Below are 113160 nucleotides of genomic sequence, written 5' to 3'. Positions count from 1 at the left end.
TGGGTGCCGTACCGCTTCTGGGCCCAGTCCTGCGCGCGGCCGAGCGCCTCGACGACGCGCGCCCCGGCGACGATCGGGCTCTTGGCCTCCTGCGGCATGGCGCCATGGGCCATCACCCCGTCGAGGTCGAGCCGGAGGCGGATGCCGCCACGGGCGGAGGTGCACACCTCGTACCCCTCGGGCTCGCAGACGATGACTCCGTCCACCTCCCGTGCGAGTGGGGTGGCCGCGAACGCCTTCGCGCCGAGCATCAGCCCTTCCTCGTCGCACAGCACGCCGAGGACGACGCGGCCCGGGAAGGGGCCGGCGAGCTGTAGGGCCCGCACCGCGTAGATCATCGCGGCGACGCCCGACTTCATGTCGGCGGAGCCGCGGCCCCAGAGCTTGCCGTCGCGGATCTCGGCGCCGTAGGGATCGACGCTCCAGTCCCCCGGATCTCCCTCCGTGACGACGTCGATGTGCCCCTCGAACATCAGGGTCGGACCGTCACCTCCCCCGCCCTCGATGACGGCGACGGTGTTGGGCCGGCCGGGCGCGACCTCCACCACGTCGTACGTCCAGCCGAACTCGGTGAAGAGCCGGGCGACGAGTTCGGCCGCGGGCCGCTCGACCTCGGTGGCTCCGGCCGCGTTGACGGTACGCAGCCGGACCAGATCCTGGGTGAAGGCGACGACGGCGGCAGCGTCGGCGGCCGTGACCTCGACGGGCGCGCTTGAGCCGGTGCGCGGTGAGCCGGGGTGCCGTGGGCCGGGGTGCCGTGGGCCGGGGTGCCATGAGCTGGTGTGCCCTGAGCTGGTGTGCATGGAACCTCCAAGTCGGCCGACCGCGAGGCCAGTCGACTGGTCAGACCAGTTGAGTTCCCGTACTCTGCCTCCACGTTCACGGCCGGGTCAACCACCAGATCTTGGATTTCCCGCGCCGGTACCGCGTATCAGCTACGTACCGTGGAGGGGGCGGGGCCGATGGCCGCCGACGACGCCGACCTGTTCCGGCCGGTCACACCGGTCCGCGCCTATCAGCGGGTGGCGGAGCAGATCGAGGAGCGCATCCTCAGCGGTGATCTGCCGCCCGGCTCCCGGCTGCCCGCCGAGCGCGAGCTGGTCAACCGCTTCGGCGTGGGCCGCTCCACGGTCCGCGAGGCGCTGCGCGTCCTGCAGTCGGCGGGCCTGATCCGCTCCCGGCCGGGCGACCCGCTGGGCGCCGAGGTGCTCGGCGTGTCGCCCGACAACCTCAGTCAGGCCCTGGGCCGCCTCACCCGCTCCAGCGTGGCCACCCTGGGCGAACTGGTGCAGTTCCGGATGGTGTTGGACGCCGAGAGCAACCGCCTCGCGGCCCGCCTGCACGGCGAGGACGACCTCGCCCGGATGCGCGAGCAGATCACCCGCATGGAATCCCTCAGCGGCGGCGGCCCGGCGTCCCTGCACGCGTTCAGCGAGGCGGACGCGCTCTTCCACCGCGCGATCGCCGAGGCGAGCGGCAATTCTCTGCTCGGCCTGTGCGCACGCGCCGTGCACGAGGCCGTGGTCGAGGTCATCGAGAAGAAGATCGCTGGCGTCACGGACACCACGGCCTGGATGAAGCGCTCCATAGCCCACCACCGCGAGGTCCTGGCGGCAATCACCGCGGGCGACGGGCCGCTGGCCGCGCGCCTGGGGCGCACGGCGCTGCACGAGTACTACGCGGAGCATGTGGAGCCCGAGACGCGGGAGTTGCTCGCGGCGTCCGTCGAGGACCACTGACGGCGTCTCGGCTCAGCCCCGCGACCCCGAGCCCAGCCCCCGAACCCCGCCTCAGCCCCGGAACCCCGCCTCAGCCCCTGAATCCCGGCGAGAGCCCGAGCCGCCCCTCCAGCTGGCTGAGCAACTCACCCAGCAGACCGCTGAGTTGCCCCTGACCGTCCGCGTCGAGCCCCGCGAGGACCACGGTCTCGTAGGCCAGCTGGTCGGGCAGGAGCGAGTCGACCAGATCGCGACCCGTGCCGGTCAGGCTCACGTGCGAGACGCGGCGGTCCCGGGTGTCGGCGCGCCGGGCGACCAGGTCGCGCTCCTGGAGCTGCTTGAGGCGCTTGGTGACGGCGGCCCCCGAGGAGAAGGTCTCGCGCGCCAGTTCGCTGGGGGTCAGTTCATGGCCGGTGCGGCGCAGGGCACCCAAAAGGTCGAACTCCGGGCGGGTCAGGCCGACGCGGCGCAGCGGGGCGTCCTCGGCCTGTTGCAGGAGGGCCGCGCAGCGGTTGATGCGGCCGATGACCTCCATCGGGCCGGTGTCGATGTCCGGCCGCACCGCCTGCCACTGCCGCACGACGGCGGCGACGGTGTCGCGGGGCACGCCCTGAGCACTGCCCGGCGCACCCGCCGCGCCGGTGGCGGCACCACCCCCGGCACCACCCCCGGCCGTACGCGCGGCACCACTCGCGGCGCCGCCCACGGCGCCGTCTCCCGCACGGTCCACGGCGCCCGCCGCCGTGTCCCGTTCGTTCCCGTTCCTCATGCGCCCCTGTCCTCGCCCTTCCGCGTCGCCCGGCCGGTCACACCCGTACGCGCTCACCGTGCCGCATGCCGCGTACCGTCGCCGCGAGCGTACGGTGTCCGGCCTGCTCGGCTGCCATCACCCGCTGCTCGGGCAGGGCACGCTGCCACCATTCGCCCGCCGCCGCGTCATGGGCGGTGCGCAGCTCGACGAGGGCGGCGGTCAGGCCGCGACGCGCCGGGCGCAGGGCGGCTGGGGTGACGAGCGGGGCCGCCAGGGCCTGTTCGGCGTGTGCGCGGGCGCGGTCGGTGGCGTCGATGGCCAGTTCGATGTGGTCGGCGGCGCGACGGTTGGTGACGGCGATCGCCGCGACGATGCCGAGCAGGGCCCCCACGAACGTGTCCACGACCCGGTCGATGATCAGCGCTCCGGGCTGCTGGAACCGCGCGAACTCGGTGACCAGGAGCGCCATCGGCGTGACGCACACGCTGCCCATCCAGTAGTTGCGGCCGATCAGTGCCTCCGCCCCGAAGGCGAGCGCCAGGCAGCAGACGATCAGTGCGGCCTGGCTGAGGTGGGCCAGCGGGACGATCGCGGCGAAGGCGAGCACGCCGACGAGGTTGCCGACCACGCGCTGCACACCCCTGTTCCAGGTGAGCGTGACGTTGGCCTGGTAGAGCGAGGCCGCCGTGACCAGGGCCCAGTAGGGGCGGCCGACGCCGAGTGCCAGCGAGGCGTAGCCCGCGAGCGCGCAGCCGAGGGCCGTGCGCAGCGCGATGGGCAGCAGCGGTGACCCGGGGCCGAGGCGCCGCCACAGGGGGGCCTTCGCGGACCGGGATGCCAACTCGGCTTCCACGCCGAGCAGTTCGTCGTCCGCTTCGGGTCGTACGTCGCCGGGGCGGGGCACCGCGCCGGTGCCCCGCAGGCCTGCCGCCCAGGTGCGCAGTTGGGCGGGGTCGGCATCCGAGGGCGCCGCCAGGGCCTCCTCCGCGCGGATCACCAGGCGCTCCAGGGCGCGGCGCGCCGCCGTGCGGGCGCCGGTGGCGAGCAGGGACCGCCAGGCGGCGTGGACGGCCGCGGCCGCCGCGGTCCTGGCGCGCTCGCGGCCGGGGCCCGCGGCCTCGGCGTACGCCGCCGCCGCGTTCAGGGCCCGCGCGGTGGCCCGGCGCTCGGGGCCGTGCGGGCGCACCAGGGCGGGGGCCATGCCGACCAGCCAGGCGATGGCGCCCGCGCCGAGCGTCAGGGCGAGGTGGCCGGGGACCTGCCCGATGGCCTGCGGCGCGAACAGCGTGGCGGAGCTGATGAACGTGAAGATGAGGTGGCCGGGCGGGCCGATGCGGGTCGCGTCGCAGAGCGTCTTCTGCGCGGCGGCGAGCAGCGCCCCGACGGCCACGAGCACCGCCGCCGATGTGGTGAGCGAGGCGGCGACCATGGCGATGCCGACGCCGGCCAGCATGCCGACGACGACTCCGGCCAGGGCGCGGGCGCGCGCGGCGTAGGGGAGGTTGTGGGTGTAGAGGGCACAGAACGAACCGGCCATCGTGTACATGACGAGGTCGAGGCGGCCGAGCGCGAGGAGCGTCAGATTCGGTATCGCGGAGGCGACGACCACGCTCGACGCGGGCTTGAACCAGATGTCGGACGGCTTGCCCGGACGCAGCACACCGGCGAGCGGGAGTCGGCGGACACGGGAGGGGCCGGACGGGCGGGGCGAGGGGGGTGGTGCACTGCTCATACCAAGAAGCTTAGCAAGTGTTTTACTCGAAAACGATTTACTCGTCCGCTCCCTCCGCGCTCCCCGCGTACACCCGTGCGCTCGCATACGACGTCCTGTGCGAGGGCATCGACCCGACGACACCGTCGATCGGGGAGGTGTGCGGTGCACGGACCGGCGCAGGCCGGCTGGCTGCTCGTCGCGCTGTGCGCGGCGACCGGGTCCTACTGTCTGCTGCGGATGCGCAGCAGGATCGAGGAACAGCGCAGGGCGGCCGGCGGCGAGGCGCTCATGGGGTTCGGGATGGCGTTGATGGCCCTGCCCGCGGCCGTGCTCACCCCGCCGCGGTGGGCCTGGCTGGCGTACGCGGCCGTGTTCGGCGCGGCGGCGCTGCGCGCGCTCTGGGCGGCCGGACGCAGCCGCCACCACCTGCATCATCTGGTCGGCGCCTGCGCCATGGTCTACATGGCGGTGGCCATGGCCGCGGCCCCCACCGCGCACGCGGGCCACGGCGGCGGGGGCGCGCCGGCGCTCACCGGGGCCCTGCTGCTGTACTTCGCCGGCTACGTGCTCTGGTCGGGGGTGCGTCTGCTGCCCGTGCCGACGCTCGCGACGGCGGCGGAGGGCGGAGCCGGTGGCGGCGGGCCGATCACGGGGTGGGCCGACCGCACGGAACTGGCGATGGTGTGCCGCCTCTCCATGGGGATCGCCATGATCGCGATGCTCCTGACGCTGTAGAGCGCCCCAGGGCGAGCACGGGCGGAAGAACTCGGGGCCAGGAGTGCCAAGGCCGCCGAGCCCGCGAGGCCGTAAGGGGTGATATCCCGCGATCGGCCGTGTCGTGCGTCACTTGCGGCGATAGTCCATACCCTCCGGGAGCGCCACCCTCATAGTCTTGACACATGTTGCTCCCCGTTGCGCTGTTGCTGCTGGGCGCCCTCACCGCCGTCGTCGCCCCGCGCCTCCTGGCGCGCGCCGACTGGCCGGAGCGCGAACCGGTGGTCGCGCTGTGGGCGTGGCAGTGCGTCGTGGCGGGTGTGCTCATGTGCTGCGCCCTGTCGATGACCCTGAGCGCCGCCGCCGCGTGGCAGGCCGTGCGCGGCCATGTCTTCGCCCCCGCGCCGCACGACGTGGTCGAGGCGTACGCCCTCGGGGCGGGCGGCTCCTGGGCGCCCGCGACCGCCGTGGCGCTGGCCCTGGGCGGCGTGTGGACCGCCGCGATGCTGACCCGGGAGATCGTCCGGGCGCGGGCCAGGCGCCGCAAGCGGCGCATCGAACTCCTGCTGCGCGCGCCGCTGTTGCCCGGCGAGGAGCCCGGCGCCGACCGTCTCGTCGTCCTGGAGGGCGAGCGCCCCGACGCCTGGTGGCTGCCGGGCACGGCGCCCCAACTGGTCATCACCACCGCCGCGTTGCGCCGATTGAAGGGCCGCCAGCTCGACGCCGTGCTCGCCCACGAGCAGGGGCACGCACAGGCGCGGCACGACTGGCTCCTGCACTGCTCGGGCGCGCTGGCCACCGGCTTCCCGCAGGTTCCGGTCTTCGCCGCGTTCCGGGGCGAGATGCACCGCCTGGTCGAGTTGGCCGCCGACGACGTGGCATCGCGGCGCTTCGGGCGCCTGACGATCGCCCTCGCGCTGATCGAGCTCAACGAGGACCGCGGTGTGTTCGGCCCCTGCCCGACCCCGCAGGCGCACGTGCCGCAGCGGGTGCACCGGCTGCTGTCCGCACGGCCGCGGCTCACCGCGGCACGGCGGCTGCGGCTGACCGCCGCCGCGGCGCTGGTGCCGGTGGTCCCGCTCCTGGTCACGTTCGTGCCGGGGCTGCGCGCACTGGGATAGTGGCCCGCCGCCGTCGACGGAGGCCGCCGGGACTCACCCCACGGGAGCCCGCCCCGGGATGGCCCCCGGCACCGCCCGTCAGCGAGGATCTCCCCATGCACCCCGCCGCACCGCTCGACTCGCCGCCCCGTCCGCCCCGCCCGCACAAGTCCCGCGCGGCGCTCACCGCCGCGCTCCTGGGCGTCCTCTCGGTCCTGCTGATCCTCCTGGTCGAGCTGGAGTGGCGCCCGCTGCGCACCCTCGACGGCGACATCGCGCGCACCACGCACCGCTGGGCCGTCGCGCACGACGGCCTCACCCAGGCCAGCCGCATCCTGACCGACTGGGTGTGGGACCCGTGGACGATGCGCGCGCTGTGCGCCGCGACGGTGGTCTGGCTCGCCTTCCGCGGGGCGCGGTGGCTTGCGCTGTGGGTCGCGGCCGCCTCCCTGGTGGGCACGGCGGTGCAGCAAGGGCTCAAGGCGGCGGTCGACAAGCCGCGCCCGACATGGCCGGACCCGGTGGACTCCGCGCACTTCGCGGCCTTCCCCTCGGGCCACGCCATGACGGCGACGGTGTTCTGCGGGCTGCTCCTGTGGCTGTTGCGCCTCTACGGCGCCGGGCCCGCCGCGTGGCGCACGGCGGTGACGATCGCCGTGGTCTCCGTGGTCGGGGTCGGCGTGACCCGCGTCTGGAACGGCGTGCACTGGCCGACGGACGTGGTCGGCGGCTGGCTCCTCGGCGCGCTGATGGTGACGCTCGCGATCGCGACGTACGCCTACCGGCCGGGCGCCCGCGCGGCCGACACCGCGTAACACGCCCGCGGCCGAACGCACTTGACCGTCCGTCGGCCGGTCCCGGACGATCCCCGCCATGACGGTCAAGGGCGCGCTCTTCGACTTCTCCGGTCCTCGGCCTCGTCGACCGGACCTGAGCGTCAGGCGTCAGGCACCAGGGGGCGGGCCGGGTCAGGACCGGTAGCCCTCGACCTCGGCGGCCGGGCGCACCCGCGCCTCGTCGGGGTTCTCGCCGAACTCCGCCTTCGCGCGCCGCTGGCGCAGCAGGTCCCAGCACCGGTCCAGTTCCCGTTCGAGCACGCCGAGCCTCGCGCGCTCCGTCGCCTCGTCGATCGCTCCCGACGCCAGGGAGTCCCGCAGCGTCCGCTCGTCGTCGACCATCGACGCGATCCGGGACAGAATCTGCTCTTGATCCATCTCAGTAAGCCTCCTCGGCCCCCCGGCCCACTGTAAGGAGGGTTCGGCCGATCGGCACCTGTGAGCAGGCAACACTCCCCCGCGGTGTTGCCTGCTCCAGGCCACACCGGACCAGGAACGGCCCACTGGGGGCCTTGGTCCGAGACGTCCCGAGTATACTGGCTCGGAGCCAGTCAACGCAGGAGTTACAGGATGTCCCCGCGTAGCGCATCGGTCAATGAAGAGTTGCGAAGACGTTCCAGGGAACGGCTCCTGCAGGCCACGGTCGAGCTGGTGAGCGAGCGGGGCTACGAGGCGACGACACTCGGCGACATCGCCGACCGCGCGGGCTCGGCCCGCGGCCTGGTGTCGTACTACTTCCCCGGCAAGCGCCAGCTCCTGCAGTCGGCGGTGCACCGTCTGATGCACCGCACGCTGGAGGCCGCGCTCGACCGCGAGCCGCGGGCCACGGACGGGGACGAGCTCCTGGCGCGTGCCATCGACGCGATCCTGGGCCTGGCCCGGGACCAGCCCGTGCTCATGCGCACCCACATGGCCGGAATCCTCCAGGCGGACGGGTTCGTGCGCTGCCCCGAGCAGCAGCACCTGGCCGAACTGCTCCGCGACACCGTCGTACGCCATGGGTCGCCCGACGTGGACACCGACTATCCACTGCTGCGGGCGCTGCTGATGGGCGCGGTCTTCGCTGTGCTGCTTCCTGGGGCGCCGATGCCGGCGGGCGCCCTGCGGGCCGAGCTGTTCCAGCGGTACGGGCTCGCGTGGGAGCTCGGGGTCCCGCCGGGGGACGAGCCGCCCGGCGGGACACATGCGCGAGTCGCCGGGCGGGCCGCGCAGGAGACGCGGCCCGCCCGGCGGTCCACACGGTCGGAGCGGTCCGGTCAGTCGAAGTAGTCCGGCTGGGTCTGGACGTTGAGCTCACGGACACGCACCCGCTCGGCGGGATCCGTCCGCTTGTCGTCGATCTTCAGGACATCGAAGCCCTTGGCGATGTCGTTCGAGTAGACGTAACCGTTGTAGTAGTACGCCGACCAGGAGCCACCGGTCTGGATCGTGTCCGTGGAGAGGGGACCGCGCTCGAAGTAGCCGATCTCCTTCGGCTTCGAGGAGTTGGTGAAGTCCCAGACGGAGACGCCGCCCTGGTACCACGCCTGGACCATCAGGTCCTTGCCCTTGACCGGGATCAGCGAGCCGTTGTGGGCCACGCAGTTCTCGGTCGCGGCCTGGTGGCGCGGAATCTTGTAGTAGCTCTTGAAGACGAGCTTGCGGTGATCGCCCTTGCCGACGACGTCGTAGATGCCGTTGGCACCGCGCTCCGGGCCCGTGGCCTCGTCGCAGGTGGCGCCGCCACCGCCGCCCAACTCGTCGGTGAAGACGATCTTGTTGGCCTTCTGGTTGAAGGTCGCCGAGTGCCAGAACGCGAAGTTCTTGTTGTCCTGGACCTGGTCGATGACCTTCGGCTTCTCCGGGTCCTTGATGGAGAACAGGATGCCGTCGCCCATGCAGGCGCCCGCCGCGAGGTCCTTGGAGGGCAGCACGGTGATGTCGTGGCAGCCGGTGGTCTTGGAGACGCCGGGGTTGGTGGGCCCGCCCGGGTTGCCGCCGCCGTCGGGGCCCTCACCCGGGAACAGCACGGGGAAGTTGACGACCGCCGCCTTCTGCGGGGCCTTGCGCGGCACCTTGATGACGGAGATGCCGTCGTGCGGAGGCCGGCAGTCCGGGAACGTCGCGCTCGGGGAGTACGAGGAGACGTACACGTAGACGTTCCGCTTCTCCGGCACCAGGGTGTGCGTGTGCGAGCCGCAGGCGGTCTCGACGGCGGAGACGTACTTCGGGTTCGACTTGTCGCTGATGTCGAAGACCTTCATGCCCTCCCACGAGGACTTCTCGGTCGCGGGCTGCGAGGTGCTGTTGCAGGAGTTGTCGCTGCGCGAGGAGTCGGTGGAGAGGAAGAGCAGGTTCCCGGAGACCGAGATGTCGTTCTGCGAGCCGGGGCACAGGACCTGGGACACGGTCCGCGGCTTCTTCGGGTTGCTGATGTCGTAGATGCGGAAGCCGTCGTAGTTGCCCGCGAAGGCGTACTTGCCCTGGAAGGCGAGGTCGGTGTTGAAGCCCGGCAGCGCGTCCTTGGGGATGTTGGCCAGGTGCTTGATGTTCTTCGAGTGCACGATCTCGTCGGGCGCGGGTATCTCGCCGCTCTCGACGGCCGCCTTCGCGTCGGCGGCGTCACTCTTCGACACACTCTTGGGCGCGGCCGGCGAGTCGCCCGGGTCGGGCGTCGCTCCGGCGGGCGCCGCACTGAACAGCGCGGCTATCAGACCGAGCGCGGCCGCGCCGACGCCGAAGCGTCTGCGCCGTGTTCGGGGGTTGTTCAACAGGGTCACTGCGTCCTCCCTAGTCGCCGTTCGTAGTTGAACGGTTCACGGACACCCCGCAGTATCGTGCTCATCATGCTCAGATCAACAGATGGCAACGCACCTGTAATGAAAGTTTTTGATCTCCAGCGCACTTAAGCGTGCTAGGACGGTCCTCAACTCCCCCGCGCGCCACAGGAGGCAGCCGTGCACCACCGTCGTACGCCCGCCGTCGCCGTGTTCCTCACGGCCGCCGTTCTGGCGCTCGGCGCCTGCGATTCCGGAGGCTCCGACGCCGGTTCGGAGCCGGGCAAGAAGGCCGCGCCAGGCCCCTCGGTGATCGCTCCCGGCAAACCGGGCGAGACGGCCGCGACCATGTCCGCCGAGGACGCGGCCAAGAAGAGAACCGACGACGACTCCCCCAACTCGGCGGACTTCACCTACACCCAGATGATGATCACGCACCACGGCCAGGCCCTGGCGATGACCGAACTCGCCCCCAAGCGCGCCGAGTCCACGAAGGTCAAACGCCTGGCCGACCGCATCGCGGCCGCGCAGCGCCCGGAGATCGGCGCCATGAAGGGCTGGCTGAAGAAGCACGGCGGCGCGAAGAAACAGCAGGGGCACGACCACGGGACGATGCCGGGCATGGCCACGGAGGGCCAGCTGAAGCAGTTGCGCGCCGCGAAGGGCAAGACGTTCGACGAGCTCTTCCTGAAGCTGATGATCACTCACCACAACGGCGCGGTGACGATGGCCACCGATGCGCTCTCCGACGGCAACAACATCCAGGTCGAGGAGATGGCCAACGACGTGATCGCGCAGCAGACGGCGGAGATCAGCCGGATGCGCAAGATGTAGGGCGCCGAGTGCGTGGCTTCGAATGCGGGACTTCGAATGCATGGCTTCGGACGCGGGGCTTCGGACGCGGGGCTTCGGGTGCCGGGCGTCAGGTGTGGCTCGGCGCGGCGGCGTCCCGCTCGTCGTGCGGCGCGTGGTCGCGGCGCGGCAGCAGCAGCGGGGTGGCCAGGATGAGGATTCCGGCGATCCCGACCGCGGCGCGCGGGCCGGTGACGCCGGCCAGCAGGCCCCACAGGCCGGTCAGGGCCGCGATGCTGAGCTTGCTGGTGACCGACCACGCGGACAGGGTGCGCGCGACGCGGTCCGCCGGTGTGTGGTCGAGCCGGTAGGTGGCGAACACCGGGTTGAACACGCCCGAGCAGGTGATCAGGCCGAACTCGACGACGATGACGAGCACGAGCCCGGCGACGCCGGGGCCGATGAAGGAGAGGCCCAGCAGCCAGCACGCCCGCAGCGTCCCGGCGGTGCGCAGCACCCGGTGCCGTCCGAACCGCTCGACGAGCGGCCGGGCGAGCCGCGAGCCGATCAGGCCGCCGGCGCAGGGCGCGGCGAAGGCCAGGCCGTACTGCCAGGGCGCGAAGCCGAGCTCGCCGACCATCAGGACGACGAGCAGCGGCGACGTCGCCATGATCAGGCCGTTGTTCAGGACCGTGTTGAAGAACAGCGGGCGCAGCGCCGGGCCCGCCAGGATGTAGCGCCACCCGTCGAGCAGATCGCCCGCCCGGAACCGGGGCGGCGGGTCGGTGCGCACGGGGTGCGGCTCCTTGCCGCCGATCGCGCGGACCCCCAGGGCCGAGAGCAGATAGCTGACCGCGTCGGCCACCACGGTCATCACCGGGCCGAAGAGCCCGATCGCGGCCCCGCCCAGCGGCGGCCCGAGCACCAGGGCGGTCCAACTCGTGGACTCCAGGCGGCCGTTCGCGACGAGCAGGTCCTCCGGCCGTACGAGCGCCTTGAGGCACGCCCCACTGGCCGCGGTGAAGGCGATGTCGGCCGCGCCGACGACGACCGCCACGGCCAGGAGCTGGCCGAACCCGAGCAGGCCCAGGGCGTACGCGGCCGGGATGCTGAGCAGCGCCGCGCAGCGGACGAGGTCCATCGCGATCATCACCGCCCGCTTGCGGCGGAACTCCACCCACGGGCCCAGCGGCACCGCCACCACCGCGCCCACCGCGAAGCCCGCCGCCGCGAGGAGAGACACCTGCGTCGGGCCGGCGTCCAGGGCGAGGATCGCGATCAAGGGGAACGCGTCGAAGGCGAGCCGCGTGCCGAACGCGCTGACCGTGTAGGCGGCCCACAGCCATCCGAACGGTCGCCCGAGGGACCTCCTGGCTCCCATGCCGGTGCCACCCCTCCGCCCTCGCGCTCGAACAACCCCACCCTGACCTGCGGCATCCAAACCGGCGACGGGTCCGCAGGTCAAACAACCGTGTCGCACGGGCGGCCACAACCATCGGTTGTGCACCGGGCGGAGCTCCTAGGATGGCCGGCGTGGATCTTCATGCCGTGCGCACCTTCGTCGCCGTCGCGGACGCCGGTCAGTTCCAGGTGGCCGCGACCGCGCTCGCGATCACCCAGCAGGCCGTCTCCAAGCGGGTCGCCGCGCTGGAGAAGGACCTGGGGGTGCGGCTGTTCACCCGTACCGCGCGTGGGGCCCGGCTCACCGTCGACGGGCAGGCGTTCCTGCCCCACGCCCGTGAACTCCTGCGCGCGCAGGAGCGGGCTGCCGCCTCGGTGCGGCCCGGCCGCCGGGCGCTGCGTGTCGACGTGATCGGGCGGCGTCTCGCGCCCGCGGGGCTGCTGACCGGCTTCCGCCGGGCGCGTCCCGACATCGAGCTCGACGTCGTGACGCTCTTCGACGCCGACGCGGCCGTCGGTGCCATCCGGTCGGGCACCGTCGACGCGTCCTTCCGCGCCCTCGTCCAGCCTGCGCGGCAGCTGCCCGACGGCATCGAAGCGGCCCGCGTGTACGACGAGCCCGTCCAGCTCCTGACCGGGCCGAAGCACCCGTTCGCCGCCGCCCGCGCGGTGACGCCAGCACAGCTCGCGGGCCACCGGATCTGGATGCCCGGCATCGTCGCCGGGACGGAGTGGGCCGCCTACTACGAGGCGCTCGCCACCACGTTCGGGATCACCATCGAGGCGACCGGGCCCGACTTCGGCACCGAGCCGCTCCTGGACACGATCGCCGGCTCCGCGGTCCTCGCGACGTTCGTCGGCGAGCAGACCCGCCTGGTCTGGCCGGCCGACGACGATCTGCGGCGCGTCGCGGTGCACGACCCGACGCCGGTCTACCCGCACTCGCTGATCTGGCGCGGCGACAACCCGCACCCCGCGCTCACCGCCCTGCGCGACCACCTCGCCGCCCTGCGTCCCGGCCCCCGCGAAGCCGGTACGTGGACACCGCGAGGGGCGCGGTGATCAGCGCACCGGGCGCGCGCTAGCGGCGGTTGTGCCGCGGGGGCAGGGTCCCCGCGTCCCGTGCGGCGGCGATGAGCCTGAGGGACCTGCGGCGGCTGCGGCCGGTCGCCTGCATCACGGCGAGCACCGGATCGCGCCCCTCGGCCTGCGCCGTGCGGTACTCCCGCGCCACCATCAGCCGCCCCTCGCGCCCGCGCGGCCACGCCGGCCGGGCGCGGTGCACGGCGGGTGGCTCCTGCGGGTGCGCGTACGCCACCGGGTGGGCGTACGCCATGTCGTCGGGCGAGGCGGGGACGTCGTCGGCCGGATGGGGCGGCCGGGCGTGCAGCCCCTCCAGGGTGATCCGCCCTTCCGACACCACGGCCCGCGCGTCGATGGCGGCTCCGTCACCGAAGGTCAGCCGTACATGGAACGAGGGTGAGAACGAGGGCGATCCATCAGCATTCGGTCGATAGTGATCAGAAACGCCAAGAAAGGGGCTCTCAAGCACAATCAAAAGGTAGCCGTGCGATCGCATTAGGTCACGAACGGCACGCAGACCCGCGCGGCGACCGGCCCCGGAGCGGGGTGCCCGGATCAACGCGCCCCTCACCGCATCTCCCCCTGGAGGCACCGGGGTGCGATGCTGAAGCCATCCCCCGAGGCCGCCTCGCGGAAGGAGCACCGCCGTGCTGCAGGTCGCCGTCGTCGGATCGGGCCCGAGCGGGGTCTACACCGCGCAGTCCCTCGTCCAGCAGGACCGCGTGCCGGGGGTGCGCGTCGACATCATCGACCGGCTGCCCTGCCCCTACGGCCTCGTCCGTTACGGAGTCGCACCCGACCACGAGAAGATCAAGTCCCTCCAGAACAACCTGCGCGCGGCCCTCGAACACGACCAGGTCCGCTTCCTGGGCGGCATCGAGATCGGCCCCGGCGGCTTCCCCACCGCGCGGCTGCTCGACCTCTACCACGCGGTGGTCTACTGCGTGGGCGCGGCGGCCGACCGCAGGCTGGGCGTGCCGGGCGAGGACCTGCCGGGGAGCCACTCGGCCACGGAGTTCGTGTCCTGGTACAGCGCGCACCCGGACGCCACGGCCGACGGATTCATCGGGGGCGTGGAGTCCGCCGTGGTCATCGGCGTCGGGAACGTCGCGGTGGACGTCGCCCGGATGCTGGCGCGCGGGGTGGCCGAGCTGCGGCCCACCGACATGCCGCAGGCCGCGCTCGGCGTCCTTGCCCAGAGCCGGGTGCGCGAGGTCCACATGGTGGGGCGGCGCGGCCCGTCGCAGGCGCGCTTCACCACCAAGGAACTGCGCGAGCTCGGTTCGCTCCCGGACACCGAAGTGATAGTGGACCCCGCGGAGTTGGCGCTCGATCCCGCGTACGCCGACCCCTCCGGCCTGCCCGCGGCGGGCCGCCGCAACGTCGAGGTGATGCGCGGCTGGGCCGAGCGCCCGGCGCGGCACCTGCCGCGCAGCATCCGGCTCCGTTTCTTCCTGCGCCCGGTGGCCGTGACGGAGGCGGCGGGGCGGGTGGGCGGAGTGCGGTTCGAGCGGACGCTGCCGGACGGGCGGGGCGGGGTGACCGGTTCGGGGCGGTACGAGGACATCGCGGGGCAGCTGGTCCTGCGTTCGGTGGGCTACCGCGGGGTGCCCATCGACGGGCTGCCGTTCGACGCCGGGCTCGGCACGGTGCCGCATGCGGCGGGGCGGGTGCTGCGGGCGGGCGCCGCCTCGCCCGGCGAGTACGTGGCGGGCTGGATCAAGCGGGGCCCGACGGGCGTCATCGGGACCAACCGCCCGTGCGCCAAGGAGACGGTGCTCTCCCTGCTGGAGGACGCCCCCGCCCTCGTACGCAGAGGTGTGCCCGAGGACTCCCTGCCCGCGCTTCTCGACGCGGGGCTGCACCCCGTCGAGTGGCAGGGCTGGCTGGGGATCGAGCGGGCGGAGGCGGAGCTGGGGCGGTCGCTGGGACGTGGGCCGGTGAAGATCCCCGACTGGTCGGGGCTGCGGGCCGCTGCGCTTGACGTGAGCGGTGATTGATCCGCGGACCGGTGGGGGCTGATCGCGCCGTTCCCCGCGCCCCTTAACCCGCGCCCCTTAAGGGGCGCCCGTCCGCTTCACTTGCGCTGTTGCCGCCGCCAGGACGCTGTCGAGGAGCCCGGGAAAGAGCTCGTCCAGGTCCTCGCGGCGCAAGCCGTTCAGCTTGGCCGTGCCGCGGTAGATCTGCTGGATCACGCCGCTCTCGCGCAGCACCCGGAAGTGGTGGGTGCTCGTGGACTTCGTCACGGGCAGGTCGATCTGCGAACAGGAGAGACCCTCCAGCCCGGGCCGACACCCGGCCAGCTGCCGCACCACCCGCAGGCGCATCGGGTCCGACAGCGCGTGGAGCACGCCCTCCAACCGGATCTCCTCGCGCGCCGGATGGTCGAGCGCACGGGTGCTGATCGGTGCGGCGGTCGTCATGACGGCTCCACTTCGTCCGGGCTTCACGTCTTCTAGAAGGCTCGAAGGCCTCCATAGTACGAGAGTCATCGTAGTTTGACATCTGGCGTACTACGAGGGCTACCGTACGAGCCGTACCGAAGTCCGTGACGAGTGGAGTCCTCCGTGAGCGCCCTGTTCGAGCCCTACACCCTGCGATCGCTGACCATCCCCAACCGTGTGTGGATGGCGCCGATGTGCCAGTACTCCGCCGAGGTGTTCGGTCCGAACGCGGGTGTGGTCAACGACTGGCACTTCGCCCACTACGGGGCGCGCGCCGCCGGCGGCACCGGCCTGATCCTCGTCGAGGCGACGGCCGTCAGCCCCGAGGGCCGCATCAGCCCCGCGGACCTCGGGATATGGAACGACACGCAGGTCGAGGCGCTGCGCCGCATCACCGGCTTCCTGAAGACCCAGGGCGCCACCCCGGGCATCCAGATCGCCCACGCGGGCCGCAAGGCGTCCACCGACCGCCCCTGGAAGGGCGGCGGACCCCTGGGCCAGGACGAGCACGGCTGGCAGCCCCTCGCCCCCAGCGCGCTCCCCTTCGACGAGGGCCACCTCCTTCCGCACGAGCTCACCACGGACGAGATCCACGCCGTCGTCGGCCAGTTCGCCGCCGCGGCCCGGCGCGCCCTGGACGCCGGCTTCCAGGTGGTCGAGATCCACGGCGCCCACGGCTACCTCATCGGCGAGTTCCTGTCGCCGTTCTCCAACCACCGCACGGACGAGTACGGCGGCTCCTTCGAGAACCGCTCGCGGCTCGCCCTGGAAGTCGTCGACGCCGTCCGCGCCGTCTGGCCCGAGGACCTGCCCCTCTTCTTCCGCATCTCCGCGACCGACTGGCTCACGGAGAACCCCGAGGACGAGCGCGAGGGCTGGACCGCCGACGACACGGTCCGCCTGGCCAAGGAGCTGCACGCCCACGGCGTGGACCTCCTGGACGTCTCCAGCGGCGGCAACGCCCCGAAGGCACGCATCAAGACGGGCCCCGGCTACCAAGTCCCCTTCGCCGCCCGGGTGAAGGCCGAGACCTCGCTCCCCGTGGCCGCCGTCGGCATGATCACGGACCCCGAGCAGGCGGAGAAGATCCTCGCCAACGGCGAGGCGGACGCCGTGCTCCTGGGCCGCGAGCTCCTGCGCAACCCCTCCTGGGCCCGCCACGCCGCGAACGAGCTGGGCGGCGAGGTCGCCACTCCCCAGCAGTACCACCGCATGGTGTGAGCCCCGCTCCGCGCCACTTCGGCCTGGTCGGCGCACCCTCAACCAGCTTTCCTCCAGGGGACGTTCGGGGCGGCGCAGCCTTGGCCAAGGGTGGGGCCCTGGGGTCATCCCTAGGTGACACCCCGAAGCGAGGGGCCGACCAGGGTTCGTACCGTGGCGTTGTCGCGATGTGTCACGGTTCGGGGCCCGTACCGGCCCTCGGGAGGGCGTTGTGCGCTACGTCATCGAGGTGTTCCGCTCGCCTGGGGGCGTGCACGGGAACGTGGTGGATGAGGACATCGAGAAGGAGGGCTCAGGTCGCTGCACGCCGTTCCACGGCTGGCTCGAACTGCTCTCGTTGCTCGAACCGCCCCCGGACGCCGCGTCCGGCGAGACCGGAGGGCCGGCCTCCGCGACGGATGGCGACTCCTGTGACGCCTGATCCCATGGGACGGCAAACAGCTCTCCGGGGACGGGGAATCTGCTTGTACCGAGACCGGTTTCGGCATCATCGTGGACGTTCAGGGCCATGCGCCCGGCACGGGTCGCCGTCACAGTCCTGGCGCCCGTACCGGGTGCCGACATGTGGGGGCGGTGATGACGTCCGGCGACATCCTGAACGGCCATGCCCACGCACCGGCGCCCCATGAGGCGTTCTCCGGTCGTACGCACGAACTCGCGGCGCTCCAGGAGGAGTTCCGCCAGGCGTGCGACGGAGTGCCGCGCCTCGTGCTGATCGACGGGCCCGGCGGCATCGGCAAGACCGCACTGGTGCGCAGATTCCTCGACACGGCGGGCGACGCCTGTGTGCTCCAGGCCAGCGGGGACGAGAACGAGAGCGCGCTGCCCTGCGGGGTGCTCGCCCAGTTCGTCGGGCAGAGCCCGATCCCGCTGCCGGACTGCCTGGGCTCACTGGTGCGCACGCCCCGCTCGGCGCCCGGCACCCTGCCGCCGCTCGCGGCCGGCTTCGGGCTGCTCGACCTGCTGAGCGAGCTTCAGGACAAGGGCCCGGTCGTCCTGGTGCTCGACGACGCCCACTGGGCCGACTCCGCTTCCCTGAACGCGCTGACGTTCGCGCTGCGGCGGCTGCGCGTCGACAAGGTCCTCGCGATCGTGACGGCCCGCGACCCGCAGGCGCCCCAGCTGCCGGACGGCATCCGCCGACTGCTCGCCGACGTCCGCACCCGGCGCATCCCGCTGCACGGCCTCAGCCCGGACGAACTGGGCTCCCTGAGCGCGCAGATGGGCACCGACCGGCTGCCGCACTCGGCGTCCGTCCGCCTGCACGACCACACGCACGGCAATCCGCTGCACGCCCGCGCACTGCTCGACCAGGTGCCCGCGCACGTCCTGCGGGACGTCGCCACACCCCTGCCCGCGCCCCGTTCGTACGCCATGCTGGTGCTCGCCAACCTCGCGGAGTGCGGGCCCCAGGCGCTGCGCCTCGTCCAGGCGGTCAGCGTGCTCGGGCACTCCTGCCCGCTCGGCGTGGCCGCCTCGCTCGCCCGCGTCACCGCACCCCTGCCCGCGCTCGAACGCGCCGTCAAGGCAGGCCTGTTGAAGGAGACGCACCCGGGCGCCGCACCCGAGATCACCTTCCCGCATCCCCTCGTCCACGCCGCGGTCTACCAGGACATCGGCCCCGCCCACCGGGCCGATCTGCACACGCGCGCCGCGGCCCTGGTCGACGACGAGTACGCGAGCCTGCGCCACCGCGTGCTCGCCGCCACCGGCCCCGACGAGCATCTGGCCGCCGCCCTGGCCGCGTGCGCCCGGCGTGAGGCGGCCACCGGACAGTGGGCGGTCGCGGGCCAGCACCTGCGGCACGCGTCACGGGTGGCGACCACCGACCTGGAACGCGACCGGCTGGCCGTCGAGGCGGTCGAGGCGCTGCTGCTCGACGGCCGGGTGCACGAGTCGGCCGAGCTGGCGGCCGGACTTCCGGCCTGCGCCGATCCGGCGCTGCGCGGCTACGTACGCGGCTATGTGGCCCGCGTCCAAGGGCGCATGGAGCAGGCGCAGACGCTGCTCGTCGACGCCTGGAACCAGTGCGACCACGAGAGCGACCCCTCGCTGGCCGCGCGGGCGGCCGAGCAGCTGAGCTACGCCGCCGTGATGCGGGGGCGCTCCGCCGACGCCGCCCAGTGGGCGGAGCGCGCCCAGCGCCTCTCCACCCTCCAGGGGCCAAGCCGGATGCTGCGCTTCAACCACCTCCTGGCGCTGGGCCTCAGCGGCCACGCCAAGAAGGGCATCGAGCTGGCCGGCGACCTGCCCGATCCGCTCCTCGTGCCGCCAGCGAGCATCGACCTGCTGCTGGCCCGGGGCCAGTTGCGGCTGTGGTCGGACGATCTACTGGGCGCACGCGCCGACTTGCTCGGGGCCGTGGCCAACTGCCGCAGGGGCACGGTGCCGTTGCGGCTGCTCTCGGCCTCCGCGCTCGCGCAGACCCTGCACCGGCTCGGCGACTGGGACGAGGCCCTGATCCACGCCGAGGCGTCCGCGTCCATCGCCGACGACACCGAGCAGTCCTGGCTCAAGCCCGTCACGCACGCCATCGCCAGCTGGATCCTCTCGGCCCGCGGCGCCTGGGACCGCGCGTCGGTCCATCTGCGGCTCGCCCTGGACGCGCCGGGCTGCGACGAGAGCGCGCTGGCCTACGCGTACGCGGCCTCCGCCCACGGGGCCTTCGCCGAGGCGCGCGCGGAGCCGGAGCGGGTCGTCGATGCGCTGCGCCCGCTGCTCGACTTCGCCTCGCACGACGGCGTGAACGAACCGGGCGTGGTCTCCTGGCGCGAACTCCTGGTCGACGCGCTCGTCCAGCTCGGTGAGTTCGACGAGGCGGAAGCGGTGCTCGTGCCCTACGAGGAGCGGGCGTCGGCGCGCGGCCAGCACTCGGCGCTCTCCGCCGCGGCCCGGGTGCGCGGCAATCTGCACGCCGCGCGGCGGGAGACCGACCGCGCCCAGGCCTCGTTCCTGCGCGCGCACGACCAGGCGGCGCAGATCCCCTCGCCCTTCGGCCGGGCCCGCGTCGAGCTCGACCACGGGGCGTTCCTGCGCAGGATCGGGCGCCGTTCGGTCGCCGTGACCCAGCTCCAGGCCGCGTACACGACGATGAGCGAACTGGGCGCCGCGCCCTACCTGGCCCGGTGCGAACGGGAGCTGGACGCCTGCGGGCGTGCGGCGCCCCCACGGCCCGCGCACGACCCGGCGGACGTCGACTCCGCCGCCGAGGGGCTCACCCCGCAGGAGCTGGCCGTCGCGCGCCTTGCCTCGCAGGGCTTCACCAACCGGCAGATCGCCACCGCGCTCGCGCTGAGCGTCAAGACCATCGAGTACCACCTGGGACACACCTATACGAAGCTCGGCATCTCCTCGCGGATCGGGCTCGTGCACCACTTCGCCCCCCAGGAGCGGCGCACCTCCTCATAGTCCGTCCTCCTGGTCCGTCCTCCTGGTCCGTCCTCCTGGTCCGTTGTCCTAGCCCGTCCCCTGGCCAAGACCCTGAGACACCGGGGTTATCCCTGGGCGGTTCCCTGAGGCACCCCTGCCCTGCCCGGCGTAGGTTCTTGGCTGGTCAGGGCACGGAATGCACAACTGGGGGTGCACACATGGCTGTCACGGAATGTCCGGCGGTATGCGGCGACGCGCCACCGGCCCTGCGTCTGCGGCTGCTGGGGGGATTTCACCTCAGCCGCGGCGAGGGCGACGGCGGCGAGCAGGTCGACGTGTCCGCCAGCGGGCAGCAGCTGCTCGCCCTGCTCGGGCTCCGGGGCCCCCTGACCCGTTCGGTGCTCGCCGGGACACTGTGGCCCGACGTCACCGAGGAGCGTGCGCGCGCCTGCCTCCGTACCGCCATCTGGCGCCTGAACGCGGCCGGTTCGGCCGTCGCCGACCCCCGGCCGGGGGTGCTCGCGCTCAGCCGGCGCGTCCGGATGGACATCGAGGACTTCACCGCCACGGCACACCACATACTCGCGGCCTCGGCAGAGGGGACCGGGGCCGCGTGCGCCTCGCTGATGGGCATGGGGGAACTGCTGCCCGGCTGGCACCAGGACTGGGTGGTGTTCGAGCGCGAGCGGCTGCACCAGCTGCGGCTGCACGCGCTGGAGGCCCTGTCCGCGCGCCTGGTCGTGCGGGAGCAGTACGCCCCCGCCCTGGAGGCCGCCCTTGAGTGCACCCGCATCGATCCGCTGCGCGAGAGCGCGCACCGGGCGGTCGTGACGGTGCACCTCGCCGAGAACAACCTCGCGGAGGCGGTACGCCACTTCAAGGCGTTCCGCGGGCTGCTCCGCACGGAGCTCGGCATCGAACCCTCGGAGCAGTTCCGCACGATGGTGCGCCACGCGCTGACCTGACGGACACGACGGGGAGACGGGGCAGCCATGGGGAGCGGAACCGCAGCGCGGGTTCCACGAGAACGGGTGACGCGCCACCACGTCACCGCCGGCCTGGCTGTCCGTGCACGCTCGGGGGTGCACGGGCCGCAGGTCGCCCCACCCACCCCTGCCGGCCGTGTTGGGGGACGCGGCCGGCAGGCCACCGACGCTCCGCCACGCACGGACACGGGGGTGCCGTGCGTGGCGACGGAGCCGTCGGGAGCCGCGGCGGCCGGAGGCAGTGCCTCCCGGCCGTCGCGGCCTCACTCCCCTTGCGGGCCGCCCGGCTCCCTCTTCCTCTCCGTGCCGCTGTGCGGGCCTCATTCGCCTTGCGGCTTCCGTTGCGGGCCCTGCCGGTCTTGCGGGCCCCGCGGGTCTGCTTCCGTGCGCCTGAGCTCCTCGATGGCCTTGTCGACGGCCTTGTGCGGCATGCCGGTCCTGCGGGAGAGGTCCTTCGGCGCCATGCTGCTCAGCACGTCGCCCACGCTCCTGTCCTCGACGCTCGCGACTTCCCGCACATAGCGCTGGACCCGGCCCACCGGATCGGCGGCCCGCGATCGCCTGGCCCGGCCGGCGTCCCCCCGCGCCGGCGGGACGAGTCCGCCGCGCGCCGCGACGGCCTGCCGGGGTTCCTGCTCCAGCCAGGTCGTCCAGACCCCGCGCCCCACCAGGTGTTCCGCCACGTTCTCGGCCACCGAACCGTCCTGGAGGACCCCCGGGTCCGCCGCGTCGGCCCGCACCAGCAGCCGGCAGGAGGCGGCGAGCATGGGCGGTGTCGCGACCGTCGGCACCGGCTCGTCGAGCAGGGTGCACAGCGCGGCGATGTCCGGCTGGACGGGGGCGTAGTGGACCAGGCGCTCCAGGAGGCTGCCGATCCGCCCCAGGTCGGGGGTCGGGTGCAGCAGCAGCGCGTGGGCCCCGACGATGCCGAGGAAGGGGTTGACGCTCTCCGCGTCCAGCAGGCCGAGCAGTTGCCGCGTCGACACCAGGTCGATCCCCTGCCGCAGCCCCGAGAGCGCGGCCTCCAGGGCCAGGTCCAGGGTGCGGTCCGCCGGCTGCCAGCCGATGCCCCGGGGCACCATCTGGATCGAGGCGAACTGCGGCTGCGGCCCCTGCGGTCCGTTGCTCACGAACACCAGGGTCGTCCACCCGTCGAGCACGTGCAGCGCCTGCGCCAGGGACAGCCCGTCGGCGGGACGCCTGCGCGGCCTCAACCGGTAGCCGCCGGGCGGCAGTTCACCGCTCCAGGCCGACCACTCCTGTCCACCGGCCGGCTCCCAGCCCCCGGCGCCGCCGTCCACGGGCCTGCCGCGCTCGTCGGCGATCTCCAGGGCGAAGGGGTCCAGTTGCCAGCCCCGGCGCAGATTGCGGACCAGGACCATCAGCGTCGGCGTGCCCCCGCCGTGCGTCGCCTCGGTGCTCCAGCGCATGGCCGCCGCACGGTGGTCCTCGCGGGTCGTGGGGGTGCCTTCGACCGGGGTGGGCGTGGGCATGGCGGGCAGCGCGAGCCGCTCGGCGAACGCCTCCGTGCCGACCTCGACGAACCGGCTCTCCACCGCGCCGCCGAAGCGCTGCTCGATGCGGTAGATGCCCGGCGGCAGCGTGGTGTCGATGGTGCCCATCGCGTGCGCCACCTCGCGGAACGCTGAGTCCGTGACGGTGACCAGGACCGACGGCGTGTCCGGTATGACGACGAACGGCACCCGGTCCACCGCGTCCTGCCGTGCGCGCCCGCGCCCCTCAGGGGTTTCAGAGCTGGACACCGTTGCCACCTCCTGTCATGACCTCGAAGAATCCGCCGTGGCGGAAGTCCGCCGCGCTCACGCTCTCCGGCGTGGCGCGGTACAGACCGGGCGTGAGCTTCTCGACGCTCTCCGCCGAGTCGACGTGCAGTCTCACGGGCGCCTGGCCGGGGTCGCCGCCGCGCAGCTGCACCCAGCCGCGGAAGCCGTCCGGGAAGCGCAGTGTGACGGGGTACGTCTGCGGCGCGAGCTCACCCGCGAAGATCATCGGGGCGCTGCCCTTGATGAACCGGGGCTGCTGCGGGACCAGCATGGTCCGGGTGCGGTCCTCCACATGCCGTACGACGTAGTCGCTGAGGCTGTCGGAGGTGATCGCCCCGTTGCGAGTGGCGCCGCCGCGCAGTCCGTCCAGGAGCGCGGTGGTGAAGTGCCCGCGCGCGCGGTCGGGGTCGGCGTGCTGCTCTTCGTAGGCGGGGTCACCGAGCGAGGTGGCGAACCCGACGAAGCAGTCGACCGCCTCGGGATCCTCGGTGGTTCCGGTGAAGGGCGGCCCGAAGGGCGGCGATCCGCGGTAGCCGGTGCGGCAGCAGTCGGCGAAGCAGACGACCTCGCGGAACTTCGCGGCCGACTCGTACCAGTCCAGGTAGGAGCGTACGGCGACGTGGTTGCCGAGCAGGTCGATCGCGGCGTTGGCCATCAGCAGCCCGGCGCTGTTGTCGGAGAGACCGATGCCGTGCCCCGCGAGGAAGATGTACAGGCGGGTCCGCCGCCACGCGGCCAGCTGTTCCTCGCCGGGCAGGGCGTCGATCGCCCGCGTGACCGCGAGGTGCAGTTCGTAGAGCGCCCGGTTGACGATCTCTCTGGTCGGTACGGCGCTCATGAAGTCCGCGGTGAGCTCTTCCTCCTCGGAGGCGGTGACCAGGACGACGTTGTCCTTCGGCACGTCGCCTCCGTCGGGGTCGACGAGCCAGTCGCGGAACCGGACCGCATCACCCCGCGCCCCCTGCAGGTCACCGATGGCCGGGTAGCGGTTGATGCCGACGACCACGGCGTAGTGCAGGTCGTTCATCGGACTCCCCCTTGTTCGTCCACGCGCCGTTCCTCGTGGCGTGCCTCTCCTCGTGGCGTGCCTCGCGCCGTTCCTCGCGCCGTTCAGTCGGCGAGCATGGCGGCCACGCTCTCGAGGACCTGCGGGTCGTCGTCGAACGCGGCGTGGCTGCGCGCCCCTGCGCGCAGGCCCGTGCCGCTGTCCCCGGGCGACCAGACCGTGCGCGCGGGGTCCGCCCGCAGGAAGGTGCGCAGATCGTCCGAGTCGGGCCCCCCGGCGGCGTCCAGATACCAGTGCTGCATGCCCGCGATCGGCGTCACGACCGACTGCTGCGACGGCCCGCGCTCCAGGAGACCGGAGATGAAGTAGAGCAGCGACCTCGGATACAGGAACGGCACGAGGTGGTCGGCCCGCTCCGCCGGGTCGGTCATGGTGAACATCCGGAACCGGTCGAAGAGTTCGGCCTGGCGGCGGACCACGGGCGCCAGCTGCCCCACGGTGCAGGCGGGTGCGAGGAGCACCACGTCCCGCAGCCGGAAGTCGGCGGGCAGCGGATCGTCCTCCGCGGCGCGCCTGCGCACCAGGTCGTCGAGCAGGTTGCCGATGAACACCGCGCCCGCGCTGTGGCCGACGACGGTCACCTGCGGGCGGGTGCCGGTGGCGAGCAGCTCGGCGAAGCGGTCCAGGAAGTACCGTCCGGCGCGGACCTCGTCGTCGGCGGCGGCGAACGTGTCGGCGGTCTGCCGCTTCATGGCGTCCCAGATCGCGGCGCCCACATTGGCGAGGTAGAACTCGCGCAGGATCTCCTCGACGACCGTCGGATACAGCCCGTGGTCGGTGCGCTGCCGGAAGCGGCCGACGACGGCGGCCACCACCCGCACGGTCTTGCGCACGACCAACGCGGTGCTGACCAGGGCGCGTTCCCCCGTGCCCGCCCTGGCCGCGAGGTCGGCGACCACCTCCGGTGACATCAGTGTGGCCGCCGCGGCACGCCCCCCGATGACGTCTCGCGCCGCGACGGCCGGCTCTGTGGTCTGCGGCTGGCCCGCAGGCAGCACCGAGTTCACGATCTCCCGGGTGCGCTCGGCCAGTTCGACGTCCGCCGAGAGCTCGGCGGCGATCTGCTTCTGCTCCGCATCGCTCAGCGGCGGCACCTCCGGCGGCGCGGCCAGCCGGGCGTACGGTTCCTGTCCCGCCCGCACTTGGGCGAGTTCGGCGGCCACAGCCCTCGGGGTGGGAGTGGCCACCACCCCGAGGGCGCGCTGCCCCGGCTGCCGGAACACGGTGCCGGTGGCATAACGGGTGACCCTGTTGAGCAGCGTACGGAAGACGCTCTCGTTCAGGATCTGCGGCAGGTTGCCCCGCAGGGTCTCGAGCAGCCCGCTGCTCCACACGAAGAAGACGGGAGAGGCGCCCGCCGCCTCGTACACGGGCGCGAGCCGCTCGGCGGTGGCGAACCCCAGCGTGTCGTCGATGAGCCCACCGTGGAAGTGCAGCACGACGCGCGGCCGGTCCTTGAGCCCGGCCACGAGCTCGTCGATGTCGGCGGTGGTGGTCGAGGAGAGCCGACCGCCCTGCCGGCTGTGGATGCACCGATCACGGAAGGAAGCCATGCCAGGAAGGTAGGACGGCCCCGCCGCCCCGACATCGGGGACCACCTCAGGGATAACCCCTGTCTAGGAACCCGAGGGGGCGCCCATCCACTCGGCCTCGTACCGGGCGTACGTCCCGTCGTGCGTCGCCAGGTGCGTGAACTGGTCGACGTACTCCTTGAACTGCTCGTCCCCGCGCGGCAGCGCGTAGGCCTTCTCGGAGAAGGTGAAGGGCTTGTCGGGGTGCAGGGAGCACAGCTCGGGGTGGATCTTGGCCTGGTAGCGGGTCTCGCTGGCGTCCGTCATCATCACGTCCGCGCGGCCCTCGATGATCTCCTGGAAGATCGTGGTGTTCTCGGGGTGCTGCTTGATCGTGGCCTGCTTGATGTTGGCGCGCGCGAACTGCTCGTTCGTGCCGCCGGGGTTGACGATGACGGTGGTGCCCGGCTTGTCGATGTCCTTGAGCGTGCCCTCGCCGAACCTCTCCTTGTCGGCGCAGCGCACGATCGGCGTCTTGCCGTCCTCGCGGGTCGGCTCGCTGAAGTAGACCTGGCGGGCGCGCGGCAGGGTGATGGAGACGCCGCCGACCGCGATGTCGCAGCGGCCCGCCGCCACGTCCTTGGTGAGGTCGGCCCACGTCGTGGCGACGTACTTGGGCTTGGCGTCCAGGCTCTTCGCCAGGTCCTGGGCCATCTTGATGTCCACGCCGCTGTACGTCTTGTCGGCGGGGTCCAGGTGCGTGAACGGGCGGTAGTCGCCCGTCGTGCACACCTTCAGGACGCCCGACTTGGGCACGGAGTCCAGGAGACTGCCGTGGTGACCGCCCTTGCCGCGTCCGGTGTCGGGCGACGCGGGCGCGGCGGCGGTGACGGCGAGCAGGCAGACCAGGGCGGACAGCGTGGCGGCGCGCTTCATGGGGCGGCTCCTCTGCGGGGGGGATCACGGGTGGGGCGCGGGGATCACCCTGGCAGACCGGTTCCCGCAGGTGAAGACCCTTCTCACCTGGCGAGCGCGCCCATCACCCGGCGAGGGTGCCCAGCTGGGTGGCCGTCAGAACGGGGCCGTCCCCGGTGTCGTACGCGTCCTCGTCGAACGGGTACAGCGGGCGCTCCACCCGGTGGTGCCCGAGCCGCAGCAGGTCCTGGTCGACGCCGCCGGGGGTGAGCGCGAGCAGCCAGTCGGCGGCCATGTCGTAGAGTTCCGGCTCCAGATAGCCGATCTTGACGACGACCAGGTCGAAGGTGCGCGGGTCGATGCCCAGGCCGCCGTCCGCCGGGCCCAGGAAGTCCGCCAGGGTGTGGAAGGGCTTGCGGCGCTCGACCAGGATCACCGTCACGCCGCCGCTGCGCACCGCGGCCATGTCCACGCCCCGGTCGTACGCGCCGCCCTCCGCGCGGTCCTGCTGCTCGGCCGCGCGCTGCAACGCCACGACCGTGCCGGTGAGTTCGTACGGGCCACCGTGGTTCGCGTCGACCTTGCCGCCGACGCTCAGGGTGACCTCGGCGCCCACTCCGGCCTCGAAGCAGCGGGCGACGGCGGCCGGGTCGGTGATGCCGGGGTGGACGGCGGTGACCTCCCCGGACCGGATGGCTTCGTTCTCCAGGAGCTTGCCCAGCATGTACGCAAGGTCACCGGCGCCGCCCGCCGTGGGGTTGTCGCCGGAGTCGCTGATCAGGAAGGGCCGCTTGTCCGAGGCGACCGCCTTCTCGATGCACTCCTGGGCGCCGCCGGTGGGCCCGACGAAGACGAAGTCGCGCCGCGCGTCCCAGTAGCGGCGTGCCAGCTTCTCGGCCTCGGCGGCGGCCAGTTCGGCGTCGTCGCCGGTGACGACGATCGCGGCCTTGCAGCGCGGCTCGTCGGCCCAGGCGTAGCCGACCCACAGCGCGGCGTCCAGGATGCCGGGCAGCTGCTCGATGTCGGCGAGCGAGGCGTAGAGGGACCTGGCGGGCTCCAGGCGGGTGCTGGTCTTCTCGCCGGGCAGCAGCACCGGCACCTGCACCCAGGCGCGGTGCGGCCTGCTTCCCTCGCGCAGGCAGCGCACGAGATTGCGCGCTGCGCGCTCGCGGGTCTCCCAGGCGTCCTCGTGCGGGGCCAGGCGGTGGGCGGTGAGCAGGTCGATGGGCTCGGCGAACCGGCGCGAGACGTTGCCGTGCAGATCCATGGCGGTCGAGATCATCGGGCGCCCGCCGTCGGGGGCGCCGACGGCGTCGAGGGCGGCCCGGACCGCTTCCGTCAGATCGGCCTCGGCGTCGGTCAGGCCGATGACGCTCATCGCGCCGTGGATGTCGTAGACCAGGCCGTCCAGCGGGCCCGCTTCCCGTATGCGCGTGACCAGTTCGTCCTTGAGGGTCAGATACGACTCCGCTTCCACCGGGCCGCCGGGCAGCGAGGTCGCATGCAGGAGCGGCACCCACTCGACGGTGTGGGCCAGGTCGGACTCCGGCCGGGTCCAGGTGTAGCGGTCCAGGAGGTCCTGGCCTCGGGTCTGGCGGAAGTCGTCGGTGGTGGAGCGGTGCGGGCAGAAGGTGGAGGACTCGATGCCGATGCCGCCGATGCCGATGCGGAGGCGACGCTGGTTCGTGGTCATGCGGGGGCGCTCTCTTCCTGGGGAGCCGGTGGGGTCGGGAGGTTCTGCCGCAGGGCGGTGAGTCCGGCGCCCAGGAGGCCCGCGTCACGCCCCGTGACGGTGGTGGTGATCTCCAGGTCCGCGGTGGCCAGCGGCAGGCAGCGCTCGTAGAGGACGCCGCGTACGGCGGCGACGAGCGGCTCGGCGGTGGCGAGGACCCCGCCGAGGGCGACGGCCTGGGGGTTGAAGAAGTTCACGACGACGGACAGGACGGTGCCGATGTGCCGTCCGGCGGTGCGCACGAGGGTGGTGGCCTGCGGGTCGCCGTCGGCGACCAGCCGAAGCAATTCGGTGGTGTCCGCCACCTCGACGCCCTGGACGGCCAGTTCGCGGATGAGGGCGGCGCCGCTGGCCACGGTCTCCAGGCAGCCGATGTTGCCGCAGCTGCACGGGCGGTCGCCCGCCGCCTCGATGCGTACGTGACTGATGTCGCCGGCCGAGCCGTTCGCGCCGTCGTGCGGGCGGCCCGCCACGATGACGCCGCTGCCGATGCCGCGGCCCGCCTTGACGACCACCATGTGGTCCAGGCCGGGGCGTGCGGTGCGGTGTTCGCCGACGGCCATCATCGTGGCGTCGTTGTCGACGGTGACGGGGATGGAGAGGCGTTCGGCCAGGACGTCGCGCAGCGGGTAGCGGTGCCAGCCGGGCATGCGCGAGGGGCTCAGGACGCGGCCTTCGGCGGGCTGTACGGGGCCGGGGAAGGCGACGCCCAGGGCGCGCACGGTGCGGCCTGCCTCGCGCTGGCGGGCGCCGAGTTCGGCGACCTGGCCGCAGAGCCAGTCGACGGCGGACTCCGGCCCGGCGGTGATGTCGTGCGGCAGGTCGACGGCGTCCAGGACCGTGCCGCCGAGGTCGACGACGCCGATGCGCGCGTGGTGGCTGCCGAGGTCGGCGGCGAGGGCGACGCCGCCTTGCGCGTGGACGCGCAGCAGCCGGGGGCGGCGGCCCCCGCGGGACGCCCCCTCGCCGGATTCGCTGAGCACCCCGGCGCTGACCAGCTCCTGCACGCGCAGCGACACGGTGGAGGGGGCGAGCCCCAACTCGCGTACGAGATCGGCCCGGGAGGAGGCGGCGCCCGAGGAGACCAGCTGCAGGATGTGCTGCGCCGAACCCGGTTCGCCGTGCGGTGTACCGGCCATGCCGCCCCCAGTTGCTTCGATCAGTTCGTTCGACATCGGGACGAACACTAAGACCCTTCAAAGCAAGTTGGCCAGACCCTCCCGATTTTGAGACTTCTTGCCGAACGAAGCCCTTGACTTGATTTTGTCGCCGGTCCTAGCGTTCAGGCGCCGCCCGTCGATCTCCGGCACGGTCCGGCTCTCGCATCCTTGGAGGCCCTTCGCCATGCGCTCAAGGCGATCACGTCACCGCGCGCGGCGCCGCGCTCTCATAGCCGCCGCGGCATCCGTCGCCGCGCTCGCCCTCACGGCCGTGACCGGCTGCACCCAGGAGGGCGGCCGCGTCGACATGGGCCCCACCGGCGGCACTCCCGTCGAGGGCGGCACCGCCACGATGGCCCTGCCGCCCGCCGCCACACCGAACTGGATCTTCCCGATCGGCGCCCCCGGCTACGGCGCCTCGTACAACTACGGCATCCAGTCCCTGCTCTTCATGCCGGTGTACGACGCCGTGCAGGAGAAGGGCGAGCTGACCACGCACGGTCCGAGCACCCTCGGCCGGGAGCCGAAGTTCAGCGACGGCAACAAGACCGTGACGGTGCCGCTGCGCGAGGGCGTCACGTGGTCCGACGGGAAGCCGGTCACCGCACGCGACATCGAGTTCTGGTTCAACCTCGTCAAGGCCAACAAGGCGAGCTGGGGCAACTACTCGGTCGGCACGATGCCCGACAACGTCAAGCGCTTCGAGACGGTCGACGACCACACCGTGCGCCTGCACCTGAGCCGCGCCTACAACCCCGACTGGTTCACCGCCAACCAGCTCACCCTGATGCGGGCCCTGCCCCAGCACGCCTGGGACGCCAAGACCGACGGCGGCGAGATCGGCGACTGGGACCGCGCCAAGGCGGGCGCCAAGACCGTCTTCGCGCGGCTCACGCGGCACGCCAAGAGCCTGGGTTCGTACGGCTCCGACCCGCTGTGGAAGACGGTCAACGGCCCGTGGAAGCTGGCGGGCTGGCGCGACAGCGGCCAGGTCACCATCGTCCCGAACGAGAAGTACACCGGCCCCGCCTCCCAGCGCCCGCACCTGGACAAGGTCGTCTTCAAGCCCTTCACCACCGCCGACTCCGAGTACAACGTGCTGCGGTCGGGAGGCGTCGACTACGGCTACATCCCGCCGTCGGTGATGGCGCAGAAGGAGAAGTTCCAGGAGAAGGGCTACCGCGTCGATCCGTGGGAGGGCTGGGCGGCGACGTACATCGTCTACAACTTCAACTCCACGCACGCGGGCCCGATGATGGACCAGCTCTACATCCGCCGGGCGATGCAGCACCTCGTCGACCAGAAGGCGATGAGCGACGTCATCTGGCAGGGCAGCGCGACCCCGACGCTCGGCCCGGTGCCGGTGACGCCCAAGAGCCAGTACTTGTCCGGGGCGATGGAGAAGAACCAGTACCCCTTCGACGTGCACAAGGCCAAGCGGCTCCTGGCCGAGCACGGCTGGAAGACCGTGGACGGCACCGCCCGCTGCGTACGCCCCGGGACGGGCCCCGACGCGTGCGGCAAGGGCATCGCGAGGAACACCCCGCTCGAACTGACCCTGCTCTCCCAGTCCGGCTCCACCGAGACGACGAACATGATGCAGGAGCTCAAGTCCTCGCTCTCCCGGGCCGGGATCGACCTGACCGTGCGCCAGCAGCCGCTGAACTCGGTGCTCGGCAACTCCGTGCCCTGCAAGGCCAAGGACCCCGGCTGCGACTGGGACATGTCGTTCTTCGGGACGGCCGGCAGCTGGTACTACCCGCTCAACCCCAGCGGCGAGCAGCTCTTCTCCACCGGCGCCTCGGCCAACTTCGGCAACTACAGCGACAAGAAGGCCGACCGGATCATCCGCGCCGTGCAGTACTCGCCCGACATGAAGGCGATGCACGCCTACGGCGAGTACCTCGCCGAGCAGCTGCCGGTGATGTGGATGCCCAACCCCGCCTACCAGGTCTCCGTGATCCGCAACGACTTGCGGGGCATCGGCCAGAACCCGACCGTCACCTTCGCACCGCAGGACTGGTACTACGTCAAGAAGAAGGGAGCCGACAAGTGACCGGCTTTCTGGTCAAGCGCTTCCTTCAGGCGCTCGTCGTGCTGTTCCTGGTCTCGATCATCGTCTTCACGCTGCTCCACATGCTGCCCGGCGGCCCCGCACGCGCCATCCTCGGCCCCAAGGGCACCCCGCAGCAGATCGAGCACTTCAACCACCAGCAGGGATACGACCGTTCACTGCCCGCGCAGTACGTGATGTACCTGAAGCGTCTTTTCACCGGCGACCTGGGCGAGTCCTTCAAGCTCAACTCGCCGGTCTTCGACCTGCTCAAGCAGCGCCTGCCCAAGACCCTGCTCCTGACCGTCCTCTCCACCGCGCTCGCGGTGATCATCGCCGTCCCGCTCGGTCTGCTGCAGGCCGTGCGGCGCGGCAAGGCGTCGGACTACGCACTGACGGGGCTCGCTTTCCTGCTCTACGCGACGCCGGTCTTCTTCCTCGGCCTCATCATGATCATCGTGTTCGCGCAGGTGCTGCCGATCCTCCCGGCGGAGGCACCACAGGGCGAGAGCGTCGGTGAACTCCTGGGCGACTTCACGGGGCTGGTCCTGCCCGTGGTCACCATGGCCTTCGGCATCGTGGCCATGTTCAGCCGCTACATGCGCTCGGCGGTCCTGGACAACCTGACCGAGGAATACGTCCGTACGGCGATGGCCAAGGGCCAGTCGAGCCGCCGCATCATGGTCCGCCACGTCCTGCGCAACGCACTGATCCCGCTGGCCACCCTGCTGGGCCTGTATCTGCCCACGCTCTTCAGCGGCGCGCTCGTCGTCGAGTCGATGTTCAACTACCCCGGCATGGGGCTGCTGTTCTGGAACGCGGCGCAGGGCTCCGACTTCCCGGTGCTGCTCGGCGTGACGCTCGTCGTCGGCATCGCCACCGTCGTCGGCTCGCTGCTCACCGACATCCTCTACGCCGTCCTCGACCCCCGGATCCGGAGCGTGGCATGAGTACCGCAACCGCCCCAGTCAGCCCCGGTGCCGCTCCGGGCAACGAAGCGGCGGCCCGGGCCACGCCCTCGCTCGCCCGGCGCACCCTGCGGGTCTTCACCGGCAACAAGCTCGCCCTGACGGGGGTGGTGGTCCTGGTCCTGCTCCTGGCCTTCAGCTATCTGGGGCCGCTGCTCCACCCCACCGAGCAGGTGCACACCGACCTCAGCCAGGCCAACCTGGCGCCGGGCAGTCCCGGCCACCTCCTGGGCACCACCGACCTGGGCTACGACATGGTCGGGCGGCTGATGGTCGCCGGGCGGACGTCGCTGGAGATCGGCCTGGCGGCAGGTCTGCTGGCCACGCTCTTCGGGACCGTGTACGGCGCGGTCGCCGGCTACTTCGGCGGCTGGGTGGACGCGGCCATGATGCGGATCACGGACGCCGCGCTCGCGATCCCGGCGATGTTCCTGCTCGTCGTGGTCGCCGCGATCATCACGCCCAGCAAGGGCGTCCTGATCGTCATCATCGCCTCGGTCGCCTGGCTGTCCCCCGCCCGTCTGGTGCGCGGCGAGGCGCTCTCGCTGCGCGACCGCGAGTACGTCCAGGCGATGCGGATGATGGGCGGCGGCGGGGCGCGGGCCGTGTTCAAGCACATCGTGCCGAACGCGATCGGCACGGTCATCGTCAACTGCACCTTCCAGATCGCCGACGCCATCCTCTACGTCAGCTACCTGGCCTTCCTGGGCCTGAGCATTCCGCCGCCGTCGGCCGACTGGGGCTCGATGCTCTCGGCCGGCATCACCTACACCCAGAACGGCTACTGGTGGCTGATCTTCCCGCCGGGCATCGCGATCGTCCTGGTCGTCGCCGCGTTCAACTTCATCGGTGACGGGCTGCGGGACGCGTTCGAAGTACGGCTGCGGAAGTAAGGGAGAACCCACACGATGACCGAGCCTCTGCTCAAGAGCGACCCCCCGGCCAAGACCGGGCCGCTGCTCACGATCGACGATCTGCGCGTCGACATCACCTCGCGCGAGCGCACCGTCCACGCCCTCGACGGCGTCTGCCTCGAACTCGCCCCGGGCGAAGCCCTGGGCATCGTCGGCGAGTCCGGCTGCGGCAAGACGATGACCGCGCTCAGCGTCCTGGGCCTGCTTCCGCCCGGCGGCGCCGTCACGGGCGGACGCGTCCTGTTCGACGGCCAGGACCTGGCCACCGCCCCCGCGCCGGCCCTTCAGGGCGTACGGGGCAACACCATCGGCATGGTCTTCCAGGACCCGCTCACCTCGCTGAACCCGACGATGACGATCGGCGCGCAGGTCGCCGAGCCACTGATCCTGCACCGCCCCGACCTGAGCCGGAAAGAGGCGTGGGCGCGGGCCCAGGAGATGCTGCGCCTGGTCGGCATGCCGCAGCCCGCCGAACGCATGAAGGCCTATCCGCACCAGCTGTCGGGCGGCATGCGCCAGCGCGTGGCGATCGCCATGGCCCTGGTCTGCGAGCCCAAGCTGCTCATCGCGGACGAGCCGACCACCGCCCTGGACGTGACGACGCAGCACCAGATCCTGGAGCTGATCGACGGCCTGCGCGAGCGGCTCGGCATGGCGCTGATCCTGGTCACGCACGACCTGGGCGTCATCGCCAACCGGGTCGACCGGGTCGCGGTGATGTACGCGGGCAAGGTCGCCGAACAGGCCGACGTGCGCGGCCTGTTCGCCAGACCCCGGCACCGCTACACCGAGGCGCTGTTCGCCTCCCTCCCCGAGCGGTCCGCCGACAGCGGCACCGCGCTCCACACCATCCCGGGCCTGCCGCCGAACCTGGCGGCGCCCGCGACCGGGTGCCGCTTCGCGCCGCGCTGCACCTTCGCGACCGAGGAGTGCCGTACGCGGGAGCCGGGGCTCGCGGACGACGAAGTACGCGGCGCGGAGCACCGGTTCGCCTGCTTCCATCCGGTGCCGGACGACGCGTCCGCGGCGGAGGTCGTGATCCCGCCGGCCATCCCCGCCCCGCGCGCGCCAGGCGACGTACTGCTCGAACTCGACGCCCTGGCCAAGGACTTCCCCCTCAAGGGCGGGGCCTTCTCGCGCAGTCGGGGCACGGTCAGCGCGGTCGGCGGGGTGTCCCTGGAGATCCGCAGGGGCGAGACGTTCGGCATGGTCGGCGAGTCCGGCTGCGGCAAGACCACGCTGGGCCGGATCGTCGCGGGCCTGGAGGAGCCGACAGCCGGACACGTGCGCTTCGAGGGACACGACCCGGCGCGGATGTCACGGGCCGAGCGGCGGGCGCACCGGCGGCGGGTACAGCTGATGTTCCAGGACTCCACGGCCGCCATGGACCCCCGGATGCGCGTCGGCGAGATCCTGCGGGAGCCCCTGGTCATCCAGGGCGTCGGCAGCCGCGCCGACCAGGAGAAGCTGGTCGGCGAACTCCTGGACGCGGTCGGCCTGCCGCGCGGCGCCGTGCACCGCTACCCGCACGAGTTCTCCGGCGGCCAGCGCCAACGCCTGGGCCTGGCACGGGCGTTGACGCTCTCGCCCGATCTGGTGGTCGCCGACGAGCCGGTCTCCGCGCTCGACGTCTCCGTCCAGGCGCAGATCCTGAACCTGATGCGCGAGCTCCAGCGGGAGCGCGGCCTGACCTATCTGTTCATCTCGCACGACCTGGCGGTGGTGCGCCACCTCGCGGACACGGTCGGCGTGATGTACCTGGGCAAGCTGGTCGAGTCGGGCCCGGCCGCGCAGGTGTACGCCCACCCGCTGCACCCCTACACGCGCGGGCTCCTCGACACGGTCAACCTGCCGGACCCCGAGGCGGCGGGCGGCCCGGACCGCATGCAGCTGGAGGGCGAGACCCCGTCGGCCGCGAAGCCGCCGTCGGGCTGCCGCTTCCGCACCCGCTGCCCCGCGGCCCAGGAGGTGTGCGCCGTCACGGAGCCGCCGGTGTCCACGCCGAACAGTGCGGGACACCGGGTCGCGTGCCACTTCCCCCTGTCCGCACCTCGGCTAGCGTCGACGGTGTGAACCTCGCGGAAGCCCTGACCCGCCGCCCGCTCGTGCTCGACGGCGGCCTCTCCAACCAGCTGGAGGCCGCCGGGCACGACCTGAGCGATGCCCTGTGGTCGGCGCGGCTGCTCGCCGACGAACCGGGTGCCGTCGCGGCGGCCCATCGGGCGTACTACGAGGCGGGCGCGGACATCGCCACCACGGCGAGCTACCAGGCGACGTTCGAAGGCTTCGCCAAGCACGGCATCGACGCGCTGAGCACCGCCGAACTGCTGCGGCTGAGCGTGGAGTTGGCGCGCGAGGCGGGAGCGGACGCGGGCCGTCAGGTGTGGGTGGCCGCGTCCGCGGGGCCGTACGGGGCGATGCTCGCGGACGGCTCCGAGTACCGGGGCCGCTACGGCCTGACGGTGGCCGAGCTGGAACGCTTCCACCGCCCGCGCCTGGAGGTCCTGGCCGACGCGGCACCGGACGTGCTGGCCCTGGAGACGGTCCCGGACACGGACGAGGCGCGGGCCCTGCTGCGGGCGGTGCGCGGCCTGGGGGTGCCCGCCTGGCTGTCGTACACCGTCTCCGGCGGCTACACACGGGCGGGCCAACCCCTGACCGAGGCCTTCGCCCTGGCCGCCGACGCCGAGGAGATCCTCGCGGTCGGCGTCAACTGCTGCGACCCGCAGGACGCGGACGCGGCGGTGCGCCTCGCCGCGCGCATCACCGGAAAACCGGTGGTGGCCTATCCCAACAGCGGCGAGACGTGGGACGCGGCCGAGCGGGCGTGGCGGGGCCCGGCGCACTTCTCCGCGGGCCGGGTCACCGGCTGGCGGGACGCGGGGGCGCGGCTGATCGGGGGATGCTGCCGGGTGGGGCCTGAAACGATCACTCAGGTGGCCGCCGAGCTGGCGGACAGCAGCCTGCCGCAGTGAAGGTCTGGGGCGTACGCCCCTCCACCACACTCGATGTGACCTGCGAGAACGTCGTGCCCAGGGGTGACTGTCAGTGCCGAGGTGCAGACTGAGCCCTACCTGAGACAACGACGTCCCGGAGGTGGCCACCATGGCCGAGATCATCCTGACCGTAGGCACCCGCAAGGGCCTCTTCATCGGCCGCAAACGCGGCGGCTCGAACACCTGGCGGTTCGACGACGGCCCGTACTTCAACGCCCAGGCCGTCTACTCCGTGGCCATCGACGCCCGCGGTGACACCCCCCGCCTGCTGGTGGGCGGCGACAGTTCCCATTACGGGCCCTCCGTCTTCCACTCCGACGACCTCGGCAGGACCTGGACGGAGCCGGCCAAGGCGGCCGTGAAGTTCCCCAAGGACACCGGGGCCTCCTTGGAGCGGGTCTGGCAGCTGCACCCCGCGGCCGCCGAACCGGATGTCGTGTACGCGGGCACGGAACCGGCGGCGCTGTACAAATCGCGGGACCGCGGCGAGACCTTCGAGCTCGTACGGCCCCTCTGGGAGCACCCCACCCGCGACAAGTGGGTGCCGGGCGGCGGCGGAGAGGGCCTGCACACCGTGCTGACCGACCCCCGCGACCCGGACGCGGTGACGGTCGCCGTCTCCACCGCGGGCGTCTTCCGCACCCTCGACGGCGGCAAGAGCTGGGCCCCGGCGAACAACGGCGTCTCCGCGGTCTTCCTGCCCGACCCGAACCCGGAGTTCGGCCAGTGCGTGCACAAGGTCGCGCGGGACGCCGTCGACCCGGACCGCCTGTATCTGCAGAACCACTGGGGCGTGTTCCGCAGCGACGACGCGGGCGCGCACTGGACGGACATCGGCGAGGGCCTGCCCTCCGACTTCGGCTTCGCCGCCGTCGCCCACCCGCACCGCGCGGACACCGCCTACGTCTTCCCGATCAACGCCGACATGGACCGCGTCCCCGCCGACCACCGATGTCGCGTCTACCGCACGTCCGACGCGGGCCGGAGCTGGGAGCCGCTGAGCGCGGGCCTGCCCTCGGAGGACCACTACGGCACGGTGCTGCGCGACGCGATGTGCAGCGACGGCCAGGATCCCGCGGGCATCTACTTCGGCAATCGCAACGGCGAGGTGTTCGCGTCGGCGGACGACGGTGACAGCTGGCAGGAGTTGGCCTCCCACCTGCCCGACGTACTGTGCGTCAGGGCGGCGGCCATCGGTTGATCGACGTCCCCGTTACGGCAGTAGGGTGACGCCGTGGCATCACGACCCTTGCATGAAATCGTCGAAGCGGGCTGGGCGAAGGCCCTCGAACCCGTCGCCGGGAAGATCGCCGAGATGGGCGACTTCCTGCGCGCTGAGATCGCCGCGGGACGCACCTACCTCCCGTCAGGGCCGAACGTGCTGCGCGCGTTCCAACAGCCCTTCGACGAGGTGCGGGTGCTGATCGTGGGCCAGGACCCCTATCCGACCCCCGGGCACGCGGTGGGTCTGTCGTTCTCGGTCGCGCCCGAGGTGCGCCCGCTGCCCGGCAGCCTCATCAACATCTACCGCGAGATGGGCTCCGACCTGGGAGTCCCGCAGCCGTCGAACGGCGACCTCACGCCCTGGACCCGGCAGGGCGTCCTGCTGCTCAACAAGGCGCTCACCACGGCTCCGGGGCGGCCCGCCGCGCACCGGGGCAAGGGCTGGGAGGAGGTCACCGAGCAGGCCATCAAGGCGCTCGCCGCCCGCGGTCGCCCGCTGGTCTCCATCCTGTGGGGGCGCGACGCCCGCAATCTTCGGCCGCTGCTCGGCCCGCTGCCTTCGGTCGAGTCCTCGCACCCCTCGCCGATGTCGGCGGACCGCGGCTTCTTCGGCTCGCGCCCCTTCAGCCGGGCCAACGACCTGCTGGTCCAGCAGGGCGGGCAGCCGGTGGACTGGCGCCTTCCGTGACGGACGGGGCGTGGGTCGTCGGGGTGGACTCGGGCGGCTCCGGGATGCGCGTCGCGCTCACGGGGACGGACGCGGGACCGGACACGGCGGGCCGCCTCGCCCCGCTGAGCTCGAAGGAGCCGGTGCGTACCGGCGCGCGCGGCATCGACGCCGGGCATTTCACCGAGCAACTGGTCCCCATGGCGCGGGAGTTGCTGCAACAGGCGGGCGGGGGACGGATCGCCGCCGTGGCCATCGGCGCCGCGGGCATGGCGACCCTCGGTGACGACCTGCGCGCGGAACTGCCCGCCGCGCTCCACCAGGCCCTGGGCACGAGCCGCCTGGTGCTCGCCGCCGACGCCGTCAGCGCGTACGCGGGCGCGTTGGGAGACCGCCCCGGCGCCGTCGTCGCCGCGGGCACCGGCATGATCGCGATCGGCACGGACCTGACCGGCTGGCACCGCGCCGACGGCTGGGGGCATCTGCTCGGCGACTGCGGCGGCGGCGCGTGGATCGGCCGGGCGGGTCTCGATGCGGCGATGCGGGCGTTCGACGGCCGGGCCCGCGGTTCGAAGGCGCTGCTCGCCCGCGCCGAGGAGCTCTTCGGCCCCGCACCAGCCCTGCCCGGACAGCTCTATCCCCGTACGGACCGGCCCGCGATGCTCGCCTCGTTCGCACCCGAGGTGGGGCGCTGCGCCCCCGAGGACCCCGTGGCCGAGGCGATCCTGCGCGATGCCGCCCGGCACATCGCCGAGGCGGCGGCCGCCGTCTGCCCGGTGCCCGACGCCGTGGGCCGGGGCGATCGGCCCGAAGTCGCCCTGACCGGAGGCCTGTTCAAGCTGGGCGATGTGCTGCTGCGCCCGGTGCGCGCGGAGCTGGCGGAGCATCTGCGGCACGTGCGCCTGGTCCCGGCCGCCGGTGATCCGCTGGACGGCGCGGTGCGCATCGCCGCCGCCGTCGCCGCGGACCGGCTGCGTCTGCCGCTCGACGCGCGCATGCTCACACTGCACAGGGAGTACGACAGTTGACCACCCCGGATGACCACTCCGTCGTGCGACAGTCGACCTCTACGTAACTCATCAGACAAAAGTGGACTTATACCGCCCACCTGTACCCTCCCCGAACAGCGAAGCCCCCAAGACCAGTAGCATGCGGGGCCATGAGCTCCCCCACCGGGCCCGCATCAGGCCTGCCCGTACGAATGCCGCGACCCCGCCAGCCCGGGCGGCACCGCCGCCCGGAGCCCGTGGCGGCTCCCGAGAACGCGCCCGCGCTCGTTCTCGCCGTACCGGGCGTACCCAGCACCTCCACGCGCAGCCTCGCCGAAGAGGTCGTGAGCATCGCCCGCTCCGAGCTGCCCGGTCTCGATGCCCGCATCGGGTACCTGGACGGGACCGAGGACGCCACGACCGCCTCGTTCCCGGAGTTCCCCTCGCTGCAGTCCGTGCTCGCGCACGCTGCCATCGAGCGCACCTCCCGCCATGAGCAGGCGCGCGCCGCGGGGTCGGACGCCGCCGAGCCCGACGGCCCCGTCGCCGTCGTGGTGCCGCTGCTCGCGGGCCCCGACAACGCGCTGATGCGGCGCGTGCGGCAGGCCGTGATGGACAGCCGCGCCCCGGCCGAGCTGACGGACGTCCTCGGCCCGCACCCGCTGCTCGCCGAGGGACTGCACGTGCGCCTTTCGGAGGCCGGGCTCGCCCGCGCCGACCGCGCCCGCCTGTTCACGGTGGCCACCGCGGCGGACGGCATCGTCCTGGCCACGGTCGGCGGCGAGGAGGCCGTGCAGGCCGCCGGGATCACCGGCATGCTGCTCGCGGCCCGCCTCGCGGTGCCGGTGATGGCCGCGGCCCTCGACCAGGAGGGCGCCATCGCGGACACCGCCGAGCAGCTGCGCGGTTCGGGCTCCACACAGCTGGCGCTCGCCCCGTACCTGATCGGTCCCGAGATCGACGGCAGCCTCCTCGAAGCGGCCGCCAAGGAGGCCGGCTGCTCGGTCGCCGAGTCGCTCGGCGCCTACCCGGCGATCGGCAAGCTCGCCCTCTCCAAGTACACGTCGGCGCTCGGGATCGCCCCGCAGCAGCCCTCGGGCGCGCCGGTCCACTGACCGCACCGCGCCGGCAGATCTGATGCCGTCACGCCCATGGGCCCGCCCCCTGATGCAGGGGGCGGGCCCATCGGCGTGACGCGGGCGCGGCGGTCAGCCGAAGATCACGCAGGAGGCGGCGGGGGCCTCGACCGAGCCCGCGCGGCGCGGGATGCCCGTCTCGGGATCGATGGTGAACCACGTCACGTCGCCGGAGCGCTCGTTGGCCGCGTAGAGGAACCGCCCCGACGGGTCGATGGCCAGGTCACGCGGCCAGTGGCCGCCGCAGGGGACGGTGGCCGTCAGCCGCGGCCGTGTCCCCGCCTCGTCCAGGGCGAGCACCGAGATGACGTCCTGGCCGCGGGTGGCGGTCCACAGGAAGCGGCCGTCGGGCGCGACGACGACCTCGGAGGGGTAGGCCTCGCCGTCGCCGTTCGTGGGGCCCGGCAGGACGGCGGCCTCGCCGAGCGGCTTGAGGGCCCCCTCGGCGGCGTCCCAGGCGCAGATCGTGACGGTGGGGGCGAGCTCGTTCAGGACGTAGGCGCGATCCCCGCGCGGGTGGAAGACGAGGTGCCGGGGGCCCGAGCCAGGCCGCAGCGCGACCTCACGGTGCAGGGCCGGCTCGCCCGCCGCGGTGAGCTCGCAGACGCGTACGGAGTCGGTGCCCAGGTCCACGCTGACCACCCAGCGGCCGCTCGGGTCGGGCAGGACCTGGTGGGCGTGCGGCCCCTGCTGGCGCTGCGGGTGGGGTCCCGTGCCGCTGTGCGCCAGGACGCCGGAGGCGGTGCGGGCGAGGCCGCCGTCGGGGCGCAGGGGCACGGCGGTGACGCTGCCGGAGCCGTAGTTGGCGGTCAGGACGTGCCCCGCGTGCACCGCGAGGTGTGTGGGAGCCGCGCCTCCGACCGGCACCGGCGATCCGGCCTGCACGACCTTGTCACCGTCCAGGCGGTAGGCGGCCACTGCGCCGTCGGAGGTCTCGCTGACCGCGTAGAGCATGTCGCCCGCCGCCGACAGCGCGAGGTAGGAGGGGTCGGCGACCGTGTCCGTGGCGCCGAGGACGGTCAGCGCACCGCTGTCCGCGTCGACGGCAGCGGTGAGGATCCCGGCCCCGCCCGCCGCGGTGAAGGATCCGATGTACGCCCGTTGACTGTCGTCGTGCCTGCCGACCACTGCGTTCCCCTCTCGACTCTGGACCGAGCACCGTGTCCAGGGGGCACTCGTGCGGCAGACGCTAGCAGTCGGTCTAGACCAGCGCTCCGCTGCTCTCGCCGCGCATCCTGGCCAGGGCCTCGGGGTGGTGGACGTAGGCGGGGTGCCGCTCCACGGTGTCGTACGTGCGGTGGAAGACAGGGGTGGTGCTGCCCGACAGCGGCGGCACGATCCAGGACCAGTCGGCGCCGACGGAGCGGCCCCTGCTCTCCTCGCGGTCCAGGTGGGTCAAAAAGCGCCGCGACTCGGTGTGGTGGTCGGACATGGTGACACCGGCCCGGTCGAAGGAATGGAGCACCGCACGGTTCAGCTCGACCAGCGCGCGGTCCTTCCAGAGCGAGCGGTCGCTCGCCGTGTCGAGCCCGAGCAGTTCGGCCACGCGCGGCAGCAGGTCGTAGCGGTCGCCGTCGGCGAGGTTGCGGGCGCCGATCTCGGTGCCCATGTACCAGCCGTTGAAGGGCGCGGCCGGGTAGCAGATGCCCCCGATCTCCAGGCACATGCAGGCCAGCGCGGGCACGGCGTGCCAGCGCAGCCCGAGCCCCGCCCACCAGGCGTGATCGGGGTGCTCGATCGGGACTTCGAGCACCGCGTCGGGCGGCAGCCAGAACCAGCGGGGCCCCTCGTCGGCGCCCTGGATCACCAGGGGCAGTACGTCGAAGGGCGTGCCGGGTCCGCCCGGCCAGCCCAGGCCGCGCGCGAACGCGGTGATGCCGACGTTGCGCGGGTCTCCGACGACACCGCCGCCGGGGCGCGGATACCCGGCGTACCGGATGAGCTGCTCGTTCCAGATGCGCGGCCCCGGACGGCCGGGCGCGTCGGGCGCGAAGACGGTGATGAGGGGCCGGATCCGCCGCCCGTCACCGACGGCCGCCCGCAGATGATCCGCCGCCGCGGCGGCCACGTCGTCGGCGCCGGTCAGCTCTCGGCGGTCCAGGACGCGCAGGGAGCGCCAGTAGAGGCGTCCGATGCAGCGGGCGGCGTTGCGCCAGGCGAGCCGGGCGCCGAAGACGAGCTCCTCGTGGGTGTGGCGATACGTCCCCGTCCCCTCGATCTCGGCGAACACCTGGGCGATCCGTGGCGCGGGATCGCCGCGGCGGGTCTCGCCGTGGTGGAGGCGGACGAACTCGGCGGCGGCCCGGCGCAGGGCCGGCCCCGACGGCGAGACCCGCTCGGGGCGCGGGGCCCGTGGGGCGACGGGCTCCTCGTGGCCCGCGGCACGTTCGGGGCAGGCCGTGTCGGCGGCACGCTGGTGGGGGTCGGATGCGCTTCGCCGCGTACCGCGGTCCGCAGGGGCTCCGTGTCCGGCCCTGCGCAGGAAATTCCGCATGGTGCGCCCCCAGGGGCGGCTCGGGGGGCACGGACCGCTCCCGCACGGTCCGCACGTCTGTTAGCCGCGCAGTTACCCCACCCACGGGGTGATCCACCCTGTGGGTGCTCGGTGAACATGCCTCAGAAGCGGGCGCGATGTCCACCGCCGCGCGGCCGTGCACACCGGATGGGAGTGAGTCGCGCGGTCAGGGAGAGGGTGCGGCGGCCGTGGGCCGTGTGGCGTCCTTGATGGCGGGCAGTGCGAGGGCCCCGGCCAGTTCGGCCAGTTCCGCGTCGGTGGGGCGGATGGGCCCCTCGGTGCCGTCCTCGGCGAAGGCCCGGATGCGCGGGGTGCGGATCCCGGTCTTGTCCGCGATCGCCTGCGGCGTCAGATGACGGCGGCGCATGGTCTGTTGGAGTAGCTGAGACAGGTCGTCCATTGGCCTCTCCTGCCCCACCCGCTCGCGCTCATGCCGGACATCTCGCCGCGCGGTGTCCGCCTCGTGGCGCCGCGGGCCGCCGTTACCGGGGCAGCACGGCCCGGATGGTCTTGCCGTGGGGCCCGCTGGTCACCGTGACCGTGGTGGCCATGTGCCGGACCATGGGCCAGCCGAATCCGCCGGTGCCGCCGGCCAGGTCGGGGGCCCGCTCCCGCGGCGGTCGCGGGTCGGCGTCGCCGACGGCCACCGCGATGCCGTCGGGCTGCGCCTGAAGGCGCAGGGAGCACGACGAGCCGCGTGCGTGCCGTACGACGTTGGTGACCAGTTCGGAGACCGCGAGTTCGACGCTCGCGGCGTCCTGGGCGTCCACAGCAGGGTGGAGCCTGTCCACGAAGGCGCGGGCGAAGTCCCGCGCGTGGGCGACGGCTTCCGGCTTCTTGTCGAAGACCGCCTGGTCCGAGATTTCGGTGTCCAGTCGCATCCCGTGCGTCTTCATGAGCCCTCCTCGTATGGGGTGGCCTCTGTCCGAATAGGGGGTGGCCGTTGTCCGAATTGCTCACTTGCCCGGCAATGCGGACCCTCTAACGCCTCGACACACAACGGATCTTGTTGCACGGTCGCGCGCATGAAGCGCCGGGGCGCGGGTACGTGCGCTTCACCGGCCGGTCGGGGGACGACGGAGGGCCGGTGCGGACTGGGGAGGGCAACCATGACTACGGCCACCGGGACATCGACGGACACCGGCATCGCGGAACTGCCGGAGATCGTCTCCCCACAGGGCGTCGGGCCCAAGGACGCCCGCGACCTGTCGAAGCTGTTCTTCACCCGTCTCGCCGTACTCGAAGAGGGCACATCGGAGTACCAGTACGCCCGCAACACCCTCGTCGAGATGAACATGTCGCTGGTCCGGTACGCCGCCGGGCGGTTCCGTCACCGCAGCGACGACATGGAGGACATCGTCCAGGTCGGCACGATCGGCCTGATCAAGGCCATCGACCGCTTCGAGCTCTCCCGCGAGGTCCAGTTCGCCACGTTCGCCGTGCCCTACATCGTCGGTGAGATCAAGCGGTTCTTCCGCGACACCTCCTGGGCCGTGCACGTTCCGCGCCGCCTCCAGGAGGCCCGCGTCGAGCTGGCCAAGGCCACCGAGGAACTCAGCTCCCGCCTCGGCCGCGCCCCCAAGGTCGCCGAACTGGCCGAGCTGATGGACCTCACCGAGGACGAGGTCATCGAGGCCCGCACGGCCTCCAACGGCTACAACTCCACCTCCCTCGACGCCACCGTGCACGGCGCCCGCGACGACAGCGAGGCGGCGCTGGCCGACTTCATCGGCGCGGAGGACCCCGCCATGGAGCTGGTGGAGGACTTCCACGCCCTGGCCCCGCTGCTCGCCCAACTCGGCGAGCGCGACCGGCAGATCCTGCGGCTGCGGTTCGTCGACGAACTCACCCAGTCGCAGATCGGCGAGCGCCTCGGCGTCTCCCAGATGCACGTCTCGCGCCTCCTCTCGCGCACCCTGGCCCGCCTGCGCGAGGGAATGCTGACCACACGCTGACGCTTCCGGGCTAGCATCAGTGCGCCGCTGATGTCCGATCGAGAAGGCGACTCCCCCACGATGGCCGACGACGCTTACCTCTTCCTCCTCCCTGACCGCCACCCCCGACTGGGGACGGCGCTGGCCGCCGTCGGCGCCCTGGAGTGCTCCGAGACCCCCGCCGTCCACGGCTGGCTACAGGCTCACGACGTGTCGGCCTCGTCCGAACTGGTGCGGATCCTGCCCGCCGAGTCCGAGGCGTTCATCCCAAAGGACGCCGAGCGCCTGCTCATTCCACTGAGCGAGGAGGAGGCGCTGCGGGTCCAGCAGGAGTGCGCGCCCCAGTCCGTCACGGACATGGAGGGCGAACTGCTGGAGTTCCGCGAGACGACCCAGGACTGGCAGGCGCTGGTGCACCGGGCGCTGGCCGCCGGCATCCCCGGACCGCGCATCGCCCGGCTGACCGGCATCGACCCGCAGGACATCGGCCGTCTGACCGTGTGACCCCCGGGCCGAGCGGCCGAGTCGTGGCCGACGCCCGCTAGCGGGCGTCGGTGTGTCGCTTCGTGAAGCGGTGCCACCAGTGCCGGCGGCGCGGATGCACGGCGCGGCCCAGCCTGCGGCCGATGAGCAGGTACCCCAGCACCGCGCCCGTCGTGTTGAGCAGGACGTCGTCGATGTCGAAGGCCCGCCCGGTGACGAGGAAGCCCTGCGCCAGCTCGACCAGCAGCATCACCAGCGCCGTGGCGACGATGACGCGCAGCAGCCCACGGGCGCGGGGCACGAGCACCGGCAGCAGCATGCCGAACGGCAGCCCCAGGACGATGTTGCCGCCGAGTTGCTTGACGGTGTCGCGGAACGCGGGCTGGGCGAGATAGTCACGGATCGAGTCGCCCGGGCGCAGGTTGCTGTGCGTCAAGGGCTCGGAGGCGACCGAGGGCTCCAGCGTCAGCCGGGCCAGCATGACGGCGAAGGCCACGGTCCCCGCGAACGCCAGCAGCATCGCCACCGCGCGCGCCCACCGGGAGAGCGGGGGCGTGCCCGGAGCACCGCGTGCCTCCGAGGCCTTCACGGTCTTGCCCTGCGGAACTGTCCGTGCCATCACGAGCCTCCGTTTCAGGGGGTGTTCTGTCTTCGCTTCCTGGTGCCCGCTCGCCGCGACGGCATCCGCTCGGCGCCGGTCATGTGGGATCCGTACGCCCGAACAGACCGGCGTGCCCCGGCGGGAGCTGTGTGAGGATGCGGCGCAGCAGCGCGTCGTCGGCGACCTCGGCGACCGTGGCGAGCACCGCGGTGACGGCACGGCGGGCCTGTCCCGCGTCGACGTCCACGTGGGCGCCCACCGCCGCGATGAAGGCCGCGGGCGTCAGGGGTTCGCTGGCCGGTGAGCCGTCGGTGAGCAGCGGGCCGCACTGCCGGGGCAGCAGCCGGGCGAGATCCGTGCGGTCGTCGCCGACCAGGTGGGCTCCCAGGACCTCCAGGACGCTCTGCACGGCCCCGGCGGCCTCCTGCCGCCCGGCGTAGCCCCCGCGTTCCTGGACACGGTCAAGCAACACGTCCACCGACTCGTTCATGGCTGCTCCCCTCTTCGCTCGCCACTTCGCTCGCCTTTTCGCTCGCGTCTGCCCTCGCGTCGTCGCTCTCGTCGATGTGGTGGGCGCGGGCCGGCTGAAGGACGGTGTCGGCCACGTCAAGCAGTGAGAGCCCGTCGCTCGCGCTCACCTCCTGGAGCCACGCGAGCCCTTCGGCCACGGCGCAGTCGTCACGGGCGGCCACGTAGTCGGCCGCCTGGTGGATGCGCTCCCAGCGCGCCGCGCGCGTGCTGGTGGTCCACACCGGGCGTCGGCAGCCGGTGTTCTCGTGCACGGGCCGCCAGCGCAGCAGCGCCTCCAGGGCGAGCGAGGCGGCGCGCTGCGCGTAGGTGATGTGGGTGGGCGTCACGTCGGTGTGCTCGGTGTAGTAGAGACACAGCACGCCGACCGGGGTGTGACCGGCGTGCAGCGGGAGCGCCAACACGCGCCGGGTGCCGGGCAGTTCCTCGGCCAGGGGCGGTCCGGTGCGGCACGGGTAGTCGCGCAGGTCCGGTACGAAGACGGGCTGCATGCCCAGGGCGGCGCTGACCGAGGGGCCGTCGGCGCGGGTGAACTGTGCGGCCTCGGCCTGCAGGGCGGGTTCGTCGGTGGCGTGCAGCAGTTGCCAGTCCTCGAGCCTGGGCAGCCAGGACAGGGCGGCGCGCTGCGCGCCGAGCGACTGCGTGAACGCGGTGCAGAGCCGGTTGGGCAGCGCGCGTCGTCCGACAGCTGCCGCGACCGACACGTCGTGCACGATCGACGGTGATTCCTCCAGCATGGTGAGCATCCCTTCCAGTCGCGTGCCTCACGGTCCGGCAGCGCCTCCGGACGGAGGCGCACGGTGGGCCCGGCGCCCGAAGGAGCGGAAGTTCGTCTACCACGCGATGCGCCACCTCATGTGTCATCGGCCGGAGTCATCGATCGGCGTGATCGCTGCGGCTTCGGACATCCGAGGGGATGTTGCCTGCTCAGGCCCCGATCAGGGGCGTACGCGTCGGGCTGCGCAGCGGCACGGCCAGTTCGACGAGTGCCTTCTCCAGGCCGTGCAGATGGGCGAGGACGGGCTCGGTGGCGGGATGCGGCAGGGCGATGGCGTCGGCGGCAGGACCGTGGCCCGCCTCCGGCGCGGTGAGCGCCTCCACGGCGGCCTCCACGCGCCAGCAGGCCGCGGCGAGCCGGTCGTCGTGCGAGGCCTCGGGGTCCGCGGCGATCGAGGCGAGCCCGCGCACCTCGCGGGCGCAGGCGTCGAGCAGCGCGAGCACCTGCCGTGCGCGCTCCTTGCGGGCCCGCAGCGGGCTGAACGGGTGCACCAGCGGGGCGAGCGAGAACCGCACCTTCCCCAGGAGCTGCTCCAGCTCCGCGACGCGCGGCGCGGGATCGGAGCTCTCGGACCCGGCGAGCCGGGCGGCGGCCTCCGCCGTGCAGGCGTGCACGCACCGCAGGGCGCGCTCGATCCAGGCGTTGGTCGTGGCGTGCGTGGTGACGGGCAGGACGAGGAGCACGGCCAGGACGGCGCCGAGCGCCCCCACGCCGGTCTCCGCGACCCGCAGGGCGAGCAGCCCCGGGTTCAGCACCCCGAGCAGCCCGTAGAGGACGCCGGCCATCACGGTGACCGCGAGCATCATCCAGGTGTAGGAGACCGCGGCCGTGTAGAAGATCCCGAAGACGCTGACGGCGACGATGACCGCCGAGGGCACCGGCGCACCGTGCAGCGGGACCGCGAGGACGAAGCCCGCGCCGATGCCGATGACCGTGCCGAGCAGCCGCCGGAAGCTGCGCACCAGCGTCTCCCCGCTCGACGCGGTGTTCACGAACACCCACCAGGTGGCGCCCACGGCCCAGTACCAGCGCTCGTGGGAGAGCACCTGCCCCGCGGCGAGCGCGAAGGCGCCGCCGAGCGTCGCCTGGACCGCCTGCCGGGTGGTCGTCCTGGCCAGGCCCCTGCCACCCGGTGCGGCGGGCGCGACGGGGGGCGGCAGCCGGCGCTCGTAGCACCAGAGCCCGAACCGTACGGCCGAGGAGGCGCACAGCGACATCAGGATGGCGGCGAACAGCTCGGGCAGCTGCCCCGGCCCCGTGTGCAGGAACTGCGTCGCGAAGAACATCATGAACGCGAACACCCCGAGCGAGTGCCCGCGCGGCCCCCACCGCCGCGCGTACACGCCCGCGCCCATCACGGCGAGGAAGGCGACGTCCCGCGCCACGGGCACGTCGTGCAGCACCGCGGCGAGGGCGAGCACGGGAAATCCGACGACGGGCAGCAGCGCCGTGGTGACGGCCTGCCCCCGCACGGTGGCGTCGCCGACGGTGAAGAGAGCCAGCAGCGCCGCGAGCCCGCCGGTGATCGCCGCGACGAGCGAGTGCCCGGCCAGGCCGCACACCGCGACCGCCAGCGCGATGCCGATGACGGCCCGCACCGCGAACCGCAACCGCACCCGCCCCGGATCCGGCGCCACGAACACCCTCTTCAGCACAGCTTCCCGCCCCTTTCGCGCCCGGCCCGATCTGCCCGCATGAAAAAGGCGCCGCGGAGATCCGCAGCGCCATCGACAGACACATCAGATCATCCGGAGCCCTACTGGCTCAACAGGCACCCGTTCGACTGGGCCATTGGCCCACTCATACGACGTATCACCATGCCACGAGAGGGCCAACGGACTACCGCAAGCCACCGCCGCGCCTCCCGCCGAAGCGGAGTACCCTCCCCCAGTTCCCTTGCGTCCAGGGACAGTTGGGGCCGCCGGGCGATCTTCTTGATTGACTTGCGGCGAGCCGCACGGGGGTGGGCGTCCAGCTCTGCCCCCGCACTGTGATTTTGGGGGAAGAAATGACCCGTCCGAAGAAGGCCGTTCTCAACCGTCGTGCCCTGCTCGGCGGCACCGCGGCCGCCGGAGTCGGCGCCATGGTGCCCGCCGGTGCCGCTGCCGCGGCCGACTCCGGCCGTCAGGGCGGACCACTCGACCAGGACGCGATCGACGCCGTCGTCAGCCGGGTCGAGCGCAATCTGATCGCGTTGCGGCGCGACTTCCACGCACACCCGGAGGTGGCCGAGCACGAGGTCGCCACCTCCCGGATCGTGAGCCACCTGCTGCGCGCCGCCGGGCTCACGGTGACCACCGGCGTCGGCGGTCTCGGGGTCGTCGGCGTCCTGAAGGGTGCCCGTCCCGGGCGCACCGTCGCCTACCGCGCCGACATGGACGCCGTACCGCCGCAGGGGATCGTCGGCGGCGGCGACAAGCCGGCCCATGCCTGCGGGCACGACGTCCACACGGCCGTGGGCGTCGGCGTCGCGCAGACTCTCGCGAAGCTGCGCCACCGGCTCAGCGGCACCGTGGTCTTCTTCTTCCAGCCCGGCGAGGAGGCCCTGAAGGGCGCCGACGCGATGATCAAGGACAACGTGCTGCGCGACCACAGACCCGAGGAGATCCACGCCCTGCACTGCGGCCCCTTCCCGGTGGGACAGTTCGCCGTGACGCCCGGGAGCGGTCTGCCGGGGCAGGACGGGACCACCATCACGGTGACCGGCCCGGACGCGCTCGCCTCGGCCGAGCGGCTCGCCGCCGAGATCACGCGGCTCGCCACGGTGGCGCCCCCGCAGACGCCCGCCCACCTGGAGAAGATGGTCGCGGACGTCCAGACCCCGGACGGGCCGCTCGCCCGGTTCGTCGTCGTGCGGGCCAAGGCCCAGCAGGACAAGGAGACGGGGCAGGTCACGATCCCCGTGTCGTACCGCTGCTGGCCCGAGGAGCGGTACGTCGAGATCCGCGAGACGATCGGGCGGCTCGCGGCGCCCTACGACGGCGCCGTGGTGAACTTCACCAAGGAGCCGTTCCCGGCCTTGGTCTGCCCGGAGAAGGACGCCCTGACCCTGAAGCGGCACCTGCGCCGCGTCCTCGGCCCGGACGGGGTGACCGTGCTGCACGCCGCGTTCCCGTTCAACGGCGAGGACTTCGCCCTGTTCCTGGACGAGATCCCCGGCACCTACACGTTCCTGGGCGTGCGCAAGCCCGGCACCGTCATCACGGAGAGCTACCCGCACTACGGCGACTTCGCCCCCGACGAGCGGGCCATCGGCATCGGCGTGCGCGCGATGGCGGGCTGGCTCGCCGAGCGCGCCCGGCGTTGAGGCTCCTGGCGTAAAGGCCGCCGGCCCGGGTACCTGCTGAGCACGCCGTCGTAGGCTGGCAGTTCTCAAGTCTTAGGAGTCGGCATGCCCGGAGTCATCGACCGCATCAAGCAGTTCGTCCGGAGCCCTCAGGGACAGCGCACGATCCAACAGGTCCGCCAGGCTTCGGCCGACCCGAAGAAGCGGGCCCAGGCCAAGCGGATGCTCGGCAAGTTCCGAGGGCGCCGCTGAGCTTCACGGCTACACCTCCGAGCATGCGGTCGGCGTCCATCGGTCCCGATGACGCCCCTCGACCGCGAGCAGCGTCGACCCGGGCACCGCCCGGGTCGACGCCGTCGTACGCAGGCCGGCCTGCCGCAGACGGGCGTGGAGTATCTCCTCCAGCGGTCCGAGCGGCCGGCCGGGCGGTGGGGTGCAGGCGATCAGGAGCACCCCGCCGGGGGCCAGCAGCGCGGACACGATCGCGAGTTCGCGCGTCGCCGGTCCGGTCCAGAAGACATTGACGTCGCAGGCGAGGATCTTGTCGTACGTCCCCAGGGGCGCCGTCCGCACATCGGCGAGCACCGCCCGGACGAACCGGGCGCGTCCCGACGCGATCGCCGCCGCGTTGCGCTCCCGCGCCGCGGCGATGGCGGCAGCCGACCTGTCGATGCCCAGCAGTCTGCCCCGCACGAGCCGTTCGCAGATCAGCGCTGCGGCCACCCCGCGCCCGCAGCCGATCTCCAGGACCCGGTCGTCGGGACCCGCGCCGAGGAGCTCGACCGCGGCCGTGAGCCGCTCGGGCACGCGCATCGCGGCCTCCCGGTGAGATCTGCCCGCTCCCCGCGGGCTACCTACGGCTCCCTCGGCGGCCACTGGGGGCGCTGGTCCGCCGGCAGGGTCTGCAGGGCCTGGCCGACCGTGCGGTGGGCGGGGAGCAGTTCCGTGCTGCCGGTCAGCGCCAGCATCTCCGAGAGCCGGCGTCCCGCGCCCGCGAGCAGCAGTCTGCCCTCGCGGCGTGCGAGCAGCCAGCGCACGGCGAGCAGGCAGTTGAGTCCGCGCGAGTCGCAGAACATCAGCGCCGTCACGTCCAGGACCAGATGCCGGTGCCCGGCCTCGACGGAGGCGCCGAGGGTACGCAGGAAGAACTCCTCGCAGGACTGGTCTAGCTCGCCGCTGACCCGCAGCACCGCGGAGTCGGAGCAACTCGCGAGCTCGGTGATGGTCAGGCGATGGGTCTCAGTGGACATCGCACCCCCAAGAGCCATCGTACCGAGATCGACCCAGCGGCCTCTCCCGAAACAGCTCGGCGCGGCTCGCGCGCTTGCCGCTACCTCTTGTCGAGGAGCTTGACCCGCAGCCGCGCGAGGATCCGGGTGAGGATGCGCGAGACGTGCATCTGGGAGATGCCCAGCTCCGCACCGATCTCGCTCTGCGTCATGTCGGCGGCGAAACGCATCGCGAGAATCCTGCGTTCGCGTTCCGTCAGCGCGGCGATGAGCGGCTTGAGGGAGTGCAGGTCCTCGACCTTGTCCAGCTCCGGATCGCGGTAGCCCACGTGGTCGGCCAGCGTGTCGTCGGAGTCGACGCCGTCGGCCGGATAGTCCAGGGAGGCCGTGGTGTAGCCGTTGGCGGCGGTGAGACCTTCGCTGATCTCGGCCTCGTCCAGGTCCAGGTGCTCGGCGAGTTCGGCCGTGGTCGGGGTGTGCCCGTTGGTCTGCTCGAGGTCCGTGGTGGCCTTCACCAGGTCCAGGCGCAGCTCCTGCAGCCGGCGGGGAACGCGCACGGCCCACGTGGTGTCACGGAAGAACCGCTTGATCTCGCCCATGATGGTCGGCAGCGCGAAGGTGGGGAACTCCACGCCCCGCTGGAGGTCGAAGCGGTTGATCGCCTTGATCAGACCGATCGTGCCCACCTGGACGACGTCTTCGTACGACTCGTCGCGCGGGCGCATCCGATGGGCGGCGTACCGCACGAGGTTGAGGTTCAGCTCCACCAGCGAGTTGCGTACGTAGGCGTGCTCGGGCGTGCCTTCCTCCACCGCGTCGAGGCGGGCGAAGAGCGTCTTGGAGAGGGCCCGGAGATCGGCCGTGCGCTGCCCGCCGACCGGCGGCGGGAGGTGCTCGGTGGCCGCCGGCCCTGCCGCGGGGCTGTCGGGGCCGGCGGTATGTCGTTCGCCGAACGACTCCGTGGGCGCTGGACCGCTGGTCGTCGAGGCCACCATCGTCACTCCCGGAACACAAGGCGCCCTCGGGCTGAGAGCGCGCCGTGCACGGGCTCTTACCCACCATCTGCCGTTACATTCCCGTGACTTGACTCTCCGTATAAGAAGTGTCTTCCGGGGAACTCGGTGCAAGCGCGGGACGACACGGGAGGTGGACGGCTGTGATCTGGTGGATGTGGGTGACCGCGGTACTGGTCGCACTGGTCCTGTTGGCGGGGGCGGTCCTGGGAACGCAGGCCCGGCGCCGGGGCGGTGGCGCGATCGTGGTCCGGCGGGGCCGCCGTGCGGGACGCGGGGGGACGCGATGACCGTGCTGATGCTCGCCGCCGGGCTGACCAAGCGGCCCGTGGTCACGCTCGGCGGAGAGGTGGTGGCCCAGGTCAAGGACACCGTCTTCGACGCGGCGGGCGGACAGATCACCGGATTCACGCTGGCGGGCCGCGGGCTGCTGTCCGGTCCGCTCAAGCAGAGCCTGCCCTGGTCCGGCGTCCACGCGCTGGGACCTGACGCGGTGATGATCCCTGCCGTCGAGGTCCTACAGGCCAGGGACGCGGTGGTGGACAGGGGCGAGGCCGACACCGGGCAGGTGCGCGGCGCCCGCGTACTGAGCGACGGCGGGCTGGAGTTGGGCACCGTGCTCGACGCGGTGGTCGAAGGCGGCACCAGCGGCCGGGTGGTGGGCTTCAAGGTCGCCACCACCGAGGCGATGGGCCGCCACGAACGCCGGGCGTTCCTGCCGGCGTACGGCGAACTGGCCATGACCGGGGACACGTTGGTGATCCCGGCCCGGCTCGCCGGACAGGCGGTGGACGATCTGGACGCGCTGACCGCGGCCTGGGAGCGGCTGCGGACCGCGGGCGGGACGGGGCCTGGGACGAGGATGCAGACAGGGCTCGAGACAGGGCTTGGGACGGGAATTGAGACGGGGTTCCGGAAGGGGGACGACCGATGATGCTGCTCAGTCAGGTACTGGGTCACCCGGTCATCAGCGCCGAGGACGCGCGCCCCGCCGGGGAGGTGGCCGGCGTGGGCATCGACCCGATGACCCGCCGGATCACGGAGCTGTATCTGCGGGACGCCAAGAGCGGCGACAGCGTGCCCTGGAGCGAGGTGCGCGGGGTGGGACCGGACGCGGTGATCATCGACACCGCCGCCGCTGCCGCCGAGGCCGCCCGCAAGAGTCCGCACTCCCGAGCGCACAAGAGGCTGCTGGGCAAGCGGGTCCTGACCGAGTACGGCGAGGACATCGGCACGCTCTCCGAGGTCACCTTCGACCCCGAGACCGGCGGCGTCGGCGACCTCTACATCGGGCAGGAGCAGGTTCCCGCCGCCCGCATGGTCGGCCTGGGTGCCTACGCGCTGGTCCTCGGCGCCGCACCGGGGCCCGCCCGCTGAACCGGTCGCACCGATCCGGCCCCACGCAGTCGGCCACCCCATTGGGCGAGTGTGTGTCCTGGGTCACCGGGCACCCGAAGGGCCATGCGACTCATCAGCCAGATCGAACACACCATGGAGCGATGGACGAACACCCTGTGGACCTTGCTGCTTCCCACCCGGCACCAGCGCGGGGAAGTGGTCGCGACACTGCGTCGGCAGTGTGACGACAGCGCGATGATCCTGGGACACGAGCGCGTTCTCGTGCCCAACGCGTTCGTCATCGAGCTGCCGACGGAGAGCCACCGCCGACTCAGGAACACCGGCGCGGAGTTGAGTCGCCATCTCGCCGCCCAGGTGCACCGGCACGCCGCCGAGCAGAGCTACACGTTCGCCGGCCCCGTCGCGATCAGCCTGCGGCCGACCGGCGACGACGCGGTCGGCAGGTTCCAGGTCCAGGGCCGTATCGCCCCGCAGACGACGGCGCGATCCCCCGGCCGGCCCGCTGCGGAAGAAACGCTGTCTTTTGAGCGAACCAATATGTGTGTCGGCCGTGAGAGAAATCAGCGCGACGCGCTCTGAGAGTTTCTCGCGCGACGCTCTGAACGGCATTTTTTACCACACAGAGCCGGCCGCACCGTGCTACTGTCGATCTCAGTTGCAGTTGTGGTTCCCAAAAAACTTCAAGTGCCCTCACCGCTCTTTATGTGCAGGTGAGAGCACTTTTGTATTTCCGGTCATTTCCGGAGGGGCGATCATCGTGGCGACGCGGAGTCCGCACAGTGCGGGCTCCGGGCACTGCCCCGAAGGAGATTTAACATGGCTATTGGCACCGTGAAGTGGTTCAACGCTGAAAAGGGCTTCGGCTTCATCGAGCAGGACGGCGGCGGCCCCGACGTCTTCGCCCACTACTCGAACATTGCCGCCCAGGGCTTCCGTGAGCTCCAGGAAGGCCAGAAGGTGAACTTCGACATCGCTCAGGGCCAGAAGGGCCCGACGGCCGAGAACATCGTTCCCGCCTGACGCTCACGCGTACTTCGCAGCTGGGGCCCGCACCTGGGGTGCGGGCCCCAGCTCGTGCATTTCCCGCTTGACCCAGGGCCACGAATTCTCTGAGCGAACACTGCGTCCTCGACCTGTTGTCCGCCGTGCCCCTGTCCGGAACGTCTCTCGTTCCCGCGCATCCGCCCGCAGAACACCTGCCGTCGGCCGGATTCGCTTCACGCATTTCATCCGGCCCGTTCTCGTGATTCTCCGCGCTGCGTTCTCGCTGCGGAAATTCCTTGGTACGTGCCGCATCAAGGAAGGTTCCACATGAACCGCGCACGCACGAACGACCGCTCTTCCCGCAGCCGCTCCGGCGGCTATGGCTCCGGTTCCGGCTCGGGCTACGGCTCCGGCTCGGGCTCGAGTTACGGCTCCAGCTCCGGCTCCGGCCGCAGCGGAGGCCGCTTCGGCGCCCAGTCCGGCGGCCGCTCCGGCGGATCGAACCGCTCGGGTGGTTACGGCCGCCGATCCTCTGCGCCCCAGGGCGAGTTCGCCCTGCCGGTCACGGTCACTCCCGCGCTCCCGGCCGTCGAGGCCTTCGCCGATCTGGAGATGCCGGCGCCGCTGCTCGCCGCGCTGAGCCGCGAGGGCATGAGCGTGCCGTTCCCGATCCAGGGCGCGACGCTGCCCAACTCCCTCGCGGGCCGCGACGTACTGGGCCGTGGCCGCACCGGCTCGGGCAAGACCCTGGCCTTCGGACTCGCGCTCCTCGCCCGCACCGAGGGCCAGCGCGCCGAGCCGCGCCAGCCGCTCGCCCTGGTCCTCGTCCCCACCCGCGAACTGGCCCAGCAGGTCACCGACGCGCTCACGCCGTACGCCCGTGCCCTGAAGCTGAAGCTCGCCACGGTGGTCGGCGGCATGTCGATCGGCAAGCAGGCCGGCGCGCTGCGCTCCGGCGCGGAGGTCGTCGTCGCCACGCCCGGCCGCCTCAAGGACCTCATCGACCGCGGCGACTGCCGGCTCAACCAGGTCGGCATCACCGTCCTGGACGAGGCCGACCAGATGGCCGACATGGGCTTCATGCCCCAGGTCACCGCGCTGCTCGACCAGGTGCGCCCCGAGGGCCAGCGGATGCTGTTCTCGGCCACCCTGGACCGCAACGTCGACCTGCTGGTCCGCCGCTACCTCAACGACCCGGTCGTCCACTCCGTCGACCCCTCGCAGGGCGCGGTGACCACGATGGAGCACCACGTGCTGCACGTGCACGGCGCGGACAAGCACCAGACGACCACCGAGATCGCCGCCCGCGAGGGCCGCGTGATCATGTTCCTGGACACCAAGCACGCCGTCGACCGGCTGACCGAGCACCTGCTCAACAGCGGTGTCCGCGCCGCGGCCCTGCACGGCGGCAAGTCCCAGCCGCAGCGCACGCGGACGCTGTCGCACTTCAAGACCGGTCATGTGACGGTGCTCGTGGCGACCAACGTCGCCGCACGCGGAATCCACGTCGACAACCTCGACCTGGTCGTGAACGTCGACCCGCCCACCGACCACAAGGACTACCTGCACCGCGGCGGCCGTACGGCCCGCGCCGGTGAGTCCGGCAGCGTCGTCACCCTGGTCACGCCGGGCCAGCGCCGCGACATGAGCCGCCTGATGGCAGCGGCGGGCATCACCCCGCAGACCGCCCAGGTGCGCTCCGGCGACGAGGAGCTGACCCGCATCACCGGCGCCCAGGCTCCGTCTGGCGTCCCGGTCACCATCACGATGCCGGCCGCCGAGCGCCCCCGTCGCGGCAGCGCCGCCTCCTCCCGCGGCCGTCGCAGCCGCAGCGCCCAGGACCGGCGCACCGACCGCGCTCCGCGCCGCGCCGCCCAGGGGCCGTCCGCCTCCAGCTCGGCGGCCTAGGCTTCGCGTTCATCAGGCTCATCCATCCCTGCAGGAGGCACCTTTGACACCGGTTCAGACGCAGCCACGCCCGGCGGACACCGCCACCGTCCCGTCGGCCGACGGCGCCCCGAGCGCCGGCGGCAGGGACGTGAGCGGACCGCAGGTCCGTGACGACATGACCGTCGAGCTGGCTCTGTCGGTCATGTCCGGATCGGGCGCCGGCCATCTGTTCCTGTGCGACGAGGACGACCAGTGCACGGGCCTGATCACCCGGGCCCGGCTCATCGCCGTCCGTGAAGGACCCGCCTACACGGACCAGGTCCGCCTACGGGACGTTCTCGCCCTCTCGCGTTGATCGCCCCACCCCTCTCAGTCGGCCCCTCTCCTCATCTGTGAGGCACCATGCGCTGCGTCATCGCCCGTTTCCCGTTCGACCTCACCAAGAGTGGTGTTCTCGACGCGATGAAGGGCATCAAGCCCGAGCCCATCACGGGCGACTCCGTCATCATCGGCCGCCGCCACTACCCCATCAAGCAGGTGGGGGCGGTCATCACCCGGCAGGACCGGCGTGACTTCAGCGCCGGGGAGGTCACCCGCGCCATGGCGCTCCTGGGCTTCACCTGCCGCACCCCGTCCGAGGACCCCGCCCCGCGCGACCTCACCCCGCTCCAGACCGCGTCGGCGATGCTCGGCGCCTCCACTCCCGTGTAGCGGGAGACACACCAGAACAGCCAAGAGCTGCGAAGAGGGCCCTGCCGGCGCGCGCCGGCAGGGCCCTCTTTGCGTTGCCCCACGCCCCAGTCCGAGCGGCAGTACATAAAATCTATCCTCGCCGGAGTAGACATTGGGCGACCGCATGATTAGGGTTTCTCTCGTAGCTACAGACCCAGAGGAGAACGGAGGAGTAGACGCCATCAGGATCGCCCGGCCCGAGATCGATTCGGCCCGGGTGCCGCAAGACCCCGGATTGGAAGGTGGTCCTCGGTCAAGCATCAGCGATCCCCGCAATTCCGCCCTGTTTGCTCGGGCCGGACAGCGGAAACAAGAGGTCGGCGCAGCAACGAGGCCGACAGATGGTGTTGAATTTCCTTCGGGGCCTTGGTGCCGTACGGCACTGGGGCCCCTCGACGCGTTGGCACAACGAGGTGACATGACTGCAGATACCCCGCTCACCGGTCGTCTGGACGACGACGACTACCCCGCCTACACCATGGGGCGGGCCGCCGAGATGCTCGGCACCACACCCGGTTTCCTGCGGGCCATCGGTGAGGCCCGGCTGATCACACCGCTCCGCTCGGAGGGCGGCCACCGGCGTTACTCCCGCTACCAGCTGCGGATCGCCGCGCGCGCTCGCGAGCTGGTGGACCAGGGAACCCCGGTCGAGGCGGCGTGCCGCATCGTCATCCTCGAGGATCAGCTCGAGGAGGCCCAGCGCATCAACGCCGAGTACCGCCGCACCGCGGCCGAGTCGAGCGACAGCACGAGCTGAGCCCCGCCCTCCCGGGGAGAGATCCCCTCCCTGGGGCGGGCTCGCTCCGCGCCCGCTTCATGCCCGCTGCACGCTTTCGTCGGCGGCCGGGGGCCACACCCCCGGCGCGAGAACCCCCAGCGCGTACGCCCGCGCCACCAGCTCCGTCCGGTTGGCCGCGCCCCAGCGCTCGGTCAGGCGCCGCAGGTGGTAGGTCACGCCGTCGCGGGTGAGGCCCGTCTCGCGGGCCGTCCGAGCCGTGGTGGCGCCACCGGCCAGCAGGGCCAGGATGCGGGTCTCGGCCGCGGACGCGGCTTCGACGGGCGCCGGATCCGGGGCGGGCTCCTCCCCCAGGACGCGCAGCAGCACCAGCAGGCCGGGGACCGCGTCGACCGTGTCGCTCACCGGCTCCGCCGTCAGCTCGCCGTGGCGCCGCACTCCGTCGGCCGCCTCCCAGTGCACCGCGACCGGGTAGCGCGAGCGGTGCCGCAGCCGCAGCGCCTCAGCGATCCGTAGGACCTGTGTCTTCTCCTCGGGGCGGAACAGCTCCAGCACGTTGCGCTCCCGCAGGGTGCCCGAGGTCTCGCCCCACTGCGCCGCCATCGCCGGATTGGCGAGGATGATCGCGCCGTTCGCGTCGCACACCGCGACCGGCATCGGGATGCGGTTGAAGAGGAGCATGGCGCGGTTGCGCCACAGCACGGAGTCCGCGCAGTCCACGGGCGACTCCTTCCTGGGCCGTCAAGAGCGGGGCGTCATTCGCCACTACACAATCATGTAGCGCCGCGGCGCGGCCCCGCGGGGACCGGCGATCAAGCTGGGGAGCAGTGACTTCCGTACGGCGAAAGGCAGTTGTCACGTCATGCCCCCCACCACCACCGCACCGCTCCCCCAGGGCGCCGCAGCCGACCCCGACGGCGTACCCCTGATCGACATTTCCGCCACCGGGCCGGGGCCCGCCCCGCTTCAGCAGGTCATGGACCTGGTCCGCCGCCACGGGCCCGTGGTGCGGCGACGGCTGCACGGCCGCGACGCGCTGTTCGTGAGCGATCTCGATCTCGTGACCGAGCTCGCCGACGAGAGCCGCTTCGCCAAGCACGTGGGCCCCGCCCTGGAGAACGTGCGCGAGTTCACCGCCGACGGACTGTTCACCGCGTACAACGAGGAGCCCAACTGGGCCCGTGCACACGACATCCTGATGCCCGCGTTCGCGCTGGGCTCGATGCGCACCTACCACCCGATGATGCTGCGCGTCGCCCACCGCCTCATCGAGTCGTGGGACCGCGGTGCGCGCGAGGGGCGTCCCGTGGACGTGCCGGGCGACATGACCCGGATGACGCTGGACACGATCGGGCTCGCCGGGTTCGGCTACGACTTCGGGTCTTCGAGCGGGCCGATTCGCATCCCTTCGTCGAGGCCATGGTCCGCTGTCTGGAGTGGAGCATGAAGCGGCTGAGCCGCACGCCGGGCAGCGACCACGCGGCGGCCGACGCGGCGTTCCGGGCCGACGCCGACTATCTCGCCCAGGTCGTCGACGAGGTCATTGCGGCGCGGTCCGGCGACACGCCCGGCGCGCCGGCCGCCGAGGATCTGCTCGGCCTCATGCTCAGCGCCGCGCACCCGGCCGACGGCACGAAGCTGGACACCGCCAACATCCGCAACCAGGTCATCACCTTCCTGATCGCGGGGCACGAGACGACGTCCGGCGCGATGTCGTTCGCTATGTACTACCTCGCCAAGCACCCCGCCGTGCTCGACCTCGTACGGCGCGAGGTCGATGCCCTGTGGGGCGACAACCCTGATCCCGAGCCGACCTTCGACGACGTCGGGCGGCTCACGTACACCCGTCAGGTACTGAACGAGGCGCTGCGCCTGTGGCCGACGGCCGCCGCGTTCGGCCGGCACGCCCGTGCGGACACGCTCCTCGGCGGCCGCATCCCGCTGCGCGCGGGCCAGGGTGTCACCGTGCTCGCGCCGATGCTGCACCGCCAGCCCGTGTGGGGCGACAACCCGGAGCTCTTCGACCCCTCGCGCTTCACCGCCGAGGCGGAGGCCGCGCGCTCCCCGCACGCGTTCAAGCCGTTCGGCACCGGTGAACGGGCCTGCATCGGGCGGCAGTTCGCGCTGCACGAGGCGACCATGCTGCTCGGGATGCTGGTGCACCGCTACCGGCTGCACGACCACGCCGACTACCGGCTCACCGTCAAGGAGACGCTCACCCTCAAGCCCGACGGCTTCACGCTCACGCTGACGCCGCGCACCGCCGCCGACCGCGTGCACGGCCTCCTGCCGGGCACGACAGCGGGCCAGGCGGTCGCGGAGCCCGACGCCGCGGTGCTGCCCGCGCGCGTCGTGCCCGGCACCCGCGCGCTCTTCCTGCACGGCAGCAACTACGGGACCTGCCGGGACTTCGCCGCTCAACTCGCCGACGAGGCGGCGTCGGTGGGCTGCGACACGGAGGTCGCGCCGCTGGACGCGTACGCCGGCGCGCTGCCCGCCGACCGCCCGGTCGTCATCACCGCCGCCTCCTACAACGGCCGGCCCACCGACGACGCCGCGGTGTTCGCCTCCTGGCTGGACGGCGCCCCGGCGGCCACCGCGGAGAACGTCACGTACGCGGTCCTCGGCGTGGGCGACCGCAACTGGGCCGCCACCTATCAGCACGTCCCGACGCGCTTGGACGAGCGGCTCGCGGAGCTGGGCGGCACCCGGCTCCTGGAGCGCACGGCGGCCGACGCGTCGGGCGATCTCGGCGGCGCCGTCCGCGATTTCACGGCCCGGCTGCGCAGGACCCTTCTGGAGCAGTACGGCGATCCCGACGCGCTGGACGCTCCGGAGGCCGCCGAGCCCGCGGACGCGTACGAGGTGCGTGAGGTGACCGGCGGCCCGCTGGACGCGCTCGCCGCGCGGCACGGCCTCGTCCCGATGACGGTCAGCGAGGCCTACGACCTCACCGCGCCCGGCCATCCCCGCACGAAGCGCTTCGTGCGGCTCGCGCTGCCCGAGGGCACGACCTACCGCACCGGCGACCACCTCACCGTGCTGCCCGTCAATGATCCGGCGCTCGTCGAGCGGGCCGCCGCAGCGCTCGGCGTGGACCTGGACGCGGTGCTCGACATCCGCGCGAGCCGCCCGCGCCGCGACGGCCTGGCCGTGGACCGCCCCCTGACGGTGCGCCAACTTCTCGCACAACACGTCGAGTTGCAGGACCGACCGACCGCCGGTCAGCTGGCGGTGCTCGCCGCCGCCAACCCCTGCCCGCCCGAGCGGGCCACCCTCGCCGCCCTGGCCGAGGACGCCGCGGCCCGCGCGGCCGACGGGCGCACGCTGCTCGAACTGGTCGAGGCCTGCCCCGCCCTGCGCGGCGCCCTGCCATGGGCTCAACTGCTCGACGTGCTCACGCCCTTGCGGCCCCGCCACTACTCGGTGTCCTCGTCGCCGGGCGTGCGGCCCGGTCACGCCGACCTGATGGTCTCCCTCCTGGAGGCCCCGGCGCGTTCGGGCAGCGGACGGCTGTACCGAGGCACGGGCTCCGGCCACCTCAACGGGGTGCGGCCGGGCGACACCGTCCTGGCCCGCGTCCAGCCCTGCCGGGAGGCCTTCCGCATCGACCACGCGGCCGGGGCGCCCGTCATCATGGTCGCCGCGGGCACGGGCCTGGCCCCCTTCCGCGGCACGATCGCGGACCGCGCGGCGCTGGTGGCCGACGGAGCTCACCTCCCGTCCGCGCTCTGCTACTTCGGGTGCGACGCCCCGGACGCGGACTTCCTGCACGCCGATGAGCTGCGCGCGGCCGAGGCCGCCGGAGCGGTCTCACTGCGCCCCGCCTTCAGCGCCTCCCCCGTCGACGGAGTGGCCTTCGTCCAGCACCGCATCGCGGCGGAGGGCGACGAGGTATGGTCCCTGCTGGCCGCCGGAGCCCGGGTGTACGTGTGCGGCGACGGCTCACGCATGGCCCCGGGCGTACGCGACGCCCTGCGCACCCTGCACCGTGACCGCACACCGGGGGCCACGGCGGCGGACTCCGAGCAGTGGCTGAACGAGCTGACGGCGCAAGGCCGTTACGTCGAGGACGTGTACGCGGCCGGGTGAGGCTACCGAGGAGGACGACCGGGTGAGCCCACCGAGGAAGGCAGCCCGCTCACGCCTGGCCCGACACCCCGGGCCCGGCGTGCGGGGCGGTGGCGAACAACTCCTCCAGGGCGTGGGTCGTCTCGTTGCTGTTGAGGTGGTGCAGGCCCCGGATGCCGAGTCGGGCCGCCCCGCTCAGGTTGTGCTCCAGGTCGTCGATCATGACGCAGGCTGAGGGTTCGACGCCCAGGCGGTCGCAGGCCGTCTGGTAGATGCGGCGGCCCGGCTTGCGGGAGCCGATGTCGCTGGAGATCACCACCACGTCCGCGAGGGCGTCCAGGTCGTAGCCCTGGTAGCAGTCGTCGCCCAGCGCGTTCGACACGATCGCCACCGGGATGCCCCGGGCGCGCAGGCCCCTCAGCGCCGCGAGCATCGCCTCGTCAGGCCGCATGCCCGCCCCGATGGCGGCGACGAGACCCACCGGTTCCACCTCCACGCCCTTCTCGCGCAGCCGCCCCGCGATGCCCCGCTCGAACTCGGCCTCGCTCATGCGCCCGCACTCGTGCTCCACGAGCAGCGCCGACGCCTCCGTGTCCTCCCGGAACAGCCGCTCGATCAGCAGGGGGTCGTCGCTCACCCGCGCCGAATAGGAGCGGAACGAGTCGAGCACGCTGGTGGTCAGTACGCCGCCGAAGTCGGTGAGCACCGCGCGCGCGGGCGCGTGCGGGCGTTCCTCCGTCGGCTCGAGCGTCGGTGTCGGCTCAGGCATGTGGTCCACTGCCGCCTCCTCAGGTTCCGCCCTTTTCGGCGTAGTTCAAACGTCGGTCGAGGATCTCCAGGACCCGCTCGCCCCAGCGCAGGTTCGACTCCTCCAGCGAGCGGCCCGCCATCAGTGTGAGGTAGGGGCCGATGCGCTCGGCGGCGCGCAGGTACTCCGCCTCGTCGCGGCCGCCCAGGAGATGGAGGCGCAGCCGTTCGTACCGGGCGAGCTTGCCGCGCGACCACTCCATGCGCTCCTCGACCAGCGCGCGGGTGGCGGCCGGGTCGGCGCCGTCCATGGCCTGCACCTTGACCATGAGTTCGTCCCGGATCGCGATGGGCCGGGGCGGCTCGGCGGCGAAGGCGTGCAGATCGCGCAGCCCGGCATCGGTGAGCGTGAACATCCGCTTGTTCGGCCTGCGCTCCTGCTGCACCACGCGGGCGTCGATCAGCCCGTCGCCCGCGAGGCGCTCCAGCTCGCGGTAGAGCTGCTGGGGAGTCGCGGACCAGAAGTTCGACACGGAGACGTCGAAGATCTTGGCCAGGTCGTAGCCGGACGACTCGCCCTCCAGGAGCGCCGCGAGCACCGCGTACTTCAGAGACATCTGGACACCGTACACCGATGCGATTACTCTCCCCCGCACCTACTCAACAAATTGACTAGGTCTCTCAGATACGAGGTGTGGGCATGCAGGCTTTCCGCAAGGCCGTCGAGGCCGACGATCACGCGGCCATCGAGGCGCTCCTGGCCGATGACGTCGTCTTCTCCAGCCCGGTGGTGTTCCGGCCCTACCCGGGCAAGGTGACGACCGCCGCGATCCTGCGCGGCGTCACCCGGGTCTTCGAGGACTTCCGGTACGTACGGGAGATCAACGACGCCGCGGGGCGCGACTCCGCGCTCGTCTTCGAGGCCCGGGTCGGCGACCGGCAGATCACCGGCTGCGACTTCCTCCACGTGAACGAGGACGGGCTGATCGACGAGTTCATGGTGATGGTCCGCCCGCTGTCGGCCGCCCAGGCGCTCGCCGAGGCCATGGGCGCCCAGTGGGACCGGATCACCCAGGAGGCGGCGGGCGCGTAGGCGCCGCCGACTACCAGGCGCGGGCCGACCGGACGAGGTGGTCGCGGACGAGGGCGACGTGCGGGTTGTCCGCCGAGCCAGGGCGCTGCACCAGGAAGCCGGTGTTGATCGGGGCGTCCTCCGGGTCGTGGAGGAGGACCAGCGTCCCGGCGGCCAGCGCGTCGCGGCAGAGATAGCGGGGCAGCACGGAGAAGCCGGCCCCCGCGATCACGGCCGACAGCACGCCCCGCAGGTCGGGGACCGTGACCGAGGCCTCGCATACGAGCCGCTTGCCGAAGACGTGCCGCCAGTAGCGGCGGGCGATCGGCAGGTCATCGGCGTACGTGACGAGGGGGACGCCCAGCAGCACGCCGGGGCCGTCGGCCGCGATCCGGTCCGGGCCGCCGATGCGCTCGGCCCACGAGGGCGCCGCGACCAGCACGAACTCCTCGTCCGCCAGCGGCACCGAGCTCAGGGAGCGCCCGCGGGGGCGGGCCGTGGCGATCACCAGGTCGTGCCGTCCCGCCCGCAGCTCGTCCAGGAGCCGGTCGCTCAGGCCCGTCGTCACGCGCAGCCGGACGCCCTGCTCGATCAGCGGCGCCAGCGCGGGCAGCGCGCAGTGGCAGAGCATCTCCGCCGGGCCCGCCAGGTGGACGGGCTCCGCGGGGGCGCCGTCGAGGGGGCCGCCGTGTCCGGTGACCGCGGCGAGGGCGTCGAGGGGGTCGACGACCCGGGCGGCGAGCGCGTCCGCGTACGGCGCCGGGGCGACCCCGCGCGGCAGCCGCTCGAACAGCTCCCGGTCGACCTGCCGCTCCAGGGCCCGGATCTGCGTGGTGACGGTGGGCTGCGAGAGGCCGAGCAGCCGGGCCGCGGCGGTGAAGGAACCCGAGCGGTACACGGCCAGGAACGTACGCAGCAGGTTCAGGTCCAGCGGGCCCCCGGCGGCGCCGTGCGCCACGGCCGGTCCGTCCGGCCCGGCTGGTGCGGTCGGTGCGGTCGGTGCGGCCCCCTGCGCTATTCCCGCCGACCCATCGGAATTCCTATCTACCATATGGGTCAGCCTATTGGATTTCGTTGGGCAGGCCCACCTACCTTCGAGGACAGCACCGACTGACGCTCTGAGCACAGAACGTCAGAGATTCCAGCCTCGGAGAGACACATGTCCAAGATCCTGTTCGTCGTGACCGGCGCCGACCACTGGACGCTGGCCGACGGCACCCAGCACCCCACCGGCTTCTGGGCCGAGGAAGCCGTCGCGCCGTACGAGGCGTTCAAGGCCGCCGGACACGAGATCGTCGTCGCGACACCGGGCGGCGTCGTGCCGACCGTCGACCAGGCGAGCCTGGCGCCCGAGTTCAACGGCGGCCAGGAAGGCGCCGACAAGGTCGCCGCGACCCTCGCGGAGATCAGCGAGTTCCTCGAGCCGCTCAAGCTGGAGGAGGTCGACCTCGCCGACTACGCCGCGGTCTTCTACCCCGGCGGCCACGGCCCCATGGAGGACCTCGCCGTCGACGCCGCGTCCGGCAGGCTCCTGGCCACCGCGCTGGACGTCGGCATTCCGCTCGGCGTCGTCTGCCACGGACCGGCCGCGCTGCTCGCCGCGACCAAGGAGGACGGCACCAACGCCTTCGCCGGGTACGAGGTGACCGGCTTCACCAATGCCGAGGAGACGCAGTCCGGCTTCGCCGAGAAGGCCAAGTGGCTGCTCCAGGACCGGCTCGTCGCGGCGGGCGTCGACTTCCAGGAGGGCGAGGCCTGGGCCCCCAAGGTGGTCGTCGACCGCAACCTGGTCACCGGCCAGAACCCGGCGTCCTCAGCGCCGCTCGCGGCCGAGCTCCTCAAGAAGCTGGCCTGACCCTCATGGGCAGCGACCGGCTCGACGAGGTCCTCGACGCCACCTACGACTCCCTCACGCGGTATGGCGTACGGCGCACCACGATGGACGACATCGCCTCCACGATGGGCGTGTCCCGGTCAGCGGTCTATCAGTACGTCCGCAACAAGGACGACGCCTTCCGCAAGCTCGCCGAGCGCCTGCACGCCGAGGCGCTCGCGCGGGCCCGGCAGGCGGCGGCCGCTGACGCCCCCAGCGCCGAGCGCATCCGGGGCGTCCTCGCCGCCAAGCTCGACCTGGTCCTGCGGCTGGCCGGGGACTCGCCGCACTCCGCCGAGCTCCTCGACGCCAAGGCCCGCCTCTTCGGCGACATCTGCCACGGCTTCACGGGCTCGCTGCGGCACCTGCTCATCGACCTGTTCACCGAAGCGGGCACCCCGGCGTCCGTGGAGCCCGCCGAGGCCGCCGACATCTGCGTCGCCCTGGTCATGGGCCTGGAGTCGGTGTCCGACGGCCGCCGTCTCTTCGGCCCCGCCACCGACGCGCTCCTGACCGGACTGCTCGGCTCGCCGGTCACCACCACCCCTGACTGAGCGCGCCGACCCCGCTCCTCCCCACCCCCCATGCACCACCTCATCTGAGACCTCCCGAGGAGACCCCTCATGCACCACCCCGAAGCGCCCGCCTCCCCCGAGCTCGACCCCGAGGCGCTCGTCGCCGGGCTCCGCGCCACCTTCGCCACCGGCCGCACCCGACCCCTGGCCTGGCGCGAGCGGCAGCTCACCCGGCTGCGCTCCCTGTTCACCGAGCACCGCGAGGACATCGCGGACGCCCTGTACGCCGATCTGCACAAGCCGCGCACCGAGGCCTACACCGCCGAAGTCGACTTCCCCGTACGGGAGATCGACCACACGCTGGCCCACCTGGAGGAGTGGCTGCGCCCCCAGCCGCTCGCGTCCGGCGCCCTCGCCGGGCTGCCCGAGGGCTCGACCGCCGGCACGCAGTACGAGCCGCTGGGCACCGTCCTGATCATCGCGCCGTGGAACTACCCCGTACAGCTGCTGCTCGTCCCGCTGGTGGGCGCGCTCGCGGCGGGCAACACGGTCGTCCTGAAGCCGAGCGAGGTCACCCCGGCCACCTCGGAGTTGATCGCCCGGCTCGTCCCGAAGTACCTGGACACGGACGCGGTCGCCGTCGTCGAGGGCGGCGTGCCGGAGACCACCGCGCTGCTCGCCCAGCGCTACGACCACATCTTCTACACCGGCAACGGCGCCGTCGGCCGCATCGTGATGCGCGCCGCCGCCGAGCACCTCACCCCGGTCACCCTCGAACTCGGCGGCAAGTCACCGGTGTTCGTGGACCGTGACGTCGACGTGGCCGCCGTCGCCACGCGCCTGGCCGAGGCCAAGTTCCGCAACGCCGGCCAGACGTGCGTCGCTCCCGACTACGTCCTGACCGACCCGGAGACCGCGTCCGCCCTCGCCCGGGAGCTGCGCACGGCCGTGGAGCGGGTGTTCAGCGCGGACCCCAAGACCTCGGAGACCTACGGACGCATCGTCAACGAGCGGCACTTCGACCGGGTCTCGGCCCTGCTCGGCTCCGGGACGACGGCGTTCGGCGGGCAGAGCGACCGCGACGACGTCTACATCGCGCCGACCGTGCTCACCGACGTGAAGCCCGACGAGCCGGTGATGCGGGAGGAGATCTTCGGCCCCGTCCTGCCGATCGTGAACGTCGACGGCCTCGACGAGGCCATCGCGTTCATCAACGACCGCGACAAGCCGCTCGCCCTCTACGGCTTCACCGAGAACGAGACGACGCGGCAGCGCCTGGCCGCGGAGACGTCGTCGGGCGGGCTCGGCTTCGGCCTGCCGATGGCCCATCTGCGCGTCCCCGAGCTGCCGTTCGGCGGCGTCGGCGAGAGCGGCGTGGGCAACTACCACGGCCCGCACTCCATCGCCACGTTCAGCCACCGCAAGGCCCGCCTCGACGTGCCGCTGGGCTGACTTCCGGCCCATCCCTGTGGCGGCCCTGTGCAGTTTCCGCCCTCACCGTGCTCCTCCCGGCTGCCGCGCCATAAGCTGCGCGGTTGATCAACGCAACGCCACCGTCCAGGTCGTTCGCGTTCCCCGGGAGGAGCACACATGGCAGAACAGCGCCGTTCGGAACAGGAGTCCGGGCCCGAAGACCCCGGCCGCCGCAGGGTCCTCGCGTATCTGCTGGCGGCGCCGACGCTGGCCGTCGGCGTGCGGCTGGGGGTCGACTCGGCGGGCGGCGAGACGGCCGAGGCCGTGGTGCCGTCGCCGCCGCAGCCCGAGAACCTGCTCGACCTCGGCGACCTGCAGAATCTCGCGGCTGCGCCGACCTCCGGCCTGATCGCGGTCCAGGTGCACACCGACGGCACCGCGTCCTTCGCGGTGCCCCGGGCCGAGGTGGGCCAGGGCATGACCACGGCGGTCGCGATGATGATCGCCGAGGAGATGGACCTGCCGCTCGCCAAGGTCAGGGTCACGCTGGCCGACGCCCGCCCGGAGCTGATGATGAATCAGCTCACCGGCGGCTCGAACTCGATGCGCAGCATCTACCGCCCCGTGCGCGTCGCGGCGGCAGTCGCCCGCCAGCGCCTCGTCGCGACCGCCGCCGAGCAGTGGGGCGTCGCCGCGGGCGACCTCTCCACCAAGGACGGCGTCATCTCGTACGGCTCCACGAAGAGCGCCACGTACGGCTCGCTCGCCGAGGCGGCGGCCAGCGCCAGCGTCGTGGCGGCATCGGCGCGCCTGAAGGACCCCTCGGACTTCACCGTCATCGGCACCCCGCAGAACCGCGTCGACGCGCTGGCCGCCGTGACCGGGCGCAAGTCGTTCGGCATGGACCTCCAGGTCCCGGGCGCCAAGCCGACGATGGTGCGCAGGCCGCCGACGATCAACGGCACCGTCGTGTCCGTCGCCAACGCCGACGCGGTGCGCTCCATGCCGGGCATCACCGATGTCGCCACCGTCAAGCACGGAGTGGCCGTACGCGGCGAGACGTTCGGCCAGTGCATCGACGCGCTGCGGGCGCTGGAGGTGACGTGGGGTCCGGGACCCGTGGACAAGGAGTCCGACGCCACCGTCCTGGCCAAGCTGAAGAAGGCCGCGCTGCCCCTGGTCGTGCCCCCGCTCCTGACGAAGAAGGTCGAGGCCGAGTTCACCTTCGCGTTCGCCAGCAACAGCCCGCTGGAGCCCGACAACGCGATCGCCGACGTGCGCTCCGACCGGGCGGAGATCTGGTCGAGCCTCAAGGTGCCGATCGTGGCGCAGCGCGCGATCGCGACCCAACTCGGCCTGCCCCAGCGGGCCGTGACCGTGCATGTGGTGGAGGGCGGCGGGTCGTTCGGGCGCCACCTCTTCCACGACGTGGCCGCCGAAGCCGCCGAGATCTCGCAGAAGATGGGCAAGCCGGTCAAGCTCTCGTGGTCCCGCACGGACAACTTCCGGCAGGGCCGCACCCATCCCATGTGCGTTTCGCGGGTGCGCGCCACCTACGCGCTGGGCAATGTCCTCAGCTACGAGCAGCGGCACACCAGTTCCCGCACGGACTTCGGCCACGGCCTGGGCGAGGTGCTCACGTCCACGGCCGCGCAGCTGCCGGTGGTGGGCAATCCGACGTTCGCCCAGACCATCTTCCAGCTCACCCAGTCCTCGCCCTACCACTTCGGTGTCACCACGCAGCTGTTGAACGAGGTGCCGCTGAAGTTCAACACGGGCAGCATGCGCAACATCTACTCGCCGAACGTGGCGTGCGCGCGCGAGCTCATCGTCGATCAACTGGCGGCGAAGATGGGCAAGGACCCCGTGGAGTTCCGCCGCGAGTTCGTCAAGGAGAAGCGGCTGCGGGCCGTCCTGGACAAGGCCGCCGAGGCCGGGCAGTGGGGCCGGTCGCTGCCCTCGGGCGTCGCCCAGGGGATCGCGCTGCACGCCGAGTACCGGGGAGCGGTCGCCACGCTCGTCGAGATCGACTGCCGGCCCGAGACGGTGAACCGCGAGGTCAGGGACGGAGTGACCGGGCCGCGCGTCACCAAGGCGCTGATGGTCGTGGACGCGGGGTTCGCCATCAACCCCCGCGGCATCGAGGCGCAGATGATGGGCGGGATGAACGACGCCCTCGCCATGGCGCTCACCTCCAGCCTGCACATCAAGGACGGGCTCCCGCTGGAGGGCAGCTGGGACAACTACTTCTACACCCGGCAGTGGAACACCCCGCTCGAACTGGACGTCGTCGTGATGGGCGAGACCACGGGGAAGCCCGCCGGTGTGGGCGAGCTGGGGGTCGCGCCCGCGTTCGGCGCGATCGCCTGCGCCTACGCGCGCGCCACCGGGACGATGCCGACCAGCTTCCCCATCAACCACGGCACGCTCGGCTTCGATCCGCTGCCGGCCCAGCCGTCCACGCCGCAGTCCCCGACCGACGGTCTCGACCGTGCCTACTGACTCGCCCGTGCCTACTGACGCGCCCGCGTCTGCTGAGGAGCCTTCCGTGCCGCGCCACACCTTCAAGCTCAACGGCGAACAGATCACCGTCGAGGCCGACGACGACGTACGCCTCCTGTGGGTGCTGCGTGACCTGCTCGGCGTGACCGGGCCGAAGTACGGCTGCGGTCTCGGCGTCTGCCAGTCCTGTACGTCGCACATCAACGGCAAGGCGTTCAACCCCTGTTCGGTGCCGGTCTCGAAGATCGGCACCGATGACGAGATCACCACGATCGAGGGCCTGCCCGGCACCGTCGGCAAGGAGCTGCACCCGATGCAGGAGGCGTGGCTGGAGCTGGACGTCTCGCAGTGCGGGTACTGCCAGCCGGGCCAGATCATGGCCGCCGTCGCCAAAGTACGGCAGGCCGCCGCCGTCGGCCGTGAGATCAGTGACGACGACCTGGACGAGATCCGCAACATCTGCCGGTGCGGTACGTACACCCGGATCCGCGAGGCCATCAAGGCCGGGGCGAAGCGGATGTAGCCCCCCCCCGCGTCCAGGGCGAGTTCCGGCGCCACGGTGGCGCCGGAGCCCGCTGCCGCACGCCGGGGCGGCGGCCTCATGACCCCAGCAACGCGTCGAGCCCCGCGGCCAGTTGCCCCGGGCCGCCCTGTCCGTCCAGGGAGACGGCGGTGGCCCGCAGCCGCGGGAACTCCTGTGCGGGCATGCGGTGCAGGCCGAGCCGGAAGGCCGGGTCGGGCTCACCGGGCTCGTCGTCCATGGCCCGCAGCTCGACGAGGAGATAGCCGAGCAGCCACGCCGTGAACGCCCGGTGGAGCTCCACGACGCGGCGGCCGCCCAGACCCGCGTCGTGCAGCAGCGCCAGGACGCGTTCGTCGCTGCGCAGGACGGCCGCCGGGCGGCGGGCCAGCGGGGTGGACAGCAGGCGGGTGGCGAGCAGCGGGACCATGTTCGGGTGGCGCAGGGCGACGCGGTGGGTGGCGAGCGCGATGCGGTGCAGCTCCCCCTTCCAGTCGGCGGCTCGGGGCTCGGCGTCCAGGTCGCTCTCCAGTTCCTGGCAGAACGCCTCGACCAGGCCGTCGAGCAGGTCCCCCTTGCTGGACGCGTACCGGTACAGGGCCATCGCCTCCACGCCCAGTTCCGCGCCGAGCTTGCGCATGCTCAGGCCCGAGAGCCCGTCGCGGTCGACGACCTCCAGGGCCGTGGCCAGGACGCGCTCCCGGCTGAGCCGTCCATAACGCCCCCGGTCACTGGCGCGCCGCCCCTCGGCCGCGGCCGCCTTCTTCTCCTTCTCTTTCTCGTTCGGCATGTCCGCCGCGTCCGCCTCTCTGGCCCCCTTGACCTCAGGGAACATCGGGTGCAAAGTCGTACATATACGACGTAAACGTACGTGGTCAGCGTACAGCGTCCGACCTCTCAGGAGCGTCGCGCCATGACGCACAGCGAGCCGATGCCGGCGGATCTGGTCCAGCTGGAGCGGGAGCTCGCGCGGATGTCGGACGGCAACGTCGTGCGCGTCACCGCGGGCGGCCCCGTCTTCGGCCATCCGTTCCCGGTGCGCACCGTCCGCCCCACGACCTTCGTGCCCGCGCTCCCCCGGCACGACCGGGCCGCCCTCACGGTGATCGCCGTGTGCTGGGCGCTGAGCTTCCTGTGGTTCTGGTCCTGGTGGCTTCAGCCCCAGCACCGTGTCGGCTGGGCGGGCCTGATCGTCAACAGCGCCCTGCTGCTGTACCTCACCGCCCTGCCCTGCTACTTCTTCGTCACCGCCCTGCGCCTGCGCCGCGTCAACCCCGCGCTTCCGGTGCCCGCACTTCCGGTCGCCTTCGCCGTGACCCGCGCCCCCTCGGAGCCCTGGCCCACCGTCCGGCACACGCTCGAGGCGATGCTGGCCCAGGACTTCCCGCACCGCTACGACGTGTGGCTGTGCGACGAGGACCCCACCGAGGAGATCATCGCCTGGTGCCGGACGCATCAGGTACGGATGTCCTGCCGCCGCGGCGTGCGCCCCTACCACCGCAGCGACTGGCCGCGCCGCACCCGCTGCAAGGAAGGCAACCTCGCCTACTTCTACGACAACTGGGGCTACGACCGCTACGAGGTGGTCGCCCAGCTCGACTGCGACCACGTCCCCGCGCCGACCTACCTCGCCGAGATGGTCCGCCCCTTCGACGACCCCGCCATCGGCTACGTCGCCGCCCCCAGCATCTGCGACGCCAACGGCGCGGTGTCGTGGGCGGCCCGGGGACGGCTGCACCGCGAGGCCGTCTGGCACGGCGCGGTCCAGCTGGGGCACAGCGACGGGCTCGCGCCGATGTGCATCGGCTCCCACTACGCCGTGCGCACCCGCGCGCTGCGGGACATCGGCGGCCTCGGCCCCGAGCTCGCCGAGGACTTCTCCACCACGTACCTGCTCAACTCGGCCGGCTGGAACGGCGCGTTCGCCATCGACGCCGAGGCGCACGGGGACGGTCCGCTCACCTTCGCCGACATGATCACGCAGGAGTACCAGTGGTCACGGAGCCTGACCACGATGCTCCTCGGTCTGCTGCCGTGCCATCTGCGACGGCTGCCGCTCGTACTGCGGCTGCGCTTCTCGTACGCCCTGGCCTACTACCCGCTCCTCGGCCTGATGATCACCGCGGGCCTCACGCTGCCGCCGATCGCCGTCCTCACCGGCCTGCCGTGGATGAACGTCAACTACTTCGACTTCCTGGTCCACTTCTGGGCCATGCCCGTGTGGCTGCTCCTGACCCTGTACGTGATGCGGCGCTGCGGGATGCTGCGCCCGCGCACCGCCCCGCTGATCAGCTGGGAGACCTGGCTGTTCGCGCTCGCCCGCTGGCCGTTCGTCATCCTGGGCCTGTTCGGCGCCGTCGGGCAGAAGCTGCGCCCGCACCCGGTGACCTTCAAGGTCACGCCCAAGGACACCGGCGGGCCGCGGCCGCTGCCCGCCCGGCTCACCCTGCCCTTCGTCGTGCTGGCCGGCGCGCTGTCCTCGATCGCCGTGGTGGGCGAGCTGACAAGCCCCGCGGCCGGCTACGTCTTCCTCTGCCTGCTCGCCGCCGCGACCTACGCGGCCGTCGCCGTCGCCGTGCCCCTGCTCCATGTGCGGGAGGCGGCACGGGCGGCGGACGTCCGTTTCACCCGCGCCCTGTCGACCGCCCGCCTGCCGCTGGCCCTGGGCCTCCTGGCGTCCCTGCCGGTCGCCACCGCCATCGTCTTCTACCCGGCGTACGCCGCCGCCGTCCTGAGCTGGTGAACGGGCCATGAGCGCACCCTCCACGATCCTCGTCACCGGCGGAGCGGGCTTCATCGGAAGCCACACCTGCGTCGAACTCCTCGACCACGGCTACGAACTGATCGTGATCGACGACTACTCCCACAGCACCCCGCAGGTCTTCACGCGGGTGGAACGGATCGCCGACCGGTTCGTCGGCGCCGTCTATGAGCTGGACATCCGTGATCGGCGCGCCCTGTCGGCCGTCTTCGACCGCCACTCCGTGGACGCCGTCGTGCACTTTGCCGCGCACAAGGCCGTGGGCGAGTCGACACGGATGCCCATCGAGTACTACGACACCAACGTCGGCGGCACGACCGCGCTGCTGCGGGTCATGCGTGAACACGGCGTGCACCAGCTGGTGTTCTCCTCCTCCTGTTCCGTCTACGGCGACGCGGGGCGCGGGCCGCTCGACGAGTCGACGCCCGCCCGGCCCACCAATCCGTACGCGACGTCCAAGTGGATCTGCGAGCAGGTCCTGGCCGACGTGTGCGCCCGCTGCCCCGAGTTCACCGTGCTGGCCCTGCGCTACTTCAACCCCGTCGGCGCCCACCCCAGCGGACTGCTCGGCGAGGACCCGGGCGGAGTGCCCGACAATCTGATGCCCTACGTGGCGCAGGTCGCCGTCGGGCGGCGCGAGCGGCTCCCCGTCTTCGGCGACGACTACCCCACGCCCGACGGCACCGCGATCCGCGACTACCTCCACGTCATGGACACCGCCGAGGCCCACCGCATCGCCCTGGACCACCTCGCCGACGGACCGGGCCTGCGGGTGTTCAACCTCGGCGTCGGGACCGGCCGTTCGGTCCTCGACGTCATCTCCGCGTTCGGCGCGGCCTGCGGCCGGGCCGTCCCGTACCAGATCATGCCGCGCCGCCCCGGCGACGTGACCGAACTCGTCGCCGACGCGAGCGCGGTGGCGCGCGCCTGGGGCTGGCGCCCCACCCGGGACCTCGCCGACATGTGCCGCGACGCGTGGCGCTTCCAGCAGCTCAACCCCCATGGCTACGCCGGCCCCGGCCGGCACCCCACCAGCAAGCAGCAGGCCCCGTGAGGCCCGACGACCCGTAAGGAGCGACGTCATGCGGATGACAGTGATCGGCACCGGATACGTGGGAACGGTGCACGCCGCGTGCATGGCCGACATCGGCCACCAGGTCCTCGGCATCGACATCGACGCCGAACGGATCGCATCCCTGTCGGCGGGCCGGGCGCCCATCCACGAGAGCGGCCTCGACGAACTGCTCGCCAGGACCGTCGCGTCGGGCAGGCTGCGCTTCTCCACCTCGCTCGCCGAGGGCGCCGCGTTCGCCCGGACGCACTTCCTGTGCGTGGGCACCCCGCAGCGCCCCGACAGCAAGGCCGCCGACCTCCGTTACGTGGACGCCGTCGTGGACGGGCTCGCCCCGCATCTGCGGCCCGGCAGCCTGATCGTGGGCAAGTCGACCGTGCCGGTGGGCACGGCGGCCCGGCTCGCCGAGCGCATCGCCCGGACGACCCGGGACACGGAGGTCGCCTGGAACCCCGAGTTCCTGCGCGAGGGGTCCGCGGTCCAGGACACCATGCGGCCCGAGCGGCTCGTCGTGGGCGTGACGTCGCAGCACGCCGAGGCCGTGCTGCGGACGATCTACACGCCGATGATCCTCGCCGGGGTGCCGTTCTTCAGCACCGATCCGGCGACGGCGGAGCTGGTCAAGGTCGCGGCGAACTCCTTCCTCGCCACCAAGATCTCCTTCATCAACGCCATGGCCGAGGTGTGCGACGCCGCGGGCGCCGACGCGTCGGTCCTGGCCAGGGCCATCGGCGCGGACACCCGGATCGGGCCCCGCTTCCTCGAACCGGGGCTCGGCTTCGGCGGCAGCTGCTTCCCCAAGGACATCCGGGCCTTCGCCGCCCGCGCCGAGGAGATCGGCGCCGGTGAGGCGGTGGTGTTCCTGCACGAGGTCGACCGGATCAACACCCGTCAGCGCCTGCGCACCGTCGAGCGGGCACGCCGGCTCCTGGGCGGCTCGCCGACCGGGCGCCGGATCGCCGTGCTCGGCGCGGCCTTCAAGCCCGGCAGCGACGACGTGCGCGACTCGCCCGCCCTGGCCGTGGCGGCGGCCCTGCACCGGCAGGGCGCCGCGGTCCGCGTGCACGACCCCCAGGCCCTCGACAACGCCCGCGCCGTCCACCCCGAACTGTCCTACGCCCTGGACGTCGACAAGGCGTGCGAGGACGCCGACCTGGTCCTGCACCTGACCGACTGGCCCGAGTACCAGGACATCGACCCCGCCGCGCTCGCCTCCCAGGTGCGCTCCCCCGTCCTCCTGGACGCCCGCAACAGCCTCGACCCGCGGTCCTGGTCGGCGGCCGGCTGGACCGTGCACGCCCCGGGCCGCCCCCGGCTCTCCTGCGCCACCCCGTCTCAGGTCAGGACCGCCGCACTCACCGGAGGTGCGTCATGAGGGTCGTGGTGACCGGCGGCGGCGGTTTCGTGGGATCCCATCTGTGCGAGGCGCTGCTGCGCCGAGGAGACACCGTCTGCTGCCTGGACAACTTCTGCACCGGGGAAGAGGACAACGTCGCCCACCTGCTCGGCACACCCCGCTTCCGGCTGATCCACGCCGACGTGACGGCGCCGTTCGACGTGCCGGGCCGCGTGGACGCCGTCGCCCACCTCGCCAGCCCCGCCTCGCCGCCGGACTACCACCGCCTGGCCCTGGAGACCCTGGCCGTCGGCAGCCGCGGCACCGAGCACGCCCTGCGCCTGGCCCAGCGGCACGGCGCCCGCTTCCTGCTCACCTCCACCAGCGAGGTCTACGGCGACCCGGAGGTCCACCCGCAGCCCGAGGAGTACTGGGGCCACGTCAATCCGGTCGGCCCGCGCAGCGTCTACGACGAGGCCAAGCGGTTCGCGGAGGCGCTCGCCACGGCGTACCGGCGCGGCCCGGGCGTCGACGCGGGCATCGTACGGATCTTCAACACGTACGGTCCGCGGATGCGGCCGCACGACGGACGGGTGGTCTCCACCTTCGTCCGCCAGGCCCTGGCGGGCCGGCCGCTGACGCTCTACGGCGACGGCAGCCAGACCCGCAGTTTCTGCTACGTCGACGACCTTGTCCGAGGCCTGATCGCGATGCTCGACAGCGACCGCGCCGGGCCGGTGAACCTGGGCAATCCCAGCGAGCGCACCGTCCGCGAACTGGCCGAACTCGTCCTCCGTATCACCGGATCGCCCTCGCGGATCGTCTGCCGCCCGCTGCCCGTCGACGATCCCACCCGCCGCCGCCCGGTGATCAACCGGGCCGTGGAGCAGCTCGGCTGGATGCCCCGCGTCCCCCTCGACGAGGGGCTGCGGCGCACGGTGGCGTGGTTCGCCGCGCGGTCCGAACCGCCGCTCGCGCGAGTGCCGGTGGAGGCCTGATCCCGATGACCGGGCAATTCTCCAGAGCCACCGCCCGGCGGTGCACCGCCCCCGGCGTCCTCACCGCCGCGCTCGTGCTGATCGGTGCGAGCGGCTGCGTGGCCACGCCCCACTACTCGCCCGCGACCGACACCAAGGCCGATGCCGCCCCGTACGCCACGTACTACGTCGGTTCGCGGGGCGACGACGAGAACGACGGTTCCTCGCCCGGACAGGCATGGCGCTCCCTCGCCCGTGCCGAACGCGTGGCGCTCGAACCCGGCGACCGGCTGCTCCTGGAGGGCGGCGCCCGGTTCACCGGCACGATCACCCTGGGCAGCACCGAGGCGGGCCGCGCGGACCGGCCCGTGGTGATCGGTTCGTACGGCGAGGGCCGCGCGACCGTCGAGGCCGAGGGCAGCCCCGGCATCTCCGTGCACAACACCGCGGGCGTGCGGATCCGCGATCTCACCGTCACCGGGGACCGCGCCGCCTACGCCCGTGACGGCGGCATCAACCTCTACGCCGACCGCCCCGGCGGCGGAAAGCTGAACCGTGTCTCCGTCTCGGACGTCACCGTCTCCGGATTCCAGGTGGGCATCGCCGTCGGCGGCATCGAGAAGGGCAACGGATTCAAGGACGTGACGATCCGGCAGGCGAAGCTGCACGGCAACAAGGACGCCGGTCTCCTGACGTACGGCCCCGAGTTCGAGCCGGGACAGCCCGCCTACGCGCACGAGGACGTCGACGTCACGGGCGTCGAGGCCTACCGCAACACCGGCGATCCCGCGGCGGACGACCGTCACACCGGCGACGGCATCATCCTGGGCGCCGTACGCCATGCCACGGTGCGCGACTCCAGCGCCCACGACAACGGGAGCACGTCGGCCACCGAGGCGCCTTCGGGGCCGGTGGGCATCTGGGCCTACGACGCCAGCGACGTGCTCCTGGAGCACAACACCGCCTACCGCAACCACACCGGTTCGGACGTCGACGGCGCGGGGTTCGGATTCGACGAGAACGTCTCGGACTCGACCATCCAGTACAACCTGGCCTTCCACAACGACGGCCCGGGCTTCTACACCTACACCAGGAAGACCAACGGCGCGCACAAGGACAACACGATCCGCTACAACCTCACCTCCGACGACGGCCGCAAGCTGCCGCGCTTCGGCGGGCTCGCCGTCTACGGCCACGACGTGCGCAACCTGCGCATCTACCAGAACACCGTGGTCATGACGGCCCTGGAGAACGGAAGGAGCGGCCCCGCCCTGCGCCTGATGGACGGTCAGACGGGTGTCACGGTCCGCAACAACACCTTCGTCACCGACGGCTCCCCCCTGGCCCTGGTGGACCGGGGCCTCACCGCGAAGAACGTCCTCGTGCAGGGCAACAACTACCGGGCGCCGCAGGGACAGTGGGCCGTGCAGTGGGGCGACCACGCCTACACCGGCCTCGCCGCCTGGCGCACGGCGACCGGACAGGAACGCGTCGACGGACGGCCCGCCGGCCTGACCGTCGACCCCTGCCTCGCCGGCGGCGAACTGCCGGACGTCGACTCCCCCGGCGACGCGCACCTGCTCGCCCCGGAGTGCGACGCCCTCGCGGACAAGGGCCTCGACCTGCGGAAGCTGTTCGGCGTCGACCCCGGTTCCGTGGACTACTTCGGCCGGCCCGTCGGCACGCCTCCGCCGGTCGGGGCCGCGCTGCCCCCGGCGGACTGAGCCCGGCCGAAGACACCGGGTCCGGCTGAAGACACCGGGTCCGGCTGAAGATGCAGGTGCCCGCCGCCCGGGCCTACGATCGAAACAGCGAGACCCCAGGTTGAAGCGTGACTCTCGGCCGGGTGTCCCTGCCACGCAGGGAGGCGCTTTGCCATTGCTTCGGGCACACCCTCGGGACCCACCACGGGCCCATCGGCTCATGGTCGCCTACATCGTCCTGGTCGCCGCTCTCACCGCCGTCTACATGACGCTGCCGGGCCTGCGCGCACCCCTCTGGGCACTCATCGGCCTCGGGGGCGTCGCGGCCGTCCTCCTCGGTGCGCACGTCCACCGGCCCGCGCACCGCTGGCCGTGGTGGGTGCTCGCGGCCGGACTCTTCGCGTTCGCCGCGGGCGACACGTACTACAACGTGGTCGAGCAGTACTTCGACGCGTCCAATCCGTTCCCCTCCCCGGCGGACGCCTGCTACCTCGTGGTCTATCCGCTGCTCGCGGCAGGCCTCTTCGGCCTGGTCCGCTACCGCTGGGCGGGCCGCGACCTGCCCAGCCTCCTCGACGCGCTGATCATCACCGGCGGGCTCGCGCTGCCCGTCTGGGTCTACCTCGTCCAGCCGCTCACCGAGGTCGAGGGCCTGACCTGGCCGCAGCGCGCCATCAGCATCGCCTACCCGCTGGGCGACGTCCTGGTCCTCGCCCTGCTCGCCCGGCTGCTGACCCCCGGCTACGTGACCGGCCACAATCCCGCCGTGCGCCTGCTCGTCCTGGGCACGCTCACCCTGCTGCTCTTCGACATCGCGTACGGGATTCTCCAGCTCAACGGGTTGTGGCAGGCGGGCACGCTCCTGGACACCGGCTGGATCGTCTTCTACACGGCGTGGGGCCTTGCCGCGCTGCATCCCTCCATGGCGGAGCTGACCGCCTACACCCATCAGCCACTGACCCTGCTCCCGCCGCCGCGCAGGCTCGTGCTGCTCGCCGCGGCCACCCTCATCGCCCCGGCGATCCTGCTCACGGAGGGCCTGCTCGACAGCGCCCATGACGCGGCCGTCATCGCCGCCTTCTCCGGCGCTCTGTTCCTGCTGGTGATCCTGCGGCTCGCGGGCATGGTCGTGGCGCACCGCAAGGCCGTGGACCGTGAGCTTGCGCTGCGCGACGCGGCCTCCTCGCTGGTGGCGGCGATCACGACGGAGGAGATCACCGACACCTGCGAGACGACCGTCGCCGCGCTCTCCGGGTCCGGCGGCCGGTCCGGGACCCTGCTCCTGGAGGCGGGCGACACACCGCCGGTGCCCTACGCCGCCCTCGACCTGCGCCGCACGCGCCTGGTCCAGGCCGCCGCACTCGGCCCGCAGATCGCCGCCCGCTTCGGGGCCGCGCAGCGTGCGCTGGTGTGCCCGATGATCCAGCGCGACCGTCCGGCCGGCGGCGCGCCGCCGGGGGTGCTGATCGCGGCGGGCTCCGAGAAACAGCTCACCGAGATCTGGGGCTCCCTGGAGATCCTCGCCTCGCACGCGGGCCTGGCCAAGGAGCGCATCGCACTCCGCAAGGAGATCATCCGGCGGGAGAGCGAGGCGTACTTCCGTACGTTGGTGCGCAACGCCTCCGACGTCATCCTCATCGTCGACGACGACGACACCGTGCGGTACGCGAGCCCGTCCGCCCAAGCCGTCTTCGGGGCCGCCACGCTGATCGGGGCGGAGCTCCCGGCGCTGGTGGACCCGCGCGACAGCGACCGGGCCGCGCGGGTCCTCGCGGCCATGCGCGGCGGCGGGCAGCAGGAGCCCCACGACTACTGGTGGATGCCGCGCGGCGGCGGGCGCATCGAGGTGGAGGTGCGCTGCAGCGACCTGCGCCAGGACCCCACCGTCCGCGGCCTGGTGGTCACCCTGCGGGACGTGACCGAGCAGCGGCAGCTGGAGCACGAGCTCACCCAGCGGGCCTTCCACGACGCGCTGACCGGCCTGCCCAACCGGACACTGCTCCTGGAGCGCATCGAGCGCGCCCTGCTGCGCGGCCGCCGCGAGTCGATGCTGACCTGTGTGCTCTTCGTGGACCTCGACGACTTCAAGGTCGTCAACGACACGCTGGGGCACTCGGTCGGCGACCGGCTCCTGACGGCGGTCGGATCGCGCCTCTCGCGGTCGCTGCGCCGCAGCGACACCGCGGCCCGGCTCGGCGGCGACGAGTTCGCCGTCCTGATGGAGGACGCCAAGCAGCCCGTCGACGCCGAGATCCTCGCCGCGCAGGTGGTGCAGGCGCTCAGCAGGCCCTTCCAGCTGTCCGGCGACTGCGTGAGCGTCTCGGCGAGCGTGGGCGTGGCCACGGCCGCGGACAGCGCGGGCGCCGATGAGCTCCTGGCCCACGCCGACCTGGCGCTGTACGCCGCCAAGGCCGCGGGCAAGCGCCAATGGCGCCGCTTCCAGCAGCGGCTGCACGTACGCATGCTGGAGCGGCACGACCTCCAGGCCGGCCTAGACCGGGCGATCGCCGACGAGGAGTTCGCGCTGCGCTATCAGCCCGTCGTGGACATCAGCGCGCACGTCGACCCGGCGCAGAGCGCGGCGGGCGCCGCCGAGATCGTCGGCTTCGAGGCCCTGGCCCGCTGGCCGCACCCCCGGCGCGGCCTGGTGCCGCCCCAGCAGTTCATCCCGCTCGCCGAGGAGACCGGGCACATCACGCCGCTGGGCGCCTGGGTCCTGGGCAGCGCCGCCACGGACATGGCCGGACTGCAGAGCGTGGGGCCCTCATCGGAGCGGCACCCCTACATCAGCGTGAACGTGTCCGCGCGCCAGTTCCGCGACGCGGGCTTCCTCGACGAGGTGCGCAGGGCCCTGGACACGCCCGGCCTTGCCCCGGGTTCCCTGCAGCTGGAGCTCACCGAGTCGGTGCTGATGCGGCGCGACAGCCAGATCCAGGGGGTCATGGAGGCGTTGAAGGACCTCGGGGTGCGGATCGCGGTGGACGACTTCGGCACGGGATTCTCCTCGCTGCGCTACCTCCGCGAGTTCCCCGTCGACGTACTCAAGATCGACAAGACGTTCATCGACGACATCGCCGACGACACCCGGCAACTCGCCCTCGTGGAGGGCATCGTGCACCTCGCCGACACGATGGGCCTCCAGGTCATCGCCGAGGGCATCGAGCAGTCCGCGCAGCGGGACCTGCTGGCCGGGATGGGCTGCGGGTTCGGCCAGGGCTATCTCTTCGCCCGGCCGCTGACGGCCGAGCAGGGGGAGCGGCTCCTGCGGCGCCGGGGGCAGAACGGCGCCGCCACCGGCCGGGGAGCGGGGCCGGGCCGCCGGATCACACCGGCCGCCCCCGCTCCTTCCACCCGCGCTGTCCCGACCGCCCCGATCCCCTCGGAGAGGGAGAGCGCCATGAGCGAACCTGACGCCGAACTCCTGGGGGTACGGAGCGAGCCGCGCTGGGGCGATCTCGACCACCTGCGGCGGACCAGCCCGATGAGCGACTGCGTCCTGGACGAGGTCCGCGGCCGGCACATCCGCAGCGGTGACCACTGGCTCATCGACTTCGCCTCCTGCAACTACCTGGGCTTCGACTGCGATCCGGAGATCATCGCTGCCATCGAACCCGCCGTACGCCGCTGGGGAACGCACCCCAGCTGGTCCCGGCTGCTCGGCAGCCCCCGGCTCTACCCCGAGATCGAGGAACGGCTCGCCGCGCTGCTCGGTGCACCCGACACGCTGCTGCTCCCGACGGCGACCCTGATCCACGCCTCGGTGATACCCGTCCTCGCGGGCAAGGGCCATGTCTTCGTCGAGGCGGCGGCGCACCGCACGGTGTACGACGGCTGCGTGGCCGCCCGCGGGCAGGGCGCGACGCTGCGGCGGTTCCACGCCGACCGGCCCGACGAACTGGCCGCCCTGCTGCGGGCGGTGCCGAGCGGCGATGCCCGCCTGGTCTGCCTGGACGGCGTCAACAGCATGAGCGGGAACATCGCCGACGTACCCGAACTGGCCGGACTCTGCCGTGACGTGGACGCCACGCTGTACATCGACGACACCCACGGATTCGGTGTCATCGGGGAGCGCGGCGTCGACGAGCCGTGCCCGTACGGGATGCGCGGCAACAGCGTCGTCCGGCACACGGGTGAGACGTACGACAACATCGTGCTCGTCGGCGGCTTCTCCAAGGCCTACTCGTCGCTGCTCGCCTTTCTCGCGCTGCCGACCGGGCTCAAGGACCATCTGAAGGTCACCGCCGCCCCCTATCTGTACTCCGGGCCCTCGCCCACCGCCTCGCTCGCGACCGCGCTGGCCGGGCTGGAGGTCAATGACCGGCGCGGCGACGCCATCCGCGCCGATCTGCACCGCAAGACCGTCCGGGTCCTGGACCACGTGGCCGGGCTCGGGCTGAAGACGCTCAACTCCGATCAGCTGCCGATCGTGGAGATCCCCCTGGCCGACGCGTCCGACCTGGACGCGGTCGCCGGTTTCCTCTGGGAGCAGGGCATCTATGTGACCCTCGCGGCCTATCCGCTCGTGCCGCGCGACCGGGTCGGCTTCCGCGCGCAGCTCACGGCCCTGAACTCCGACGAGGACATCGACCGGCTCAACGCCGCCCTGACCCGCCTCTCCGAGCGGTTCCCGCTGCGGCCGGGGAGCTGACACCGTGATGGCCCCGACCCGCAACGACGACGTGGACTGGGACAGCTGGCCCGTCCAGGACTATCTCGGCGAGAACTACCGCGTGCTGCACCCCTCCGACGCCGCGGTCATCGTCCACCACTCCGCCTTCTACCGGCAGTTCGCCCCGCACAGCGCCGCGCGCTCCCTGGAGTTCGGGGCCGGACCCAACCTCTATCCGCTGATCCTCGCCGCCGCCGCGAGCCGCCGCATCGACGCCGTGGAGGCGAGCGCGGCGGGCGTCGCCTATCTGACCCGGCAGCTCGAACAGGCCCCTGACGACAGCTGGTTGCCGTTCCACGCGCTGTGCCGACGCCTCAACCCCGATCTGCCGCCGACGCTTCCACGGGCGCTCGCGGGCGTGCGCGTCGTCCACGGCGACATCCGGGCGCTGCCGTCCGGCTCGTACGACATCGCGTCGATGAACTTCGTCGCCGAGGGCGTCACCGAGGACTTCGCGGAGTTCACCGACTTCTGCCACCGCTTCGCGCGCTCCGTCGTCCCGGGCGGGCATCTCGTCGCGGCGTTCATGGAGAACATGCCGACGTACCGCATCGGGCCCACGTCGCGGTGGCCCGGCTGCCCGGTGGACCCGGCCGTCGTCACCGAGGTGTTCGCCCCGCTCACCGAGCACCTCGCCGTCACCCGGATCGACGCCGACCCGACACTGCCGGACTACGGCGACTCCGGGATGGTGCTGCTCTCGGCGACGCGCCGCGAGGCGTGACCGCCCGCCCTCGGGGACCCGCCTCCTGGGGCCTCAGGCGCCCGCCTCCCGCAGTGCGAACGCCGTCTCCACCAGCGCGATGTGGCTGAACGCCTGGGGGGCGTTGCCCAGTTGGCGCCGGTCTCGCGGGTCCCACTGTTCCGCGAGCAGGCCCACGTCGTTGCGTACGTCCAGGACGCGCTCGAAGGTCTCGCGCGCCTGCCGGAGGTCGCCGGTCGCCGCCAGCGCGTCGGCGTACCAGAGGGAGCACGCCACGAACGTGCCCTCCGATCCGCGCATGCCGTCCACGCCGTGCCTGCCCGGGCCCTCGTGCGCGTACCTGCGCACGAATCCGTGGTGGTCCAGGGCTCGCATCGCCCGGACGGTGTCGCGCACGCGCGGGTCGCCCGCGGGCAGGAAGCCGACCTTGGGGATCAGCAGGGCCGACGCGTCCAGGGCGGGCGATCCGTAGGACTGCACGAACGACCGCCGCCCGGCGTCCCACCCCTCACGGCACACCTCCTGGTGCACCGCGTCCCGCATGGCGCGCCACTCCCCCGCGGACTCGTTCCTGCCCAGCAGTTCGCCCATCCGCAGGGCACGGTCGGCTGCGACCCACGACATGACCTTGGAGTGGACGAACTGCCGCCTGGCGCACCGGACTTGCCACAGTCCCTGATCGGGTTCGCGCCAGTGCTCCCGCAGATGGCCCATCAGGGATTTCACCAGGCTCCACAGATGGGGCTGCATCGGAATCCCCGCCCGCAGCGACAAGTAGAGCGTGTCGAGCACCTCACCGTACACGTCGAGCTGGAACTGTCCGACCGCCGCGTTCCCCAACCGTACGGGCCGCGACCCCTCGTAGCCGGGCAGCCAGGGCGCCTCGGCCTCCGGCAGCCGCCGCTGGCCCCCCACTCCGTACACCGCCTGTAGATCGGCGGGGTCCCCCGCGACGGCACGCACCAGCCAGTCGAGCCAGGCCGTGGCCTCCTCGCGGTAGCCGCTGCGCAGCAGGGCGGAGAGGGTCAGCGTGGAGTCGCGCAGCCAGCAGAAGCGGTAGTCCCAGTTGCGCTCGCCACCGACGCACTCGGGGAGCGAGGTGGTCGGCGCGGCGACGATGCCGCCGGTGGGCGCGTAGGTGAGGGCCTTCAGCGTGATCAGCGAGCGGGTGACGGCCTCCCGCCAGGGACCTTGGTAGCGGCACTGGGCCGTCCAGCGGCGCCAGAAGTCGCCGGTCGCCTTCAGGGCCGTCTCGGCCGGGACGCTCAGGGGCGCGGGCGGATCGGTCAGATGCGAGGGCGCCCACACCAGCTGGAGGGTCAGGCGCTGACCCGCCGTGACGGTGAAGTCCAGGACGGTGGGGTTCGGGTCGGTGGAGTCCGGGGTGGTGGAGTCCGGGGTGGTGTCCACGCCGCGTATCTCCATCGGGCCGTCGGCGCTCAGCCAGAGGGAATCGGGACCGGCCACGGCGACCGTGCAGTGCTCCTGGGCGCGCACCCACGGCACGATGCGGCCCTGGTTGAAGCGCGGCCGCAGTTCGCTGCGCATGGCCACGGCGCCGGACAGGCCCTCGACGACGCGCACGACGCAGGGCAGATGTGCGCGGGGCGGCATGAAGTCCGTGACGCGCACGGCACCGGTCGGGCCCTCCCAGCGGGAGTCCACGATCAGGGTGTCCTGGCGATAGGCCCGCCGGGCGCACGGTCCAGCGCCTACGGGGGAGACGCGCCAGAAGCCGTGCTCCCGCGTGCCGAGCAGTGCGGCGAAACAGGCCGGTGAGTCGAAGCGCGGCAGGCAGAGCCAGTCGATCGACCCGTCCCTGCCGAGCATGGCAGCGGATTCCAGGTCACCTATGAGGGCGTAGTCCTCGATGCGTGCGTTCATGATCGAGTCACGCCGTCGTGCACATTGCCGCCCTTCCATTGTACGGCGGACGGGCCCGTCGGGCCTGGGCTCAGGCCCCCGCCCCGGGCACCACGAGACCCGACTCGTACGCGGCGACCACCGCCTGCGTGCGGTCCCGCAGCCCGAGTTTGGCGAGCACCCGGCTCACGTGGGTCTTCACGGTCTCCTCGCTGACGTGCAGCCGCCCGGCGATCTCCGGGTTGGACAGGCCCTCCGCGATCAGCCGCAGCACCTCGGTCTCGCGCGGGGTGAGCGCGTCGAGGCGGGCGGCGGGCCCCACGGGCGGGCCCGGCCTGAGGCGGGCGAACTCCGCGATGAGGCGGCGGGTCACGGTGGGGGCGAGCAGCCCCTCGCCGGCGGCCACCACCCGCACCGCGTCGAAGAGGCGCTCCGCCGTCACGTCCTTGAGCAGGAACCCGGCGGCGCCCGCGCTCAGCGCGTCGTACACGTGCTCGTCCAGGTCGAAGGTGGTCAGGATCAGCACGCGCGTGCCGGTCCCGGCGAGCCGCCCGGTCGCCTCGATGCCGTCCATCACCGGCATGCGGACGTCCATCAGGACCAGGTCGGGCAGCAGCTCCCGGCAGAGCTCGACCGCCCGCGCGCCGTCGGCCGCCGTGCCCACGACCGTGAAGTCGGGCTGGGTGGCGAGGAGTCCGGCGTATCCGGCGCGTACGACCTCGTGGTCGTCGGCGATGACGAGGCGCAGCGCAGAGGGGCTGGGGGTGCTCATGCGGCATGCTCCCGCACCGGCGCCGGGAACGTCGCCTCGATGAGGAATCCGCCGCGCCGCGCCGGGCCCGCACGCAGCTCGCCGCCGACCATCGCGGCCCGCTCCCGCATGCCGACCAGGCCGTGCCCCGCGTCGAGGTTCTTCGACGTGTGCGGACTGGGGCCGTTGTCGCGCACGCGCAGGCGCAACGCGTCCTGGGTGTAACGGAGTTCGACGTCCACGGCGGCGCCCGGCGCGTGGCGGCGGGTGTTGGTGAGGGCCTCCTGCACGATGCGGTACGCGGTGAGTTCGAGGCCGGGGTCCAGGGGGCGTACCGGGCCCTCGACGATGAGGCGCACGGCCGCCGCCGACGCGTCGCGTGCCTCGTCGACGAGTTCACCGAGCTGTTCGAGGCCCGGCTGCGGGCGGCGGTCCGGCGTCGTGCCGCCGCCCGCGTCCTCGCGCAGCACGCCGAGCAGCCTGCGCATCTCGGTCAGGGCCATGCGCGCGGTGTCGCCGATGGCCAGGAAGCGCTCGGCGCCGACGGCGGGCAGGCCCGGGGTGGTCAGCCGGGCGGTCTCGGCCTGTACCGCGATCATGGAGATGTGGTGGGCGACCACGTCGTGCAACTCGCGCGCGATCCTGGCCCGTTCGCCGCGCGCGACGTGTTCCAGGAGGGTGTCCGCGACGGCCTGCTCGGTCGCGCTGTTCACCAGGGCGGTGTCCCGCGCGCTGCGGGCAAGACCGGTACCGGCGGCGACGGCGGCGCCCACCGCGGCGAGGACGGTCAGGAACCGCTCCCCCGCATCCGATCCCGCGGGCACGGAGACCGCGTACGCGATGAAGGGCAGGGGGAGAAGGACGGCCACGTACTTCAGGCCCCGGCGCCCGGCCTGGTGGAGCGCGACGAGCAGCGCGCACAGCCCGGCACCGGTCAGGACGTGGAACGGCGCGAGGGAGAGCATGCCCGCCAGACCGGCGAGGACGACCGCGGCGGCGAAGTAGCCACGGGAGATCCTTGAGGCGCCGAAGGGGTGCTGCCCAGCAGAGGGCTGCGCCATGCGGTCGCCGCCCGCGAGCACCGCGACCGGCACCGTCGTCCCCAGCGCGAGCGACAGGGCCAGCGGGAGCGGAACATCGCCGTCCGCCCGCAGCAGCACCTCGCTCACGGCCCCGAGCGCCAGGAGCGCCGCTGCCGCGACCGGAGACTCGGGGCGGTGCGCGATGCGGCCGCGCGCCACGCCGCGCCCGAAGCCGGGCATGCCGCGCCGGAAGCCCGCTCTGGAAGATTTCTCCCTCACACGTGTCATTGTCACCGGCCCGGCGCCCGGCGGAGTCCCTCACGTGAGGGATACGAAGACGGCTCCCCGGCGTGACGACCTGCGGGCACGGCGTCCCTAGCCTCCCTTCTCATGGATGGCATCACAGCAACAGCCGATGGCGGCGAAGCGACCATCGAAGTACGCGGGCTGCGCAAGCGGTTCGGATCGGTCACCGCGGTCGACGGCCTCTCCTTCACCGTCGCTCCGGGTCAGGTCACGGGCTTCGTCGGCCCCAACGGCGCCGGCAAGTCGACCACCATGCGCATCGTCCTCGGCCTGGACTCCGCCGACGAGGGCACCGCCCTCATCGGCGGGCGCCCCTACCGCGAGTTGCGTACGCCCTTGCTCGAAGTGGGGTCGCTGCTCGACGCGGCGGCCGTGCACCCCAGCCGCCGCGGACGCGATCACCTCCTGTGGATGGCGCACTCGCACCGTCTTCCGGTGCGGCGGGTGGACGAGGTCGTCGACCTCGTCGGGCTCGGGCAGGCCGCCCGGCGCAGGGCGGGCGGGTACTCGCTCGGCATGCGGCAGCGCCTCGGCATCGCGGCGGCGCTGCTCGGCGATCCGCCCGTGCTGCTCTTCGACGAACCCGTCAACGGGCTCGACCCGGAAGGCATCCGGTGGATTCGCGGCTTCCTGAAGTCCCTGGCCGCCGAGGGCCGCGCCGTGCTCGTCTCCAGTCACCTGATGAGTGAACTGGAGGACACGGCCGACCACTTGGTGGTCGTCGGGCGCGGGCGCGTCATCGCCGACACGAGCGTACGAGAGCTGCTCGCCGCCGCGTCGGGCGACCGCGTCGAGGTGCGGACGGCCGAACGCACGACGGCGATGACCGTCCTCGCGGGCGCCGGGGCCAGTGTCGCGGCCACCGGCCGCGACACGCTCACCGTCTCCCGTCTTGAGGCGGGACGGGTCGTGGAACTGCTCGGCGGCGCCGGTGTCGCCTTCTCGGGGGTCGCCGCGCACCGCGCCACGCTCGAAGAGGCGTACATGGAACTGACCAGGAACGAGGCGGAGTTCGCCGCCGAGCACCCGGTCGGGGAGGGCACCCGATGACGACCACGGCGACACCCCCTCGCCGCCCCGGCACGGTCGTGGTCGGGCGCGACGGCTTCCCGCAGCTCCTGCGCGCGGAGTGGACCAAACTGCGTACGGTGCGCCGCTGGGGCCTCACCCTGCTGGCCGCGGTCGTGGTGACCGTACTGATCTCCCTGTTCTCCGCGTCCAGTTCGGGCCTCCAGGTCGAGGGAGGCGGCGGTTCGTCCGCGGCCGACCGCCCGGCCAGGCACGTCCGTGACGACTTCACCTTCGTGCACCGCACGCTCCCCGCCGACGGCAGCGTCACGGCGCGGGTGACAGGACCCACCGGCGCGGGCCCCGACCGGGCGCCCGAGTGGGCCAAGGCCGGGGTGCTCGTCAAGGAGAACACCGAGAGCGGCTCCGACTACGCGGCGCTGATGGTCACCCCGGGGCACGGGGTCCGCTTCCAGAGCGACTTCACCCGCGACGTCGCGGGGGGCGACGCGTCCGCCGACACGCCGCACTGGCTGCGGCTGACCCGGGCGGGCGCCACCGTCACGGCGTACGCGTCGGACGACGGCCGCGACTGGAGGAAGATCGGCACGGCCGGAATCGGCACGGCCACGGGCGCTGTCCCGGTCGGCCTCTTCGTGGCGTCGCCCAACGTGCAGTCCATGCAACGCCAGTTCGGCAACGTCTCGATCGACGACCGCCCGTCGCGCTCGACCGCGCGCTTCGACGAGGTGACGGTCAAGGGCGCGAAGAGCGGCGCCGACTGGAAGCGGACCGACATCGGCCAGGGCGGCGGCGGTCAGGGCAAGGGCGAGCAGGGTGAACTGGTCCGCACCGGCGGGACGTTCACGCTGACCGGCTCCGGCGACATCGCCCCCGGCGCCCCCGTGCAGCCCGACCTCGTCGCGACCGCCCTGAACGGCTCGCAGCTCGGCCTCGTCCTGATCGCCGCGCTCGGCGTCCTGTTCATCACCGCCGAGTACCGGCGCGGCATGATCCGCACGACGTTCGTGGCCAGTCCGCGGCGCGGCCGGGTGCTGGTCGCCAAGGCCGTGGTGATCGGCGCGGTGGCCTTCGCCGCCGGGCTCGTCGCGTCGCTCGCCTCGTACCTGCTCAGCATGCCGGTGCTGCGGGCGAACGGTCACGAGCCGCCGCGGTTCCCCGACTTCTCGCTGACCGACGGCCCCGTCCTGCGCGCGGTGTTCGGCACCGCTGCCCTACTGGCCCTGATCGCCGTGCTCGCCCTGGCGCTGGGCGCGCTGCTGCGCAACACCGCCGCCGCGATCACCACCGTCGTCGTGGTGATCGTGCTGCCGCTGATCCTGGTCAGCATGCTGCCGCTCGGCCTGTCGCAGTGGCTGCAACGGCTCACGCCCGTCGCGGGGTTCGCGATCCAGGAGACGACTCCGCGCCACGACCAGGTGGCGAGCCTGTGCCTCCCGGAGGACGGCTGCTATCCGCAGGGCGCGTGGACCGGCTTCGCGACGCTGGCCGCGTACGCCGTCGTGACGCTCGGCGTCGCGGTGTGGCGCGTCCGGAAGCGGGACGCGTGAAGGGCGGCCGCGGTGTGCGCGCACCCGAGGGACGCGCGCTCGGCACCATCCATGCCGAGTGGACCAAACTCCGTACCCTGCCCAGCACTTGGTGGCTCCTGTTCGCCGTGGTGGCCCTGACCGTCCTCGCGGGCGCGGCCACCGCCGCGTCGCTGACCGCCGGGGACTGCCCGGTCCCTGCCGACTGCCACGAGGACACCGTGAAGCTCAGCCTCACCGGGGTCTGGCTCGGCCAGGGCGCCGTCGTCGTCCTGGCGGTGCTCACGATGAGCGGCGAGTACGGCACGGGCACCATCCGTACGACGCTGACGACGGAGCCGGGCAGGGTGCGGCTGCTGGCCGCGAAGGCCCTGGTGCTGTGTGCCCTGACCGCGGCGGCCAGTGCCGTCGGGGTGCTCGGCTCCCTCCTGGCGGGACGGATGCTGCTGGCCGCCGACGGCTTCGCGACACCGGGCCTCGCGGAGGGTCCGACCCTGCGCGCGGCCGCCGGCACGGTCCTCTACCTCACGCTGGCCGCCCTGATCGGCCTGGGCGTGGCCACCGCGCTGCGCGACACGGCCGGTGCCGTCACCGCGGTCCTCGGCCTCTTCTACGCCTTTCCGCTCCTGGCGGGGCTGCTCGCCGATCCCGACTGGCAGGAGTACGCCCGGCGTGCGGCGCCCGCGACGGCCGGGCTGGCGATCCAGTCGACGCTCGATCTGGACCAGCTGCCGATCGGGCCGTGGGCGGGGATCGGGGTGCTCGCCGCGTACGCGGGCGCGGCGCTTCTCGCGGGCGGGGCGGTGCTGCGGATGCGGGACGCGTGAGGCGGCGGGCGCGGGTGAGGCGGGCGTACGGATGAGGCGAGGCCGCCTACGGATGAGGCGGCGTGCGAGCGGGGCCCGTTACAGGTGAGGGCGCGGCCGGGACTTAGGTCCTGAGCCGCTCCTCCCCCATGGACAGCCCCCGAACTGCTGTGATCTCATCCGTCCGGGCGGATCGATCGACCTTCGGCGTGGATCGTCGGACCAGCCACGCTGATCGGCAGGCGATCCCTGTGTGCAGCATGTGACCGGCCACCGTCCTGGCCCGCGCGCCCGTGGGCCGGTCATCGCACGTCTCCGCTCAGGCCCGAAAGACCCCCACACATGCAGAAGACCAAGTCCGCGCTCTGGGAGTTCCTCCAGGGCCTCGGCAAGACGTTCATGCTCCCGGTGGCCCTGCTCGCGTTCTGCGGCATCATGCTGGGCATCGGCTCGTCGCTCTCCAGCGACGCCGTCACCGACAACCTCACCTTCCTCCAGGGCGATGGCTTCCACCTCGTCTTCACGTGGATGGCCAGTACGGGCCTCGTCGCCTTCAAGTTCCTCCCGGTGATGTTCGCGATAGCCATCCCGCTGGGCCTCGCCCGCGAGGACAAGGGCGTCGCGGCCTTCTCCGGCTTCGTCGGGTTCGCCGCGATGAACCTGGCGGTGAACTTCTACCTCACCGCCAAGGGCGTGGACCTCGAGGACGAGAAGGCCATCGCCCACTACGGCATCGCCGACGTCATCGGCATCCAGTCCATCGATACGGGACTGCTCGGCGCCGTCGCTGTTGGCATCGTTGTCAGCGTGCTCCACCAGCGGTTTCGTGCTCAGCGGATGCCGGACGCGCTCGCCTTTTTCGGCGGCCTGCGGTTCGTTCCGATCATCTCGACGCTCGTACTCAGCCTGCTAGGCCTGCTGATCCCGCTGGTGTGGCCGACGTTCAACGGCTGGATCACGGATCTGGGGCGCGCGATCGGTCACGCGGGTGTCTTCGGCCCGTTCTTCTTCGGCATGGGCGAGGTGCTGCTCCGTCCGATCGGCCTGCACCACATCCTCGTGGCGATGTTCCGCTTCACCGACGTGGGCGGTTCGGGCGCGGTCTGCGGCGATCAGGTCTCCGGCGCGCTGAACCTCTTCTACGCGCAGCTCAACTGCGCGAACCCGCCCGGTGACGCGGTCACCAGCGCCACCCACTTCCTGTCCCAGGGCAAGATGGCGGTCTACCTCGGCGGGCTGCCGGGCGCGGCCCTGGCGATGTACCACTGCGCGAACAAGAAGATGCGCCCCGAGATCAAGGCCCTCCTGATCTCCGGCGTCGTCGCGTGCGTCGTCGGCGGCATCACCGAACCGCTGGAGTTCCTGTTCCTGTTCATCGCCCCGTGGCTGTACCTGATCCACGCGGTCCTGGTCGGCCTCGGCTTCCTGACGGCGGCCGTCCTCGGGGTGTTCATCGGCAACACCGACGGCAACGTCATCGACTGGCTCGTCTTCGGCGTCCTCCAGGGCACGACCACGAAGTGGTACCTGATACCGGTCATCGCCGCGGTGTGGTTCGCCGTCTACTACTTCCTCTTCCGCTGGGCCATCACCCGCTTCGACCTCAAGACGCCGGGCCGCGACGAGCCTGCCCCTGAGGGGACCGAGGAGGAGTCGTCGTCCCAGGACGAGGCCGCGGCTCCGCGCGAACTGATCGCGGGGAAGTACGACGCCGTGGCGATCCTGGAGGCGATCGGCGGCGCCGGGAACATCCAGTCCCTCGACAACTGCATCACCCGCCTGCGCATGACGGTCGCGGACGCCGAACAGGTCGACGAGCCGCGCCTGAAGAAGCTCGGCGCGGTGGGCGTCATCAAGCTCGACGCGCACAACGTGCAGGTCATCATCGGCCCGCAGGTGCAGTCGGTGAAGGACGCCATCGCGTCGTTGACGCGGGTGGGCTGAGCGATGGGGCACTCCTTCGATTTCGACACTCCGGTCGACCGGCACGGCACGTGGTGCACGCAGTGGGACTACGTGGAGGACCGCTTCGGCGTCCCGGACCTGCTGCCCTTCACCATCTCGGACATGGACTTCGAGACGGCGCCCGCGGTCCTCGCGGCGCTCCGCGGCCGGCTCGACCACGGCGTGCTCGGTTACTCCCGCTGGCGCCAGGCCGACTTCCTCTCCGCGATCGTCGACTGGTACGGCACACGCCACGCGACCGAGGTGGACCCGGAGTCGATCGTCTACGGCCCGTCCGTGATCTACCAGGTCGCCCGGCTCCTGCGCCTGTGGTCACGCCCCGGCGACGGGGTCGTGGTCCACACACCGGCGTACGACGCCTTCCCCAAGACCATCGCCGCCAACGAACGCCGCCTGCTGGGCTGCCCGCTCGACGACTGGACGGAGCTGGAGCGGCTCCTCGCCCTCCCGGACACGGCGGTACTGCTGCTGTGCTCGCCCCACAACCCCACGGGGCATGTGTGGACGGAAGGAGAGCTGGACCGCGTCGCGGCCCTGTGCGCGCGGTACGGCGTGGCGGTGATCAGCGACGAGATCCACTCGGACCTCGCGCACCCGCCGCATGTCCACCGCCCCTGGGCCCTGCACGGCGGCCGGGGCGACCGCTGGGCGATCGTGACATCGGCGTCGAAGTCCTTCAACATCCCTGCCCTGACGGGCAGTTACGGCATCATCGGCGACCCCACGACACGCGACGCGTACCTCCACCACCTCAAGGAGGCGGACGGCCTGTCGTCCCCGGCGGTGCTTTCCCTGGTGGGCCACATAGCGGCGTACCGAGAGGGAGCCCCGTGGCTGGACTCCCTGGGCACGTACCTGCGCGGCAACCTCCACCTGGTGGCCGACCGCCTGAACACGGCGTTCCCACCCCTGACGTGGACCCCACCCCAGGCGGGCTACCTGGCCTGGATCGACATACGCCCCTTGAACATCGACGACGAGGCCCTACAACGCGAACTGATCGAAACCCAAAAGACAGCGATCATGCCCGGCACGACATACGACTCCCCCGGCCACCTACGCCTGAACGCCGGCTGCCCACGAACCAAGGTCGAACAGGGGGTCACGGCTCTGATCGAGGCGGTGCGGGCGCTCCAGCGGAGGGACGGCGCCGTCTGAGCTGTGGGGCCGGGAGCTGGAGGGGAGCTGAGGGCCGCTTCAGTATGCGCAGGTCAGACCGTTCTCCTTGAGGCTGCCCGCCCTCTCCCATTGGTACAGTCGCCAGGTTCATCCCCCTTGCACCCGGGAGACCCGCGCCATGGCCGTCGACGAACTCGACACCCGCATTCTGCGTCTCCTCCTGGAGCAGCCCCGCACCAGCGTCCGTGAGTACGCGCGTGTGCTCGGCATTGCCCGTGGCACCCTTCAGGCGCGGCTCGATCGGCTTGAGCGGGACGGGGTGATCACCGGGACGGGGCCTTCGCTGTCGCCTGCCGCGCTCGGGCATCCGGTGCTTGCCTTCGTGCACATCGAGGTCACCCAGGGGCATCTCGATGAAGTGGGGGACGCTCTTGCTGCCGTGCCGGAGATCATCGAGGCCTTTTCCATCACCGGTGGTGGTGATCTCCTGACCCGCGTGGTCGCCCGGGACAACGGGCACCTGGAGGACGTGGTCCAGCAGCTGATCCAGATGCCGGGTGTGGTCCGTACCCGTACGGAGATGGCTCTGCGCGAGCGCGTCCCGCACCGGCTGCTGCCGCTCGTCGAGTCGATCGGGAAGGCCTCGGCCTCTGCCTCCGCCCCCGCCTCCGCCGTGCAGCGGTGAGCTGCGGCTTTGGCATGCTGGAGGGCATGAGCACCCTCGGCAAGACCTCGGTCATCTTCGATCTCGACGGCACTCTCGTGGACAGCGAGCCCAATTACTACGCGGCACAGCGCGGGCTGCTCGCCGAGCACGGAGTGGACTACACCTGGGCCGAGAACGAGCAGTTCGTAGGCATCAGCACCCAGGAGAGCCTCGCCATCTGGAAGGAGCGGTACGGGATCGACGTACCGGTGGCCGAACTGCTCCCGGAGCTCGACCGTCGCTACCTGGAGCTGGCCCGCGCCGACACGCACGTCTTTCCGGAGATGCGGAAGTTCGTGGAGCGGCTGCACGGTGCGGGGGTGCCGATGGCCGTGGCCTCCGGGTCGTCCCGCGCCGCCATCGAGGCGATCCTCTCCGGCACCGGCCTCGACGCACTCCTGACCACGTTCGTCTCGGCCGACGAGGTCGCGCACGGCAAGCCCGCGCCCGACGTCTTCCTGGCCGCCGCCGCGCTCCTCGGCGCGGACCCGGCCGACTGCGTGGTCCTGGAGGACGCCGCTCCGGGGGCGACGGCAGCGCACGCCGCGGGCATGCGCTGCATCGCCATCCCCTATGTCACCGCCCACGCCGACCAGCCGGCGTTCGCGTCGGCGGGGCTCCTGCTGCGCGGCGGGCAGGCCGAGTTCACGGCGCAGGCGGCTTGGGACCACCTGGCTGCTCTGTCGCGGTCGTAGCCGTTGCTGTTGCTGTTGCTGTTGCCGTAGCTGTGGCTCGGGCTCGCTCCGTCAGTTCCGTTCTTCTGATCTTGCCCGTCGCCGTGAGCGGCGGTTCGTCGAGGATCTCCACCACGTAGGCTGGCGTGCGAGCGGCTCCTCAGCGTTGGGGACCGCCTTGGGGACCGCCTTGGGGATCGACTCCGAGCAGGTGCAGGAACATGGCGGTCACATCGCGCACGGCCGCGTCGTACGCATCCGGGTCCGCCGCCGTGAGCCGGGCGAACTGGATGCTCATGCCGCCGACCGCGCGGGCCACGGCGAGCGGATCGGCGACCGGCCGGGCCCTGCCCTCGGCGGCGAGCCGCCGGATGTAGCGGGCGGACCGGTGGATCGGGCGCTCCTGGGTCTCCTCCCACAGCGCGCGCACGTCCTCGTCGTTCTGCGCCTGCTGCTCCAGCAGACGCAGCAGCGGCAGGTGTTGGGCGTACGCGGCGATGAAGGCGGCCGTGGACGCCCCGGCGACCTCGCGCGCGTCGTCCAGGTCGACGCCCGGCACGTCCTGCGCGGCGAGGAACGCGTCCCGTACGCGCGCCGCGAGGACGCGGAAGATCTCCTCCTTGGACGCGAAGTACACATAGAAGCCCGCCCGGGAGACCTCCGCCTCCGCCGTGATGTCGGCGATGGTCGTCGCGCCGTAGCCACGCCGCGCGAACACGGCCTCGGCGGCGTCCAGGAGCCGCCCGCGGGCCGGGGCGTCGCTGCGGTCGCGGGCGGTGCGGGTCGCCCAGGGCTGCTGTTGATGTCGTGCCACGCGGCGAGCTTATTGACGTTGACGCCAATGTCAATAAGCATGGCGGCGCCGCACACTTCAGGAGGGCTTCATGGGTTCTGCCGCCGTGCTCGTCGCCAACCGCGGGGAGATCGCCGTCCGCGTCCTCCAGGCCGCCGCGGATGCCGGACTGCGCACCGTCGCCGTGTACGCCGATGACGACGCCGCCGAGCGGCACGTCCAACTGGCCGATGAGGCACAGCCTTTGGGCGGCACGGGTCCGGCCGCCTATCTGGACGCGGGCGCGGTGCTCGCCGCGGCCCGGCGCTCGGGGTGCGAACTGGTCCACCCCGGCTACGGGTTCCTCAGCGAGGACGCGGACTTCGCGGCGCGGTGCGCGCAGGCCGGGCTGCGGTTCGTGGGACCCTCCCCCGAAGTGCTGGGCCTGTTCGGCGACAAGGCACGCGCGCGTGCGCTCGCCGTGCGCCTCGGAGTGCCCGTCCTGGCGGGCACACAGGGGCCGACGAGCCTGGCCGAGGCCGCCGATTTCCTCTCCGGGCTCGGCCCTTCGGGCGCGGTGATGGTGAAGGCCATCGGAGGCGGTGGCGGGCGCGGCATGCGCGCCGTGCGGCGTCCGGACGAGCTCGCGGACGCCTGGGAGCGCTGCCGCTCGGAGGCCCTGCAGGGGTTTGGGCGCGCGGAGTTGTACGTGGAGGAGCTGCTGACCGGCGCCCGCCACATCGAGGTCCAGATCCTGGGCGACACCACCGGCGAGGTCACCCACCTCTGGGAGCGGGACTGCAGTGCCCAGCGCCGCCACCAGAAGCTCGTCGAGATCGCCCCGGCGCCCGGCCTCGCCGCGGACGTACGGGAGAAGCTCGTGTCCGCCGCTCTCCGGATGGCTCGCGAGTGCGGCTACACCGGCCTCGGCACCTTCGAATTCCTCGTACTGGGCGAGGAGTTCCACTTCATCGAGGCGAATGCGCGCCTCCAGGTCGAGCACACGGTCACCGAGGAGGTCACGGGCGTCGACCTGGTGGTGACCCAACTGCGCCTCGCCGCAGGCGATTCGCTGGCGTCACTGGGCCTCGCGGGACCTCCGCCGCAGCCGCGCGGCTACGCACTCCAGGCACGCGTCAACGCCGAGTCCCTGGCGCCCGACGGCACCGCGCTGCCCTCCACGGGCACACTCACCCGCTTCGACGTGCCGACGGGCCGGGGGGTGCGCGTGGACGCCGCGGCGCGCAACGGAGCGGAGATCGGGGCGCGTTACGACTCCCTGCTCGCGAAGGTCATCACGCACACACCGCACGGGGACTTCGCGGCGGTCTGCGAACGCGCGTCCCGCGCGCTCGCGGACTTCGCGGTCGAGGGCGTACGCACCGGAATCCCGCTGCTCCGGGCCCTGCTCGCCCACCCGGGCTTCACGGCGGGCGGCGCGCACACGGACTTCGTGGCCGAGCACATCGCGGAGCTGCTGCCCGACGAGCCGCCGCGGGCGGTCCCGGGTGACGCGACGATCACCGCCCCCATGACCGGGACGGTCGTCACGGTCGATGTGGCGGTGGGTGAACAGGTCGCGGCAGGGCGGCAGTTGCTCGTGCTCGAAGCGATGAAGATGGAGCACGTGCTGCGTGCGGAGGCCTCCGGAACCGTGACCGCCCTCCACGCGCGCGTGGGCGACACGGCGGCGGAGGGCCACCCCCTGGTGACGGTGGACGCGTCGGCGGCGGGCGAGGCGGCGACGGCCCACGCCGAGGAATCCGCGAACCCGGACGCCATCCGCCCCGACCTGGCCGAGAGCCTGGCCCGGCACGCGTTCGGCCTGGACGAGCACCGCCCCGAAGCCGTCGCCAAGCGCCACCGCATCGGGCGCCGCACGGCACGCGAGAACATCCAGGACCTGTGCGACGACGGCACGTTCACGGAGTACGGGGCGCTGGCGATCGCCGCCCAGCGCCGTCGCCGCTCCCTGGACGATCTGATCGCATCGACGCCCGCCGACGGCATGGTCACCGGCACGGGGCGGATCGACGGCGTGCGGTGCGTGGCGATGTCGTACGACTACACCGTGCTCGCCGGCACCCAGGGCCTGCAGAACCACCGCAAGACGGACCGCATGCTCCAGCTCGCCGAGGAGCGGCGGCTGCCCGTGGTGCTGTTCGCGGAGGGCGGCGGCGGGCGCCCCGGCGACACCGACACGACGTCCGTGGCGGGGCTCGACGTGGCGACGTTCCATCAGATGGGGCGGCTGAGCGGTCGGGTGCCCCTGGTGGGCGTCGCGTCCGGGCGGTGCTTCGCGGGCAACGCGGCCCTGCTCGGCTGCTGCGACGTGGTGATCGCGACGCCGGAGGCGAGCATCGGGATGGGCGGCCCCGCGATGATCGAGGGCGGCGGCCTCGGCGTGTACCGCCCCGAGGAGGTCGGCCCGCTCTCCGTCCAGGTGCCCAACGGCGTCGTGGACATCGCGGTGGCCGACGAGGCCGAGGCGGTGCGGGTGACACGGAAGTACCTCGCCTACTTCACCTACGACCCCGGGAAAGCCGGAAGTTGGGACGCGCCGGACCCGCGGCTGCTGCGCCACGCCGTCCCGGAGAACCGGCGCCGCGCCTACGACGTGCGGGCCGCGATCGAGGGCATGGCCGACACCGACTCGGTCCTGGAACTGAGGGCAGGCTTCGGAGCGGGCATCATCACCGCTCTCGTACGCGTCGAGGGCCGGCCGATGGGGCTGCTGGCCAACAACCCCGGGCACCTGGGCGGGGCGATCGACCGCGACGCGGCGGACAAGGCGGAACGCTTCCTGCGGCTGTGCGACGCGTTCGGGCTGCCCGTCGTCTCGCTCTGCGACACACCGGGTTTCATGGTCGGCCCGGACGCCGAACGGACGGCGACCGTGCGGCACTTCTCCCGGCTCTTCGTGACCGGCGCCCAACTCCGGGTCCCGCTGGTGAGTCTGGTGCTGCGCAAGGCGTACGGGCTCGGCGCGATGGCGATGATGGGCGGCTCCACGCGTGCCCCGGTGGCGACAGCGGCATGGCCCAGCGGCGAGTTCGGGGGGATGGGGCTCGAAGGCGCCGTCCGTCTGGGCTACCGCAAGGAGCTGGCCGCGATCGCCGATCCCGAGGAGCGGCAGCGGGTGTTCGACGCCCATGTCGCCGAGTTGTACGAGCACGGCAAGGCGGTGAATGCCGCGGCCGCGTTGGAGATCGACGCGGTCATCGACCCCGCGGAGTCGCGGAGTTGGATTCTGGCGGCGTTGGAGGGTGCGGGCGGGGCGCGGCCGTGATCGGCCCGACCCGGGGCTGCCGTCAGTACAAGACCCCCCCCGTACAAGACCCCTCCGTACAAGATCCCTCAGTACATGATCCCCACGAGGCCGTCCCCCTGCTCGGCGCAGACGAGTCCGCCCGCGCAGCAGGAGCCCCAGCCACCGGACTCGGGCCCGACGAGGGTCACGCGCTCCCAGCGCTCCGTCGTCGGCGTCGCCCGTGAGAGGCGCAGGCCGAGCTCGTCCACCGCCATCTCGGCGAGGGGCGGGCCGCCGGGCGGTGCACCGGCCCATGGCAGCACGGCCACGATCTCGGCGGCGGGATAGCCGAACAGGTCGATGTCGTCCCAGGCCACCGGTGTCGCCTCGGGGCCGTCCGCCTGCCCGTCCGGCTGCCTGCGCGCCTGGATCTCCACGCGGGCCAGCCGGTCGGTGGCTCCGGGCCCGCCGCCCCCGAATCCCAGGACGACGCCGTCGAGCTCGGCGTCGAAGTTCCACTCGGGCTCGAAGAGGAGGCCGCCGAGCCAGGCGTCGTGCGCGTGCCGAAGCTCCGCGTACTGGTCCAGGGTCAGCCCCATGCACTGGCGGTGGTGCGTGACCCTGTCGGGCGGCAGCAGTTCAAGGACCTCGCCGGGAGTCATCCCGAACTTCAACAGTCCAGCCCCGCCCGGCAGTTCCACGCCGACTTCTCGCAACAACTCCAACATTGCACCATTGTTCACCCGTTGACCCAGGTGGCAAGGCTGTTGACGAGATCACACAGAAACCGGTTGCGCGGTCAGCGGTCGGTCAACGGTCAGCGGTCAGGACTGGGGACGGCTGCCGTGGTTGGCCGCGTGCTTGCGGCGTGCCTTCTTCTTGCGGCGTCGCTTCGATGACATGCGCTTCCCCTCTCGCCAGGTGCGCCAAGTTCACCTTGAGTGATATTTGGCATTTCGGACGTTTTCCACCGTTTCACAGAGCATCCCGACCGGCGACTGGACTCACCCGCATGCAAACAGATTGTTCACAACAAAGCATTGACAGCATGATGTGCGTCCTTCACGCTGAAGGCATGTCACCGACATCGACACCGGAACCCCGGCCCGACGAGACCGACCCCTTCAGCCCCACGCACCCCGACCAGGTGCGAGCGGGCCGCGCCCCCGCCTCGCTGTTCCGCATCGCCGAGCGGCACGCGGCCACCGACGAGCAGCGGTGGCGGCAGGTGAACTCCAGGATCATCAGCCCCCATGAGGCCGTACGCATCGTGACGTTCCTGATGACCGGGATCGCCCAGCCCGCGGAGGGCGAACCGGAGGTGGACCACGCGGACATCACCGCGGCGCTGACGCTCATGCCGGCGGCCCGCGGCGAGATGGACGACGTGGAGTCCGCGCTCCTGCAGATGGCACGCGGTCGCGGCATGACCTGGCCGCAGATCGCCTTCGGCCTCGGCCTCGGCACTCCGCAGGCGGCGCGACAGCGCTACGAGCGGTTGGTGGGCCGTACGGCGCCGCTCGATCCGGAGGTCACCCCTCCGAGCAAGTGAGTCCGCGCCCCTGCTCGGGAGCCCCACCCCCGGGGACGTGGGTTCCTCCGTCGGTCCGGCAGCGGCTACTGCCCCCGGCCCGCATGCCGGAGCCACACATAGCTGACGGGCTGCGGGGCGTTCCACTCCGCGGCGGGGGCGGGCTCGACGGGGAGGAATCCGGCCCCGCGGTAGCAGCGCAGGGCGGGGGCGTTCTCCGGGTGGACGCGCAGGAAGATCTCCGGGTGGCCGGCCCGCAGTGCCTGCTGGATCAGCCCCCGCACAAGACGCCGCCCGACGCCCCGCCCACGGGCTCCCGGCGCCACGATGATCCGGGCGAGCTCCGCCTCGTCCTCCTCCTCGTCGTCGCGCCACACCTCCCCGTAGCCGAGGAGCGCCTCTCCCTCGACCAGCACGTGGCCCCGCACGTCCCCGTCCAGCTGCCAGTCGGCGACCACCCGGGCGTCCACGGGAAAGGCGCGCAGTCCGCACCACAGGGCCACCTCACCGGCGGAGGCCGGCCAGCTCGCCACCGTGCCGGCATCCGCCACGGCGAACGGTCGAAGCTCCATGTACGATCGCTCCCGCCATGCAGATGAATGCCAATTACACCAGTCTCGTCGCGGTCGGCGACTCCTTCACCGAGGGCATGTCGGACCGCCTGCCCGACGGCAGCTACCGCGGCTGGGCCGATCTGCTCGCCGCCCGGATGGCTGCCGCCTCCCCCGGTTTCCGGTACGCGAACCTCGCGGTGCGCGGGAAGCTCATCGGCCAGATCGTGGACGAGCAGGTGGACGTCGCGGCCGCCATGCAGCCCGATGTGATCACCCTGGTGGGCGGCCTCAACGACACGCTGCGCCCCAAGTGCGACATGGTCCGCGTACGCGGCCTCCTGGAGGAGGCGGTCGAACGCCTCGCCCCCGCCTGCAAGCAGCTGGTCCTGATGCGCAGCCCGGGCCGGAGCGGGCCCGTGCAGCAGCGTTTCCGCCCCCGCATGGAAGAACTCTTCGTCCACATCGACGACTTGGCGGCACGGCACGGCGCCACGGTCGTGGACCTGTACGGATCGACCGTGCTCAGCGACCAGCGCATGTGGGACGTGGACCGTCTGCACCTGACGGCCGACGGGCACCGCAGGGTGGCCGAAGCGGTGTGGCAGTCCCTCGGCTACGACCCCGAGGACGACTGGCAGGCCCAGCTCCCGGACACCGTCCCCCCGAACTGGGCGGCACGCCGCGTGGCCGACGTCCGCTTCACCAGGCAGCACCTCGTCCCCTGGATCATCCGCCGCCTCACAGGCCGCTCCTCCGGCGACGGCCTCCCGGCCAAGCGCCCGGATCTACTGCCGTACGAGGACCCGTTCGCGTAAGCGCGCTACGTACTCTCCCTGGCCGTGTCCGCGAACTGGGCCAGGCTCTGGGACAGGGCTTCCAAGCTGCGGTCGAAGGTTTGCATCTGCTCGCTCGTGACGGTTGCCGGGACGGAGCCCGCGCTCCATCGCGCGATGAGCGTCAGCGGTTCGGCGACCAGGTCCGTCGTCCGCACCGCCTGGCGGTAGACCCGGCGGGGCCCGGCCAGCATCAGGATCGCGTGCTTCGTGATGAGCTCGTGGTACTGGGCGTCGATGGCGGTGACCCGGGCGCGCGCGGTCGTGGCGTCGAGTGGTTCGTAGACGTCGGCCAGTCCCGTGCGGAAGTGCCGGCTGACGTCGGCCAGGGCCGTGCCGATCTCCGCCACCAGGGTGAGGTAGGCGAGGCACGCTTCCTGGCGGGCCTTGTTCTTGCTCAGCCGCGACGCGGACATCGACGTGACGAGCGCCGCCGCCCCGGTGGCCGTCGCCCCCACGGCCGCCCCGAGAATGGCCGCCAGTCCTTGATCCATCCCACGCCCCCCGTGAATCAGGCGTCACAGCATAGGTGGGCTCGGACTCGGGCGAACCATCCCAGGGGGCCTCGGCCAGGTCGCGCGGGCCCTACTCCTCCACCTCGTCCTCGAAGTGCAGCGCGATGGACTGCAGGACGTCCGCGGACGTCACGTCCGTGCGGCCCTCGTCGTGTGCTTCGGCCAGTTGTGCGAAGGAGAAGGCGAAGGCCGAGGTGATCTGCTCGATGACGGGGCTCAGCTCCCGGCCCACCACCTCGGCGACCTCGATGGGGGTCGCGTCGGCGGGGATTTCGATGCGCGGCAGCATCTCCTCGAGCATCGTGCCGACCGCGCCGCTGGGTTCGACCTCGCCGTCCGGGTTCTCCCTCACCTGTCGGCGCATCTCGATCGCCTCGGTCAGGATGCCGACGACTCTTTGGATGATCTCGCGCTGCTCCATGCATGAAGCCTAGACGTAGGCGGATCACCAGGACTTGCGGCACCGCGCGGGGCCCGGCGTCCGCCGGCTCCCGCGTGGTGCGCGACGACGGGAGCGGCGGACGGAGCGACAGCGGCTCAGCGGGCGAGGGCGGCGTCGAGCCAGGTCTGGATCTCGGCGGTGACCGGGTCGGTGATGTCGTCGAACTCCCGGTGCTTCTGGAGGAACTTCGCCACGTACGGGCAGATGGGCACGATCCGCAGCCCCGAAGCGCGGACGTCCGTCAGCGCCTCCCGCACGAGGATCGAGGCCAGGCCCTGACCGGCGAACGCGTCGTCGATCTCGGTGTGGAAGAAGACCCGCTGGTGATCGCGGTCGCGGTACGCGGTGAAGCCCGCGGCCTTGCCGTCGACCAGGATCTCGTAGCGGTGCCGGGGGTCCACGCGCCGGACGGCGGGGGCGGGAGGCGTGGGAGTGGCGTCGGGCGGGGTCATCGGGTGCCTTTCGGGTGGGGCGGGTTTCCGCGCGGGGCGAGGGTGGCGTTCGGCAGGGCGGGAGCGGGGATGCGCTCCCCGTCGTAGCCCTCGACGTGGCCGAAGCGGTCGGAGGCGTTCTGCCACGCCTCTCTGGCTTCGACGATGTCCTCGTGGGTGCGGCCGACGAAGTTCCACCACATGACGATCCGTTCCTCGAACGGGACTCCGCCGAGCAGGACGACCCGGGCGGGCGCGTCCGTCTCGTTCGTGAGCGTCAGGGTGGCGTGACCCGGGCCGAGGAAGCCCAGCTCCGCGGCGCGCAGGAGCGTTCCGGCCATGCGGACCGTCCCCTGGTCGACGAGCAAGCCGTGCTCGAAGCCGGTGGCGGTCTCCAGCGTCGTCGTCGCCCCGGGGTCGAGGACGAGTTCGGCGCCGAGCAGGGGCGTGAAGGTCGGCACCGGGGAGGTCTCGCCGGCGAGGGAGCCGAGGAACACCCGGACGTCCGCCCCGCCGACCCGGACCGCGGCCGGGACGTGGTGCCGGAAGTCCCGGGCGGCATGCCGGTGCTCCTCGGGGAGCGCCACCCAGAGCTGGACGCCGTGCAGGAGCGTGGTGTGCGGGGTCGAGACCTCGGTGTGGCTGATGCCCGAGCCGCCCGTCATCAGGTTCAGCTCGCCGGGCCGCACCATCGCGTGGCTTCCGAGGCTGTCGCGGTGCTCGATCTCGCCGCTGAAGAGCCAGCTCACCGTCTGGAGGCCGGTGTGCGGGTGGGGGGCGACGTCCATGCCGCCCGAAACGGCCACGTCGTCGGGACCGTAGTGGTCGACGAAGCACCAGGCGCCGATCAGCGTCCGGGACCGCTGGGGCAGGGTGCGCCGCACGGTCATCGCCCGCGGGCCCCCGAGGGGGACGTCCCTGGCCGTCAACACCTCGACGTACGGCGCGGGTTCCCCGTACTCGGAGGCCGCATGCCGCGTCTGCGCGGGATCCACCTCTGTGCCGCTCATCGCACACCCCTCACCCATGTGGTTTTATGTTCAACAAATGCTTCCGATACTACGCCCTGCCACCACCGACGAGTGGTTCCCCCTCGGGCGACGCTCCGTGCGTTTCCCGACGATACGCGGCCGCCGTACGGCTTTAACGTCCCCTGCGGACAAGCCGTTTCAGCGAACCAGAGCAGCAAACAAGTTGGTGGATGAAATGAACCAGCCCCTCACCTCGGTCAGGTGCACGGTCGACGCACAGGTCGGCGCCCCGCCGAACATCGCGGCGCCGGTGCCCGCGGAACTGCACTACGACCTGGCCGACCCCTGCGCCGTACGCCTCTCCCTCGGCGCACCCCTGACGAGCCCCGTCGACTGGGTGTTCGCCCGGGACCTGCTCGCCGAGGGCCTGCATCTGCCGACGGGGATCGGGGACGTGCAGGTCAGCCCCCTGCGCCTGGACCGTACGCACCGCGTGCGCATCACCCTCAGGTCCGCCACCGGGGTGGCGGTGGTCGACATCGACGCCGCCGAGACGGACGCGTTCCTGCGGCAGTCCTTCGCCCTGGTGCCACCGGGAACCGAGAGCGCGCACATCGACCTCGACCGCGCCGTCGCCGACGTCATGGGCCGCAGCGCCTGACGGAGACCCGGCGCCGCACGGCCCGGCGGATGAATTCCCGGCACGGCCCGCTCCCCCGCATTGTGCACTGCGAGAAAAGAACGGTGCGCTCCCGGTGGGGAAATCCGCCGGGGCTCCTGCCCGTTCCGCGGAAGCAGTGCGCTCTCAGGTCACCTTTGGTGCGCCGACGGGCAATTCGTCCCGCCCTTTCGCCTTTAGCTTTACGGCATCACCCCCAGGACCTCGTGTCCGACGGGGGCGTCCCACCGGGAAGTCCGGTGGGTGGCTGAGGCTTGAGGAGCTTTTTCATGTCGGATGTCGTGGAGCCGGTCGTGCCGGTGCTTGAGCCTGCGGCGGCCGCGTTCGCGGAGGCGACGGCGCGTCCCCCGTTCCTGTTCGACCTGGCGCCCGAGGAGGGGCGCAAGGCGGTCGACGACGTGCAGTCCGGTCCGGTGGAGCTGCCGGAGGTGGACGAGGAGTGGGTGACCGTCGAGGGCGGCCCGACGGGCCGTGTGCGGGCGCGGATCGTGCGGCCCGCGGGAGTGTCCGGGACGCTGCCGGTGATCCTCTACATCCACGGCGCGGGCTGGGTGTTCGGCAACGCGCACACCCATGACCGGCTGGTGCGCGAGCTGTCCGTGGGCGTGGGCGCCGCCGTGGTGTTCCCGGAGTACGACCTCTCGCCGGAGGCGCGGTACCCGGTGGCGATCGAGCAGAACTACGCGGTGGCCCGATGGGTCGTCGCCCAGGGCGCGTCGCACGGGCTGGACGGGGCGCGCCTCGCGGTGGCCGGGGACTCGGTGGGCGGCAACATGAGCGCCGCTCTGACGCTCATGGCCAAGGAGCGCGGTGACGTTCCGCTCCTGGGGCAGGTGCTGTTCTACCCGGTCACCGACGCGAGCTTCGACACCGGCTCCTACCGTCAGTTCGCGGAGGGCTACTTCCTGCGCCGGGACGGCATGCGGTGGTTCTGGGACCAGTACACGACCGACGAGAACGAGCGCGCGCAGATCACCGCGTCGCCGCTGCGGGCCACCACCGAGCAGCTGGCCGGGCTGCCGCCGGCCCTGGTCATCACCGGTGAGGCCGACGTGCTGCGCGACGAGGGCGAGGCGTACGCGAACAAGCTGCGCCAGGCCGGGGTGCCGGTCACCGCCGTCCGTTTCCAGGGCGTCATCCACGACTTCGTGATGCTCAACGCCCTGCGTGACACCCACGCCGCGGAGACGGCCATCGCCCTGGCCGTCAGCACCCTGCGCACGACGCTCGACGCGCGCTGACGCACCGCACCGCCCCCCTCTCCCCTCGACTCGCAGGAGCAGCACCCCTCATGGCCACTGAAGCCACCCCGACCGTCGTCCTCGTGCACGGCGCCTTCGCCGACGCCGCCAGCTGGTCAGGCGTCGTCACGGAACTGCAGACCCATGGCGTGCCCGTGGTCGCGCCGTCCAACCCGCTGCGCGGTCTGGCGTCGGACGCCACGTACATCGCCTCCGTTGCCGCCCAGATCGACGGGCCCGTCGTCCTGGTGGGCCACTCCTACGGCGGCGCGCTGATCACCGTCGCGGGCACCACACAGAACGTCGTCGGTCTCGTCTACGTCGCCGCCTACGCCCTGGAGGAGGGCGAGAGCCTCGGCGAGCTCCAGGGCCGCTTCCCGCTCTCGCCGCTGGTCAGCAATCTGAAGGAGGCGACGTACCCCGTCGCCGGTGCGGCGCCCGCGACCGAGGTCACCATCGCCCCCGAGGCGTTCCCGGCGATCTTCGCGGCGGACGTGCCCGCCGCCGTCACCAAAGTCCTCGCGGTGGCACAACGGCCGCTGGCGGCGGCCGCGTTCGAGGAGAAGGCCACCGCCGCCGCCTGGCACACCAAGCCCTCCTGGGCCCTGATCGCCGGCGCCGACCAGGCCATCAACCCCGACGTCGAACGCTTCGGCGCCCGGCGCGCCGGAGCCACCGTCGTCGAACTCGACGGCGCCTCCCACGCCGTCGCCGTCTCCCGCCCCAAGGACGTCGCCGCCCTCATCCTCGACGCCGTCCGCGCGACCGCCTGACCCCACCTCCCCGGCCGCGCGGCCCGCCTCCCCCGAGCGGTCCGCGCGGCCGGCCCCTCGCCGGGCCCGCACGAAGAACCCGCACGAAGAACTCGAAGGACTCGCGCTAGACGAAGGCGCCGCTGCCGCCGTTCGTCCCCGTACGCAGACTGCGCCACTCCCGCGGGGAAAGGCCGTACGCGCCGCGGAACACCCGGCTGAAGTGGGCGGGGTTGACGAACCCCCACCGCTGCGCCACGGACGACACGGACGGCTTGTCCCGTCCCCCGCGGGCCAGTTCGCGGGCGCACTCCTCAAGGCGGCGCCGTTGGATCAGCCGGCCGACGGTGACGCCCTCGTCCTCGAAGATCCGGTGGAGGTAGCGCACGGAGATGTGGTGCGCCTTCGCGATGTCCTCCGGGGAGAGGGCAGGATCGCCCAGCTTCCGGTCGATGTGGTCGCGGACGCGCGCCACCAGGTGGCCGCGCGAGCCGCCCGCGTCGGCACCCGCGTCCCGGGGCTGCTCGGCGACCAGGACGGCGAAGAGGTCGACGACGCTGGAGGCGAGCCTGCTCGCGGAGGCCGGGGCGTACGAGTCGGCGGAGTCGACCAGCGTCGTCAGGAAGGGCCTCAGGACCGCCGCGCATCCGCGATCGCTGCCGATCGCGGTGCCCGTGACGCGGCGCAGCTCCTCGTCGGGCAGGCCCAGCGCGCGGCGGGGGATGTGCACGGCACGGGTGGCGAACCGCTCCGGGTGCTCCAGGAAGTACGGGCGTGCGGTGTCGTGCACGAACAGGTCGCCCGGACCCGCCTCGGCCCGCCGCCCGTCCTGGGTCAGGCCGGTCCGGCCCGACACCTGCACGCCGATCACCACGAACCGGTCGGTGGAGCGTGCGATGTGTGACGCCGTCCGGCTCACCCGGTGCGCGTCCGCCTCCACGGTCGAGACACGGAGGAACCCCACCCGTGCGGTGACGATCCGGCCGTCGAACGGCCCCTTTCCGCCCGACGTCACGGCCACGGGCACCCGGCCCTCGGCCATCGTTTCGCGCCAGCGGCCGAGTCGGTCGTTCCCGGACACCGCGTCCGTGGTCAGCACCGGGCTCATCCGGCTCTCCTCTCCGTACGCGCCTCATGGCGGAGAGCTCGGATCCGCAGCGCACAGGAATCCGGGGCCGGTAGCCGGCGTCCGGTCCTGCGCGGATGTCCCGGGGGGCAACGCCGCCGCCCGGTTTCTCCGCCATGTCCAGACAATCAGCGCGCCCTGTCGTTCTCCAGGCAGAAAGCAGGCAGAAAGCGCTCGGACGGACCTACTTGACCTGCGACATCTCGGCGAGATGGCGCCGGGCGTCGGTGACGGCCTGCGGAGCGGCGTCCGGCCCCAGGGCGAGACAGCGGGTGAAGACCTCGCGCGCCTCCGCCGCCCGCCCGGCCGACGGCAGGAGGAGGCCCAGGCGGACGAGTTCGCTGCTCTCCTGCGTGGTGTTGCCGGCGTCGTGCCAGAGGTCCACCGCCATGTGGCGCTGCCCGACGGCCTCCTCCCACCTCTCCAGCTGAGCGAGGCTGTGGGCCATGCCCGAGTGCAGCCCCGGCCGCACGAAACCGGCGATGTGGGGGGCGATGCGGTCACCCGCCTGATCCAGGAAAGCGAGCGCGTCCCGGAAGGACGTCAGGGCGGCTTCGGCGCGGCCCTCCTCCGCCAGGATGAGGGCGTGGCCGTGCTGCGCGTTGAGGCTGCCGTGCAGGTCCCCGGCGGCTTCGAAGAGCCGGCCGGCCCGCTCCATGGCGCGGGCGGCCTGCGCGTACTCCGCCAGCTTGCGCAGCGCCCAGGCGCGGTAGAAGTGGGCCCACGCCTCCTGGGCGACGTCGCCCGCGCGCTCGGCGGCGGCCAGTGCCTCGGCGGACCGGTCGAGGCTCTCGCGGAAGCGGCCCTTGCACAGGAGCAGGGCCCAGGCGTGGTAGTTGAGCTGGGTCGCTTCGAGGAGCGGGTCGTCCAGGGCCCGCGCGGCGCGTACGGCGGTGTCGAAGACCTCGGGCCAGTGCCCCCAGAAGATCCACTGGTCGGAGAACCAGTGCAGCGCCTCGGCCACCTCCACCACCGTGGCGTGCTCGCCGTCCGCCGCGGCGGCGCGCAGCGCGGCCAGCCAGTTGACGCCCTCGGCCTTCAGCCACTGGAGCGCCTTGTCGGCGGACGACAGGTCGACCGTCCCCCGCCAGTCGGCGGCCGGTGCGCCATGGCCGGGTTCGAACCAGCGGCCCGCCACCACCGTGGTCTCCAGGAGCCAGCGGTACAGGTCCGCGCGGGCCCGGCGGACCTCCTCGGCGCTCTCCTCCGCCTCGAGCCGGGTCCGGGCGAACAGGCACAGCAGGTCGTGCAGGCGGTAGCGGTCCCGGTCGGTGCCCAGCAGCCCGACCTCGACCAGCTCCTCCAGGGTGTCCTCCGCGTCGTACAGCCGCTGACCGGTGAGCCGGGCCGCGGCCGCGGCGCTGGTGTCCGCCCCCGGTACGAGGGAGAGGCGCCGGAAGAGGCGCGCGGCGGTGGGCGTGAGCTGGCGGTAGGACAGGTCGAAGGCGGCGGACACGCGCAGGTCACCGGCGGCCAGGGTGTCGAGGCGCCGTTCGTCGAGCGCCAGCCGGTCGGCGAGCCGCCGAAGGGACCAGCCGGTGCGGGTGGCCAGCCAGTTGCCCGCCACCCGGAGCGCCAGCGGGAGATGCCCGCAGCGCCGCGCGACCTCGGCGAGGGCCTCAGGATCGGCGGCGGCGCGCTCCGCTCCGACCAGGGGGGTCAGGAAGGCGGCGGCCTCCTCGGCGCTCAGTTCGCCCAGCGGGAGGCGGTGCACGCTCTCCAGGCCCGTGAGCATGCGCCGGCTGGTCACCACGACCATCCCCGCACCGGCGCCCGGCAGCAGCGGGCGCACCTGGGCCTCGTCGTGGGCGTTGTCCAGGACCAGCAGGACCCGGCGGTCGGCCAGCGTCTGCCGGTACAGCGCCGGGTGTCCCCGCGGTCCGGCCTTCGCGAGGTCACGGTCGGCCACCTGGAACGCCTTGAGCACACCGAGCATGAGCTCGGCGGGCCCGGGCGGTTCGTCGTCCATGCCCCGCAGGTCGAGCACCAACTGCCCGTCCGGGAACCGGTCCGCGAGCATCCGGGCGGCGTGCAGCACCAGCGTGGTCTTGCCGGTGCCGGGTGGTCCGGAGACCGCGACCGTCACCGGGTGGGCGCCCGGACTCCGGGCCCCGCCGTCCCTCGCGAAGACCTCCCCGGCGGCGGACCGCTCCGCGAGTCCGAGGAGTTCCGCGATCTCCCGCTCCCGCCCGACGAAGTCGTCGATGCCGCGGGGGAAGGTCCTGACCCCCGCCGGGCTGTACCCCCTGCTGCGGCCGCTGCGGGCGACGGCGAGGAGCCGCTCCCGGTCCGCCTCGCTCAGCCCGAGGCCGTCCGCGAGGGCGGCCACCGTGCGCCGCTGCGGCGCGGCACGTCGGCCCCGCTCCAGATCTCCGATGCCCCGGACGCTGACCCCCGACGCCTCCGCCAGACCCTCCAGGGTCAGCGACGCCGCCAGCCGCAGCTCCCGCAGCGCGGCCCCGAACGCCCCGCGCTCACCGCTCACCGCTCACCTGATCCCCTCGCTCCGGCCACGCCCCCATGTCCCCCGGCGTGACCCTTGTGATCCTATGAGAGCTTTGCGGCGCCGCCGTCCACGGCGGGGGCGGCACGCATCCGGCGCCGCGGGCCCCACCGATCACCTCTGACCTGGAGGTTCCTACATCCCCTCGATGGTTCGGAGCCTGTAGGGACGCCCGGTAAACTCCGTCCACGTGACTGCCGCGCCTGCAAAGCCCCGTATCCCGAACGTCCTCGCCGGGCGTTACGCCTCCGCCGAACTCGCCACCCTCTGGTCGCCCGAGCAGAAGGTCAAGCTGGAGCGTCAGCTCTGGCTCGCCGTTCTGCGGGCGCAGAAGGACCTGGGGATCGAGGTGCCGGACGCCGCCCTCGCCGACTACGAGCGGGTCGTCGACGACGTCGACCTCGCCTCGATCGCCGAGCGCGAGAAGGTCACGCGCCACGACGTGAAGGCCCGCATCGAGGAGTTCAACGCCCTCGCCGGGCACGAGCAGGTCCACAAGGGCATGACGTCCCGCGACCTGACCGAGAACGTGGAGCAGTTGCAGGTCCGGCTCTCCCTTGAGCTGGTGCGCGACCGCACCGTCGCCGTGCTCGCGCGGCTCGGGAAGCTCTCGGGCGAGTACGCCGAGCTCGTCATGGCCGGCCGCTCGCACAACGTCGCCGCGCAGGCGACGACCCTCGGCAAGCGTTTCGCGACGACCGCCGACGAGCTGCTCGTCGCCTACCGCCGCGTCGACGACCTGCTGCGCCGCTACCCGCTGCGCGGCATCAAGGGCCCCGTCGGCACCGCCCAGGACATGCTCGACCTCCTTGGCGGCGACGCCGGGAAGCTCAGCGACCTGGAGCAGCGGATCGCCGGGCACCTCGGCTTCGACCGCGCGTTCACCTCGGTCGGCCAGGTCTACCCGCGCTCCCTGGACTACGAGGTCGTCACCGCCCTGGTGCAGCTCGCGTCGGGCCCCTCCTCGCTGGCCAAGACCATCCGTCTGATGGCCGGGCACGAGCTCGTCACCGAGGGCTTCAAGCCGGGCCAGGTCGGCTCGTCCGCGATGCCGCACAAGATGAACACCCGCTCCTGCGAGCGCGTCAACGGCCTCACCGTCATCCTGCGCGGCTACGCGTCGATGACCGGCGAGCTGGCGGGCGACCAGTGGAACGAGGGCGACGTCTCCTGCTCGGTCGTACGCCGTGTCGCCCTGCCCGACGCGTTCTTCGCGCTGGACGGGCTCCTGGAGACCTTCCTGACCGTGCTCGACGAGTTCGGTGCCTTCCCGGCCGTCGTCGCGCGCGAGCTGGACCGCTACCTCCCCTTCCTCGCCACGACCAAGGTCCTGATGGCCTCGGTGCGCGCGGGTGTCGGCCGCGAGGAGGCCCACGAGGCCATCAAGGAGAACGCCGTCGCCTCCGCCCTCGCCATGCGCGAGCAGGGCGCCGAGCGCAACGAACTCCTCGACAAGCTCGCCGCCGACTCCCGCATTCCGCTGGACCGCGCCGAGCTGGACGCGCTCATGGCCGACAAGCTGTCGTTCACGGGCGCGGCGAGCGACCAGGTCGCCGCCGTCATCGCCCAGATCGAGGCCGTGCTCAAGGAGCACCCCGAGGCCGCCGCGTACACCCCGGGCGCCATCCTCTAGTCGGCCGTCCAGGCCGTGGGGGGGGGGGGGGGGGGGCGCGCCGGGGCGCGGCGGGGGGGGGGGGGGGGGGCGGGGGGGGTGGTTGTGGTTTTTGTTTTGTTTGGGGGGGCGGGGTCGTCGGGGGGGGTGGTGGGGGTCTCGTTTATGGGGGGGGG

At 72.3% G+C, this 113160-nt stretch carries 102 protein-coding genes and 1 pseudogene (1 of these 103 only partly in view); 61 read left to right on the top strand and 42 right to left on the bottom strand.

Going from position 1 to position 113160, the window contains the following annotated elements:
• Window positions 1–803, bottom strand: the 5' portion of a protein-coding gene (locus ACIGXX_RS39755) for a M20 family metallopeptidase (protein ID WP_399983407.1). Its footprint begins 505 nt before the window's first position; 803 of the gene's 1308 nt are visible here — the first part of the coding sequence; the start codon lies at window positions 801–803; its stop codon lies beyond the left edge, outside the window.
• A 159-nt stretch (window positions 804–962) separates the two neighbouring features.
• Here ACIGXX_RS39755 and ACIGXX_RS39750 point away from each other — a divergent pair, with 159 nt between their 5' ends.
• Entirely contained in the window at window positions 963–1739 is a 777-nt protein-coding gene (locus ACIGXX_RS39750) for a FadR/GntR family transcriptional regulator (RefSeq protein WP_361471554.1), read from the top strand.
• A gap of 70 nt (window positions 1740–1809) precedes the next feature.
• Here the strand turns inward: ACIGXX_RS39750 and ACIGXX_RS39745 are convergent, their stop codons facing one another.
• Together ACIGXX_RS39745 and ACIGXX_RS39740 are read right to left on the bottom strand one after the other, a co-directional pair.
• Complete coding sequence (locus tag ACIGXX_RS39745; protein ID WP_399983402.1) at window positions 1810–2487, bottom strand: MarR family winged helix-turn-helix transcriptional regulator; 678 nt, start codon at window positions 2485–2487, stop codon at window positions 1810–1812.
• Between the two features lie 37 nt (window positions 2488–2524).
• Complete coding sequence (locus tag ACIGXX_RS39740) at window positions 2525–4201, bottom strand: FUSC family protein (RefSeq protein ID WP_399983398.1); 1677 nt, start codon at window positions 4199–4201, stop codon at window positions 2525–2527.
• A gap of 144 nt (window positions 4202–4345) precedes the next feature.
• On the opposite strand from ACIGXX_RS39740, the gene ACIGXX_RS39735 reads away from it, so the two are divergent.
• The 3 genes from ACIGXX_RS39735 to ACIGXX_RS39725 all read left to right on the top strand — a co-directional run bounded on the left by ACIGXX_RS39735 (window position 4346) and on the right by ACIGXX_RS39725 (window position 6812).
• Window positions 4346–4918 (top strand): DUF5134 domain-containing protein, encoded by a 573-nt coding sequence (locus ACIGXX_RS39735; protein WP_361473116.1) that lies wholly within the window; start codon window positions 4346–4348, stop codon window positions 4916–4918.
• Window positions 4919–5082: 164 nt separating this feature from the next.
• Window positions 5083–6018, top strand: a complete 936-nt coding sequence (locus ACIGXX_RS39730) for a M56 family metallopeptidase (protein ID WP_351171609.1) — start codon at window positions 5083–5085, stop codon at window positions 6016–6018.
• A 95-nt stretch (window positions 6019–6113) separates the two neighbouring features.
• Window positions 6114–6812: a phosphatase PAP2 family protein gene (locus ACIGXX_RS39725; RefSeq protein WP_351171612.1), complete on the top strand. Its 699-nt coding sequence runs from the start codon at window positions 6114–6116 to the stop codon at window positions 6810–6812.
• A 153-nt stretch (window positions 6813–6965) separates the two neighbouring features.
• Here ACIGXX_RS39725 and ACIGXX_RS39720 read toward each other — a convergent pair whose 3' ends face one another.
• Window positions 6966–7211 carry a DUF2630 family protein gene (locus ACIGXX_RS39720; RefSeq protein WP_351171615.1) on the bottom strand — a complete coding sequence of 82 codons (246 nt, stop codon included), beginning with the start codon at window positions 7209–7211 and terminating at the stop codon, window positions 6966–6968.
• Window positions 7212–7403: 192 nt separating this feature from the next.
• Between ACIGXX_RS39720 and ACIGXX_RS39715 the strand changes: the two genes are divergently transcribed.
• Window positions 7404–8102, top strand: a complete 699-nt coding sequence (locus ACIGXX_RS39715; RefSeq protein WP_351171618.1) for a helix-turn-helix domain-containing protein — start codon at window positions 7404–7406, stop codon at window positions 8100–8102.
• Here ACIGXX_RS39715 and ACIGXX_RS39710 read toward each other — a convergent pair.
• The gene (locus tag ACIGXX_RS39710; RefSeq protein ID WP_366463481.1) at window positions 8090–9592 is read right to left on the bottom strand and encodes a hypothetical protein; all 1503 of its coding nucleotides are present in this window, start codon (window positions 9590–9592) and stop codon (window positions 8090–8092) included. The genes ACIGXX_RS39715 and ACIGXX_RS39710 overlap by 13 nt on opposite strands.
• A 177-nt stretch (window positions 9593–9769) precedes the next feature.
• On the opposite strand from ACIGXX_RS39710, the gene ACIGXX_RS39705 reads away from it, so the two are divergent.
• Complete coding sequence (locus ACIGXX_RS39705; RefSeq protein ID WP_366463480.1) at window positions 9770–10423, top strand: DUF305 domain-containing protein; 654 nt, start codon at window positions 9770–9772, stop codon at window positions 10421–10423.
• A gap of 88 nt (window positions 10424–10511) precedes the next feature.
• Here ACIGXX_RS39705 and ACIGXX_RS39700 read toward each other — a convergent pair whose 3' ends face one another.
• Window positions 10512–11762, bottom strand: coding sequence for an MFS transporter (locus tag ACIGXX_RS39700; RefSeq protein WP_366463479.1), 1251 nt, complete (start codon window positions 11760–11762; stop codon window positions 10512–10514).
• Window positions 11763–11914: 152 nt separating this feature from the next.
• Between ACIGXX_RS39700 and ACIGXX_RS39695 the strand changes: the two genes are divergently transcribed.
• Window positions 11915–12844 carry a LysR family transcriptional regulator gene (locus tag ACIGXX_RS39695; protein ID WP_366463478.1) on the top strand — a complete coding sequence of 310 codons (930 nt, stop codon included), beginning with the start codon at window positions 11915–11917 and terminating at the stop codon, window positions 12842–12844.
• 19 nt (window positions 12845–12863) lie between these two features.
• Here the strand turns inward: ACIGXX_RS39695 and ACIGXX_RS39690 are convergent, their stop codons facing one another.
• Window positions 12864–13334: a DUF6214 family protein gene (locus ACIGXX_RS39690; RefSeq protein WP_383825308.1), complete on the bottom strand. Its 471-nt coding sequence runs from the start codon at window positions 13332–13334 to the stop codon at window positions 12864–12866.
• A gap of 178 nt (window positions 13335–13512) precedes the next feature.
• Between ACIGXX_RS39690 and ACIGXX_RS39685 the strand changes: the two genes are divergently transcribed.
• Entirely contained in the window at window positions 13513–14865 is a 1353-nt protein-coding gene (locus tag ACIGXX_RS39685) for an FAD-dependent oxidoreductase (protein WP_399983386.1), read from the top strand.
• A gap of 57 nt (window positions 14866–14922) precedes the next feature.
• On the opposite strand, the gene ACIGXX_RS39680 is transcribed toward ACIGXX_RS39685, so the two are convergent.
• Complete coding sequence (locus ACIGXX_RS39680) at window positions 14923–15288, bottom strand: helix-turn-helix transcriptional regulator (RefSeq protein ID WP_351171638.1); 366 nt, start codon at window positions 15286–15288, stop codon at window positions 14923–14925.
• Window positions 15289–15432: 144 nt separating this feature from the next.
• Between ACIGXX_RS39680 and ACIGXX_RS39675 the strand changes: the two genes are divergently transcribed.
• From ACIGXX_RS39675 to ACIGXX_RS39660, 4 genes are all read left to right on the top strand, one after another.
• Complete coding sequence (locus ACIGXX_RS39675) at window positions 15433–16530, top strand: NADH:flavin oxidoreductase/NADH oxidase (protein WP_361473093.1); 1098 nt, start codon at window positions 15433–15435, stop codon at window positions 16528–16530.
• A 211-nt stretch (window positions 16531–16741) separates the two neighbouring features.
• Window positions 16742–16951, top strand: a complete 210-nt coding sequence (locus tag ACIGXX_RS39670; protein WP_351171644.1) for a hypothetical protein — start codon at window positions 16742–16744, stop codon at window positions 16949–16951.
• 155 nt (window positions 16952–17106) lie between these two features.
• Window positions 17107–19938 (top strand): AAA family ATPase, encoded by a 2832-nt coding sequence (locus ACIGXX_RS39665; protein ID WP_366463475.1) that lies wholly within the window; start codon window positions 17107–17109, stop codon window positions 19936–19938.
• A gap of 179 nt (window positions 19939–20117) precedes the next feature.
• On the top strand, window positions 20118–20864 hold the full coding sequence (locus ACIGXX_RS39660; protein ID WP_351171650.1) for a BTAD domain-containing putative transcriptional regulator: 747 nt from the start codon (window positions 20118–20120) through the stop codon (window positions 20862–20864).
• 341 nt (window positions 20865–21205) lie between these two features.
• On the opposite strand, the gene ACIGXX_RS39655 is transcribed toward ACIGXX_RS39660, so the two are convergent.
• The 6 genes from ACIGXX_RS39655 to ACIGXX_RS39630 form a co-directional block, all read right to left on the bottom strand.
• A complete protein-coding gene (locus ACIGXX_RS39655; RefSeq protein WP_399983379.1) occupies window positions 21206–22648 on the bottom strand; it encodes a hypothetical protein in 1443 nt (480 codons plus the stop codon).
• Complete coding sequence (locus ACIGXX_RS39650) at window positions 22635–23696, bottom strand: caspase domain-containing protein (protein WP_399983376.1); 1062 nt, start codon at window positions 23694–23696, stop codon at window positions 22635–22637. Before ACIGXX_RS39650 ends, ACIGXX_RS39655 begins: the two co-directional genes overlap by 14 nt.
• 83 nt (window positions 23697–23779) lie before the next feature.
• Window positions 23780–25288, bottom strand: a complete 1509-nt coding sequence (locus ACIGXX_RS39645; protein ID WP_399983373.1) for a hypothetical protein — start codon at window positions 25286–25288, stop codon at window positions 23780–23782.
• A gap of 63 nt (window positions 25289–25351) precedes the next feature.
• On the bottom strand, window positions 25352–26182 hold the full coding sequence (locus ACIGXX_RS39640) for a transporter substrate-binding domain-containing protein (protein WP_361473075.1): 831 nt from the start codon (window positions 26180–26182) through the stop codon (window positions 25352–25354).
• A 103-nt stretch (window positions 26183–26285) separates the two neighbouring features.
• Entirely contained in the window at window positions 26286–27854 is a 1569-nt protein-coding gene (locus ACIGXX_RS39635) for a M81 family metallopeptidase (protein ID WP_399983369.1), read from the bottom strand.
• Window positions 27851–29068 (bottom strand): ROK family protein, encoded by a 1218-nt coding sequence (locus ACIGXX_RS39630; protein ID WP_399983366.1) that lies wholly within the window; start codon window positions 29066–29068, stop codon window positions 27851–27853. Before ACIGXX_RS39630 ends, ACIGXX_RS39635 begins: the two co-directional genes overlap by 4 nt.
• A 169-nt stretch (window positions 29069–29237) precedes the next feature.
• On the opposite strand from ACIGXX_RS39630, the gene ACIGXX_RS39625 reads away from it, so the two are divergent.
• The 9 genes from ACIGXX_RS39625 to ACIGXX_RS39585 all read left to right on the top strand — a co-directional run bounded on the left by ACIGXX_RS39625 (window position 29238) and on the right by ACIGXX_RS39585 (window position 39979).
• On the top strand, window positions 29238–31109 hold the full coding sequence (locus ACIGXX_RS39625) for a peptide ABC transporter substrate-binding protein (protein ID WP_399983362.1): 1872 nt from the start codon (window positions 29238–29240) through the stop codon (window positions 31107–31109).
• The gene (locus ACIGXX_RS39620; RefSeq protein ID WP_399983358.1) at window positions 31106–32056 is read left to right on the top strand and encodes an ABC transporter permease; all 951 of its coding nucleotides are present in this window, start codon (window positions 31106–31108) and stop codon (window positions 32054–32056) included. The genes ACIGXX_RS39625 and ACIGXX_RS39620 overlap by 4 nt, the downstream gene beginning before the upstream one ends.
• A complete protein-coding gene (locus ACIGXX_RS39615; protein ID WP_351171676.1) occupies window positions 32053–32967 on the top strand; it encodes an ABC transporter permease in 915 nt (304 codons plus the stop codon). Before ACIGXX_RS39620 ends, ACIGXX_RS39615 begins: the two co-directional genes overlap by 4 nt.
• 15 nt (window positions 32968–32982) lie before the next feature.
• On the top strand, window positions 32983–35061 hold the full coding sequence (locus tag ACIGXX_RS39610; RefSeq protein ID WP_399983354.1) for a dipeptide ABC transporter ATP-binding protein: 2079 nt from the start codon (window positions 32983–32985) through the stop codon (window positions 35059–35061).
• The gene (mmuM, locus tag ACIGXX_RS39605) at window positions 35058–35963 is read left to right on the top strand and encodes a homocysteine S-methyltransferase (RefSeq protein WP_399983351.1); all 906 of its coding nucleotides are present in this window, start codon (window positions 35058–35060) and stop codon (window positions 35961–35963) included. The genes ACIGXX_RS39610 and mmuM overlap by 4 nt, the downstream gene beginning before the upstream one ends.
• Before the next feature lie 130 nt (window positions 35964–36093).
• Window positions 36094–37185, top strand: a complete 1092-nt coding sequence (locus ACIGXX_RS39600; RefSeq protein ID WP_399983348.1) for a WD40/YVTN/BNR-like repeat-containing protein — start codon at window positions 36094–36096, stop codon at window positions 37183–37185.
• Window positions 37186–37218: 33 nt separating this feature from the next.
• Window positions 37219–37896 carry a uracil-DNA glycosylase gene (locus ACIGXX_RS39595; protein WP_351171688.1) on the top strand — a complete coding sequence of 226 codons (678 nt, stop codon included), beginning with the start codon at window positions 37219–37221 and terminating at the stop codon, window positions 37894–37896.
• The gene (locus ACIGXX_RS39590; protein WP_399983344.1) at window positions 37893–38903 is read left to right on the top strand and encodes an N-acetylglucosamine kinase; all 1011 of its coding nucleotides are present in this window, start codon (window positions 37893–37895) and stop codon (window positions 38901–38903) included. Before ACIGXX_RS39595 ends, ACIGXX_RS39590 begins: the two co-directional genes overlap by 4 nt.
• A gap of 131 nt (window positions 38904–39034) precedes the next feature.
• Entirely contained in the window at window positions 39035–39979 is a 945-nt protein-coding gene (locus ACIGXX_RS39585; protein WP_361473043.1) for a hypothetical protein, read from the top strand.
• Between the two features lie 93 nt (window positions 39980–40072).
• Here ACIGXX_RS39585 and ACIGXX_RS39580 read toward each other — a convergent pair whose 3' ends face one another.
• From ACIGXX_RS39580 to ACIGXX_RS39565, 4 genes are all read right to left on the bottom strand, one after another.
• Window positions 40073–41128: a lactonase family protein gene (locus tag ACIGXX_RS39580; RefSeq protein WP_361473040.1), complete on the bottom strand. Its 1056-nt coding sequence runs from the start codon at window positions 41126–41128 to the stop codon at window positions 40073–40075.
• 73 nt (window positions 41129–41201) lie between these two features.
• Window positions 41202–42494 carry a nitric oxide synthase oxygenase gene (locus ACIGXX_RS39575; protein ID WP_399983339.1) on the bottom strand — a complete coding sequence of 431 codons (1293 nt, stop codon included), beginning with the start codon at window positions 42492–42494 and terminating at the stop codon, window positions 41202–41204.
• A gap of 187 nt (window positions 42495–42681) precedes the next feature.
• The gene (locus tag ACIGXX_RS39570) at window positions 42682–42915 is read right to left on the bottom strand and encodes an XRE family transcriptional regulator (RefSeq protein WP_351171703.1); all 234 of its coding nucleotides are present in this window, start codon (window positions 42913–42915) and stop codon (window positions 42682–42684) included.
• Window positions 42916–42997: 82 nt separating this feature from the next.
• The gene (locus tag ACIGXX_RS39565) at window positions 42998–43411 is read right to left on the bottom strand and encodes an ATP-binding protein (protein WP_351171706.1); all 414 of its coding nucleotides are present in this window, start codon (window positions 43409–43411) and stop codon (window positions 42998–43000) included.
• A 213-nt stretch (window positions 43412–43624) separates the two neighbouring features.
• Here ACIGXX_RS39565 and ACIGXX_RS39560 point away from each other — a divergent pair, with 213 nt between their 5' ends.
• Complete coding sequence (locus ACIGXX_RS39560; protein WP_361473033.1) at window positions 43625–44470, top strand: RNA polymerase sigma factor SigF; 846 nt, start codon at window positions 43625–43627, stop codon at window positions 44468–44470.
• Between the two features lie 30 nt (window positions 44471–44500).
• Entirely contained in the window at window positions 44501–44953 is a 453-nt protein-coding gene (locus ACIGXX_RS39555; protein WP_351171711.1) for a DUF6003 family protein, read from the top strand.
• A 37-nt stretch (window positions 44954–44990) separates the two neighbouring features.
• On the opposite strand, the gene ACIGXX_RS39550 is transcribed toward ACIGXX_RS39555, so the two are convergent.
• The 4 genes from ACIGXX_RS39550 to ACIGXX_RS39535 form a co-directional block, all read right to left on the bottom strand.
• On the bottom strand, window positions 44991–45551 hold the full coding sequence (locus tag ACIGXX_RS39550) for a VanZ family protein (protein WP_399983333.1): 561 nt from the start codon (window positions 45549–45551) through the stop codon (window positions 44991–44993).
• 79 nt (window positions 45552–45630) lie between these two features.
• Window positions 45631–46023: a DUF2267 domain-containing protein gene (locus ACIGXX_RS39545; RefSeq protein ID WP_351171717.1), complete on the bottom strand. Its 393-nt coding sequence runs from the start codon at window positions 46021–46023 to the stop codon at window positions 45631–45633.
• Window positions 45995–46798 (bottom strand): GAF domain-containing protein, encoded by an 804-nt coding sequence (locus ACIGXX_RS39540; protein WP_361473025.1) that lies wholly within the window; start codon window positions 46796–46798, stop codon window positions 45995–45997. Before ACIGXX_RS39540 ends, ACIGXX_RS39545 begins: the two co-directional genes overlap by 29 nt.
• Before the next feature lie 190 nt (window positions 46799–46988).
• The gene (locus ACIGXX_RS39535; RefSeq protein ID WP_361473022.1) at window positions 46989–48494 is read right to left on the bottom strand and encodes an FUSC family protein; all 1506 of its coding nucleotides are present in this window, start codon (window positions 48492–48494) and stop codon (window positions 46989–46991) included.
• Window positions 48495–48847: 353 nt separating this feature from the next.
• Here ACIGXX_RS39535 and ACIGXX_RS39530 point away from each other — a divergent pair, with 353 nt between their 5' ends.
• Both ACIGXX_RS39530 and ACIGXX_RS39525 read left to right on the top strand, forming a co-directional pair.
• Window positions 48848–50146 carry a M20/M25/M40 family metallo-hydrolase gene (locus ACIGXX_RS39530; RefSeq protein WP_351171726.1) on the top strand — a complete coding sequence of 433 codons (1299 nt, stop codon included), beginning with the start codon at window positions 48848–48850 and terminating at the stop codon, window positions 50144–50146.
• A gap of 84 nt (window positions 50147–50230) precedes the next feature.
• On the top strand, window positions 50231–50377 hold the full coding sequence (locus ACIGXX_RS39525) for a hypothetical protein (protein ID WP_351171729.1): 147 nt from the start codon (window positions 50231–50233) through the stop codon (window positions 50375–50377).
• Between the two features lie 9 nt (window positions 50378–50386).
• Here the strand turns inward: ACIGXX_RS39525 and ACIGXX_RS39520 are convergent, their stop codons facing one another.
• From ACIGXX_RS39520 to ACIGXX_RS39510, 3 genes are all read right to left on the bottom strand, one after another.
• The gene (locus tag ACIGXX_RS39520) at window positions 50387–50938 is read right to left on the bottom strand and encodes an SAM-dependent methyltransferase (RefSeq protein ID WP_399983326.1); all 552 of its coding nucleotides are present in this window, start codon (window positions 50936–50938) and stop codon (window positions 50387–50389) included.
• Between the two features lie 41 nt (window positions 50939–50979).
• On the bottom strand, window positions 50980–51375 hold the full coding sequence (locus ACIGXX_RS39515) for an STAS domain-containing protein (RefSeq protein ID WP_351172445.1): 396 nt from the start codon (window positions 51373–51375) through the stop codon (window positions 50980–50982).
• Between the two features lie 80 nt (window positions 51376–51455).
• Window positions 51456–52349, bottom strand: a complete 894-nt coding sequence (locus ACIGXX_RS39510) for an RNA polymerase sigma factor SigF (protein WP_399983323.1) — start codon at window positions 52347–52349, stop codon at window positions 51456–51458.
• A 304-nt stretch (window positions 52350–52653) separates the two neighbouring features.
• Between ACIGXX_RS39510 and ACIGXX_RS39505 the strand changes: the two genes are divergently transcribed.
• The 8 genes from ACIGXX_RS39505 (at window position 52654) to ACIGXX_RS39470 (ending at window position 58089) form a co-directional block, all read left to right on the top strand.
• A complete protein-coding gene (locus ACIGXX_RS39505) occupies window positions 52654–53301 on the top strand; it encodes a PRC-barrel domain-containing protein (RefSeq protein ID WP_399983320.1) in 648 nt (215 codons plus the stop codon).
• Complete coding sequence (locus ACIGXX_RS39500) at window positions 53298–53744, top strand: PRC-barrel domain-containing protein (RefSeq protein WP_399983317.1); 447 nt, start codon at window positions 53298–53300, stop codon at window positions 53742–53744. The genes ACIGXX_RS39505 and ACIGXX_RS39500 overlap by 4 nt, the downstream gene beginning before the upstream one ends.
• 84 nt (window positions 53745–53828) lie before the next feature.
• Window positions 53829–54305 carry an FhaA domain-containing protein gene (locus tag ACIGXX_RS39495; protein ID WP_399983313.1) on the top strand — a complete coding sequence of 159 codons (477 nt, stop codon included), beginning with the start codon at window positions 53829–53831 and terminating at the stop codon, window positions 54303–54305.
• Between the two features lie 237 nt (window positions 54306–54542).
• A complete protein-coding gene (locus ACIGXX_RS39490) occupies window positions 54543–54746 on the top strand; it encodes a cold-shock protein (protein WP_249591397.1) in 204 nt (67 codons plus the stop codon).
• Between the two features lie 291 nt (window positions 54747–55037).
• The gene (locus ACIGXX_RS39485; protein ID WP_366465199.1) at window positions 55038–56618 is read left to right on the top strand and encodes a DEAD/DEAH box helicase; all 1581 of its coding nucleotides are present in this window, start codon (window positions 55038–55040) and stop codon (window positions 56616–56618) included.
• Between the two features lie 43 nt (window positions 56619–56661).
• A complete protein-coding gene (locus ACIGXX_RS39480) occupies window positions 56662–56955 on the top strand; it encodes a CBS domain-containing protein (RefSeq protein WP_351172427.1) in 294 nt (97 codons plus the stop codon).
• Between the two features lie 47 nt (window positions 56956–57002).
• Window positions 57003–57311, top strand: coding sequence for an SCO5918 family protein (locus ACIGXX_RS39475; protein WP_351172424.1), 309 nt, complete (start codon window positions 57003–57005; stop codon window positions 57309–57311).
• 439 nt (window positions 57312–57750) lie between these two features.
• A complete protein-coding gene (locus tag ACIGXX_RS39470; RefSeq protein WP_351172421.1) occupies window positions 57751–58089 on the top strand; it encodes a MerR family transcriptional regulator in 339 nt (112 codons plus the stop codon).
• Window positions 58090–58146: 57 nt separating this feature from the next.
• Here ACIGXX_RS39470 and ACIGXX_RS39465 read toward each other — a convergent pair whose 3' ends face one another.
• On the bottom strand, window positions 58147–58749 hold the full coding sequence (locus ACIGXX_RS39465) for a PAS domain S-box protein (protein ID WP_366463850.1): 603 nt from the start codon (window positions 58747–58749) through the stop codon (window positions 58147–58149).
• A gap of 181 nt (window positions 58750–58930) precedes the next feature.
• Here ACIGXX_RS39465 and ACIGXX_RS39460 point away from each other — a divergent pair.
• Window positions 58931–62160: pseudogene (locus tag ACIGXX_RS39460) on the top strand (bifunctional cytochrome P450/NADPH--P450 reductase).
• A 49-nt stretch (window positions 62161–62209) separates the two neighbouring features.
• Here the strand turns inward: ACIGXX_RS39460 and ACIGXX_RS39455 are convergent.
• Together ACIGXX_RS39455 and ACIGXX_RS39450 are read right to left on the bottom strand one after the other, a co-directional pair.
• Window positions 62210–62908, bottom strand: coding sequence for an HAD family phosphatase (locus ACIGXX_RS39455; protein ID WP_366463851.1), 699 nt, complete (start codon window positions 62906–62908; stop codon window positions 62210–62212).
• A 19-nt stretch (window positions 62909–62927) separates the two neighbouring features.
• Window positions 62928–63503 carry a PadR family transcriptional regulator gene (locus tag ACIGXX_RS39450; protein WP_351172415.1) on the bottom strand — a complete coding sequence of 192 codons (576 nt, stop codon included), beginning with the start codon at window positions 63501–63503 and terminating at the stop codon, window positions 62928–62930.
• 83 nt (window positions 63504–63586) lie between these two features.
• Between ACIGXX_RS39450 and ACIGXX_RS39445 the strand changes: the two genes are divergently transcribed.
• A complete protein-coding gene (locus ACIGXX_RS39445; protein ID WP_399983306.1) occupies window positions 63587–63979 on the top strand; it encodes a nuclear transport factor 2 family protein in 393 nt (130 codons plus the stop codon).
• 10 nt (window positions 63980–63989) lie between these two features.
• Here ACIGXX_RS39445 and ACIGXX_RS39440 read toward each other — a convergent pair whose 3' ends face one another.
• The gene (locus ACIGXX_RS39440) at window positions 63990–65009 is read right to left on the bottom strand and encodes a LysR family transcriptional regulator (protein WP_399983303.1); all 1020 of its coding nucleotides are present in this window, start codon (window positions 65007–65009) and stop codon (window positions 63990–63992) included.
• A 108-nt stretch (window positions 65010–65117) separates the two neighbouring features.
• Between ACIGXX_RS39440 and ACIGXX_RS39435 the strand changes: the two genes are divergently transcribed.
• From ACIGXX_RS39435 to ACIGXX_RS39415, 5 genes are all read left to right on the top strand, one after another.
• Window positions 65118–65813 carry a type 1 glutamine amidotransferase domain-containing protein gene (locus ACIGXX_RS39435; protein WP_366463819.1) on the top strand — a complete coding sequence of 232 codons (696 nt, stop codon included), beginning with the start codon at window positions 65118–65120 and terminating at the stop codon, window positions 65811–65813.
• 5 nt (window positions 65814–65818) lie between these two features.
• The gene (locus ACIGXX_RS39430) at window positions 65819–66385 is read left to right on the top strand and encodes a TetR/AcrR family transcriptional regulator (protein WP_351172404.1); all 567 of its coding nucleotides are present in this window, start codon (window positions 65819–65821) and stop codon (window positions 66383–66385) included.
• 69 nt (window positions 66386–66454) lie between these two features.
• Window positions 66455–67798: an aldehyde dehydrogenase family protein gene (locus ACIGXX_RS39425; RefSeq protein WP_366463820.1), complete on the top strand. Its 1344-nt coding sequence runs from the start codon at window positions 66455–66457 to the stop codon at window positions 67796–67798.
• Between the two features lie 138 nt (window positions 67799–67936).
• Window positions 67937–70261 (top strand): molybdopterin cofactor-binding domain-containing protein, encoded by a 2325-nt coding sequence (locus ACIGXX_RS39420; protein WP_351172398.1) that lies wholly within the window; start codon window positions 67937–67939, stop codon window positions 70259–70261.
• 46 nt (window positions 70262–70307) lie between these two features.
• Window positions 70308–70784, top strand: coding sequence for a (2Fe-2S)-binding protein (locus ACIGXX_RS39415; protein ID WP_399983296.1), 477 nt, complete (start codon window positions 70308–70310; stop codon window positions 70782–70784).
• A 76-nt stretch (window positions 70785–70860) separates the two neighbouring features.
• Here the strand turns inward: ACIGXX_RS39415 and ACIGXX_RS39410 are convergent, their stop codons facing one another.
• Entirely contained in the window at window positions 70861–71571 is a 711-nt protein-coding gene (locus tag ACIGXX_RS39410) for a TetR/AcrR family transcriptional regulator (protein WP_383825380.1), read from the bottom strand.
• 123 nt (window positions 71572–71694) lie between these two features.
• On the opposite strand from ACIGXX_RS39410, the gene ACIGXX_RS39405 reads away from it, so the two are divergent.
• The 7 genes from ACIGXX_RS39405 to ACIGXX_RS39375 all read left to right on the top strand — a co-directional run bounded on the left by ACIGXX_RS39405 (window position 71695) and on the right by ACIGXX_RS39375 (window position 84023).
• A complete protein-coding gene (locus tag ACIGXX_RS39405; protein WP_399983292.1) occupies window positions 71695–73524 on the top strand; it encodes a glycosyltransferase family 2 protein in 1830 nt (609 codons plus the stop codon).
• Window positions 73525–73531: 7 nt separating this feature from the next.
• On the top strand, window positions 73532–74596 hold the full coding sequence (gene galE, locus ACIGXX_RS39400; RefSeq protein ID WP_351172386.1) for a UDP-glucose 4-epimerase GalE: 1065 nt from the start codon (window positions 73532–73534) through the stop codon (window positions 74594–74596).
• Between the two features lie 28 nt (window positions 74597–74624).
• On the top strand, window positions 74625–75989 hold the full coding sequence (locus ACIGXX_RS39395) for a UDP-glucose dehydrogenase family protein (RefSeq protein WP_399983288.1): 1365 nt from the start codon (window positions 74625–74627) through the stop codon (window positions 75987–75989).
• A complete protein-coding gene (locus tag ACIGXX_RS39390; protein ID WP_361472113.1) occupies window positions 75986–76948 on the top strand; it encodes a UDP-glucuronic acid decarboxylase family protein in 963 nt (320 codons plus the stop codon). The genes ACIGXX_RS39395 and ACIGXX_RS39390 overlap by 4 nt, the downstream gene beginning before the upstream one ends.
• A gap of 5 nt (window positions 76949–76953) precedes the next feature.
• Complete coding sequence (locus ACIGXX_RS39385) at window positions 76954–78651, top strand: right-handed parallel beta-helix repeat-containing protein (RefSeq protein WP_351172377.1); 1698 nt, start codon at window positions 76954–76956, stop codon at window positions 78649–78651.
• A gap of 199 nt (window positions 78652–78850) precedes the next feature.
• Window positions 78851–83278: an aminotransferase class I/II-fold pyridoxal phosphate-dependent enzyme gene (locus ACIGXX_RS39380; protein WP_399983283.1), complete on the top strand. Its 4428-nt coding sequence runs from the start codon at window positions 78851–78853 to the stop codon at window positions 83276–83278.
• A gap of 7 nt (window positions 83279–83285) precedes the next feature.
• Window positions 83286–84023, top strand: a complete 738-nt coding sequence (locus ACIGXX_RS39375; protein WP_399983463.1) for a class I SAM-dependent methyltransferase — start codon at window positions 83286–83288, stop codon at window positions 84021–84023.
• Between the two features lie 33 nt (window positions 84024–84056).
• On the opposite strand, the gene ACIGXX_RS39370 is transcribed toward ACIGXX_RS39375, so the two are convergent.
• The 3 genes from ACIGXX_RS39370 to ACIGXX_RS39360 all read right to left on the bottom strand — a co-directional run bounded on the left by ACIGXX_RS39370 (window position 84057) and on the right by ACIGXX_RS39360 (window position 87878).
• Window positions 84057–85886, bottom strand: coding sequence for a glycoside hydrolase family 15 protein (locus tag ACIGXX_RS39370; protein WP_399983280.1), 1830 nt, complete (start codon window positions 85884–85886; stop codon window positions 84057–84059).
• A gap of 70 nt (window positions 85887–85956) precedes the next feature.
• On the bottom strand, window positions 85957–86637 hold the full coding sequence (locus ACIGXX_RS39365; RefSeq protein WP_399983276.1) for a response regulator: 681 nt from the start codon (window positions 86635–86637) through the stop codon (window positions 85957–85959).
• The gene (locus ACIGXX_RS39360; protein WP_399983460.1) at window positions 86634–87878 is read right to left on the bottom strand and encodes a sensor histidine kinase; all 1245 of its coding nucleotides are present in this window, start codon (window positions 87876–87878) and stop codon (window positions 86634–86636) included. Before ACIGXX_RS39360 ends, ACIGXX_RS39365 begins: the two co-directional genes overlap by 4 nt.
• Window positions 87879–88028: 150 nt before the next feature.
• Between ACIGXX_RS39360 and ACIGXX_RS39355 the strand changes: the two genes are divergently transcribed.
• The 7 genes from ACIGXX_RS39355 to ACIGXX_RS39325 all read left to right on the top strand — a co-directional run bounded on the left by ACIGXX_RS39355 (window position 88029) and on the right by ACIGXX_RS39325 (window position 95793).
• Window positions 88029–88994 (top strand): ABC transporter ATP-binding protein, encoded by a 966-nt coding sequence (locus ACIGXX_RS39355; RefSeq protein WP_383825397.1) that lies wholly within the window; start codon window positions 88029–88031, stop codon window positions 88992–88994.
• The gene (locus tag ACIGXX_RS39350) at window positions 88991–90523 is read left to right on the top strand and encodes an ABC transporter permease subunit (RefSeq protein ID WP_361472134.1); all 1533 of its coding nucleotides are present in this window, start codon (window positions 88991–88993) and stop codon (window positions 90521–90523) included. Before ACIGXX_RS39355 ends, ACIGXX_RS39350 begins: the two co-directional genes overlap by 4 nt.
• A 14-nt stretch (window positions 90524–90537) precedes the next feature.
• On the top strand, window positions 90538–91329 hold the full coding sequence (locus tag ACIGXX_RS39345) for an ABC transporter permease (protein WP_361472137.1): 792 nt from the start codon (window positions 90538–90540) through the stop codon (window positions 91327–91329).
• A 321-nt stretch (window positions 91330–91650) separates the two neighbouring features.
• Window positions 91651–93252: a maltose/glucose-specific PTS transporter subunit IIBC gene (gene malX, locus ACIGXX_RS39340; protein ID WP_361472140.1), complete on the top strand. Its 1602-nt coding sequence runs from the start codon at window positions 91651–91653 to the stop codon at window positions 93250–93252.
• A 3-nt stretch (window positions 93253–93255) separates the two neighbouring features.
• Window positions 93256–94431, top strand: a complete 1176-nt coding sequence (locus ACIGXX_RS39335) for a MalY/PatB family protein (RefSeq protein WP_351172346.1) — start codon at window positions 93256–93258, stop codon at window positions 94429–94431.
• A gap of 139 nt (window positions 94432–94570) precedes the next feature.
• Entirely contained in the window at window positions 94571–95077 is a 507-nt protein-coding gene (locus tag ACIGXX_RS39330; RefSeq protein WP_351172343.1) for an Lrp/AsnC family transcriptional regulator, read from the top strand.
• A 26-nt stretch (window positions 95078–95103) separates the two neighbouring features.
• On the top strand, window positions 95104–95793 hold the full coding sequence (locus ACIGXX_RS39325; protein WP_351172340.1) for an HAD family phosphatase: 690 nt from the start codon (window positions 95104–95106) through the stop codon (window positions 95791–95793).
• Between the two features lie 139 nt (window positions 95794–95932).
• Here the strand turns inward: ACIGXX_RS39325 and ACIGXX_RS39320 are convergent, their stop codons facing one another.
• A complete protein-coding gene (locus ACIGXX_RS39320) occupies window positions 95933–96586 on the bottom strand; it encodes a TetR/AcrR family transcriptional regulator (protein ID WP_361472145.1) in 654 nt (217 codons plus the stop codon).
• Window positions 96587–96656: 70 nt separating this feature from the next.
• Between ACIGXX_RS39320 and ACIGXX_RS39315 the strand changes: the two genes are divergently transcribed.
• Window positions 96657–99833 (top strand): carboxyl transferase domain-containing protein, encoded by a 3177-nt coding sequence (locus tag ACIGXX_RS39315; protein ID WP_399983267.1) that lies wholly within the window; start codon window positions 96657–96659, stop codon window positions 99831–99833.
• A gap of 68 nt (window positions 99834–99901) precedes the next feature.
• On the opposite strand, the gene ACIGXX_RS39310 is transcribed toward ACIGXX_RS39315, so the two are convergent.
• Entirely contained in the window at window positions 99902–100522 is a 621-nt protein-coding gene (locus tag ACIGXX_RS39310; protein ID WP_361472151.1) for a hypothetical protein, read from the bottom strand.
• A 347-nt stretch (window positions 100523–100869) separates the two neighbouring features.
• On the opposite strand from ACIGXX_RS39310, the gene ACIGXX_RS39305 reads away from it, so the two are divergent.
• Window positions 100870–101346: a DNA-binding protein gene (locus ACIGXX_RS39305; RefSeq protein ID WP_361472154.1), complete on the top strand. Its 477-nt coding sequence runs from the start codon at window positions 100870–100872 to the stop codon at window positions 101344–101346.
• Between the two features lie 65 nt (window positions 101347–101411).
• On the opposite strand, the gene ACIGXX_RS39300 is transcribed toward ACIGXX_RS39305, so the two are convergent.
• Window positions 101412–101897, bottom strand: coding sequence for a GNAT family N-acetyltransferase (locus ACIGXX_RS39300; protein ID WP_361472157.1), 486 nt, complete (start codon window positions 101895–101897; stop codon window positions 101412–101414).
• Window positions 101898–101914: 17 nt separating this feature from the next.
• On the opposite strand from ACIGXX_RS39300, the gene ACIGXX_RS39295 reads away from it, so the two are divergent.
• Window positions 101915–102694 (top strand): SGNH/GDSL hydrolase family protein, encoded by a 780-nt coding sequence (locus ACIGXX_RS39295; RefSeq protein ID WP_351172326.1) that lies wholly within the window; start codon window positions 101915–101917, stop codon window positions 102692–102694.
• Between the two features lie 5 nt (window positions 102695–102699).
• On the opposite strand, the gene ACIGXX_RS39290 is transcribed toward ACIGXX_RS39295, so the two are convergent.
• The 4 genes from ACIGXX_RS39290 to ACIGXX_RS39275 form a co-directional block, all read right to left on the bottom strand.
• Window positions 102700–103206, bottom strand: coding sequence for a hypothetical protein (locus ACIGXX_RS39290; RefSeq protein WP_351172323.1), 507 nt, complete (start codon window positions 103204–103206; stop codon window positions 102700–102702).
• 91 nt (window positions 103207–103297) lie between these two features.
• The gene (locus ACIGXX_RS39285) at window positions 103298–103648 is read right to left on the bottom strand and encodes a hypothetical protein (protein ID WP_351172320.1); all 351 of its coding nucleotides are present in this window, start codon (window positions 103646–103648) and stop codon (window positions 103298–103300) included.
• Window positions 103649–103764: 116 nt separating this feature from the next.
• A complete protein-coding gene (locus ACIGXX_RS39280) occupies window positions 103765–104121 on the bottom strand; it encodes a GNAT family N-acetyltransferase (RefSeq protein ID WP_361472164.1) in 357 nt (118 codons plus the stop codon).
• Window positions 104118–105110: a pirin family protein gene (locus ACIGXX_RS39275; protein WP_351172314.1), complete on the bottom strand. Its 993-nt coding sequence runs from the start codon at window positions 105108–105110 to the stop codon at window positions 104118–104120. The genes ACIGXX_RS39280 and ACIGXX_RS39275 overlap by 4 nt, the downstream gene beginning before the upstream one ends.
• A gap of 196 nt (window positions 105111–105306) precedes the next feature.
• Here ACIGXX_RS39275 and ACIGXX_RS39270 point away from each other — a divergent pair, with 196 nt between their 5' ends.
• From ACIGXX_RS39270 to ACIGXX_RS39260, 3 genes are all read left to right on the top strand, one after another.
• Entirely contained in the window at window positions 105307–105732 is a 426-nt protein-coding gene (locus tag ACIGXX_RS39270; protein ID WP_383825420.1) for an SsgA family sporulation/cell division regulator, read from the top strand.
• A gap of 287 nt (window positions 105733–106019) precedes the next feature.
• Complete coding sequence (locus ACIGXX_RS39265; protein WP_366463846.1) at window positions 106020–106991, top strand: alpha/beta hydrolase; 972 nt, start codon at window positions 106020–106022, stop codon at window positions 106989–106991.
• Window positions 106992–107041: 50 nt separating this feature from the next.
• Window positions 107042–107764, top strand: a complete 723-nt coding sequence (locus ACIGXX_RS39260; protein ID WP_399983255.1) for an alpha/beta fold hydrolase — start codon at window positions 107042–107044, stop codon at window positions 107762–107764.
• 106 nt (window positions 107765–107870) lie between these two features.
• Here ACIGXX_RS39260 and ACIGXX_RS39255 read toward each other — a convergent pair whose 3' ends face one another.
• Complete coding sequence (locus ACIGXX_RS39255) at window positions 107871–108851, bottom strand: helix-turn-helix domain-containing protein (RefSeq protein WP_399983252.1); 981 nt, start codon at window positions 108849–108851, stop codon at window positions 107871–107873.
• A 202-nt stretch (window positions 108852–109053) separates the two neighbouring features.
• Window positions 109054–111354 (bottom strand): ATP-binding protein, encoded by a 2301-nt coding sequence (locus tag ACIGXX_RS39250; RefSeq protein WP_399983249.1) that lies wholly within the window; start codon window positions 111352–111354, stop codon window positions 109054–109056.
• 208 nt (window positions 111355–111562) lie between these two features.
• On the opposite strand from ACIGXX_RS39250, the gene purB reads away from it, so the two are divergent.
• Window positions 111563–113005 carry an adenylosuccinate lyase gene (purB, locus tag ACIGXX_RS39245; protein ID WP_361472182.1) on the top strand — a complete coding sequence of 481 codons (1443 nt, stop codon included), beginning with the start codon at window positions 111563–111565 and terminating at the stop codon, window positions 113003–113005.
• The last annotated feature ends 155 nt before the right edge of the window (window positions 113006–113160 follow it).

It is taken from the genome of Streptomyces sp. NPDC055243 (genome assembly GCF_044544025.1).
Taxonomy (GTDB): domain Bacteria; phylum Actinomycetota; class Actinomycetes; order Streptomycetales; family Streptomycetaceae; genus Streptomyces.
The sequence above is the reverse complement of the archived record's forward strand: the minus strand, read 5'-3'. Positions and strand labels throughout refer to the sequence as shown.

Coding starts and splice junctions, on each gene's coding strand:
- ACIGXX_RS39405 (WP_399983292.1), top strand. CDS start 71,695: ATGACGCACAGCGAGCCGATGCCGGCGGATCTGGTCCAGCTGGAGCGG.
- ACIGXX_RS39490 (WP_249591397.1), top strand. CDS start 54,543: ATGGCTATTGGCACCGTGAAGTGGTTCAACGCTGAAAAGGGCTTCGGC.
- ACIGXX_RS39530 (WP_351171726.1), top strand. CDS start 48,848: ATGACCCGTCCGAAGAAGGCCGTTCTCAACCGTCGTGCCCTGCTCGGC.
- ACIGXX_RS39740 (WP_399983398.1), bottom strand. CDS start 4,201: ATGAGCAGTGCACCACCCCCCTCGCCCCGCCCGTCCGGCCCCTCCCGT.
- ACIGXX_RS39465 (WP_366463850.1), bottom strand. CDS start 58,749: ATGCTCCTCTTCAACCGCATCCCGATGCCGGTCGCGGTGTGCGACGCG.
- ACIGXX_RS39305 (WP_361472154.1), top strand. CDS start 100,870: ATGTCACCGACATCGACACCGGAACCCCGGCCCGACGAGACCGACCCC.
- ACIGXX_RS39640 (WP_361473075.1), bottom strand. CDS start 26,182: ATGAAGCGCGCCGCCACGCTGTCCGCCCTGGTCTGCCTGCTCGCCGTC.
- ACIGXX_RS39665 (WP_366463475.1), top strand. CDS start 17,107: ATGACGTCCGGCGACATCCTGAACGGCCATGCCCACGCACCGGCGCCC.
- ACIGXX_RS39265 (WP_366463846.1), top strand. CDS start 106,020: ATGTCGGATGTCGTGGAGCCGGTCGTGCCGGTGCTTGAGCCTGCGGCG.
- ACIGXX_RS39375 (WP_399983463.1), top strand. CDS start 83,286: ATGGCCCCGACCCGCAACGACGACGTGGACTGGGACAGCTGGCCCGTC.
- ACIGXX_RS39380 (WP_399983283.1), top strand. CDS start 78,851: ATGGTCGCCTACATCGTCCTGGTCGCCGCTCTCACCGCCGTCTACATG.
- ACIGXX_RS39410 (WP_383825380.1), bottom strand. CDS start 71,571: ATGCCGAACGAGAAAGAGAAGGAGAAGAAGGCGGCCGCGGCCGAGGGG.
- ACIGXX_RS39255 (WP_399983252.1), bottom strand. CDS start 108,851: ATGAGCCCGGTGCTGACCACGGACGCGGTGTCCGGGAACGACCGACTC.
- ACIGXX_RS39575 (WP_399983339.1), bottom strand. CDS start 42,494: ATGCGGAATTTCCTGCGCAGGGCCGGACACGGAGCCCCTGCGGACCGC.
- ACIGXX_RS39365 (WP_399983276.1), bottom strand. CDS start 86,637: ATGAGCACCCCCAGCCCCTCTGCGCTGCGCCTCGTCATCGCCGACGAC.
- ACIGXX_RS39500 (WP_399983317.1), top strand. CDS start 53,298: ATGATGCTGCTCAGTCAGGTACTGGGTCACCCGGTCATCAGCGCCGAG.
- ACIGXX_RS39455 (WP_366463851.1), bottom strand. CDS start 62,908: ATGCCTGAGCCGACACCGACGCTCGAGCCGACGGAGGAACGCCCGCAC.
- ACIGXX_RS39635 (WP_399983369.1), bottom strand. CDS start 27,854: ATGACCACGAACCAGCGTCGCCTCCGCATCGGCATCGGCGGCATCGGC.
- ACIGXX_RS39650 (WP_399983376.1), bottom strand. CDS start 23,696: ATGAACGACCTGCACTACGCCGTGGTCGTCGGCATCAACCGCTACCCG.
- ACIGXX_RS39335 (WP_351172346.1), top strand. CDS start 93,256: ATGGGGCACTCCTTCGATTTCGACACTCCGGTCGACCGGCACGGCACG.
- ACIGXX_RS39680 (WP_351171638.1), bottom strand. CDS start 15,288: ATGACGACCGCCGCACCGATCAGCACCCGTGCGCTCGACCATCCGGCG.
- ACIGXX_RS39315 (WP_399983267.1), top strand. CDS start 96,657: ATGGGTTCTGCCGCCGTGCTCGTCGCCAACCGCGGGGAGATCGCCGTC.
- ACIGXX_RS39540 (WP_361473025.1), bottom strand. CDS start 46,798: ATGCTGGAGGAATCACCGTCGATCGTGCACGACGTGTCGGTCGCGGCA.
- ACIGXX_RS39430 (WP_351172404.1), top strand. CDS start 65,819: ATGGGCAGCGACCGGCTCGACGAGGTCCTCGACGCCACCTACGACTCC.
- ACIGXX_RS39355 (WP_383825397.1), top strand. CDS start 88,029: ATGGATGGCATCACAGCAACAGCCGATGGCGGCGAAGCGACCATCGAA.
- ACIGXX_RS39660 (WP_351171650.1), top strand. CDS start 20,118: ATGGCTGTCACGGAATGTCCGGCGGTATGCGGCGACGCGCCACCGGCC.
- ACIGXX_RS39470 (WP_351172421.1), top strand. CDS start 57,751: ATGACTGCAGATACCCCGCTCACCGGTCGTCTGGACGACGACGACTAC.
- ACIGXX_RS39295 (WP_351172326.1), top strand. CDS start 101,915: ATGCAGATGAATGCCAATTACACCAGTCTCGTCGCGGTCGGCGACTCC.
- galE (WP_351172386.1), top strand. CDS start 73,532: ATGAGCGCACCCTCCACGATCCTCGTCACCGGCGGAGCGGGCTTCATC.
- ACIGXX_RS39630 (WP_399983366.1), bottom strand. CDS start 29,068: ATGTCGAACGAACTGATCGAAGCAACTGGGGGCGGCATGGCCGGTACA.
- ACIGXX_RS39390 (WP_361472113.1), top strand. CDS start 75,986: ATGAGGGTCGTGGTGACCGGCGGCGGCGGTTTCGTGGGATCCCATCTG.
- ACIGXX_RS39420 (WP_351172398.1), top strand. CDS start 67,937: ATGGCAGAACAGCGCCGTTCGGAACAGGAGTCCGGGCCCGAAGACCCC.
- ACIGXX_RS39700 (WP_366463479.1), bottom strand. CDS start 11,762: ATGGGAGCCAGGAGGTCCCTCGGGCGACCGTTCGGATGGCTGTGGGCC.
- ACIGXX_RS39485 (WP_366465199.1), top strand. CDS start 55,038: ATGAACCGCGCACGCACGAACGACCGCTCTTCCCGCAGCCGCTCCGGC.
- ACIGXX_RS39260 (WP_399983255.1), top strand. CDS start 107,042: ATGGCCACTGAAGCCACCCCGACCGTCGTCCTCGTGCACGGCGCCTTC.
- ACIGXX_RS39270 (WP_383825420.1), top strand. CDS start 105,307: ATGAACCAGCCCCTCACCTCGGTCAGGTGCACGGTCGACGCACAGGTC.
- ACIGXX_RS39525 (WP_351171729.1), top strand. CDS start 50,231: ATGCCCGGAGTCATCGACCGCATCAAGCAGTTCGTCCGGAGCCCTCAG.
- ACIGXX_RS39310 (WP_361472151.1), bottom strand. CDS start 100,522: ATGTTGGAGTTGTTGCGAGAAGTCGGCGTGGAACTGCCGGGCGGGGCT.
- ACIGXX_RS39505 (WP_399983320.1), top strand. CDS start 52,654: ATGACCGTGCTGATGCTCGCCGCCGGGCTGACCAAGCGGCCCGTGGTC.
- ACIGXX_RS39560 (WP_361473033.1), top strand. CDS start 43,625: ATGACTACGGCCACCGGGACATCGACGGACACCGGCATCGCGGAACTG.
- ACIGXX_RS39495 (WP_399983313.1), top strand. CDS start 53,829: ATGCGACTCATCAGCCAGATCGAACACACCATGGAGCGATGGACGAAC.
- ACIGXX_RS39435 (WP_366463819.1), top strand. CDS start 65,118: ATGTCCAAGATCCTGTTCGTCGTGACCGGCGCCGACCACTGGACGCTG.
- ACIGXX_RS39450 (WP_351172415.1), bottom strand. CDS start 63,503: ATGTCTCTGAAGTACGCGGTGCTCGCGGCGCTCCTGGAGGGCGAGTCG.
- ACIGXX_RS39645 (WP_399983373.1), bottom strand. CDS start 25,288: ATGGCTTCCTTCCGTGATCGGTGCATCCACAGCCGGCAGGGCGGTCGG.
- ACIGXX_RS39440 (WP_399983303.1), bottom strand. CDS start 65,009: ATGGTAGATAGGAATTCCGATGGGTCGGCGGGAATAGCGCAGGGGGCC.
- ACIGXX_RS39615 (WP_351171676.1), top strand. CDS start 32,053: ATGAGTACCGCAACCGCCCCAGTCAGCCCCGGTGCCGCTCCGGGCAAC.
- ACIGXX_RS39275 (WP_351172314.1), bottom strand. CDS start 105,110: ATGAGCGGCACAGAGGTGGATCCCGCGCAGACGCGGCATGCGGCCTCC.
- ACIGXX_RS39325 (WP_351172340.1), top strand. CDS start 95,104: ATGAGCACCCTCGGCAAGACCTCGGTCATCTTCGATCTCGACGGCACT.
- ACIGXX_RS39515 (WP_351172445.1), bottom strand. CDS start 51,375: ATGTCCACTGAGACCCATCGCCTGACCATCACCGAGCTCGCGAGTTGC.
- ACIGXX_RS39280 (WP_361472164.1), bottom strand. CDS start 104,121: ATGACCCCGCCCGACGCCACTCCCACGCCTCCCGCCCCCGCCGTCCGG.
- ACIGXX_RS39745 (WP_399983402.1), bottom strand. CDS start 2,487: ATGAGGAACGGGAACGAACGGGACACGGCGGCGGGCGCCGTGGACCGT.
- ACIGXX_RS39290 (WP_351172323.1), bottom strand. CDS start 103,206: ATGGATCAAGGACTGGCGGCCATTCTCGGGGCGGCCGTGGGGGCGACG.
- ACIGXX_RS39395 (WP_399983288.1), top strand. CDS start 74,625: ATGCGGATGACAGTGATCGGCACCGGATACGTGGGAACGGTGCACGCC.
- ACIGXX_RS39445 (WP_399983306.1), top strand. CDS start 63,587: ATGCAGGCTTTCCGCAAGGCCGTCGAGGCCGACGATCACGCGGCCATC.
- ACIGXX_RS39730 (WP_351171609.1), top strand. CDS start 5,083: ATGTTGCTCCCCGTTGCGCTGTTGCTGCTGGGCGCCCTCACCGCCGTC.
- ACIGXX_RS39570 (WP_351171703.1), bottom strand. CDS start 42,915: ATGGACGACCTGTCTCAGCTACTCCAACAGACCATGCGCCGCCGTCAT.
- ACIGXX_RS39425 (WP_366463820.1), top strand. CDS start 66,455: ATGCACCACCCCGAAGCGCCCGCCTCCCCCGAGCTCGACCCCGAGGCG.
- ACIGXX_RS39330 (WP_351172343.1), top strand. CDS start 94,571: ATGGCCGTCGACGAACTCGACACCCGCATTCTGCGTCTCCTCCTGGAG.
- ACIGXX_RS39300 (WP_361472157.1), bottom strand. CDS start 101,897: ATGGAGCTTCGACCGTTCGCCGTGGCGGATGCCGGCACGGTGGCGAGC.
- malX (WP_361472140.1), top strand. CDS start 91,651: ATGCAGAAGACCAAGTCCGCGCTCTGGGAGTTCCTCCAGGGCCTCGGC.
- ACIGXX_RS39370 (WP_399983280.1), bottom strand. CDS start 85,886: ATGAACGCACGCATCGAGGACTACGCCCTCATAGGTGACCTGGAATCC.
- ACIGXX_RS39350 (WP_361472134.1), top strand. CDS start 88,991: ATGACGACCACGGCGACACCCCCTCGCCGCCCCGGCACGGTCGTGGTC.
- ACIGXX_RS39565 (WP_351171706.1), bottom strand. CDS start 43,411: ATGAAGACGCACGGGATGCGACTGGACACCGAAATCTCGGACCAGGCG.
- ACIGXX_RS39625 (WP_399983362.1), top strand. CDS start 29,238: ATGCGCTCAAGGCGATCACGTCACCGCGCGCGGCGCCGCGCTCTCATA.
- ACIGXX_RS39610 (WP_399983354.1), top strand. CDS start 32,983: ATGACCGAGCCTCTGCTCAAGAGCGACCCCCCGGCCAAGACCGGGCCG.
- ACIGXX_RS39715 (WP_351171618.1), top strand. CDS start 7,404: ATGTCCCCGCGTAGCGCATCGGTCAATGAAGAGTTGCGAAGACGTTCC.
- ACIGXX_RS39725 (WP_351171612.1), top strand. CDS start 6,114: ATGCACCCCGCCGCACCGCTCGACTCGCCGCCCCGTCCGCCCCGCCCG.
- ACIGXX_RS39600 (WP_399983348.1), top strand. CDS start 36,094: ATGGCCGAGATCATCCTGACCGTAGGCACCCGCAAGGGCCTCTTCATC.
- ACIGXX_RS39385 (WP_351172377.1), top strand. CDS start 76,954: ATGACCGGGCAATTCTCCAGAGCCACCGCCCGGCGGTGCACCGCCCCC.
- ACIGXX_RS39545 (WP_351171717.1), bottom strand. CDS start 46,023: ATGAACGAGTCGGTGGACGTGTTGCTTGACCGTGTCCAGGAACGCGGG.
- ACIGXX_RS39360 (WP_399983460.1), bottom strand. CDS start 87,878: ATGCCCGGCTTCGGGCGCGGCGTGGCGCGCGGCCGCATCGCGCACCGC.
- ACIGXX_RS39720 (WP_351171615.1), bottom strand. CDS start 7,211: ATGGATCAAGAGCAGATTCTGTCCCGGATCGCGTCGATGGTCGACGAC.
- ACIGXX_RS39475 (WP_351172424.1), top strand. CDS start 57,003: ATGCGCTGCGTCATCGCCCGTTTCCCGTTCGACCTCACCAAGAGTGGT.
- ACIGXX_RS39510 (WP_399983323.1), bottom strand. CDS start 52,349: ATGGTGGCCTCGACGACCAGCGGTCCAGCGCCCACGGAGTCGTTCGGC.
- ACIGXX_RS39520 (WP_399983326.1), bottom strand. CDS start 50,938: ATGCGCGTGCCCGAGCGGCTCACGGCCGCGGTCGAGCTCCTCGGCGCG.
- ACIGXX_RS39750 (WP_361471554.1), top strand. CDS start 963: ATGGCCGCCGACGACGCCGACCTGTTCCGGCCGGTCACACCGGTCCGC.
- ACIGXX_RS39285 (WP_351172320.1), bottom strand. CDS start 103,648: ATGGAGCAGCGCGAGATCATCCAAAGAGTCGTCGGCATCCTGACCGAG.
- ACIGXX_RS39585 (WP_361473043.1), top strand. CDS start 39,035: ATGAGCTCCCCCACCGGGCCCGCATCAGGCCTGCCCGTACGAATGCCG.
- ACIGXX_RS39550 (WP_399983333.1), bottom strand. CDS start 45,551: ATGGCACGGACAGTTCCGCAGGGCAAGACCGTGAAGGCCTCGGAGGCA.
- ACIGXX_RS39555 (WP_351171711.1), top strand. CDS start 44,501: ATGTCCGATCGAGAAGGCGACTCCCCCACGATGGCCGACGACGCTTAC.